At 70.4% G+C, this 115,343-nt stretch carries 94 protein-coding genes, 3 tRNA genes and 1 pseudogene (1 of these 98 running past the window's edge); 62 read left to right on the forward strand and 36 right to left on the reverse strand.

Annotated elements, in window-relative coordinates; all coding sequences use genetic code 11:
- The first annotated feature begins 64 nt into the window (after positions 1-64).
- Together AAFX79_11405 and AAFX79_11410 are read left to right on the forward strand one after the other, a co-directional pair.
- Positions 65-601 carry a hypothetical protein gene (locus tag AAFX79_11405; GenBank protein MEO1009165.1) on the forward strand — a complete coding sequence of 179 codons (537 nt, stop codon included), beginning with the start codon at positions 65-67 and terminating at the stop codon, positions 599-601.
- Positions 602-621: 20 nt separating this feature from the next.
- On the forward strand, positions 622-1,002 hold the full coding sequence (locus tag AAFX79_11410) for a hypothetical protein (protein MEO1009166.1): 381 nt from the start codon (positions 622-624) through the stop codon (positions 1,000-1,002).
- On the opposite strand, the gene AAFX79_11415 is transcribed toward AAFX79_11410, so the two are convergent.
- The 4 genes from AAFX79_11415 to AAFX79_11430 are packed head-to-tail and all read right to left on the reverse strand — an operon-like array spanning position 942 to position 5,050.
- Positions 942-2,294, reverse strand: a complete 1,353-nt coding sequence (locus AAFX79_11415) for a glycosyltransferase family 87 protein (GenBank protein MEO1009167.1) — start codon at positions 2,292-2,294, stop codon at positions 942-944. The genes AAFX79_11410 and AAFX79_11415 overlap by 61 nt on opposite strands.
- A complete protein-coding gene (locus AAFX79_11420) occupies positions 2,291-3,214 on the reverse strand; it encodes a glycosyltransferase (GenBank protein MEO1009168.1) in 924 nt (307 codons plus the stop codon). Before AAFX79_11420 ends, AAFX79_11415 begins: the two co-directional genes overlap by 4 nt.
- A gap of 18 nt (positions 3,215-3,232) precedes the next feature.
- Positions 3,233-4,111: a class I SAM-dependent methyltransferase gene (locus tag AAFX79_11425; GenBank protein MEO1009169.1), complete on the reverse strand. Its 879-nt coding sequence runs from the start codon at positions 4,109-4,111 to the stop codon at positions 3,233-3,235.
- Between the two features lie 3 nt (positions 4,112-4,114).
- Positions 4,115-5,050, reverse strand: a complete 936-nt coding sequence (locus AAFX79_11430; GenBank protein MEO1009170.1) for a hypothetical protein — start codon at positions 5,048-5,050, stop codon at positions 4,115-4,117.
- A gap of 57 nt (positions 5,051-5,107) precedes the next feature.
- Here AAFX79_11430 and AAFX79_11435 point away from each other — a divergent pair, with 57 nt between their 5' ends.
- From AAFX79_11435 to AAFX79_11445, 3 genes are all read left to right on the forward strand, one after another.
- Entirely contained in the window at positions 5,108-5,929 is an 822-nt protein-coding gene (locus AAFX79_11435; protein MEO1009171.1) for a glycosyltransferase family 2 protein, read from the forward strand.
- Positions 5,926-6,711, forward strand: a complete 786-nt coding sequence (locus AAFX79_11440) for a class I SAM-dependent methyltransferase (protein MEO1009172.1) — start codon at positions 5,926-5,928, stop codon at positions 6,709-6,711. The genes AAFX79_11435 and AAFX79_11440 overlap by 4 nt, the downstream gene beginning before the upstream one ends.
- Before the next feature lie 101 nt (positions 6,712-6,812).
- A complete protein-coding gene (locus tag AAFX79_11445; protein ID MEO1009173.1) occupies positions 6,813-8,906 on the forward strand; it encodes a DEAD/DEAH box helicase in 2,094 nt (697 codons plus the stop codon).
- A gap of 26 nt (positions 8,907-8,932) precedes the next feature.
- On the opposite strand, the gene AAFX79_11450 is transcribed toward AAFX79_11445, so the two are convergent.
- Entirely contained in the window at positions 8,933-9,319 is a 387-nt protein-coding gene (locus tag AAFX79_11450) for an STAS domain-containing protein (protein MEO1009174.1), read from the reverse strand.
- A 218-nt stretch (positions 9,320-9,537) separates the two neighbouring features.
- Here AAFX79_11450 and AAFX79_11455 point away from each other — a divergent pair, with 218 nt between their 5' ends.
- Positions 9,538-10,875, forward strand: a complete 1,338-nt coding sequence (locus tag AAFX79_11455) for a GC-type dockerin domain-anchored protein (GenBank protein ID MEO1009175.1) — start codon at positions 9,538-9,540, stop codon at positions 10,873-10,875.
- Positions 10,876-10,897: 22 nt separating this feature from the next.
- On the opposite strand, the gene AAFX79_11460 is transcribed toward AAFX79_11455, so the two are convergent.
- Both AAFX79_11460 and AAFX79_11465 read right to left on the reverse strand, forming a co-directional pair.
- Complete coding sequence (locus AAFX79_11460; GenBank protein ID MEO1009176.1) at positions 10,898-12,595, reverse strand: serine hydrolase domain-containing protein; 1,698 nt, start codon at positions 12,593-12,595, stop codon at positions 10,898-10,900.
- A 69-nt stretch (positions 12,596-12,664) separates the two neighbouring features.
- Entirely contained in the window at positions 12,665-13,546 is an 882-nt protein-coding gene (locus AAFX79_11465) for a hypothetical protein (protein ID MEO1009177.1), read from the reverse strand.
- 251 nt (positions 13,547-13,797) lie between these two features.
- Here AAFX79_11465 and katG point away from each other — a divergent pair, with 251 nt between their 5' ends.
- Positions 13,798-16,143 carry a catalase/peroxidase HPI gene (gene katG, locus AAFX79_11470; GenBank protein MEO1009178.1) on the forward strand — a complete coding sequence of 782 codons (2,346 nt, stop codon included), beginning with the start codon at positions 13,798-13,800 and terminating at the stop codon, positions 16,141-16,143.
- Positions 16,144-16,213: 70 nt separating this feature from the next.
- On the opposite strand, the gene AAFX79_11475 is transcribed toward katG, so the two are convergent.
- Entirely contained in the window at positions 16,214-17,455 is a 1,242-nt protein-coding gene (locus AAFX79_11475) for a hypothetical protein (protein MEO1009179.1), read from the reverse strand.
- A gap of 274 nt (positions 17,456-17,729) precedes the next feature.
- On the opposite strand from AAFX79_11475, the gene AAFX79_11480 reads away from it, so the two are divergent.
- From AAFX79_11480 to AAFX79_11495, 4 genes are all read left to right on the forward strand, one after another.
- Positions 17,730-18,710 carry a sodium-dependent bicarbonate transport family permease gene (locus tag AAFX79_11480; GenBank protein MEO1009180.1) on the forward strand — a complete coding sequence of 327 codons (981 nt, stop codon included), beginning with the start codon at positions 17,730-17,732 and terminating at the stop codon, positions 18,708-18,710.
- Positions 18,710-19,039, forward strand: coding sequence for a transcriptional regulator (locus tag AAFX79_11485; protein ID MEO1009181.1), 330 nt, complete (start codon positions 18,710-18,712; stop codon positions 19,037-19,039). The genes AAFX79_11480 and AAFX79_11485 overlap by 1 nt, the downstream gene beginning before the upstream one ends.
- 345 nt (positions 19,040-19,384) lie before the next feature.
- Positions 19,385-19,456, forward strand: a tRNA-Gly gene (locus AAFX79_11490).
- 432 nt (positions 19,457-19,888) lie between these two features.
- Positions 19,889-21,580, forward strand: a complete 1,692-nt coding sequence (locus AAFX79_11495; GenBank protein MEO1009182.1) for a cation:proton antiporter — start codon at positions 19,889-19,891, stop codon at positions 21,578-21,580.
- A gap of 49 nt (positions 21,581-21,629) precedes the next feature.
- Here AAFX79_11495 and AAFX79_11500 read toward each other — a convergent pair whose 3' ends face one another.
- Together AAFX79_11500 and AAFX79_11505 are read right to left on the reverse strand one after the other, a co-directional pair.
- Positions 21,630-24,170: a serine/threonine-protein kinase gene (locus AAFX79_11500; GenBank protein ID MEO1009183.1), complete on the reverse strand. Its 2,541-nt coding sequence runs from the start codon at positions 24,168-24,170 to the stop codon at positions 21,630-21,632.
- Positions 24,167-24,751, reverse strand: coding sequence for an ECF-type sigma factor (locus AAFX79_11505; GenBank protein MEO1009184.1), 585 nt, complete (start codon positions 24,749-24,751; stop codon positions 24,167-24,169). The genes AAFX79_11500 and AAFX79_11505 overlap by 4 nt, the downstream gene beginning before the upstream one ends.
- Positions 24,752-25,013: 262 nt before the next feature.
- Here AAFX79_11505 and AAFX79_11510 point away from each other — a divergent pair, with 262 nt between their 5' ends.
- The 10 genes from AAFX79_11510 (at position 25,014) to AAFX79_11555 (ending at position 35,660) form a co-directional block, all read left to right on the forward strand.
- A complete protein-coding gene (locus AAFX79_11510) occupies positions 25,014-25,622 on the forward strand; it encodes a flavodoxin family protein (GenBank protein MEO1009185.1) in 609 nt (202 codons plus the stop codon).
- 72 nt (positions 25,623-25,694) lie between these two features.
- Entirely contained in the window at positions 25,695-26,453 is a 759-nt protein-coding gene (locus tag AAFX79_11515) for a hydrolase (protein MEO1009186.1), read from the forward strand.
- A gap of 65 nt (positions 26,454-26,518) precedes the next feature.
- On the forward strand, positions 26,519-28,297 hold the full coding sequence (locus AAFX79_11520; GenBank protein MEO1009187.1) for an amidohydrolase: 1,779 nt from the start codon (positions 26,519-26,521) through the stop codon (positions 28,295-28,297).
- Between the two features lie 59 nt (positions 28,298-28,356).
- A complete protein-coding gene (locus tag AAFX79_11525; protein ID MEO1009188.1) occupies positions 28,357-28,956 on the forward strand; it encodes an isochorismatase family protein in 600 nt (199 codons plus the stop codon).
- Positions 28,957-28,975: 19 nt separating this feature from the next.
- Positions 28,976-29,956, forward strand: coding sequence for an alpha/beta hydrolase (locus tag AAFX79_11530; protein MEO1009189.1), 981 nt, complete (start codon positions 28,976-28,978; stop codon positions 29,954-29,956).
- Between the two features lie 149 nt (positions 29,957-30,105).
- Entirely contained in the window at positions 30,106-30,840 is a 735-nt protein-coding gene (locus tag AAFX79_11535; GenBank protein ID MEO1009190.1) for a hypothetical protein, read from the forward strand.
- A 233-nt stretch (positions 30,841-31,073) separates the two neighbouring features.
- Positions 31,074-32,369 (forward strand): alginate export family protein, encoded by a 1,296-nt coding sequence (locus AAFX79_11540; protein ID MEO1009191.1) that lies wholly within the window; start codon positions 31,074-31,076, stop codon positions 32,367-32,369.
- Positions 32,370-32,840: 471 nt separating this feature from the next.
- Entirely contained in the window at positions 32,841-34,283 is a 1,443-nt protein-coding gene (locus AAFX79_11545) for an aldehyde dehydrogenase family protein (protein ID MEO1009192.1), read from the forward strand.
- 205 nt (positions 34,284-34,488) lie between these two features.
- Positions 34,489-35,127, forward strand: coding sequence for an isochorismatase family protein (locus AAFX79_11550; protein ID MEO1009193.1), 639 nt, complete (start codon positions 34,489-34,491; stop codon positions 35,125-35,127).
- Complete coding sequence (locus AAFX79_11555; protein ID MEO1009194.1) at positions 35,124-35,660, forward strand: YciI family protein; 537 nt, start codon at positions 35,124-35,126, stop codon at positions 35,658-35,660. The genes AAFX79_11550 and AAFX79_11555 overlap by 4 nt, the downstream gene beginning before the upstream one ends.
- 34 nt (positions 35,661-35,694) lie before the next feature.
- On the opposite strand, the gene AAFX79_11560 is transcribed toward AAFX79_11555, so the two are convergent.
- Positions 35,695-36,456 carry a pirin family protein gene (locus tag AAFX79_11560; protein MEO1009195.1) on the reverse strand — a complete coding sequence of 254 codons (762 nt, stop codon included), beginning with the start codon at positions 36,454-36,456 and terminating at the stop codon, positions 35,695-35,697.
- 397 nt (positions 36,457-36,853) lie between these two features.
- On the opposite strand from AAFX79_11560, the pseudogene AAFX79_11565 reads away from it, so the two are divergent.
- A pseudogene (locus AAFX79_11565) lies at positions 36,854-36,979 on the forward strand (integrase core domain-containing protein).
- Between the two features lie 100 nt (positions 36,980-37,079).
- Here the strand turns inward: AAFX79_11565 and AAFX79_11570 are convergent.
- Positions 37,080-37,421 (reverse strand): hypothetical protein, encoded by a 342-nt coding sequence (locus AAFX79_11570; protein MEO1009196.1) that lies wholly within the window; start codon positions 37,419-37,421, stop codon positions 37,080-37,082.
- A gap of 541 nt (positions 37,422-37,962) precedes the next feature.
- Between AAFX79_11570 and AAFX79_11575 the strand changes: the two genes are divergently transcribed.
- The gene (locus tag AAFX79_11575; protein ID MEO1009197.1) at positions 37,963-38,568 is read left to right on the forward strand and encodes a hypothetical protein; all 606 of its coding nucleotides are present in this window, start codon (positions 37,963-37,965) and stop codon (positions 38,566-38,568) included.
- A 152-nt stretch (positions 38,569-38,720) separates the two neighbouring features.
- Here the strand turns inward: AAFX79_11575 and AAFX79_11580 are convergent.
- Positions 38,721-38,807: transfer RNA gene (locus tag AAFX79_11580), tRNA-Ser, on the reverse strand.
- A gap of 224 nt (positions 38,808-39,031) precedes the next feature.
- On the opposite strand from AAFX79_11580, the gene AAFX79_11585 reads away from it, so the two are divergent.
- Both AAFX79_11585 and AAFX79_11590 read left to right on the forward strand, forming a co-directional pair.
- A complete protein-coding gene (locus AAFX79_11585) occupies positions 39,032-39,478 on the forward strand; it encodes a thioredoxin domain-containing protein (protein ID MEO1009198.1) in 447 nt (148 codons plus the stop codon).
- Between the two features lie 65 nt (positions 39,479-39,543).
- Positions 39,544-40,134 carry a biotin transporter BioY gene (locus AAFX79_11590; GenBank protein ID MEO1009199.1) on the forward strand — a complete coding sequence of 197 codons (591 nt, stop codon included), beginning with the start codon at positions 39,544-39,546 and terminating at the stop codon, positions 40,132-40,134.
- A gap of 34 nt (positions 40,135-40,168) precedes the next feature.
- Here the strand turns inward: AAFX79_11590 and AAFX79_11595 are convergent, their stop codons facing one another.
- Positions 40,169-41,335, reverse strand: a complete 1,167-nt coding sequence (locus AAFX79_11595; GenBank protein ID MEO1009200.1) for a DegT/DnrJ/EryC1/StrS family aminotransferase — start codon at positions 41,333-41,335, stop codon at positions 40,169-40,171.
- A 158-nt stretch (positions 41,336-41,493) separates the two neighbouring features.
- Here AAFX79_11595 and AAFX79_11600 point away from each other — a divergent pair, with 158 nt between their 5' ends.
- The 5 genes from AAFX79_11600 (at position 41,494) to AAFX79_11620 (ending at position 49,326) form a co-directional block, all read left to right on the forward strand.
- On the forward strand, positions 41,494-42,546 hold the full coding sequence (locus AAFX79_11600) for an efflux RND transporter periplasmic adaptor subunit (protein MEO1009201.1): 1,053 nt from the start codon (positions 41,494-41,496) through the stop codon (positions 42,544-42,546).
- Between the two features lie 51 nt (positions 42,547-42,597).
- Entirely contained in the window at positions 42,598-44,577 is a 1,980-nt protein-coding gene (locus AAFX79_11605; GenBank protein MEO1009202.1) for an efflux RND transporter periplasmic adaptor subunit, read from the forward strand.
- A 16-nt stretch (positions 44,578-44,593) separates the two neighbouring features.
- Positions 44,594-46,774 carry a site-2 protease family protein gene (locus tag AAFX79_11610; GenBank protein ID MEO1009203.1) on the forward strand — a complete coding sequence of 727 codons (2,181 nt, stop codon included), beginning with the start codon at positions 44,594-44,596 and terminating at the stop codon, positions 46,772-46,774.
- Positions 46,771-48,789: a hypothetical protein gene (locus AAFX79_11615; protein MEO1009204.1), complete on the forward strand. Its 2,019-nt coding sequence runs from the start codon at positions 46,771-46,773 to the stop codon at positions 48,787-48,789. Before AAFX79_11610 ends, AAFX79_11615 begins: the two co-directional genes overlap by 4 nt.
- A gap of 78 nt (positions 48,790-48,867) precedes the next feature.
- The gene (locus tag AAFX79_11620) at positions 48,868-49,326 is read left to right on the forward strand and encodes a hypothetical protein (GenBank protein ID MEO1009205.1); all 459 of its coding nucleotides are present in this window, start codon (positions 48,868-48,870) and stop codon (positions 49,324-49,326) included.
- A gap of 132 nt (positions 49,327-49,458) precedes the next feature.
- Here the strand turns inward: AAFX79_11620 and AAFX79_11625 are convergent, their stop codons facing one another.
- From AAFX79_11625 to AAFX79_11640, 4 genes are all read right to left on the reverse strand, one after another.
- Positions 49,459-50,076 carry a PEP-CTERM sorting domain-containing protein gene (locus AAFX79_11625; GenBank protein ID MEO1009206.1) on the reverse strand — a complete coding sequence of 206 codons (618 nt, stop codon included), beginning with the start codon at positions 50,074-50,076 and terminating at the stop codon, positions 49,459-49,461.
- Between the two features lie 278 nt (positions 50,077-50,354).
- Positions 50,355-51,722, reverse strand: coding sequence for an acetyl-CoA carboxylase biotin carboxylase subunit (gene accC / locus AAFX79_11630; protein ID MEO1009207.1), 1,368 nt, complete (start codon positions 51,720-51,722; stop codon positions 50,355-50,357).
- Positions 51,722-52,186, reverse strand: a complete 465-nt coding sequence (accB, locus tag AAFX79_11635) for an acetyl-CoA carboxylase biotin carboxyl carrier protein (GenBank protein MEO1009208.1) — start codon at positions 52,184-52,186, stop codon at positions 51,722-51,724. Before accB ends, accC begins: the two co-directional genes overlap by 1 nt.
- A 108-nt stretch (positions 52,187-52,294) precedes the next feature.
- Positions 52,295-53,818, reverse strand: a complete 1,524-nt coding sequence (locus tag AAFX79_11640; protein MEO1009209.1) for a YifB family Mg chelatase-like AAA ATPase — start codon at positions 53,816-53,818, stop codon at positions 52,295-52,297.
- A gap of 190 nt (positions 53,819-54,008) precedes the next feature.
- On the opposite strand from AAFX79_11640, the gene AAFX79_11645 reads away from it, so the two are divergent.
- The 7 genes from AAFX79_11645 to AAFX79_11675 all read left to right on the forward strand — a co-directional run bounded on the left by AAFX79_11645 (position 54,009) and on the right by AAFX79_11675 (position 63,723).
- Positions 54,009-54,587 carry a PEP-CTERM sorting domain-containing protein gene (locus AAFX79_11645; protein MEO1009210.1) on the forward strand — a complete coding sequence of 193 codons (579 nt, stop codon included), beginning with the start codon at positions 54,009-54,011 and terminating at the stop codon, positions 54,585-54,587.
- A gap of 152 nt (positions 54,588-54,739) precedes the next feature.
- A complete protein-coding gene (locus AAFX79_11650) occupies positions 54,740-56,482 on the forward strand; it encodes an aldehyde dehydrogenase family protein (GenBank protein MEO1009211.1) in 1,743 nt (580 codons plus the stop codon).
- Positions 56,483-56,551: 69 nt separating this feature from the next.
- Positions 56,552-59,482 (forward strand): DNA translocase FtsK 4TM domain-containing protein, encoded by a 2,931-nt coding sequence (locus tag AAFX79_11655; GenBank protein MEO1009212.1) that lies wholly within the window; start codon positions 56,552-56,554, stop codon positions 59,480-59,482.
- Positions 59,483-59,502: 20 nt separating this feature from the next.
- Positions 59,503-60,855, forward strand: a complete 1,353-nt coding sequence (locus AAFX79_11660) for an MFS transporter (GenBank protein ID MEO1009213.1) — start codon at positions 59,503-59,505, stop codon at positions 60,853-60,855.
- Positions 60,856-60,863: 8 nt separating this feature from the next.
- Entirely contained in the window at positions 60,864-61,553 is a 690-nt protein-coding gene (locus AAFX79_11665) for a methyltransferase domain-containing protein (GenBank protein MEO1009214.1), read from the forward strand.
- On the forward strand, positions 61,535-62,668 hold the full coding sequence (locus AAFX79_11670; protein MEO1009215.1) for an FAD-dependent monooxygenase: 1,134 nt from the start codon (positions 61,535-61,537) through the stop codon (positions 62,666-62,668). Before AAFX79_11665 ends, AAFX79_11670 begins: the two co-directional genes overlap by 19 nt.
- Positions 62,665-63,723: a type III polyketide synthase gene (locus AAFX79_11675; protein MEO1009216.1), complete on the forward strand. Its 1,059-nt coding sequence runs from the start codon at positions 62,665-62,667 to the stop codon at positions 63,721-63,723. Before AAFX79_11670 ends, AAFX79_11675 begins: the two co-directional genes overlap by 4 nt.
- A gap of 11 nt (positions 63,724-63,734) precedes the next feature.
- Here the strand turns inward: AAFX79_11675 and AAFX79_11680 are convergent, their stop codons facing one another.
- From AAFX79_11680 to AAFX79_11695, 4 genes are read right to left on the reverse strand one after another with little or no spacing between them, the layout of a single operon-like run.
- On the reverse strand, positions 63,735-66,806 hold the full coding sequence (locus AAFX79_11680; GenBank protein ID MEO1009217.1) for a hypothetical protein: 3,072 nt from the start codon (positions 66,804-66,806) through the stop codon (positions 63,735-63,737).
- Positions 66,803-67,216, reverse strand: coding sequence for a biopolymer transporter ExbD (locus AAFX79_11685; GenBank protein ID MEO1009218.1), 414 nt, complete (start codon positions 67,214-67,216; stop codon positions 66,803-66,805). The genes AAFX79_11680 and AAFX79_11685 overlap by 4 nt, the downstream gene beginning before the upstream one ends.
- Positions 67,217-67,218: 2 nt before the next feature.
- A complete protein-coding gene (locus AAFX79_11690) occupies positions 67,219-67,974 on the reverse strand; it encodes a MotA/TolQ/ExbB proton channel family protein (GenBank protein MEO1009219.1) in 756 nt (251 codons plus the stop codon).
- Positions 67,974-71,063 carry a tetratricopeptide repeat protein gene (locus AAFX79_11695; GenBank protein ID MEO1009220.1) on the reverse strand — a complete coding sequence of 1,030 codons (3,090 nt, stop codon included), beginning with the start codon at positions 71,061-71,063 and terminating at the stop codon, positions 67,974-67,976. The genes AAFX79_11690 and AAFX79_11695 overlap by 1 nt, the downstream gene beginning before the upstream one ends.
- A 296-nt stretch (positions 71,064-71,359) precedes the next feature.
- On the opposite strand from AAFX79_11695, the gene AAFX79_11700 reads away from it, so the two are divergent.
- The 3 genes from AAFX79_11700 to AAFX79_11710 all read left to right on the forward strand — a co-directional run bounded on the left by AAFX79_11700 (position 71,360) and on the right by AAFX79_11710 (position 75,845).
- Positions 71,360-71,432, forward strand: a tRNA-Lys gene (locus tag AAFX79_11700).
- A 43-nt stretch (positions 71,433-71,475) separates the two neighbouring features.
- Positions 71,476-74,694, forward strand: coding sequence for a DEAD/DEAH box helicase (locus AAFX79_11705; protein ID MEO1009221.1), 3,219 nt, complete (start codon positions 71,476-71,478; stop codon positions 74,692-74,694).
- Positions 74,694-75,845 (forward strand): hypothetical protein, encoded by a 1,152-nt coding sequence (locus tag AAFX79_11710; GenBank protein ID MEO1009222.1) that lies wholly within the window; start codon positions 74,694-74,696, stop codon positions 75,843-75,845. Before AAFX79_11705 ends, AAFX79_11710 begins: the two co-directional genes overlap by 1 nt.
- Positions 75,846-75,854: 9 nt before the next feature.
- On the opposite strand, the gene AAFX79_11715 is transcribed toward AAFX79_11710, so the two are convergent.
- The 3 genes from AAFX79_11715 to mutL all read right to left on the reverse strand — a co-directional run bounded on the left by AAFX79_11715 (position 75,855) and on the right by mutL (position 80,451).
- Entirely contained in the window at positions 75,855-78,113 is a 2,259-nt protein-coding gene (locus AAFX79_11715; GenBank protein ID MEO1009223.1) for a M56 family metallopeptidase, read from the reverse strand.
- On the reverse strand, positions 78,110-78,484 hold the full coding sequence (locus tag AAFX79_11720; GenBank protein ID MEO1009224.1) for a BlaI/MecI/CopY family transcriptional regulator: 375 nt from the start codon (positions 78,482-78,484) through the stop codon (positions 78,110-78,112). The genes AAFX79_11715 and AAFX79_11720 overlap by 4 nt, the downstream gene beginning before the upstream one ends.
- A 122-nt stretch (positions 78,485-78,606) precedes the next feature.
- The gene (gene mutL / locus AAFX79_11725; protein MEO1009225.1) at positions 78,607-80,451 is read right to left on the reverse strand and encodes a DNA mismatch repair endonuclease MutL; all 1,845 of its coding nucleotides are present in this window, start codon (positions 80,449-80,451) and stop codon (positions 78,607-78,609) included.
- A gap of 55 nt (positions 80,452-80,506) precedes the next feature.
- Here mutL and AAFX79_11730 point away from each other — a divergent pair, with 55 nt between their 5' ends.
- A complete protein-coding gene (locus AAFX79_11730) occupies positions 80,507-81,529 on the forward strand; it encodes a 3'(2'),5'-bisphosphate nucleotidase (protein MEO1009226.1) in 1,023 nt (340 codons plus the stop codon).
- Here the strand turns inward: AAFX79_11730 and AAFX79_11735 are convergent.
- From AAFX79_11735 to ribH, 5 genes are all read right to left on the reverse strand, one after another.
- Positions 81,526-82,821, reverse strand: coding sequence for a PP2C family protein-serine/threonine phosphatase (locus AAFX79_11735; protein MEO1009227.1), 1,296 nt, complete (start codon positions 82,819-82,821; stop codon positions 81,526-81,528). The two genes, AAFX79_11730 and AAFX79_11735, sit on opposite strands and share 4 nt — an antisense overlap.
- A gap of 68 nt (positions 82,822-82,889) precedes the next feature.
- Positions 82,890-83,765: a flagellin gene (locus tag AAFX79_11740; GenBank protein MEO1009228.1), complete on the reverse strand. Its 876-nt coding sequence runs from the start codon at positions 83,763-83,765 to the stop codon at positions 82,890-82,892.
- 255 nt (positions 83,766-84,020) lie between these two features.
- Positions 84,021-84,938 (reverse strand): signal recognition particle-docking protein FtsY, encoded by a 918-nt coding sequence (ftsY, locus tag AAFX79_11745; GenBank protein MEO1009229.1) that lies wholly within the window; start codon positions 84,936-84,938, stop codon positions 84,021-84,023.
- Positions 84,932-85,429 (reverse strand): transcription antitermination factor NusB, encoded by a 498-nt coding sequence (gene nusB / locus AAFX79_11750; protein MEO1009230.1) that lies wholly within the window; start codon positions 85,427-85,429, stop codon positions 84,932-84,934. The genes ftsY and nusB overlap by 7 nt, the downstream gene beginning before the upstream one ends.
- Positions 85,426-85,983, reverse strand: coding sequence for a 6,7-dimethyl-8-ribityllumazine synthase (gene ribH, locus AAFX79_11755; GenBank protein MEO1009231.1), 558 nt, complete (start codon positions 85,981-85,983; stop codon positions 85,426-85,428). Before ribH ends, nusB begins: the two co-directional genes overlap by 4 nt.
- Positions 85,984-86,056: 73 nt before the next feature.
- On the opposite strand from ribH, the gene AAFX79_11760 reads away from it, so the two are divergent.
- On the forward strand, positions 86,057-87,049 hold the full coding sequence (locus AAFX79_11760) for a hypothetical protein (GenBank protein ID MEO1009232.1): 993 nt from the start codon (positions 86,057-86,059) through the stop codon (positions 87,047-87,049).
- A 23-nt stretch (positions 87,050-87,072) separates the two neighbouring features.
- On the opposite strand, the gene AAFX79_11765 is transcribed toward AAFX79_11760, so the two are convergent.
- The 4 genes from AAFX79_11765 to AAFX79_11780 form a co-directional block, all read right to left on the reverse strand.
- Positions 87,073-87,876, reverse strand: a complete 804-nt coding sequence (locus tag AAFX79_11765; GenBank protein MEO1009233.1) for an ABC transporter permease — start codon at positions 87,874-87,876, stop codon at positions 87,073-87,075.
- Positions 87,877-87,880: 4 nt separating this feature from the next.
- A complete protein-coding gene (locus tag AAFX79_11770; GenBank protein MEO1009234.1) occupies positions 87,881-88,249 on the reverse strand; it encodes an STAS domain-containing protein in 369 nt (122 codons plus the stop codon).
- A gap of 1 nt (position 88,250) precedes the next feature.
- Complete coding sequence (locus AAFX79_11775; GenBank protein MEO1009235.1) at positions 88,251-88,844, reverse strand: ATP-binding protein; 594 nt, start codon at positions 88,842-88,844, stop codon at positions 88,251-88,253.
- A gap of 100 nt (positions 88,845-88,944) precedes the next feature.
- Positions 88,945-89,277, reverse strand: coding sequence for a hypothetical protein (locus AAFX79_11780; protein MEO1009236.1), 333 nt, complete (start codon positions 89,275-89,277; stop codon positions 88,945-88,947).
- 57 nt (positions 89,278-89,334) lie between these two features.
- Here AAFX79_11780 and guaA point away from each other — a divergent pair, with 57 nt between their 5' ends.
- The gene (gene guaA / locus AAFX79_11785) at positions 89,335-90,897 is read left to right on the forward strand and encodes a glutamine-hydrolyzing GMP synthase (GenBank protein ID MEO1009237.1); all 1,563 of its coding nucleotides are present in this window, start codon (positions 89,335-89,337) and stop codon (positions 90,895-90,897) included.
- 92 nt (positions 90,898-90,989) lie between these two features.
- On the opposite strand, the gene AAFX79_11790 is transcribed toward guaA, so the two are convergent.
- The gene (locus tag AAFX79_11790) at positions 90,990-92,138 is read right to left on the reverse strand and encodes a hypothetical protein (protein MEO1009238.1); all 1,149 of its coding nucleotides are present in this window, start codon (positions 92,136-92,138) and stop codon (positions 90,990-90,992) included.
- Positions 92,139-92,729: 591 nt separating this feature from the next.
- On the opposite strand from AAFX79_11790, the gene AAFX79_11795 reads away from it, so the two are divergent.
- Together AAFX79_11795 and AAFX79_11800 are read left to right on the forward strand one after the other, a co-directional pair.
- Positions 92,730-93,704, forward strand: a complete 975-nt coding sequence (locus AAFX79_11795) for a hypothetical protein (GenBank protein ID MEO1009239.1) — start codon at positions 92,730-92,732, stop codon at positions 93,702-93,704.
- Between the two features lie 52 nt (positions 93,705-93,756).
- Entirely contained in the window at positions 93,757-94,188 is a 432-nt protein-coding gene (locus tag AAFX79_11800) for an OsmC family protein (protein ID MEO1009240.1), read from the forward strand.
- Between the two features lie 18 nt (positions 94,189-94,206).
- On the opposite strand, the gene AAFX79_11805 is transcribed toward AAFX79_11800, so the two are convergent.
- Entirely contained in the window at positions 94,207-95,412 is a 1,206-nt protein-coding gene (locus tag AAFX79_11805; GenBank protein ID MEO1009241.1) for a hypothetical protein, read from the reverse strand.
- 79 nt (positions 95,413-95,491) lie between these two features.
- On the opposite strand from AAFX79_11805, the gene AAFX79_11810 reads away from it, so the two are divergent.
- The 17 genes from AAFX79_11810 to AAFX79_11890 all read left to right on the forward strand — a co-directional run.
- Positions 95,492-96,220 (forward strand): RsmE family RNA methyltransferase, encoded by a 729-nt coding sequence (locus AAFX79_11810; GenBank protein MEO1009242.1) that lies wholly within the window; start codon positions 95,492-95,494, stop codon positions 96,218-96,220.
- A 109-nt stretch (positions 96,221-96,329) separates the two neighbouring features.
- Complete coding sequence (locus AAFX79_11815; GenBank protein MEO1009243.1) at positions 96,330-100,520, forward strand: hypothetical protein; 4,191 nt, start codon at positions 96,330-96,332, stop codon at positions 100,518-100,520.
- A complete protein-coding gene (locus AAFX79_11820) occupies positions 100,517-101,581 on the forward strand; it encodes a prenyltransferase/squalene oxidase repeat-containing protein (protein MEO1009244.1) in 1,065 nt (354 codons plus the stop codon). The genes AAFX79_11815 and AAFX79_11820 overlap by 4 nt, the downstream gene beginning before the upstream one ends.
- Before the next feature lie 15 nt (positions 101,582-101,596).
- The gene (locus AAFX79_11825; GenBank protein ID MEO1009245.1) at positions 101,597-102,775 is read left to right on the forward strand and encodes a hypothetical protein; all 1,179 of its coding nucleotides are present in this window, start codon (positions 101,597-101,599) and stop codon (positions 102,773-102,775) included.
- Between the two features lie 198 nt (positions 102,776-102,973).
- Positions 102,974-103,645 (forward strand): hypothetical protein, encoded by a 672-nt coding sequence (locus AAFX79_11830; protein ID MEO1009246.1) that lies wholly within the window; start codon positions 102,974-102,976, stop codon positions 103,643-103,645.
- 80 nt (positions 103,646-103,725) lie between these two features.
- Positions 103,726-104,697, forward strand: coding sequence for a tetratricopeptide repeat protein (locus AAFX79_11835; protein ID MEO1009247.1), 972 nt, complete (start codon positions 103,726-103,728; stop codon positions 104,695-104,697).
- The gene (locus tag AAFX79_11840) at positions 104,694-105,224 is read left to right on the forward strand and encodes an LptE family protein (protein ID MEO1009248.1); all 531 of its coding nucleotides are present in this window, start codon (positions 104,694-104,696) and stop codon (positions 105,222-105,224) included. The genes AAFX79_11835 and AAFX79_11840 overlap by 4 nt, the downstream gene beginning before the upstream one ends.
- Before the next feature lie 163 nt (positions 105,225-105,387).
- A complete protein-coding gene (gene ftsH / locus AAFX79_11845) occupies positions 105,388-107,382 on the forward strand; it encodes an ATP-dependent zinc metalloprotease FtsH (protein ID MEO1009249.1) in 1,995 nt (664 codons plus the stop codon).
- A 217-nt stretch (positions 107,383-107,599) separates the two neighbouring features.
- Positions 107,600-108,088, forward strand: a complete 489-nt coding sequence (locus AAFX79_11850; GenBank protein ID MEO1009250.1) for a hypothetical protein — start codon at positions 107,600-107,602, stop codon at positions 108,086-108,088.
- Positions 108,089-108,161: 73 nt separating this feature from the next.
- Positions 108,162-108,479 (forward strand): co-chaperone GroES, encoded by a 318-nt coding sequence (locus AAFX79_11855; protein MEO1009251.1) that lies wholly within the window; start codon positions 108,162-108,164, stop codon positions 108,477-108,479.
- A 28-nt stretch (positions 108,480-108,507) separates the two neighbouring features.
- Complete coding sequence (locus tag AAFX79_11860; protein MEO1009252.1) at positions 108,508-108,741, forward strand: hypothetical protein; 234 nt, start codon at positions 108,508-108,510, stop codon at positions 108,739-108,741.
- A gap of 71 nt (positions 108,742-108,812) precedes the next feature.
- Positions 108,813-110,447 carry a chaperonin GroEL gene (gene groL / locus AAFX79_11865; protein MEO1009253.1) on the forward strand — a complete coding sequence of 545 codons (1,635 nt, stop codon included), beginning with the start codon at positions 108,813-108,815 and terminating at the stop codon, positions 110,445-110,447.
- Between the two features lie 61 nt (positions 110,448-110,508).
- Positions 110,509-111,132, forward strand: a complete 624-nt coding sequence (locus tag AAFX79_11870; GenBank protein MEO1009254.1) for a hypothetical protein — start codon at positions 110,509-110,511, stop codon at positions 111,130-111,132.
- A 400-nt stretch (positions 111,133-111,532) separates the two neighbouring features.
- Positions 111,533-111,901 (forward strand): hypothetical protein, encoded by a 369-nt coding sequence (locus tag AAFX79_11875; protein ID MEO1009255.1) that lies wholly within the window; start codon positions 111,533-111,535, stop codon positions 111,899-111,901.
- A 201-nt stretch (positions 111,902-112,102) separates the two neighbouring features.
- Entirely contained in the window at positions 112,103-112,687 is a 585-nt protein-coding gene (locus AAFX79_11880) for a GC-type dockerin domain-anchored protein (GenBank protein ID MEO1009256.1), read from the forward strand.
- Between the two features lie 54 nt (positions 112,688-112,741).
- Positions 112,742-114,667, forward strand: coding sequence for an ATP-dependent DNA helicase RecQ (locus AAFX79_11885; protein MEO1009257.1), 1,926 nt, complete (start codon positions 112,742-112,744; stop codon positions 114,665-114,667).
- Positions 114,668-114,759: 92 nt separating this feature from the next.
- Positions 114,760-115,343 carry the 5' portion of a CoA transferase subunit A gene (locus AAFX79_11890; GenBank protein ID MEO1009258.1) on the forward strand. 118 nt of this gene lie beyond the right edge of the window, so 584 of the gene's 702 nt are visible here — the first part of the coding sequence; its start codon is at positions 114,760-114,762; its stop codon lies off the right edge, out of view.

Here is a 115,343-nt window from a genome sequence, read left to right on the forward strand (position 1 = left end):
GAAAAACGGGATGCCCAGGGGCGGACAGACCTCGGCCGCCACGCTGGGCTGCCACACGCTGTGATTGACGTGCAGGACCTCGGGCCCCGCCTGCCGCAGCGCCGCCGCCCGCGCCGCCGCCCACGCCGCCGCCTACGACGCCGCCTACGACGCCTACGCCGACGCCGCCGCCTACGCCGCCGACGCCGCCGCCCGCGCCGCCGCCGCCGCCGCCGCCGACGCCTACGCCGCCTACGCCGCCGCCCACGCCGCCGCCTACGCCGCCGCCGCCGCGGATTACGAGCTACTGCTGGCCGCGACCGAGGCCGAGGCGTGGACCCACGGCACGCCGGTGCCGCCGGCGTTCTTCGGCCCGCTGTGGCCCGAGGGCGAGCCGGAGGGGTGGCCGGAGGAGGCGAAGGAGGAGCGGGTTGGCGACAAGGCGCTGGATGTCACGATCGAGATTCCTGATGGCGTGAGCGACGCGGAACTGCTCGAACTCGTCGAGCAACTCGGCGGCGACATGGAGCGGTTCTACCGAGCCAATGGCGGACGGGGACTCGTCATCGGCCCGGTCGAGATCGACTCAACGGTCGATTCTCGCGTGGTGGTGCCGTCGTGACCCGGCGGGCGACCATCCGCGTGACCGCGAAGAACGCCGATGATGCGGCGCGGCTGATTGGTCAGCTAGGGCATGTCATCGAGAATCGCAACATCCATGTCGCGCTGAGCGGGGACAGCTCGGACGCAGACAATACCGCCCAGCCCCGCCAGCGCACGTCACGCGATGAGCAACTGGAGCGCCAGGTTCGCGAGGCGGCGGGCCGCGGTGTTGCCAAGGTCGCCGAAGAGATCGAGGCGAAGCCAGCGCCAGAAATGCTCGATCCCGAGCAGCGCGCCAAGGACATCGTCGAGGCGCGTCGCAGCCTGTTGGGGCGAATCGGGTCGTGGATCAAGACGGGCTATGGGTTCACTGTTCGCAAGGTGGCCGCCGGCTTCGCCGACTCCACGCTCAACAAGTGACGCACCCCACCCCACAGCACCAGCCCATACATCCCCAGCACCAGCCACGTCGCGCCGCCCACGAACCGCCAGGCGTGGACGGCGTCCTCGAACTGCCGGCCGCCCGGCGGCAGCATCAGCCCCGTGACCGCGAGCGTCAGCCCCAGCACGATGGGCCAGCGGGGGGTGCTCGCGCCATCGCGTTGCGGCAATAGCAGCACGGCCGCGGGCAGCATCGCGACCGCCAGCTGCGTGGCGTGGTTGGTCGTGGTCTGCGGGCTGAAGGCCAGCGCGACCACGACCACGCCCGCCCACTCCAGCGGCCGCAGCGCACGCGGGTGGCCCGCCGGCCGCCACAACGCCAGCCCCCGGCGTCGATAGATCGCCCACGCAATCCCCACGCACCCCGCCGCCACGAACGCGGTGGCCAGCAGCGCCGCCCCGGTCGGCAGGCCGAGCGTCGCGGCGATGCGCATCATCGCGCTCGGCACCGAGACGCTGTTGATCCACGCCAGCTCGTGGATGGGCGCGCCCTGGTCTCGGGGCACGTCCGCACCCAGCAGCCGCGCAACGCCCCCCAGCGCCACGCCCCAGTACCCCAGGTTGCGATCCCAGCCGTAGACCAACGCGGGCGCGAGCGCGAGCATCGCCAGCCCGCCCGCGAAGCCCGCGAGCGCCGCCCAGCAGCGACGGACCACGAAGTACAGCGCAAAGGCCGCCGCCGTGTACTTGATCGTCGCCGCCCCGGCCAGCAGCACGCCGGCGAGCACGGGCGCCCGCCGCATCGCCGCCAGCGCAAAGGCGAAGAGCGACAGCACCAGCACGTCGGTGCCCAGGTAGGCCAGCGACTTCTTGAGCTTGTCGGCCAGCAGCACGACCGGCAGCGCGGCGACGAACAGCGTCGGCGTGATTCCCGCCGGGCGATCCAGATCGAGCAGGCACGCCCGCGCCGCCAGCAGCAGGCTGGTGACGAGCGCGAGCGAGTTCGCCGCGAGCCACAGCGCGGCGGCCGTCCCGGCAGAGAGCATCGCCAGCAGCGCGAAGCCCGCGGCGGCCGTGGGCGGGTAGATGTAGCCCGCGCCGTCGGGCAGGTAGGGCGGCACGGGCAGGTCGGGCGTGGGCGGGTAGATCGTCTCGCCCAGCCGCGTCGCCAGGCCCGCGTTGTAGAAGTGCGCGAAGTCGCTGTACTCGTGCTTCGCGAGGTCCGAGGCCGACCCGGCGATCGCCCAGGCCAGCACCGCGGCGGCGGCGATGATCACGGCGACCGACGCCGCGCGCACCGCGCGGTAGCGCCACCCGCGTGCGCGCGTCACGCGCCGATCCGCGTCGGCTCGCCCGCGGGCTTGGCCTCCAGCTCGGAGCGGGCCTCATCGGGCGCGGCGACGTCCAGCGTGCGCAGCCGCGTGGCGATCCGCCGTGCCTCGCGGAGCATCTTGAGCCCATCGCGGACCGGGCTGATGCTGCTGCCGTCGACGTGCCGCCAGGTGACGCCGATCTCCGCGACGCCCAGCCCGGCGCGCCGGCATAGCGCGATGTGCTCAATGTCGAAGGCGTAGCGATCTTCCTGGGCGTGCTCGAGCACCAGCCGGGCGGCGCGGGCCGAGTACAGCTTGAAGCCGCACTGCGTGTCGCGGGCCAGCCGCAGCCCCATGCACCCGAGCGCCGCACGGAAGGCGAGCCCCGTCAGCTTGCGGCTGGCGACGGCCCGCACGTCGGCGTCGGGCGTGGCGCGGGAGGCGATGACGAAGTCGGCCGTCGCGGCGGGCGCAATGCCGCGAGCGTGGGGCAGCAGCCAGCGGATCTCCCGCAGCCGCGCAGCGTTGTCGGCGTCCATCATCAGCGCCCAGTCCGCGCCGGTCTCGATCGCGGCGGCCAGCCCGGTGCGGACGGCCGCCCCCTTGCCGCGATTGCGCTCGTGCGGCAGCACCCGTGTCTGCACCCAGTCGGCGGCATCCGCCGCGGGCCCGGCGTCGTGGATGGCCCGCCGGGCAACCTCGGACGTGCCGTCCGTCGAGCCGTCGTCGACGAGCACGAGCTGCGCCGGCAGCGACCAGCCGTGCAGCGTCGCCAGCACGTCGGCCACGGTCGGCGCGATGCGGGCCGCCTCCTGGTACATCGGGATGACGATCGCCAGCCGATCGGGCCGGTGGGGCAGCGGCGGCAGCGTTTCGGCCGCGCGGGGAGCGTCGGTGGTGCCCGTGGTGCTCTTGGGAACAGTAATGCCCTTCGGCATCCGTCAGGGTAGCAGCCCCTAGCCGATTCGACGCAGCACCGCAAGCCCCATATCCACCGGCGCCAGCGGCAGCTCGACCCGCTCGTACAGCCCGACGGCGAGCGCGTCGAGCCAGTCGAGCACCGCACGCGGGCCGTCGCAGCCCGCGGCCTGGGGATTCGTGTCGTGCAGGATCGCGTAGCCGCCGGGCGCCAGCACCGGCTCGACGGCCCACAGGTCGTGCCAGCAGCCGCGGACGGTGTGGTCGGCGTCGATGACCGCCAGCTGCACGCCGCCCGAGTCCCGCAACTCGGCGTGCAGCGCCTTGGCCGCGTGGCTGGTGTGCCCCTCGACCAGCCGCACGCGAGTGCCCACGCCTGCACGCTCCAGCCGCGTCCGCACCGCGTCCAGCCGATCGCCACCGGGCTCGGGGCCGATGGGCGTGAAGTCGTCGATGCCGACGTGCCGCGCGTCGTTCCCCAGGGCGCTGGCGATCCAGATCGTCGACACGCCGAAGCCCACGCCCAGTTCGAAGACGGTGGCGGGCCGGATGTTCGCCGCCAGCGCGTGCAGCAGCAGGCCGGCCTCGGGCGCAACGGAGGTCGGATAGGTCCCGGGCGCGGCGTACAGGTCGTCGAGCTCGGCCAGCCACGGCGTCGCGCGGCTCGCGAGCAGCGGCGTGCGGGGCCAGCGGTTGGCGTCGGGATCCAGCCGCTCGCCGGTGTGCAGCGCCGTCGCGTCGCGCGGCAGGGCGACCTTGTGCATGGGCCGCTCGGGCAGCTCGAAGCGGCTGATGGTCGCGCCGCCGGCGTCCTCGGCCTCCTCGTGCAGGAAGGGCACCCGCCACCACTCCAGCTGCCAGGGCGGAACGCGGGCCTCGGTGCCGAGATCGGGCTGTCGCCGCACGGGCTGGGCCATGGGCTATTGAAGGTCGGGCTCGGCCAGCGGGTCGACGCGGGGCGTCGGGTCGCCGTGCACGCGGATCCGCTCGGCGATGCGGTGCCAGCCGGCGATCGCCCGCTCGGGAATAGAGGCCAGCAGCTCGTGCTCGGCCTTGAGGTCCAGCCGCAGCGCCGCCTCCACGGGCACGCCCGCGTAGCGGCGGGCGGCGTAGGCCGCCATGGTGGCGCGCAGGGTGCGCGCGATGTGCGGCCGCCGGGGCGTCATGCACAGACCCATGGGCTCGAGGATCAGCGACGCCTGCATCCGCATGCTGCGGTAGGCCCGCTTGCGGACCAGCCGCCGCACGCCCTGGCAATCGACGACCGTCAGCGAGGGCCATGCGTCGTCTGCGATGTCGCGGGCGGGGTCGCCCGGAGCATCGTCGTCCCACCGCACGATCAGGTTGCTGGGCTTGCTGTCGCGGTTGTAGAGGTCGCCCGCCAGGATGCACCCCACGTGCAGGCCGACCGCACGGGCCAGCCGCCGCTGCCGGCGGAATGCCAGCTCGCCCGCGTGCGCCAGGCGGGCGTAGTGCAGCAGGGTCTCGCCGGGCTCGAAGGCCGAGATCAGGCACTGCCGCGGCGGCGTCCCGGGCGAGGGCCGCTCGGCCAGCAGGGCGAGCATCCGGGCGCACGGGATGCCCTCGGCCGCCAGCAGGGCGGCGCCGGCCCAGTTGCGATCTGCCGGAGAGAGCCCCAGCCGGGCCTTGATCGCCCGGGCCCGCACGCCGAGGTGGCCGAACTTGAGCACAACGGCCCGGTTCCGCAGCGTGGCGGCCAGGACGCGGGTGTCGCCGTCGACCTTGAGGGCACGGGCGGCGTCCCGCCAGGGCTCGGCCTCCAGCGCGCGGGCCCACGCCGGGCCGTCCTCGCCCGCCGCCGCCCGCGTCGCCCGCCATGCGCCCCCGTCCGCCATCGGAAACGAGCATATCGGCTTGATGTCCCGCCCCGGGCGCGCTTTGCTGGGGACGGCATGACCCCGCAGCCCCAGCCGCTCTCGGTGTGCATCGTGTGCAAGAACAACGCCGGCACCATCGGCCGCACCCTCGAGAGCGTCCGGGGACTGGGCAAGGAGATCGTCGCGATCGACTCGGGGTCTACCGACGGCACGCTCGAGATCCTCGCCGACCACGGCTGCCGCGTCGTCGAGACCGAGTGGCTGGGCTACGTCAGAACCAAGCAGTTCGGCCTAGAGCGCTGCGCCCAGCCCTGGGTGCTGTCGCTGGATAGCGACGAGTCGCTCGAGCCCGAGCTGCGACGGTCCATCGAGGCCCTCGACCTCGTGCACGAGGAGGGCCCCACGGGGTACCGCGTCAACCGCAAGGTCTGGTACCGGGGCCGCTTCTTCGAGCACGCGTGGCAGCCCGAGTGGCGGCTGCGGCTGGTCCGGCGGGAGCGGTACCGCTGGCAGGGGCTCGATCCGCACGACGAGCTGCGGCCCGTTGATCCCGGCCAGACCCGAGAAGCCGATCTCGCGGGGGACCTGCGGCACGCGAGCTTCGCGAGCTTCGCCGAGCTGATGCGCAAGCACGCGGGGCACGCCGAGCTGACCGCCCGCAGCCTGCACGCCGCGGGCAAGCGGGCGTCGCCGCTGAAGCTGGCATTGTCGCCGGCATCGGCCTTCGTGCGGGAGGTGATCGTCCGCCGCGGCTTCCTGGATGGCCGCCGGGGCTGGGCGGCCGCGGGCGCGATGGCGGCCTACACCTTCATGAAGTACGTGTGCCTGCTCGAATTGCAGGATGCCGACGCCGAGACCCCTCAGGCGACCCCCGAGCCCTCCCCGGAGCATCCGTGACCGCCACCGCCGACACGATCGATCTCGCCGGCGTCAACAAGACGCTGGCCTTCGAGGACGCCCGCGACCCCCGCATCGCGCCCACCGTGGCCGACATGAAGCGGTGGGCCCGCGGCTGGCGTCTCAAGGGCGAGCCGCTGGGAGTGAACGGGTACGTCAAGAAGCGGTGGTACGTCCGCCGCCACAAGATGTGGGAGTACAGCCGCGGGCTCGCGCTCACCGCGGCCAGCGGGCCGACGCGGTCGCCCGGCGGGCCGCTGCACGTGCTCGACGTTGGTGGCGCGATGACGCTGCCGATCCTCTACCTGGCCTCGCTGGGCGATCGCGTGGTGTGCCTGGACATCGATCCGACGATGACCGAGCAGTCCAACGCCGCGGCGGCGCGCCAGGGGCTGGATCTGCATGCCCGCATGGACAACCTGGGCGAGGTCGATCCGAGCGCGGCCGACTTGGGCGCCCCTGAGTCGGGCTTCGACCGGGTGTACTGCTTCAGCGTGATCGAGCACATCCTGCCGCCGCAGCAGGAGCGGGTCGCCAGCCGCATGGGCCGGCTGGTGCGCCCGGGCGGGATGCTGTGCGTGACCTTCGACTTCGGCGAGGACGGGCCGATGGAGGCCCCGATGCGCACGATGGAGGACGCGCACCGGCTGGCGGACCTGATCGGGCTCCCCCTCGTGGGCGGCCCGTTCTCGGATACCGGCGAGCGGTTCGCGCTCAACCGCAAGCACCCCGCGGCGCGGTACACCTTCGGCTCGATGTTCTTCCGCCGCCCGGCGGACTAGGGCCGCGGGGGTTCTCGAATGGCCCCCGATGGTTGCGTGGGGTCGTGCTACGATGGTCGTTCCGCGATTGCGGCGGGCGCTCGCCCCCCATGAGGACATCCATGGCCAAGAAGACGACCAAGAAGACGGCGAAGGCCGGCTCGAAGAAGACCTCCAAGAAGGTCTCCAAGAAGACCGTGCGCAAGACCAGCAAGAAGACCACGAAGAAGACGGCCCCCGCGGCCGGCTCGCGGGGCGGCGTGCGGACGACGAAGAAGACCGGCGGACGGACGACCAAGAAGGCTCCATCGGGCGGTGGCCGGCGGGGTTCGTCCCGCAGCCGCGTGACCCGCACCGAGATCCGCTCGATCGCCATCGACGACGAGGATGGCCAGCGCCGGCCATCGCGCGCACCTCGGCCCGCGCGCGGTGGCCTGACCGTTCCCTCCGGGCCGAAGGCCGACCGCCAGCCCAAGCCGGAGCTCCGCCCTGCGCGGCGTGAATCCGAGGGCCGGCGGCCGGAGGCGCGATCGGCACCCGCCAAGCGCGACCGCGACGAGCGGCCGCCGAAGCCCATCGAGATTCCCAGCGGGCCGCGTGCAGACCGAGAGCGCAAGACGGACGACCGGGATCGCGATGGTCGCGACCGCAACGATCGCCCGCGCGGCGATCGCGATCGCGACAACGGCGAGGCCCGACCCGACGATGGACGTCGGCGGAGCGACGACCGCGGCGGATCGCGGGACGAGCGCGGTCGCGGCAGCCGCGTAGGTGAGAATCCGAAGGCTGGCGGCCGGGAGCGTTCGCAGACCAAGCCCCGCGGCAATCCCGGCAATAACCCCGGCAGCACCCCCCGCAGCAAGCCGGCCGACGACGCCGAGCGGGACGAGACCATCTTCGACGACACGGTGACCTTCGAGGACTTCGATCTGGTCGAGGACGTGCTCGACGGCGTTGAGGAAGAGGGCTTCGTCCACCCCACGGTCATCCAGGCCATGCTCATCCCGCCCGCACTGGAGGGCAAGGACGTGCTGGGGCAGGCCAAGACCGGCACGGGCAAGACCGCCGCTTTTGGTCTGCCGCTGCTGTCGCTGGTGGATCCGGGGGACGCCTTCGCGGGCCTGGTGCTGGCACCCACGCGGGAGCTTGCGCTGCAGATTACCGCCGAGCTCGAGACGCTGGGCAAGTACAGCGACCTGAACGTCGTGACCGTGTACGGCGGCGATCCGATCGAGAAGCAGGCCAAGCGGCTGGCGAAGAAGCCCGAGATCATCGTGGGCACGCCGGGCCGGGTCATGGACATGGAGCGGCGGGGCTACCTGCGGTTCGATCGCGTGCAGGTGGCGATCCTCGACGAGGTCGACCGGATGCTCGACATCGGCTTCCGCGAGGACATCCGCAAGATCCTGGGCGCCTGTCCGAAGGACCGCCAGACCATCTTCGTGTCGGCCACGCTGACCGAGGAGATCGAGAAGCTCGCGCGGCGGTACATGCGGGACCCCGAGAAGCTGGTGGCGTCGGCGGGCTCGCTGACGGTCAGCGTCGTCGAGCAGCACTACATCAGCGTGCAGCCCTGGGACAAGAAGCGGCTGCTGCTGCACCTGCTGACGCACGAGGAGCCCGCGCTCACGGTCGTGTTCTGCCGGCTCAAGCGGGTGGTCGACGATCTCGAGAAGCACCTGCGGGACCACAAGATCGACGCGGTGGCGATCCACGGCGACATGCGGCAGAGCCGGCGGAACAGCGTGATGCAGCGGCTCCGCAGCGGCGAGCTCGCGGTGCTGATCGCCAGCGACCTGGCCAGCCGCGGCATCGACGTCGAGGGCATCAGCCACGTCATCAACTACGACCTGCCCGAGGACCCGGACCTGTACATCCACCGCATCGGCCGGACGGCGCGGGCGGGCCGAGGCGGCATCGCGTGGAGCCTGGTGACGCCCGAGCAGGGCAAGCTGCTGACCGAGATCGAGAACCGCGCCAACGCCCACATCCCGCCGATGAGCTACCCCGACTTCGAGCCCGGGCCCGAGCCGCGGCAGGTTCGCGAGCAGCGGCAGGAGGCCGAGCGCCGCGACGAGCAACTCCGCCGCAAGGCCCTTGAGCGGCAGGGTGCGGTGCTGCCCACCGAGGCGAGCGAGGACAAGTTTCCCGGGGGCGTGGTGCCCACCAAGCTGCCGCCGCGGCGGCTGGGTGGCCGCGTCGCGCGGCGGCGCTAGGGCGCCCCTTCGGCGGTCCGGAGGCGTCAGGCGATCTTGCGGGCGGCCCGTTCGCTGGTGCGGGCCACGACCACTAGGCGATCGACCCGCGTGGAGTGCAGCACGCTAGCGATGGGCCTCGCCAGCCCGCACACCGCGAGTTGGCCGCCGGCGGCGTGGCAGCGCTCCCGCAGCTCGAGCACCATCGAGATGCCCGCCGACACCATGAACTCCACGCCCGTGAGGTCGAGCACGACGCGGCCGCCGCAGCGGTCGACGTGTCCGGCGACCTGGGCGAGCACGCCGGCGGCATCCTCGTCCGAGAGGCTGGGGCCGCGGACCTTGACGATCAGTGCATGGCCGGCGTTCTCGAGGGTGGCGAATCGACCCTCGCCGGATCGGTGGTGCTGCTCGGCGTGGCGTGCGACGGCCATATGCGTTCCCCCTGCGATCGACCGGCTGGCCTCGCTGGCGTGCGGGCCGTGTTACCGGACGCGACGTGGCGGCCCCGGCCGATCGGTCGGCGGGTGGCCACGCTCCCGGGCGGAGGGTGCATTACACTGCTGGCAAGTGGAAAGGGGTGGACGCGATGGGGACGGCGAGGCTTGGGGTGTGGTGGGGAATCGCGGTTTGTGCGGCCGGCGGGGCGGCAGTGGGGCAGTGCACGCCCGCGTGGGATGGGACCATCGGGCAGCCCGGCATCAGCCGCGGCTACGTGCAGCCCATGGCGAATTGGGATGATGGGACCGGCGAGCGTCTGTACGCCGGCGGCTCGTTCGCGGGCTTCATCGGCGTGCCGGGCACGACGCTGATCGCTCAGTGGGATCGCGCTGCCGAGGCGTGGTCCCGCGTCGGCAGCCCGGGGCTGAGCACGGGCTCGACCAACGGCTTCCTGACGAGCCTGCTGCCCTTCGAGGTCGACGGCCGCGAGCAGCTGGTGGCGGCGGGCTTCTTCGCCAGCGCGGGCGGGCAGCCCGACACGCAGTCGATCGCGGCGTGGGACGGCGTGTCGTGGTCGTCGATGGGCGGCGGGCTGGTGGCGCCCAACTCGATCTGGTCGCTCATCGAGGGCGACCTGGGCGACGGGCCGCGGATGTTCGCCGGCGGGGCGTTCCCGACCATCGGCGGCATTGACGCCGGCGGGCTGGCGCAGTGGGACGGCGAGCGGTGGGCCGCCATCGGGCTAGGCATCGGCATCGAGGGCGTCTTCAGCCCGACGGTGTTCGGCGTCGAGCAGTTCGACGACGGCAGCGGCCCCGCCCTCTACGCCGGCGGCCGCTTCGACAGCATCGACGCGGAGCCCGGCACGGACCTGATCGCGCGCTTCCGGGACGGCGCGTGGGAGGAGGTCGGCACCGGCCTGGGCGGCTCGAGTCCAACCGCCGACGCCGGTGTGCTCGCGGTGTTCGATGACGGCAACGGCCCGGCGTTGTATGTCGGCGGGCGATCGCTGACCGCGCCGGGCGAGCCGCGGACGAGCGTGTACAAGTGGGACGGCGTGTCGTGGGAGGCGGTCGGCCAGGACCTCGGCGGCGCGGTCATCGACCTGCAGGTGTGGGACGATGGCAACGGGCCCGCGCTGTATCTCGCGGGTACGGCCATGCCCGACATCGGTTACGTCGCGCGGCTCGAGGGCGATCGCTGGGTGACCGTCGACGGCGGCATCTCCAGCCAGCCCGCGGTGCCCACCTCGACCTTCGCGTCGGCCTTCGGCCTGCACGTGTGGGACGGTGACCTGTACGTCGCCGGCAACTTCACGCTGGTCGGCGATCCGGCGGTCGAGGTCGCGGGCATCATCCGCCGCACTGGATGCGCCGCGGACTGCTACGCGGACTTCGACGGCGACGGCGTGCTCACCCTCTTCGACTTCCTCGCGTTCCAGAACGCCTTCCAGGACGGCCTGCCCGAGACCGACTGCGACGCCGACGGAAGCCTGACGCTGTTCGACTTCCTGTGCTTCCAGAACGCGTTCGACGCGGGTTGCGAGTAGCGGGGGGCGTGCGCGGCACTGGTCAGTCGCTCCGCGGCGACTCGTCGGTGCGGCCGTCGGCGTAGAGGCCGATGATCGATGTGGCGCGTTGCTGCCCGGGCACAAAGCGGATCCGGAACGTGTCGTTGCCCTCGAGGGCGAACGTCGTGCCGCGCATCCATCGCAGCGTGAACCTTGGGCCGTCGCCGCGCTGGTACACCGCTGCGCCGGACTCGATGGAGACCCGCCGCGGGCCATAGCTGCCGACGAATTGCTCGAGCGGCGGACGGGCTCCGGCACGTGCCGGGTCGGCTGCCGCCAGTTCGTCCTCGATCCAGCCGATCTGGCCCGTGATCGATGCCGCGGTGCTGGCATCGACGAGGGGCATCGCGGCGCGTAGTGCGTCGATGGCCTCGGCGCTCCGACCGAGCGCTCGGAGGGAACGAGCGCGATCGAGCTGGAGTCCCGCGTTGCCGGGCTGGCGTTCGATCTGCCGGGCGAGCAGGCGGACGCGGCCGTCGTGCAGCGACCGGCCGTCGAGGATCCACGACACGAAGCTGGCGACGGCGTCCATGTCCAGCTCCGGATGCTCGCGTTGGTAGCGCTCAAAGGTGGCCATGCCCCGATCGGCGTCGCCCTCGACGAAGGCGCGGACGGTGTCGCGGCGGGCGAGCCGCTCGGGGGCGTCCCACGAGGGGTAGCCGAGCCATTGCACCGCGGGCGAGTCGCCCGGGAGCAGGTCGGCCGCGAATTCGCCGGCGACGGCCATGCCGTAGAAGCTGTTGGTGAAGTAGGCGAAGGCCTCGTCGCGATCGGTCGATCCCATGGTGAAGCACTTGGCGGCGCCGTCGTCGCCCCAGTGGAAGAAGGTGCCGCGATCGGGTTCGAGCCCCCAGCCGACGCCCCAGGCGACGGCGCCGTTGGTGCCCGGTACGCGGATCTGTGGCTCGAGCATCGCGGCGTGCGAGTCCGTGGTGAGGCCCTCGCCGTCGAGCATCGCGCGCAGGAACCGGCCGTAGTCCCCGGGCGTGGTGAGCAGGCTGGCGGCCGCGTTCGCAGGGCGGCCGGGCTCGCGTTGTCGTTCGATCGGCTCTCCCAGCATGCGGTGCCGGGTGGCGAGGCGATCGGCGAACTCGACGCGGTACACCAGCGAGCTGCTCTGCATGCCGAGCGGCTCGAAGACCTCGCGGCGAGCGATCTCCTCGAGCGTGGCATTCTCGAGGTGCTCGATCGCCCGCTGGACGAGGCGGTAGCCGGGGGGGTAGTAGCGGAACGCCTCGCCCGGGTCGTCCTCGAAGGCCAGGGTGCGATCGTCCGGGCCGCGCAATCCCGTGCTGTGGGAGAGCGCCATGCGGACCGTGACGCGTGCGCTGCGTGGGTCATCGGGGGGCAGCGGCAGCGTGGGTAGCAGGTCAACGAGCGGATCGTCGAGGCCCAGCCGTCCGCGATCGACCAGCCGCAGGACGGCGTAGGCCACGACGGGCTTGGTGAGCGAGGCCGCCTCGAAGATCGTGGACTCGGTTACGCATGCGCTGGGTCGCTCGGCGTAGCCGAACGCGGACACGTCGATTTGTTCGCCCGAGACCTCGGCGAGGCCGAGTCCGGGGATGTCGGCCCGCTGCATGAATTCGGGCTGCGGGCAGTCGGCCTGCCAAGCGGACGCGGCGGCGGGCTCGAGGACAGTGGTCAGGGCGGCGAGGGCGATCGCGCCCGCCGACGCGGCGGTTCTGGTGCGGGACATGGCGGGGAACTCCTGCGACGCGGGTCGCGGCGGATCGGTGCGTGGGCTGGGGGAGGGAGAGATCGGGTGCTACGGCGTGCGGATGTCGATCCGGCCGTTGGTGGTCTCGATCTGCACGCTCGAGCCGCCGCCGTTGATGTCGCCGATGGCGTACTCGCCGAAGTCGATGGCGAGGCTTCCGTCCTTGCGTTCGGTCACCCGGGGCGTCGTAGCCCGTTGATCGATCTCGAACTGCGTGCGGACGCCGTGGTGGCCGCCGCGGATCGTGGTCGTGGCCTCGACGCCGGCGGGGAGGGTGAGGGCGACGTTGCCGTTGTAGGTCTCGAAGGAGAGCTCGCCGGTGACCTCTTGGAAGCTGGCCGACTGGCTTCCGTTGTAGCCGTACACGTCGGCGGTCCCCGCGATGTCGGTGAGGATGATGTCGTTGTTCTGGCTCCGGGCGCGGACGTGGCCGCGGACGCCGTCGACGCGGATGACCCCGTTGCGGTAGGAGTCGAGCGTCAGGTCGATGGCGCGGGGCACGAGCACCTCGACGTGGGTCACCTGGTGGTAGTCGTTGGCGTCAAGCTCGATGGTGTTGCCGTCCTGGCGGATCTCGAAGTCGAGCGGGCGGGCCGACGCGGCGCGGAACCCATCGCCGTCGGCGCCCTGGGCGTGCTCCGCATCGGCCGGCACCCAGATCCGTACGCGGACGTCGTCGCCGTCGTGCGCGCTGACGATGATGTCGCCCCGCTTGATGTCGACGTCGAGGTGCCGCCGCTGGGTGGCGTGGGGGAAGGAGATCGCGAGTTCCTGGAGGAGGGTGCGTTGTTCGCCGGCGTGCGACGCATCGTCGGAGTACCGGGCGGGCGTGTCACCGGCGGTGTTCGCGTGGCCTGCGCTCGCGAGGGGCGTGGTGGCCATGCCGGCGAGGCACAGGGCGAGCAGCGTCGAGGGTCGGTTGCGGTGCATGGGGCGTCTCCGTGGGTTGGCGGGGAGGACGGACCCGCGGCGCGATCAACTCCGCGATCGCCGCTGGACGCGGGCCTTCGCTACCAAGTCGAGGCCCGGGAGGCCGCCTTGCGCGTGTTCCGGGGATTCCTGCCGCCGGCGGACCGGTGCTTCGCCGGGGTGCGTGGACGAGGCGGCGGCGGCCGCTACTCTAGAATCATTCTAAATGAAAGCCACGAGGTGAATTCCGCCTCCGCACAGGAATCACGCCCATGACCACGAGTGCGACGCCCAGCAGCACGCCGGGCACCAACGGCATCAACGGCCAGCAGCAATCCGGCGCGTGCCCCTTCCGCGGCACCCGCATCGGCGGCGCGCTGGGGTCTCGGCCGCAGATCGGCGACTGGTGGCCCAACCGGCTGCAGGTCGAACTGCTGCACCAGAATCCGCCGATGGGCAACCCGCTGCGCGATGAGGACTACCGCAGGGCCTTCGCGACGCTCGACCTCGACGCGGTGAAGGCCGACATCCGCGCGATGCTCACCGACTCGCAGCCGTGGTGGCCCGCGGACTACGGGCACTACGGGCCGCAGATGGTCCGGATGGCGTGGCACGCCGCGGGCACGTATCGCATCGCCGATGGCCGCGGCGGCGCGGGCACTGGCATGCAGCGATTTGCGCCGACCAACTCGTGGGACGACAACGGCAACATCGACAAGTCCCGCCGGCTGATGTGGCCCATCAAGCAGAAGTACGGGGCCGCACTGTCGTGGGGCGACCTGATGATCCTCGTCGGCAACGTCGCGCTCGAGGACATGGGCTTCAAGACCTTCGGCTTCGGCGGCGGCCGCGTGGATACCTGGGAGCCCGATCGCGGCATCTATCTGGGCCCCGAGTTCTGGGATGGCAAGGCGGTGGACGACTTCCTGCCTCCGGCCGATCGCCTGGAGTCCGGCGGCGGGCATCCGGGCGAGATGGTCACCCGCACCAAGCGGTGGCGGGGCGAGGCGGGCACGCCGAGTTCGGACCTGGAGAACCCGCTGGGCGCGAGCTTCCAGGGGCTGATCTACGTGCACCCCGAGGGGCCGAAGCGCGACGGCGACCCGGCCGCGTCGGCCCACGACATCCGCGAGACCTTCGCCCGCATGGCGATGAACGACGAGGAGACCGTGGCGCTCATCGCGGGCGGCCATGCCTTCGGCAAGAGCCATGGCGCCGTGCCGGGCGACAAGATCGGCCCCGCGCCCGAGGGCGCACCCATGCAGGCCATGGGCATGGGCTGGCAGAATACCGAGGGCACGGGCTTCGCGCAGTATGCCATGACCAGCGGCATCGAGGGCGCGTGGACGCCCGAGCCCACCAAGTGGGACAACGCCTACCTCGAGAACCTCTTCAAGTACGAGTGGGAGCTGACGAAGAGCCCCGCGGGTGGCATCCAGTACAAGCCCAAGAGCGACGACGCGCCCACGACGCCCGACGCGCACGTCGAGGGCCAGCAGAACGAGCTGATGATGCTCGCGACCGACCTGGCGCTCAAGGTCGATCCGGCCTATCGAAAGATCTGCGAGCGCTTCCTCGAGGACTTCGATTACTTCTCGGAGTGCTTCGCGCGGGCCTGGTTCAAGCTCACGCACCGCGACATGGGGCCGAAGGTTCGCTACCTGGGTCCCGACGTGCCGAGCGAGGATTTGCTCTGGCAGGACCCCATCCCGGCGGTCGACCATGGGCTTGTCGGTGATGAGGACATTGCGACGCTGAAGCGGGCCATCCTCGCCACGGGCCACACCGTTCCAGAGCTGGTGTCGGCGGCGTGGGCGTCGGCCTCGAACTACCGCGACTCGGACAAGCGGGGCGGCGCGAATGGCGCCCGCGTCCGCCTCGATCCGCAGCGCGGCTGGGCGGTCAACCGGCCCGAGGAGCTCGTGCGGGTGCTCGATTCGCTGGAGGCCGTGCAGCGCGAGTTCAACGACGCGCAGGCGAACGGCACACGGGTCTCGCTGGCCGACCTCATCGTGCTCGGCGGCTGCGCTGCGGTCGAGAAGGCCGCGAAGGACGCCGGCGTCGACGCGGAGGTGCCCTTCACGCCCGGCCGCACGGATTGCTCGCAGGAGCAGACCGACGTGGAGAGCTTCGACTGGCTGCAGCCCGTTGCCGACGGCTTCCGCAACTACATGAACCGGAGCGTGGGCTTCGAGGTCTCGCCCGAGCGGTTGTTCCTCGATCGCGCCCACCTGCTGACACTCACCGCGCCCGAATGGACCGTGCTCGTGGGCGGCCTCCGCGTGCTGGACCAGAACGTTGACCGCTCGAAGCACGGCGTCTTCACCGATCGGCCCGGCGTGCTGAGCAACGACTTCTTCACGGTGCTGTGCAGCATGGACTACGAGTGGGTGCCGGCCGACAAGGCAGAGATGGGTTTCTACATCAACGACCGCGCGACAGGCCAGGCGAGGTTTACCGCCACGCGGTGCGATCTGATCTTCGGGTCCAATGCGCAGCTGAGGGCGCTCGCCGAGGTGTACGCCTCCGACGACGGGCACGAGCGGATGGTCCGCGACTTCGTGCGGGCCTGGGACAAGGTGATGATGCTCGACCGTTTCGAGCTCGCCGCGACGTAACTCGCTTGGCTTTCGCGCCGTGTGCTCTGGCACGGCTTGCGGGATCGACGGTTGTCGTGCGGCCGGAGGGTCACCCCACCGGGAGCGTCAGCACGGGTCGTATGGATGGCCGCTCTCCGCTCTGCAGCGTGAAGAGGTGGCGTAGGAGCAGGAAGGTCGACTTGCTGGTCTCGTCGTGGTCGGCGATATAGAACCAAACGCCTCGATGCCGGACGGCGACCGCGGCATCGCGCGGTCGTGAGTCGCTGTGGCTGATCTGGAATAGCCCACCGAGCAACTCGCTCCATTGGAAGACGCCGCCGTCTTCGGATCGCGTCTGGGTCACGACGCGGCGTGCTAGGTCGGCGTCCGGGGGCTGCACGCCCTGGGAGAGCAGGTACAGCACGCCCTGCAACGAGCGGGTGTCGAGGACGAGCTGCGTTCGGTCCGAGCGGGGCAGCAGCGGATCCTGCTCGGCGTCGTCCGTGGCCACGACGTCGTAGTGATCCAGCGAGGGATCGAGCCCAAGGAGCGCACGCAGCCGGGCCACGTTGGCCTTGTCTTCCGCTCGCGCGCGGATGCGCATCACGAGCCGCCGCTCCTCGAACGTGGGGCGATAGTCGTCGCCCTCGCCGGCACGCTTGAACTCGATCCCCTGCCGCGCCGCGCTGATGAGGTGGTCGCCCGAGATCTGCGAGCGGGGGATCGGGTCGGAGAATGCCTTCTCGCGGAGGGCGAACTCGAACTCGACGTCTCCCGCTTCGGTGAGGCTCTGGAGAAGCGTGACCGCCTCGAGGAAGTCGCGGAACTCCGGCGCGGCCGATGGCGTCGGGCCGGACGCCGAGGTCGCGTGCCGGAGGCCGTTCAGCGATTCGACCGTCAGGCGGAGCACGCGATCAACCCGCCAGCCCGAGTCGGCGAGGAGCGCGATCGTGTTGATGCTCACCGGCTCGAGGATCTCGCGCTCGAACTCGTCGCCGCTGAGGATGCCAAAAGTGATCGTGGGCCGCTCGGAATACTCGATCCCACCGCCGAGACCGAGCACGTCGGCCCCGGCCTCGACGATGCTGCCGTCGATGGACGCCGACGCGCCGACCTCGAATTGGGTCGAGATGCTCGTGACGCTGAGGTACACGGGGTGGTCCCGGTAGCGGAGACGCACCAGGTTGATGAGCAGCTGCTCGGTCTGCGCAATGCGGACGGCATCGCTGTAGTGTGCGCTGGAGACGGCCAGCGTGCCCGGGCCGAATTGGCATCCGGCAAGGGCGATCGCAGCCAGCGGGACCGCGAGTCCCGCGAGGGCCATCCGCCTTGGATACGAGCTGATTCGCATGCATGCGTTCCTCATCCCGGTGGCAGATCCGGACGGCGCTGTTTGCAGGGGTCGCAATGCTACCCGCGATGGTCCCTCGGCGCTCGGCCCGCCGCTCGGCGGCATCCGCATCGAGGCATCCGCATCGAGGCATCCGCGCTCTGCGTGTCCGCCACGAATATTTCTTGGCTTGTGCGAAGGGACCTAGGGTGTCCACTCCGTCGGGTGTGGCGTGGAGGCTCGACGGCGCGGAGGGCCTTCCGCGATTGCGGCGGCGTCTCGTGCAGGGGCAGTGGTGGACCCATCGGCGCTGACACAGAATCTGCTCTCGCCGCCGATCCTGTTCTTCGGACTCGGGCTCGTTGCTGCGCTGATCCGCTCGGACTTGACGATTCCGCCGGCGGTCGCCAGGGCGCTCTCGATCTACTTGCTCGTTGCCATCGGCTTCCATGGTGGCTACGAGCTGCAGCGCAGCGGGATGGATGCCTCGGTGGTTTCGACGCTCGCCGTCGCGATGCTCTCCAGCACGCTGCTCCCGGTGCTCGGGTATCTCGTGCTGCGCACGAGGCTCGGTACGGCCGACGCGGCCGGCATCGCGGCGTGCTATGGCTCGGTCAGCGCGGTGACGTTCATCACCGCCGTGGGCTTCCTGGAGCGTGCGGGCACCGAGTACGGCGGGCACCTGATCGCCGCAATGGCGCTGATGGAGTCGCCGGCCATCGTTACGGGCATCGTGCTCGCGTCGCTGGCGCGTCGGTCGCAGCGGGATTCTTCGGTCGAGCGGCCGCAGTGGCGCACGATGGCGCACGAGTCGCTGGCCAACAGCGCGATCGTGCTGCTGCTGGGCAGCCTGGTCATCGGGTACCTCTCGGGCGAGTCGGGCTGGGCCACGATGAAGCCCCTGGTCAAGGATCCCTTCCAGGCGGTGCTGTGCCTGTTCCTGCTCGACATGGGGCTGGTGGCGGCCCGCCGGCTGGGCGACCTGCGGCGCTCGGGCGTGTTCCTGGTCGCCTTCGCGCTCCTCGCGCCGCCGGTCCAGGCGGCGATCGGCATCGTCGCCGCCCGGGGGCTCGGGCTCGAGCCGGGCGATGCGCTGCTGTTGTCGGTGCTCTTCGGCAGCGCAAGCTACATCGCGGCGCCGGCCGCATTGCGTCTGGCGCTCCCCGCCGCCAATCCGAGCCTGTTCGTGCCCCTGAGCCTGGGCGTGACCTTCCCGTTCAACATCATCGTCGGCATCCCGCTGTACGCGATGCTCATCGATCTCTGGTGGACCTGATGCAGAACGAATCAGATGCACACGCGGGCGAGGGCATGCGTGTCGTTACACGGCTGGAGATCGTGGTCGACTCGCTCCACCTCGAGCGGCTGCTGCAGCGGTTGCGTGCCGCGGGCGCCACCGGATACACCGTCCTGCACAACGCGTCGGGACTCGGCCACAGCGGCACCCAGCGAGGCGACGACGTGAGCGGCGTGTCCGACAACGCGTGCGTGCTCATCGCCGTGCCGCCCGACATTGCGCCGGCGGTCATCGAGGCGGCCCGGGCCACTTTGCGCTCGTATGGCGGGGTGTGCCTGGTTTCGGATGCACTCTGGCTGGTGCACTGACCTTGGTTGCGGGCCAAGCCGATCCGTCCTCGGGCACCGGCGGCTCGTTCGTCGGCCGGTGCCGGGAGACGCTGCCGCGGGAGGTCGCCATCCCGACCGGCGTGACCATTCTCCTGCCCATGACGTCGTCCTCCGAGGCGTCGCCGGATCGGTGCCGTCCCGCAGGGCCGCGGGTGGATGGCCGTAGACCGTCCCCCAATCGAGCCGGCATCTTCGCCGTTCTCGACGCCATGGAAGGCGGGCGTACAATCGCCCTGGCGGTAGTTCGGTACGACCTCTGGTACGTTTTGCGTCGAGTGTCGCAACCGCGGGCACGCCACCCTCGGGCAGGATGTGTTCGGCATTGCGGGTGTAGTTCAGTGGTAGAACGTCAGCTTCCCAAGCTGAATGTCGCCGGTTCGACTCCGGTCACCCGCTCTGGTTTTACTTCTTGGTAGCGACTCTGGACGATTGGCGACCTGATTCGATCTAGGCCGTTCGCTGCTCCCTCGATCTCGATCGGGAGTGGCTCGATGACGAGTGTCGGCCAGATCCGCGAGCCTCCCGATCCGAGGATCCGCGGCCTTCGGATCTGCATCTGCTCGAAGCTCGACGGCAAGATGGTCTCATCCGGCGGCGTGCAGTTCCTCGCCGTGCAGCACATTGCGCGGGCTCTCGGCGGGCAATGGGCGACAGATGGCCGCAGAATTCCGCCGATGGGGACATCGTTGATCAGGCGGACCTCTGCGGCGGTGATTGCGAGGGCGCCGGCAGGGTCGCGGGCTCATTCATCGACGCGTGCCGCCCCGACCAACCGCCGCTCGTGTGTACCATGCGAGCCACGCTTGGCACACGGGTCGCTGCGAGTGAGTGTTATCCCTGAACGCGCAAGTCGAAGCCATCCTGCCCGCGGTCCTGCTATTGAGCGCCGGCATCGTCTCCGTCGTTGCTAGCCATTTGGCGCGGATCAGCTCCATCGTTGGCTTCATCGTCGTCGGCGCCGTGATTGGACATGGTGGGCTCGGGTTGGTCAGCGAGACGCCGACCAGCCATCTGCTTGCCGAACTCGGGATCGTGTTCCTGCTCTTCGATATCGGGCTGCACTTCTCTGCGAGGAGGATCTGGGCTGCCCGGCGCGACGTCTTCGGGCTCGGGCCCATCCAGATGGCGCTCTGTGGCGGGACGCTGATTGGCGTCCTGCTGTTGCTCGGGACGCCGCTGGCCGTGTGCATACTGGCCGGGGGAGCGCTCGCGCTCTCTTCCACCGCCGTCGTGTCGCGTGTTCTCTCTGAGAAGGGCCTCGACGCCTCCCCCGTCGGCCGATCCGCCCTCGCCGTGCTCGTCGTGCAGGACGTTTTCGCCATCGGCTTGCTCGTCCTGCTCTCGGCGGACGCGTCGGGCGAGCGTTCGCTGCCCGGGTCGCTCGGTATCGCGGCGATGCAGACGGTGGCGGCCCTCGCAGCAGCGCTGCTGCTTCGTCGGATCGCGGTGGAACCGGTCTTCGCGCTGATCGCCCGTACACGCAGCTCGGAGGCGATGACGGGCTTCGCGTTGCTCCTCGTGCTGTCTGCAGCAACGGTCACCGGCGCCGCGGGCCTCTCGCTCACGCTCGGCGCGTTCCTTGCGGGGATGATGATTGCCGACACGCCGTATCAGTACACCGTGCAGACCGAGACGAAGCCCTTTCGGGAGCTGCTCCTGGGCTTCTTCTTCTTGAGCATCGGCATGTCGATCGTGCCTGTGGAGGTCCTCCGCGGAGCGCACTGGATACTGCTGGCAACCCTGGCCTACTTGCTGATCAAGGCCTCGCTCATACTGTGTGCATGCCTCGTGGTGCGCACGAAGTTCGCGCCTTCGATCGCATTGGCGCTTCTGCTCGCGCAGGGCAGTGAGTTTGCGTTCATCATCCTGGCGGACGTCGCGGTCTCGGAGGCGCTCGGCGAGAGGCTCCGAACGTCGCTCGCGATGGCCGTCGTGCTCAGCCTCGCGTTGACTCCCTGGATCGCGGGCGTCGGCTTTGGGTTGGCTCGACGGTGGTGCGAGCGCACGGAATCGGACGCCGCAGACGAGAAGGTCCTGTCGGTCACCCAGCCATCGGTCATCTTCGGACTCGGACCGGCGGCGCGACGGGTTTCCGCGGGATTGGCGGTCCACGGCATCCGCAGCCTCATCGTCGAAAGCGACTTCGATCGCTTTGCGCAGGCCCGAGCCGAAGGACTGGCCGCGATCTTCGGCGATCTTGCGGACCTGCGGTTTGCGGATGCCATAGGTGTTGATGAGCGCCCGATGGTGATCATCCCTGAGCTCGAACTGGATCTCGCCCGCCGCGTCGCGCCCGAGGTGCTCACGCGGTATCCGGATTTAATCCGCATCGGGGGCGTCCGGAACATCCGGGACCAGGGCGAATTTGAGCGTTTGGGCATCGTCAGTGTTGTCGACAGCAACCTGCCGCATGGCATCGATCTTGCCGCAAAGGTTCTCGAGCTGCACGGCGTGCCACGCGATGCGATCAGCCGATGGGTCGCCGATGAGCAACGGCGGGCCTTCCCGGTCGCCGACTGATCGAGGCATGGAAGCCTGGCGCGTTACCGCCGGGCTTGATTAGCCCTCGCTATTGGGGTTTCGAGGCCCAGCTGTCCGAGAGCGTACTGTCGCCGAGTTCGGCAAAGTGCTCGGCGAGACGACGGGCCACGCGACTCGCCAGCGCGGAATCCGATCGGCCTGCATCCGACAGAAGCCGATGTGACGCGCCGAGCACCTCGACGCCCTTCGCAGAGAGTTCGGTCGTAAGCAGAGGCAGGCCGACGGAGACTCTGTACTCGGCGCGCTTCTGGATCGGCAAGCTCGTAGCCGCATCGACTTCGGCCACGATCGCGTCGACAACTCTGGCCGCTTCTTCTGTCTTCCCTGCACGAAGCAAGATCGCGGGCAGCTGCGTCCGCCAGCCGAGCCACTTCCCCTCGGACACCGAGGCCCTAAGTTCTTCGTGTTCCAGGACGCCCTGCGCTTCGGCTATTGCACGGTCATGCTCGCCGCTCTGGCTGAGCGCCGTCGCGAACAACATGGTTGCAAACGCAACTTCCGGATGACTCGAGCCGAGCGAATCGCGGGCGACAACCAGCCGAGGTTCGAGTACTTCTACGGCCTCCGTTGGCCGGCCATCTGAGATGAGAGCGATAGCAAACCCGATGGCCGACTGGAGCAATCCTGCATGCTCCGGCGCAAGCGTATCCAGCGAGATTGCGTACGCCTCCGCGGAAGCCTCGGACGCCTCCGCCGTCTCGCCAACAGCCGCGAGTGATCGCGAGAGGCTGCGGAGCGCGAAGGCGAGTGCGCTGGGGGCGGCATCGCCTTCTCGCAACTCGACGACATTTTGCCTTTGCTGCTCGATCGCCGCTCGATAGTCGCCGCGAATCAGGAATAGATTGGCTCGCAATGTGCTCGCCCGCGAACGAAGTGTTAGACTCTGTTCGGCAGCTTGACTCGCGAGCACCTCCTCTATCGTTGCAAGTGCACGGTCCGCATCACCCTGGGACATCTGGGTCTGTGCCAGCATGAACGAGATCCGTGCCCACAGCATCCTGGCTTGGTTCGTATTCACGGACGCAGCGGCGGCCTGGCCAAGGTCGAGCACGGTTCGGGCGCGTTCGTAGTCGGCGGTCGCGAAGATCGGTTCGCCGATCGCAAGGGCCGCGTTGGCCCTTCCTGCAGGATCGATGGGAGCGGCGGAGTCAAACTCGGTCGCCACGTGGGCAAGAAGCTCGCGAAGCGTGGCATCCGGACCCAGACGCTCCGCCCGGACTTCGTTGAGGACCTGCCGGAGATAGTCGGTCGTCGCGGAAGCCGTGCGCTCCGATGCGCGCGCATTGTCGCGCTCCCGGGCAGCATGCACAAACGCGGCGGTCGAGAATGCGGTTGCGGCGATGAGGGCGGCGGCGACTAGCGAGCCGGCGGCCGCTACGACCCGGTGACGACGCAAGAATTTTCTGAATCGATACGAGCGACTGGGCATCCGGGCGGACACGGCTGCTCCATCGAGGTATCGACCAAGATCATCGACAAAGTCCTGGACCGAGCGATATCGACGTTCGCAGTTCTTCTCGAGAGACTTGAGCATGATGCTCGACAGGTCACGGTCGACCGCGGAGTTCGCTCTGTTTGCCTCGCGCCTGGGCGCAGTAGGGCGGGGCGCGGCCTCGTCTCGGACAAATCGCTCGAGCTCGGCGGGGCTGAGGGTTGCAAGTTCATCGTGCCCAAATGGGACACGGCCGGTGACGAGCTCGTAGAGAACGACTCCGAGCGAGTAGACGTCCGATCGAACATCGACATCGCCCCCGCGTACAATCTGCTCCGGGCTCATGTACGCGAGCGTCCCGATGAGCTGGCCGGGCAACGAATAGGTGGTGATTACTGGATCATCGCCGGCATCGAGCAGCTTGGCAATGCCGAAGTCGATCACCTTGGGCCGCGGCCGACCGTCCTCCGGCGCAATCAGGATGTTGGAGGGCTTGATGTCGCGATGGATGAGTCCCCGGGAGTGGGCATACTGGATGGCGTTGGCCACATCGATGAAGAGTTCGACACGTTCCCTCGTTGAGATGGCATGCTCGCGCACATAGTCCGTAATTGGCGCACCATCCACGAGTTCCATGACGATGTACGGCGGCCCGTAGGGCTCGGCGCCGGCATCAAGGATCCGTGCGATCCCGCTATGCGAGAGTCGGGAGAGCGCCGCACGTTCTACATCGAAGCGATCGAGCAGCACCCTTGGGTTGAGCGTCGGACGCACGATCTTGATCGCGACGGTTCGTCGCACGGGCCCGTCCTGCCGCCCGCGGAGCACCCAGCCCATGCCGCCCTTGCCCAGGACACCTTCGATCGTATACGGCCCGATCTTGCTGGGCAGGGCGAATGCGTCTGGCGGTGTGCCGGGCATCTGGCGTGCAGGGTTTATGCTGGTCGACGACTCCGTACCGATCTTCTCTTCGATTTCGATGAACTGCATGAGCCTGATCCGCAGGTCGTTCTGGGCTTCAAACGCATCGCGAACCCACACGCGGCGCTCGTGGGGCTCTCTGTCGAGCACCGCCTCCCACGCCGCCTTGAACTCATCCGATGTCGAAGGATCCACTTCACTTTTGGACATCTTCATCCCCCCCGATCGGTTGCCAGCATTCTGCCGTGTATCCAAGTGCGTGCGAAGAGCCAGTCGCGACGAACGGTGCGAGGTGTTACGCCGAGCACTGACGCGATCTGATGCTCGGGCATGGAGAGAATAAATCGCAGCACGACCACCTGCGCGGCTCTTTCATCCTGCGCGCGCAGGTCTTCGATGAGTTCGTCGACCATCACGGTTTGGTGATCATCCGGTGCGATCCAGGTGACGTCCTCTGCCAGAGGACGCGGGCGCTCCCCGCTGCCGCGCTTGGTGCGCAGTCTCGCCCGGGCGCGATCAACGAGCACGCTCCGCATCGCCATCGCGGCGACATCGATGAAGTGTTTTCGGCTCTGCCAGCTCTCGCAGGAGCCCGCGGCAAGCTTCACGAACACCTCGTGGACCAGCTCGGTCGGGCAAAGGCTCTGCTCGGCAGGAAAGTCGCGCAGGCGATGCTGCGCGAGTGCCCGCAGCTCTCCGTATGTCTGTGGCAGCACGGACTCGACCCGGATGGCGCGATCATCGGCGCCCTCGGTGCTCGTCTGGCGATGGTGGAGGTCGTGCGTGTGCTTCGGCATGGCGCATCTCCCTGATCGGGAGGTGTACGCCCAGTTGCCGCCTCTTGTAGCGGCTTTCTACAAGCTTGTGGGGACTTCCCCTCCCGCAAAACCGCTCGGCCATGTCCCGATGCGGCTTCGGATGTCGTGATCTTCCGGGATCGGACCGCACGTCGTGCCAATGCCGGCGGCGCAGCACGCTCCCTTCCGGACCGGCGATCAAGGGCGGATAGCGCGCTTTATGGACCCAACGGAGCGACTCGGAGCCGTCGTGAGAAGGACCATGGCACGGATCATCGTGGTGTACCACAGCGAGAACGGCCACACGCGGCTCGTCGCGGAGACGATCGTCCGGGCGATGCAAGAGTCGCTCGGCCCGAACGGCAGCGCTGAACTGGGAAACGCGGAGGATGCCGCGCTCCGCGTATCCGAGCTCGAGGCAGCCGACATGATCGTGTTCGGGACGCCGACGTACATGGGCGGTCCCTCCGCGACGTTCAAGGCCTTTGCCGAGGCCACGAGCCGGACGTGGGTGCAGAGGCGATGGGTTGGCAAGCTCGCAGCCGGGTTCACGAACTCCGGCGGACTGCATGGAGACAAGCAGACGACACTCTTCTATTTGGTCACCCTGGCCGCCCAGCATGGAATGGTCTGGGTGCCACTCGTCGAAATGGCTCCGGATCGCACGAACGACCACGGCGGAAAGCCGGATGATATCAACCGTGTCGGTGCGTCAATTGGCCTGATGACGCAGTCCGACCGAACGGCTCCTGGGCATGCACCATCGCCCGGTGACCTGGCTACGGCGTCCCGATTCGGGCACCACCTCGCCAAGACGGCGCTCCGCCTACTCGGAGGTGGGGCGCGGGGAGAACTCGTGTCCAGCAGTTGAAGCGGTACGTTGGCCCTCGATGCTCGCCGTCGCCGTACCCAATAAGTAAGTGCAGTAACGCAGGAGAATCCCATGAATCCGAAACAGGTCCTCATCGTCACGAGCGCTCTCGCCGCGTCCGCAGGTCTCTGGGCCGTGTCGATCGGGACCACGCCGGCGTATGCCAAGGGCACAACGGCTCGTGCCACACAGGTCCGGAATGACTCGGTGCTGCTCACTCCGGAGAATTCGACGCTGCTGCTGATCGACTTCCAGCCCCAGATGATCTTCGGGGTGCACTCGCACGATCGGCAGATGCTGCGGAACAACGTCGAGGCCCTCGCGAAGTCCGCGAAGGTATTCGACGTGCCAACGGTTCTCACGACGGTCACGGCCGAGTCGTTCTCAGGGCCCATGATCCCGGAGCTGAAGGCCGTCTTCCCGTCCCACACGATCTACGACCGGACCAGCATGAACACCTGGGACGATGAGCGGGTCGTGGCCGAATTGGAGAGTACGGGCCGCAAGAAGCTCGTGATCGCTGCGCTCTGGACCGAGGTCTGTCTGACCATGCCGGCCATCGAGGCCTTGGTCGAGGGCTACGAGGTCTATATCGTGACCGACGCCTCAGGCGGCACGAGCAAAGAGGCGCACGACATGGCGGTGATGCGGATGGTCCAGGCCGGAGCCAAGCCGGTCACCTGGCAGCAGGTGCTGCTGGAGTGGCAGCGAGACTGGGCGCACCAGGACACGTACGACGCCGTCACCGGCATCGCGCGCGAGCACTCCGGGGCCTACGGCGTGGGCATCGACTACGCCTACGGCATGTTCGGGGCCAAGGAAGGTCACTAGCTGCAATCGGACGCCGCGGGGTGATGCCCCGCGGTGTCCATCCCGTTCGAGGTGCTGGAGCGCCCATGTTTGCGACGCTGAGAATCCTGTTGGCCATCGGTCTCCTGGCGAGCGCGTACCTGTCCGAGTTTGCGATGGCTCAGCCTGCGGCGATGGTCGTCGTCAATGCCCGGGTCACCACCCAGAGCGATCTCGGAGAGGCCGAAGCGTTCGCGGTAGACGGCGGGTTGTTCACGATCGTCGGGGGCAATCGCGACGTCGAACCACTCATCGGACCGGACACGATCGTGATTGACGCCGGCTGGCGTCGCGTGATTCCCGGCCTTAACGATTCGCACATCCACGCGACTCGGGGCGGACGGTTCTACAACGCGGAACTCCGCTGGGGCGGTGTACGGTCGCTTGCACGTGGCCTTGAGATGATCCGGCTCCAGGCGCTGCGAACGCCGGAAGACCAGTGGGTTCGCGTAGTCGGCGGCTGGTCCCCGTATCAGTTTGAGGAACGACGGCTGCCGACGCCTGCCGAACTTACTCGTGCGGCGCCACGCACACCCGTCTTCGTCCTGTTTCTCTACTCAAAGGGCTACCTGAACGCGGCAGGCGTCGAAGCTCTTGGTATCGACGAGCACACCGTGGTGCCAGAGGGTGGCAGGATCGAACTCACCGCGGACGGGGGCGCAATTCTGCACGCGGAGCCAAGCCCGGTCATCCTGTACCGGACGGTAGCGGCCTTGCCCAGCCTCTCGATCGAGGATCAGGTAAACTCGACTCTGCACTTCTATCGCGAGTTGAACCGCTTCGGAGTCACGAGCGTCGTGGATCCGGGTGGAGGCGGCCACGTGTTTCCCGCCGACTACGCCGCGTCCCAGAAGCTCGCCGCAGACGGACGCCTGAACCTGCGAGTCGGCAACTATCTCTTCGCTGGAGATCCCGGGCGCGAACTCGACCAGTACAGCGCGTGGAGCCGCCGGGAACGCGTCGGCATGAACCGGGCGGTCGACCTGCTCCGCGGGTTCACGACCAGCGGTGCCGGCGAGAACCTCACGGCCGCGGCCGCCGATTACGAGAACTTCATGGCGCCACGACCGGTGCTTGCCGGGGCCATGGAGGGCGAACTGGGAGCCGTCGTTTCCTTCCTGGTCGAGAGCCGATGGCCGATCCGGATCCATGCAACCTATGACGAGTCGATCGCACGAATTCTGGATGTGCTCGAGACGGCCGACCGCACGCACGGTCTGGATGGACTCCGAGTGGCAATCGACCATGGCGAGACGATGTCGGTCGAGAGCATCCGCCGCCTGGCGAAGCTCGGCGGCGGCGTGGCGATCCAGAACCGCATGGCGTTTGCCGGCGAGTTCTTCGCGGACCGATACGGCCCTGAGGCTGCGCGGTACGCTCCGCCGCTGCGAGCGCTCATCGATGCTGGCGTCCCGGTCGGTGCGGGCACCGACGCGACACGCGTCTCGAATCACAACCCGTGGCTCAGTCTTGAGTGGTTGGTGACCGGACGCACGCTCGGCGGGCTGACCCTATTCGCAGACGACAACCGCCTGACCCGTAGCGAGGCACTCCAGGCGTACACGATCGGAAGCGCGTGGTTCACCGGTGACCAGCAGGTTAAGGGTCGCATCGCGCCGGGCCAGTACGCAGACTTCGCGGTGCTCAGCGACGACTACTTCGCCGTTGACGAGGACGCCATTGGACACATCGAATCATTGCTGACGGTTGTCCAGGGTCGGCCCGCGTACGCATCGGGCCGATATGCCGAAGCCGTGGATGTGCCGGCGCTTCCCCCAGTCACGCCCGCCTGGTCGCCCGTCCGCACATTCGGCGGGTTCCAATGATGAACCGTTGTGTCACTCACGAGTTGCCAGGCAAATCAGTTAACACGAAGAGGAACAACATGAAGAACGCATTCACCACTAAAGACGCCGCGATGCTGCTCATCGATCACCAGCGGGGCACGATCAAGCTTGCCCAGAACATCGATCATCGCGAACTGGTCGCCAACACCCGCGCGCTCGCGCGAACGGCGGCCGAGACCGGCATGCCGCTGGTTCTGACGTCGAGCCAAGAGGACCACTTCCAGGGACTACTACTCGATGACATCCAGCACATTGCACCCGAGGCTTACGAGGCTCGGATCAAGCGCCCCGGCGTGGTGGATGCATGGATGTACGAGCCGTTCAAGGGTGCGGTAGAGGCGACGGGCCGCAAGCGATTGATCATGGCGGGACTCACGAATGACGTCTGCATCGTATATCCCGCCATCAGCGCCTTCGAGGAGGGCTACGACGTGCAGGTCGTCGTCGATGCCGGCGGCTCTCCGACGCAGGCCGCCGACACCGCCGCAATCGAGCGGATGCGGAACGCGGGCGTCACGATTACGTCGACGAACCAGGTCATGGCGGAGCTCGCGACCGACTGGTCGTCGGATGTGGGCCAGACCATCCAGGGCATCATGTACGAAGAGAACCTCAAGCCGTTGGTCGAGACGCCCTAGCAGCCCGGAAGGCAACGCGATGTTCGCGACCAGCTCCGCCGCCCGGCCGCAGATGCTGCAACAGTCCAAATGCCGGCGGCGGCCACACGCGGCACGGGAGCACGAAGCCATGCCAGTCTTCGCCGCCAGTGACCATCACGTCGTCGCTCTCGCCACCGGGGTGTCGTTGGGCTGCTCGATTCTTGGCTCGGGGCCACCGGTGCTGCTGTGGCACGGCTTTCTGGGCAACCGCGCGGCGTGGCGACACGTTGCCTCGATGCTCCAGGACCGCTACACCGTGATCGTTCCCGACATGCGTGGCTACGGCAGTTCTTCACGACCGGCAACTGGGTACGACGGCCTCTCGCTGATGTCCGATTGTCGCGCACTCCTCCGGCACCTGGGCTACCGAGAGACGCACATCATCGCGCATGACATGGGGGCGGCACCGGCGCTGCTGTGGGCGGCGACGCACCCGGGCGAGGTGCTCTCGCTCTCGTATGTCGAGGAACCCTTGCTGACCTCGGACGTGGTCGGCACGCTCATTCGGATGACGCCCGAAGAGGCCCGCAACGGCGGACTGTGGTGGTGGATGCTTGCGTATGCAAGCGACATGGCCGAGCGGCTCATTTCGGGTCACGAGCGAGCGTTCGTCGATTGGTTCTACGACTCCTACGCCGCCGCTCCGGATCGCATAGACAATGAAGCGCGAGAGTGCTACGCCAGCGATCTCATGCAACCAGGCGGCATACGAGGCTGGTTCGGCGTGTACCGCGCCGTCTTCGAGACGATTCGCCAGACCGAGAGCGCCCTCCGGGTCCCGGTGGAGACCCCGATTCTCGCACTCGGCGGCGAGCATTCTCTGGGCAGTCGCGTTGGGGACATGCTCCGTCCGATCGGCCGCGATGTCGAGGTGGGCGTGATTCCCGGATCGGGCCACTTTGTGCCCGAAGAGAAGCCGCACGAGCTATGCCGCAGGTGGCTGGAATTCGTCCAGCGGCACCAGATGGAGATTGCATAGACGCGAGTACATCGGCCAGCAGCACTCGTACGGGGATCGCGACGCGACGAGGATCGATGGATCGACGCCCCGGCCACGCACGACACGGTGTGCCGGCAGTGCGGCATCCAGATGAATCGTGGCAGCGCCCCGCTAGCAGGAGTCCGACGATGATCAATGGCCAGAGCTGCAAGGTGCTGCTCGTCTTCACGACCGAGACAAATTCGACGCGTCAGATGGCGGACGCGGTTGCCGAGGGTGTGCGGTCCGTCCCAGGGTCAACCTGCGAGGTCGTGTGCCTCGAGCGGGGCACGGAGGTCCAGGCGTCGGACGTGCCCGTGTACGACGCGCTCATACTCGGCACTCCGGTCCGACATCGGACGATGCACCATCGAGTGAAGCGATTCATCGAGAGCACCCTTGAGACCCTCTGGCTCCGTGATGAGACCGTCGGTATGGTCGGCGGAGTATTCTGCGTTGGCGGGGGCCACGGGGACACCGGAGCGGGAGCCGAGTTGTGCCTGCTCGGCATGCTCTCCGCGATGGCCGCCAACGGGATGATCCCGGCGCCCCTTCCAAAGTGCACGCCCGGATTCGATCACGCCGGGAACCACTGGGGACCGGTCGGGAGATCGGGGGGGGCGAAGATGCAGCCGCTGTGGCTGAGTGCCGACATGCTGGCGTGCGCGACGACGCACGGATCGAACATCGCACGGCTCGCTCGGGTCCTCAAGCCGCACCGCCCAAGCCTGTTCCAGAGGGGGAACGTGGCCCCAACGCCCGAGCTCGCCGAGGCATTTTCGATGGGCGCGGGCGGCGAGCACGCGGGCGTGCCAGAACCGGGCGCGAACGTTGCCCATCGTGTGGAGCCGCCCCACGGGTTCCCGTCCGGGCCGAGCGATTGATAGCGCTCGCGTGCCAGCCGCCGGGCCGCAGCACGGCCGATGATCCTCGTCCCATCCAGCACATGGCACCCATGCACAGGCACTCGCTCGCTCACGGAGATGCACGCGGCGCGCATCGCACGGGTCCTCGTTCGGCGGCCTGCAGCGCGCTCATGGTGCTCACAGCGTGCGCCGCTCGTGGCCATGCGCAGCAGGAAGGCCGCCAATCTGCCTACAGGCTTCCGCCGGTGCAGATGCTTCGCTGGGCGGAGGACTACACGACGCTCCTGGATCAACCCCTGCGAGGCATCGATCGACTCAAGTACATACCGCTCGATCCGGCGGGACGCAGCCATCTCTCGCTTGGCGGATCCATCCGAGAGCAGTTCGAGTTCTACAACAACCGAGACTTTGGATTCGCCGAGGCAGACGATGATGCGTTCTTGCTGCACCGGCTCATGGTGCATGCCGATCTCCACGTGGATGACGGCGTGCGGGTGTTCGCTGAACTCGGCAATACGCGAGCCATCGGCCTCGGCGAGGAGCCGCCACCGCTCGACGAGAACAGGCTCTTCCTCCACCAAGGATTCATCGATCTTGCGGTCGTAGATGGTCTCGATGGCATGCCCGGCCTCGATCTGCGGGTCGGTCGGCAGGAAATGCCGCTTGGCTCCGCCCGGCTGATCTCGCTCCGGGACGGGCCGAACAACCGCCTGAGCTTCGACGCTGCGCGGGCAACGGTCTCCGGAGAGAACTGGGCAACGGACGTCTTCGCTGCGACGCCCGTCGACCTGCAGTCGGGCGTGTTCGACGACCAGATCAACGACGAGACCCTGCTGTGGGGCGCGTACGGCACGCTGCACGAGATCCAAGAGCACACGAGCGTTGATCTGTACTACATCGGGATCCATCGCGATGAGCGGCGATTCGGGAACGCCTTCGGCGACGAGGTCCGCCATTCGGTTGGTACCAGGATCTTCGGGCACACGAATGGCTTCGATTTCAATACGGAGTTGGTGTACCAGTTCGGCTCCATTGGCTCCGCCGATATTGCCGCTGGCACGATCGCGAACGACTTCGGCTATACGTGGGCGTCGGCGCCATGGGCGCCGCGGGTCGGCATCCGGCTGGACTACAGCAGCGGCGCTCGCGGCGCCGGTTCGACGACCGAGACGTTCGACCCGCTGTTCCCCAAGAACAACTACTTCAGCGAGGCCGCCGTCATCTTCCCCGCCAACATCATCGACGTGAATCCGAACGTCACGGTCTACCCGACGGAGCATCTCGCCATCGAGATCATGTGGGACTTTCTCTGGAGGGCTTCGCCGGATGACGCGGTGTACATACCGCCGGGACGCCCCCTCTTCGCGCCGACGCTCTCGGATGGCCGCTTCATCGGCAACAGCCTCTCCCTCCTTGCCGAGTACCACCTCGCCCGGGGAACGAGCGTTAACGCGGCCTTCACGTTCTTCGATGCCGGCAACGCCGTTCGAGACGCCGGCGGCGAGGACATCGTCTATGCGGCCGCCTGGGTGGAGTTCAAGTTCTAGGGACGTCCTGCACACGTCCGCCACCTCGGCCGTGAGCAGCCGCCGTGACGCAACCGCGTGGGTATGCCCGCCATGGACCACGACGCCTCGGGAGTGGACGCGGAGTGCCCCGCGCGACGAGAAGGCCGCGGACCCGAGGGGGATCCTCCCGGGCGTGGAATCCGCGTCCGTCCAGGATTCGTGCCGGATGTGGCGGATCCAGAAGGGACACGTCGGCTCTTTCGGGCGACTCCTCCGCCGCCCCAGGAGCAGCGGATCGTCCGTTATCCAGAATCTGCGTCAGACGCATCGAAGCCCTGTCCGCAACTCGGGGTGATCGTCGTGATCTGCATGGCGACCTGGCATCGCACGCGCAGGCTCGCCACGCAGGCCACGCCGATCTATTGAGGGAGTCTCATGATGACCGTAGTAGCGCACCCGGAACACGCCGTTGGGCCCGCGGGGGCCTTTCTCAGGAAGACGCACCGACTCTTGATCGACGGCAACTGGGTCGATGCACGGTCTGGCGAGACGTTCGAGACCATCAACCCAGCAACCGAAGGCGTCCTGGCCTCGGTCGCCCTCGGGGATGCGGCCGACATCGATGCCGCGGTTGCCGCCGCTCGCAGGGCTTTCGATGACGGCCCCTGGCCGCGCATGACTCCCGCAGAGCGCCAGCGCATCCTGCAGCGACTCGGCGATCTCATCGAACAACACGGCGAGGAGCTTGCCTGGATCGAGAGCCTGGACAATGGCAAGCCGGTAAGCGTCGCTCGGGTGGCCGACATTCCGCTCACCGCCGACCTGTTCCACTACATGGCGGCGCACGCCCGAACGCGGGAGGGGCACGTCGTGCCGACGTCGGACTTCGCCGTTCCGGGGGCCGATTTCCACGCATACACATTAGAGGAGCCCGTCGGCGTAGTCGGTTTGGTGACGCCGTGGAACTACCCACTCCTGATCGCGGCCGGCTGGCAGATGGCCGGTGCGCTAGCCGCGGGCAACACCATCGTCCTCAAGCCCTCGGAGGTGACTCCGCTGTCGATCATCCGTTTCGGTGAGCTTGCGCTGGAGGCGGGCGTGCCGCCGGGGGTGATCAACATCGTCCAGGGCTACGGCGCCGGTGCCGGGGCTCGATTGGTTGAGCATCCGCAGGTCGACAAGATCGGATTCACGGGATCTACCAGGACGGGCCGGGGGCTGTTGAAGTCTGTCGCCGACTCGAACCTCAAGAAGGTCACGCTCGAGCTGGGTGGGAAGTCGCCGGACATCATCTTCGCGGACGCGGATATCGACGCCGCGATTGCAGGCGTGTCCATGGGCGTGTTCTTCAACCAGGGAGAGTGCTGCTGTGCCGGCACGCGCATCTTCGTGGAAGACAAGGTATACGACCGGGTCGTCGCCGGGATGGTGGAAGAGGCGCGGAAGATCCGTCTCGGGTCGGGGCAGGAGCCGGAGACGGACATGGGTCCGGTCGTGTCGCAGCGGCAACTCGACACGGTCATGGGCTACATCGACGCCGGAAGGAACGATGGTGCGACCATTGCGGTCGGCGGTGCCCGCGTCGGCGACCAGGGGTACTTCGTAGAACCGACCCTGTTCACCGATGTCGATCCCGGCATGTCGATCGTCCGCGAGGAAATATTCGGACCCGTCGCATCCATCGAGCGGTTCTCCGACGTGGACGACGTGATCCGGCGTGCCAACGACACGGAGTACGGGCTCGGTGCCGGGGTCTGGACCACCGATGTCGCCAAGACGCACCGCGTCGCGCGTGCGATCCGCGCCGGGACGGTGTTCACGAACTGCTACAACGTCTTCGATGCGGCCATGCCGTTCGGAGGCTACAAGCAGTCTGGGTGGGGCCGCAACCGCGGGCGGCAGGCGTTCGAGGCGTTCACCGAGACCAAGGCGGTCTACGTGAAGCTCAACTGACGGATGCTCGGTCCGGACGCCGGTCTTCGGTGCTGCCAGCACATCGCCCATCCTGCCAGTGGATGATCTATGGGCGCGAGCCAAGGCCATACCCGAAACCGATGTGCAGGGCCTCCTCCGCCTGACGCCCCCGCAGCACACGTGCACCGCCGCCGGAGAGTTCGGCGTTGCACTCCGAACCACCACAGACGCAAGGAAGTCCACGATGAACGAATCGCTCCGTAAACGCCTCACCGCCGACAATTCGGCGATGCTCCTCATCGACCACCAGACAGGCACCATGCTCGGAGTCCAGGACATCCGCCTGGATCAGTTCCGCAGCAACGTCCTCGCACTCGCCAAGACGGCGCAGGTGCATGGGATGCCCGTCGTGCTCACGGCCAGCTACGCCGAGGGGCCAAACGGTCCGCTCATGCCTGAGTTAGTCGAGATGTTTCCCGACGCCCCCACGGTGTACCGCCCGGGCCCCATCAGCGCGTGGGACGATCCGAATTTCGTAGCGGCCGTCGAAGCGACCAATCGCAAGAAGCTCATCATGGCGGGTGTCACGACGGACGTCTGCCTGATGTTCCCGGTGCTCCAGGCACTCGATGCCGGATACGACGTACACGCCGTGTATGACGCATCGGGGTGCTGGGACCAGATGAGCGAGACGATGGCGTGCATGCGGATGGCCCAGGCCGGCGCCGTCGTGTGCAACTGGGCCGCGGTATGTGCCGATCTCCAATCCGACTGGCGCAATCCCACGGCCGAGGGAACGCTCGGCGTCTTCGGCGACCATCTCCCCTTCTACGGCATGCTTGCCAACAACCTGGCGAGCGCCCAGGGAGCACCGTCGGCATGATCGCTTCGCCCATGCCCCGCGTCCTTGTCGCCCTCACGGCCGCCGCATGCTGGGCGGCCTCATCGCTGCTCCTGGGAGGCTGCGCCGCTGGTCGCCACTACGAGGCCCCGCCGGCGGACGAGGTTCTGCGCACAACCACGAGCATGGAGCGTCCCGGCATCCCCTCGGGTCTCATCAAGCGGGACGTCGGGGAATCGCTGGGACTCCAGCTCTACGTCGTGGAGTCGCGTGCCGTCGATCTCGAACACGTCAAGCGGGTCCTTGCCGACCACAGGGCCTACCTGCGTGAGCTCGAGAGGACCGACGTGCTCTTCGCGGCCGGCCCAACGTGGTCGGCGGATGGCGATACCTTCCATGGCGACGGGATCATCGTGCTGCGGGCGAACTCGCCCGCCCATGCGGCCAGGATCGCCGAAGAGGATCCCATGCACGATCGCGGCGCACGAGCGTATTCGATCACGCCCTGGATGCTCAATGACGGCGCGCTGACCCTCCGAGTGGAGTTGTCCACACGGCACCGCGAAGTTCGGTGAAACGCCACCGGCACTTCTGTCCAAGCAGCACGACCTACCGACTCGTGCCCCTGAGACGTCGACGCCCGCTCAGCGTTCCTCGATCCGTGTAGGGCGCAGCGAGGTCGTAGACGAAGCACACGATCTCGGCGTCCGAGTGTGCCAAGATCTCGCCCTCGGATTCCCCCGGGCTCGCGAGCGAGTCGCCCTCGCCGATTCGCATCCCGTCGATCTCAACCTCGCCGGAAAACACGTAGATCCACCAGCCACAACCCGTCCTCGCCGGCACGTGCCGGCGATCGCCCGTGCCGAGACGCGTGTCGTACAGATCCACGGCGCTGCGCACGTAGATCGCAGCTCCGGTTCCCTCGGCTCCGACGAGAAGCCGCCACTCGGCGTCCGGCACCACCGGGTCGACGTCGCCGAACTGGACTCCTGGCTCGAGACCAAGCGCACGGGGGCGCACGAAGATCTGGAGCATCCGAACTCTGGCGGCCTCGGCAGGCACGGATTCTTCGTGGGACAAGCCCGACCCCGCGTTCATGACCATGAGACGCCCCGGCGAGAGCTCGACGTTCCGGCCTGAGCTATCCGTGTGCATCATCACGCCCGACCGGAGATACGAGATGATCTCGTCGTCCTTGTGCTCGTGCATCGGGACGCGGAGGCCCACGAGGAGATCGCCGTGGTCTACGGCTCCAATTGGGCCTAGACCCGAATCCGCGGCGACACCGCGCCCGGGATAGGAACGCCATATCCGGAACGGGCCGTCCGCATAGGCCATTCGCTCGGACGCCCTTTGCAAGACTAGCGCCACGTTCATTCCTTCCTTTCGCCGTACAAGATTGGTGGATCGCACCGCGTTGTTTCTGCTTCGTACGCACAGCAAGAGCAGCGAACGAAGCATAGTGGACGAGCGCCCCCCAGATCACCCCCCCGTTGCCCTTCGCGCAAGAAGGCGTGCGGCCAGCACAGAAGCTGGAGTTGAGGCCCGGCGCCGGATGAGGCCATCCCGTGTTGCGCAGCGACGCCTGCGTTCGATCAACACGCGTGCGCGATCCGGCGTACGGAATGAACCAAGTTCGAGTTCCGCCAGTGCATCTAATGGCCTTTCCCCCTGGACCCATCCCGGCTCGTATCTTCGGATCGGCCGGCAATCAAGAGGATCGGACATGGCCAGGAAGCGTCATTCGGCTGAGGAGATCGTGAACAAGCTTCGGCAGGCGGAGGTCGAGTCCTGGCGTTGGCATTACAATGCGGAGCGACCACACAGCGCCTTGAGAAGCCTGGCCCCTGAGGAGTTCGCTGCTTCATCCGGCCAGGCATGCCTGGCCGGATGAAGCAGAATCCCTCACCCTGCAGCTGGTACAGGAACGGGGACAAACGCATGGAAGACTCGGGCCGGATCTCAGCTCCAGACCTGACATTCTCCGATCCGAGTCAGCTGGCCCAGACAATCTTGATCGGCCACTCGCCGGACGCCTCATACCCCGAGATCGCCTTGTGAGCTACGCAGGATGCGTAGGGTGTCGATTTGCCTTCTCCAGGTGCAGGCTTGATTACTTCTGCTTCATGTGACCGAACATCGATGCTGAGTAGCCCCGGCTCCTGACCATCACGATTATACCGATACACAATCGCATGTTCGGTGACGTTCTCTTGCTGAGCAAATACTACGAGAGCCACATCAGCCTCCGCCACCATCCTCGGGATCCCACACTCGGCCGGATCGTTCCGGTGCTCTATGGGCATCCAAGTAATCCGTTCGGTGAATAGCTTCAAATCTAGATTCAAATATTTCGTGCTTTAATAGGTCGATATCCCGAGGCCCAGACGCTCCTTCCTGCAGACGCTGCCATGCATTAGCAATCTTAGGATGTGCATCGAATCGCTTGATCACTTGTTCTCCGTTCTGATATCGAATCACGTGATCAGCATGGAATAAGCGATGCTCGATGCGACGCACACGTTCTTCTGACATGCCACTGCTCTTTGCGATTGCAGTGATGTCAGAACCCTCTCGTCGAATTGTATCATAGTACTCCTCGGCACGCTTGTGGTTATCACGAGCAATTCGACCGTATGATCCACCCGAAGCCACCATCTCAGCAAAGATGTTGTCCCAGCAGTTTCGCGCTGTCCTTCCAGCTCTTGCCGCACTTGGCAGGTGTCGAACCAGATACGCACCGCCCGCGACAGCGACTCCGATTTCGTCGGGTAGCGGCGTCACGAGACTTGCACCGAGAGCCAGCCCAGCCTGCGCAACCTCTCCCGTCGTTTCGAGCCCCTGCCGAACCCCCTCCATGCCACGCATGTGCTCCCGGTGCCGATCCTGCATGGCGGTCACGGCATCCGGCCCGCCCTGGGGGCCGGCATCACCGCCCATCATCGCACGATGCTGTTCCCGTGCTTGCCGGTCTTTTTGCGCCTGGATGGCCGGGTGTGGCTGGGTACTTGCCGCTCGTGTTTCGGCTGCTTCTGTGCCGCCAAACAAGAAGCCAAACACACTAAAGCCAGACGACTTGCTGCCTCCATCCTCATCGTCCGGATCCAGCCCCCACGGATCGAGGTAGACCAGCGGGCTCCACGGGCCGTTCGTGGCGAGGCATCGCTCGCCAATCCCATGTGCTCCATCGCGTACTGCACGATGCTGGCCTGCGCCGCCTTGGCACGCGATGGAGTCCCGATCCCGGCATCACGGCTCGAGGCCAACCCAGATCACGCTCATCGAAGCGAACATCGGCTGGCCGCCGAATGCCTGGCCCACTCGAAGCTCATCGCCACCCTGAACGGCATCGACCCCGGCCTGCTCGACCGCCGCGACTGGGCGTGGGTCGAGTCGGTGGTGCGGCCGGCCACCGCCACGAGCCTCGCAGACTCCGGTGACGTGGCCGGCTTCGCGGAGCGTGTGCTTGCAGCGTTGGCCTGAGTGCGTGGCCGAGGCGTGCGCCGCGGAGAACGCAGCGGAACTCAGTCCGAGGCTCGAAATCGCCCGATCTGGGAACTCATCTGGAACTCAGGGGTGCCAAGTCGCCGCAGAACCGCCCTCACGGGCTCTCAGACGGGCATTTCTCGACCAAGCGGAGAGGGGGGGATTCGAACCCCCGATGACCCGAAGGCCATACCGGATTTCGAATCCGGCGCATTCAACCGCTCTGCCACCTCTCCGTGCGGCTTCGCCGCGGCTATCTGTAGGCCCGCCGACCGCCAGGGGCTACGCGGCCGCAGTCGCCCACCGGCCTCCGAACCAGTCAGGAACGCCACATCTTCTCGCCGATCGCGGGGAATGCCGGGCCGCCCGCCGTGGTTTGCGGCATGCCGCCGCCCTCGTGGGCCGCGGCAAGACACCCGGTCCGCGATCGATCGCGGTCCGCCGCGAAGGAGCCCCAGGAATGCCCAAGGTCCGCACGATCGCCGCTGCCGCCGGCCTCGCCGCCCTCGCCGCCGTCCTCACCCCCGCTGCCCTCGCCCAGATGTCCACGCAGGACCAGGCCCAGGAGGTCAAGGTCGAGCTGCGCAAGCCCAAGGTCACGCTGATCAAGATGCATGCCGACTGGTGCCCCTTCTGCCGCGCCCTCGAGGGGCCCTGGGAGGCCGCCCAGCGGGACCTCGTCGGCGAGGACATCCTCTTCGTCCGCCTGGATCGCACCGACAAGGCCACCTCCCGCCAGTCGGCGTTCCACCTAGCGGCCCTGGACCTCGAGAGCATCTGGACCGAGTACGGCAACAAGACCGGCACCATGGTGCTCGTCGATACCGAGTCGGGCAAGGTGCTCAAGGCCTTCAACGGCCGCACCGCCGGCAGCTCCGTGACGGCCGACATCCGCGAGCACCTGTAGCCCGCCTCGGCATCCGGCCCTGACCAATCCAGGACTCCGGCCGCCGCACCGCCAACGATGGCGGCATGGCCGGCCATCCCGATCTGGCAGCACGCTCCAACGACGCCGCGCAGAGGGCCACCCTCCGCGTCGTGGGGGCGTTGTCGTTCATGCTCTACACGACCGTCGGCGCGTACGTCGCCATCCCCATCCCGCCCTTCGGCGTGCCGATGACGCTCCAGACGCTGGCCGTCGTGCTGGCGGCTGTGTGCCTGGGGCCGAAGGTCGGCACCGCGAGCATGGCGCTCTACCTCGTCGCCGGCATGGTGGGTGTGCCGCTCTACGCCGACGGCAACGCGGGCCTCGGCGTGATCCTTGGGCAAACCGGCGGGTATCTCGTCGGCTTTGTCGCCTGCCAGCCCGTGGTCGCGTGGCTGATGCGCGGGCCGGGCGGCCTGCCCCGCGGCTGGGGCGAGTTCGCCCTCGCCGTCGTGGCCGCCCACGCCGTGATCTTCCTCATCGGCGTGCCGTGGCTGGCGATCGTCCGCGGCATCGACCTGTGGACCGCCGCCAAGGGAGGCATGCTGCCCTTTCTCCCCGGCATGGTCGTGAAGTGCGCGATCGCCGTGCTCATCGGCCGGCTCGCGCTGCCGTGGTGCACGCGGAACATCTGGTAGGCCGCGGTGAAGACAGCCGACAGCTCTCGATCGCCTACCGCCGGTACGCCGCCGCCACCTTCGCCACCGCCTCGCCCACGCGATCGATCTGCTCCTCGCCCAGGTCGTGGTGCATCGGCAGCGAGAACACGCGGGACGCGAGCCTATCGGCCACCGGCGGATGCTCCGACACGTGGCCGGCGAACGCGGGCTGCCGCGTCAGCGAACGCGGATAGTGCACCGCTGTCGGCACGCCCTCGGCACGCAGCGCCGCGGCGAACTCGTCCCGCTCCGCCGACACGGCGCCGAGATCGAGCTTCACGGTGTACAGGTGCCAGGCCGAGTCGGCCCCGGGCGTCCGCGTCGGCGGCTCGACCGCGTCGATGGGCGCCAGCAGCGCGTCGTATCGCTCGGCCACGCGGCGGCGGGCGTTGGTCTCGTCGAGCAGGCGATCGAGCCGCGAGCAGCCGATCGCGCCCGTGATGTCGTTCATGCGGTAGTTGAAGCCGATGCTCTCGTGCAGGTACTTGTCGGTCTCGCCGTGGCTGCGGAGCAAGCCGATGCGGCGGGCGACCTGCTCGTCGTTGGTCGTGACGATGCCCCCCTCGCCCGTGCCGAGGTTCTTGGTGGCATAGAAGGAATAGGTGCAGGCATCGCCGAAGCCCCCGATGCCCGCGCCGTCGATCGTCGCGAGGTGCGCCTGGGCGCAGTCGTAGATGACCTTCAGGCCATGCGCCTCGGCCAGCCGCTGCACGCCGTGGACGTCCACGGGCATGCCATACATGTGGGTGCAGGCGATGGCCCTGGTCTTCGGCGTGATGCGTCGGGCGACGTCCTCGACGTCGACCTGCATCGTGTCCTCGCGGGAATCGCACCACACGGGCCGGCAGCCGGCGGCGACGAGCATCGACGCCGTCGCGATGTAGGTCCAGGCCGGCACGATCACCTCGTCGCCCGGCTCGAGCAAGGCCCCATAAGCAAGCTGGAGTGCGCAGGTGCCGTTGGCGCAGGCCAGCGCGTGCGTGGCGCCACTGGCGTCAGCGAAGCGTTCCTCCAGCTCGGCGCACTTCGAGGCCGCCCGCAGCATGCCGCTCTCGAGCACGGCGTGGGCCGCCGCCACGTCCTGCGGCTTGAGCCCCGGGGACATGAAGGGAATGGGATCGGGGCTGACGGGGTTTCCACCCTCCGCGGCGAGCGTGGCCGCCGTGCTGGCCTGGGTCATGCAGTCCTCCTGGGCGGCCCGCGAGGGCGGCATCCGACGCCGCCGGCGACTGGCCACGCCCGCTGACGCATCGTAGTCGTACGGAGCGCCGCGCCCCGCACGAAAGCCCCATCCCCTAGGAACTGGGACCCACCCGCATCCCGTATACTGGCCCGACCATGGCACACAACGCTCCCGTCCGCAGCATCCCCCTCCGGCTCCCACGCTCGCGCACCGCGACGGCCGCCCTCGCCGCCGCCTCGATGTGCCTCGCGCTCGCCCCCACCGTCGCCGCCCATGGGGCGAGCCAGGACGCCCGTCGGGGAAGCGCCCAGGCCGCCGACCCGCTGTCCCGAGACCCCGCCTGGGTGGCGGTCTTCGACGGCATCTACCACTTCGCCGAGCCCAGCAAGGACGCCCGCATGGGCTTCGCCCAGCCCTCGGAGATCCGCGACATCCTGGTCCGCACCGGCGACCGCGTGGCCAAGGGCGACGTGCTCGTCCGAGCCCGCGACGGCGGCGCGCGGGAGGCCGTCAACCTCCAGCGCCGCCGCGCCGAGAACCGCCTGGAGATCCTGAGCGCCGAGAACGACCTCGCGCTCGCCCAGATCGAGTTCGACAACCAGGAACGCGCGCGGGAGGATGGCGCCAGCAACAACCTCGAGTACGACCGATCCAAGACCCGCCTCGAGGCCGCCAAGCTGCAACTCGACGCCGCCCACGAGCGCTTCACCGAGCAGGGCATCACCCTCAAGCGGCTCGAGTCCGAGCTCGAACGCTTCAGCCTGATCGCGCAGTTCGACGGCGTCGTCGAGTCCGTCGAGGTCTCGCCGGGCCAGGTCATGCAGGACTCCGCCCCCGTCCTGCGGCTGGTCGCCATTGATCCGCTGCACATCCGCCTGCCCACCCCCACCTCGATGATCCGCGTCGGCCAGGACGACGAGATCAAGCCCGGCAACGACGCCTGGGTCGTGATGAACGTCGCGGGCGATCCCAAGATGGTCCGGGGCCGCGTCCTGGAGGTCAGCCCGGTCGCCAACTTTGCGGCCGACCGCGTGACCGTGAAGATCGAGATCCCCAACGCCGAACGCCTGCTGGCGGGCCTGCAGGCCTGGGTCCGCTTCGAGGAGCCGTCGGCCGAGTTCATGCAGACGCTGGCCCGCTATCCCGGATCGATCATGCCGGCCCCCGACATTGACGCGAACCCGACCGCCGTCGCCGATGCGCCCTAGCCCGCGGCCCCGCCGGCCGAACGAGCCCGACCCCACCGAGACGCACCACCCGTGACCGACCTGTCCAAACTCCGCACGCCCGCCTGGCGACGCGTCGTCGAGGAGCTGTCGAGCGACGCCGCCAACGCGACGGCCTTCCTGACCCGGCTGTGCGGCGTGCTGGCCCGCGTGGCCAACGCGCGGCAGGGCGCCATCGTGCTCGTCGCGCCCGACACCGAGACCGGCGGCGACGAGGCCAGCATTCCGTATGCCGTCGCGGTCGCGTCCGCCGGAGGTCGCCCCCCCGAGGCAGCCCCCATCGACCCCGCCCGCGTCGAGCACGGCTCGTGGATGCGGGCCGCCGCCACCGAAGCGCAGAAGACCGGCGACGCCCGGGTGTTCTCGCTGGCCGAGGATGACGACGGCATCTACTCCGCGGGCGGCCAGGCCGCCGCGGTCCTCGCCTGCCCGGTGGACCTCAAGTTCGAGGATGGCAAGCGGGCGACCATCTGCATCACCGTCGAGCAGCGCTCCCGCGAGGCCATCCAGACCACGATGGCGCTCATGGAGCTGCTGTGCGGCTACGCGCGGCTGCATGTCGCCCGCCAGGACGCACGCGGCGCGTGGCAGGCGTCGGCAGCACTCGATCTCGCCGGCCGCCTCATCGCCTCCATCAACGAGGCCGACGGCTTCAAGGGCGCGTGCCTGCAGATGGTCAACGACCTCGCCCGCGCAGCCGGCGCCGACCGCGCCGCGCTGGGCTGGGTCAAGGGGTTGGGTGATTCGGGCGTAGTCCGCGTCGTCGCGCTCAGCGATACCGAGCACGTCGACCGCCGCCTCAAGATGGTCCGCATGATCGAGGCGGCGATGGAGGAGTGCTTCGACCAGGAGCACGCCGTCGTCTATCCGCTGCCCAAGGCGCCACCGAGCGTCGACGGCAGCGAGCCGGACGCCGACCCGGTGCTCGCCGCCGCCATCACCCACGCCCACCGCGAGCTGTCGTCCAGCGACGCCCGCATGCGGGTCGGCTCGCTGCCCATCCGCTCGGGAGAGAACGTCGTCGGCGTCGCCACCCTCGAGGTCACCGACGGCGTGGAGGTCAATCCCGCCCGCCTCGAATTGCTCCAGGCCACGCTCGACCTCGTCGGCCCGGTCATCGAGCTCCGCCGCAGCGACGACCGCCCGCTGCCGGTCCGCGCCTGGCACAGCACGCTGCGGACGGCCGCCTGGGTGCTCACGCCCAAGCACACCGCGTGGAAGCTTGCGGCCGTCGTTGCACTGGTGATCCTGCTGGCGATCACCTTCATCAAGATCCCCTACCGCATCGACGCGCAGGCCGAGCTGGTCGCCGTCGACGAGCGGGTGGTGGCCGCGCCCTACGCCGGCATCATCTTCGAGGTGCCCGAGGGCATCAAGCCCGGCGCCCAGGTGAGCGCGGGCGACGTGCTGCTGCGGCTGGATACCACCGAGCTCCAGGAGAGCCAGCTCGACGCCCAGAGCCGCATGTCGGCCGCCCTCCGCGAGGCCGACGAGGCCCGCAAGGAGAACGACCTCAACGCCGCGACGCAGGCCGAGGCGCGGGCCGAGCAGGCCGCCGCAAGCCTCCGCTACGTCAACCTGCAGATCGAGCGGGCCGTCGTTCGCGCCCCCATCGACGGCACGATCATCTCCGGCGATGCGCGACGCCGCGTCGGATCGGCCGCCGAGCTCGGCGAACCGATCTACCGCATCGCCAGCCTCGACCAGCTCGAGGTCGTCGCCCGCGTCGAGGACCGCGACATCGGCTACGTCACCGCCGAGAGCGTCGGCGGCTTCGCCACCCGGGCGCGCCCGGGTGAGCGATTCGAGCTGCAGGGCCAGACCCTCGTGCCCCTGGGCCGCCCCGACGAGGGCGCCAACGTCTTCGAGCTGCGCGGCGTGCTCGTCGATCCGCCCGGCTGGCTGCGGCCGGGCATGGAGGGCATTGCCTACTTCGATACCGAGAACAAGCGGATCGTGTGGGTGCTCAGCCGCCGGCTGATCGACACCGTCCGCCTCTGGCTCTGGTACTAGCCGCCCGGACCGCACCATGAGCGAACGACCAACCTTCAGCCCGGTGTGGAGCCGCGTGCGGGCGCTCAAGCCCCACCTGCGTTCGCACACCCAGATCACCCGGCAGCACTACCGCGGCCGCCGGTGGCATGTGGTGCACGATCCCGCCAGCAACCAGTTCTACCGCCTCACGCCCATGGCCTACGAGCTGGTGTGCCTGCTCGACGGCCGCCGCACCGTCGAGGACGCCTGGAAGCTGTGCCTCGAGACCCACGGCGACGAGGCGCCCACCCAGGTCGAGGCCGTCGAGCTCATCGGCCAGCTCTACAACGCCAACCTGCTGGCCGTCGACGACACGCCCGAGACCGAGCAGCTGCTCAGCCGCTCGCGGAAGCGCAAGGAGCGCAAGGCCATCCAGCAGGCCATGGGCATCATGTACTTCCGCGTCCGGCTGTTCAATCCGGACGGCATCTTCGAGGCCCTCGAGCCCATCGTCCGCCCGCTGATCACCCGCTGGGGCCTGATCGCCTGGATCGTGCTGCTCGGCTCGGCCCTGATCGCGCTCGCCAGCGAGTTCGATGCGCTCTTCGCCTCGGAGCGCTTCCAGGGCGCCATCGCCCCGGCCAATTGGCCCTGGCTGATCGTCATCTTCGTCATCAGCAAGATCATCCACGAGAGCGGCCACGGGCTGGTCTGCAAGCGCTTCGGCGGCCAGGTCCCCGAGATCGGCATCATGATGCTGGTGCTGTTCCCCGCGCCCTACGTCGATGCGTCGAGCTGCTGGGCCTTCCCCAGCAAGTGGCAGCGGGTCGCCGTCGCCGCCGCCGGCATGCTCTTCGAGCTGGCCACCGCGGCCCTCGCCGCCTTCGTCTGGCTCGCGACGCTCGATAGCGGCGGCCTGTTCAACCAGCTGGCCTACAGCACCATGCTCACGGCGAGCATCACAACGCTGCTGTTCAACGCCAACCCGCTGATGCGCTTCGACGGCTACTACATCCTCAGCGACTTGATGGAGGCGCCCAACCTGATGCAGCGGGCCCAGGGCCTCATCAAGTACCACTTCCAGAAGCTGCTGTACTTCAACAAGCGGGCCAAGCCCCCCACCATCCAGCCCGGCGAGGGACCGCTGCTGTTCGTCTACGGCTGGGCGGCGCTGGCCTATCGCGTCTTCCTGTTCTTCTCGATCACGCTCTTCGTCATGGGCCAGCTCTTCGGCATCGGGCTGGTGCTCGCCATCTGGACCGCCGCCGCGTGGTTCCTGATCCCCACGGGCAAGTGGGTCCACTGGCTGGCGACGCACCCGCACCTGGCCGAGCACCGCACGCGGGCGGTGCTCACGAGCATCCTGGCGGTGGCCTTCGGGGCCATCGTGCTCGGGGCGATCCCCGTGCCCGACCACCGCCGCACCGACGCGGTCGTCGAGAGCATGCAGCAGACCGGCGTCTTCGCGGGCGCCGACGGCTTCGTCGTCGACGTGCCGGCCGAGCCGGGCACCCGCGTGGCGGAGGGCGACGTCCTGGTTGTCTGCGAGAACCCCGAGCTGGTCGCGCAGCTCGCGCAGGCCCGGAGCCGGGCCGCCGAGCTGGAGGCCCGCTTCCGCCTGGCGATGTCCGAGCAGATGCCCATCAACGACCTGATGACCCAGCGCCGCCGGGCGCTGGCCGAGCGGCTCGCCTTCCTGCAGGATCGCGTCGATGCACTGACCATCCGCGCACCGCACGCGGGCTACGTCGCCGACGATCCGGGCCGCCACGCCGGGGCCTTCGTCCGCATCGGCGAGCCGATCTGCACCGTCGTCGAGAGCGAGGACATCCAGGTGGTGGCCTCGCTGGACCAGGGCGAGGCCGACTGGCTGCAGCTCCTGGCCTTCGAGGAGGACTTCACCGCCAAGATCCGCCGGCGGACCGAGCCAGGCCAGAGCCATCCGGTGGTCGCCGTCCGCCGCCGCGCCGCCGGCGACCGCACGCTCCCCCACCCGGCGCTGGCCGACGTCGGCGGCGGCCAGGTGCTCACCGATCGCCAGCAGCAGGGCGCCCCCACGGCCAAGCGCGCCCGCTTCGTCGTCGAGATGGACGCGACCTTCGAGCCGGGCCAGTCGAGGTCGGCCCCGATGCCCGGCGAGCGGGTGGTCGTGCTCTTCACGCTGCCGTCGCGACCGCTGGCGAGCCAGTGGATTGATCGCCTCCGCCGGCTGGTCCAGGGGCGCATCGACCTGTGAGCGCCGCCGCTCCATCGCCCGCCGGCGTCTCGCCGCTCACGCGGTACGAGGTGCTCTACCAGGCGCTCCGCGCACGACGCCGGCGGCCGCCGAGCTACTCGGCCCTGGACAAGATCGCCGTCGCGGCGGGCGCCAAGGCCGAACTGCTCCGCGTCTCCCGCCGCTACCTGCTGGCCGAGGCCGAGCAGATCGACGCGCTGCGGCCCACCATCGCCGACCTGGGCGAAGGCCCGCTCGACGACGCCATCCGCACGGCGCGGGAGGCCTTCGTGCGGGGCAGGGCGGACCGCGAACAGGTCCGCCACGCCTTCGCGCTGCTCCGCGAGGTCGCCCGCCGCCAGACCGGCGAGGAGCCCTTCGTCGTACAGCTCGCCGGCGCGCTGGGCATGTACCATGGCCGCGTCGTCGAGATGGCGACCGGCGAGGGCAAGACGCTCACCGGCTCGATCGCCGCCCCGCTCATTGCCTGGTCCCGCAAGCGGCTGCACGTGCTCACGGTCAACGACTACCTCGCCGCTCGGGACGCCGAGTCCCGCCGGCCGATCTACGAGCGGTGCGGCTTGCGGGTCGGCGCCATCACCCAGGAGATGACCCCCGCCGAGCGCGCGGGCATGTACGCCCGGCACATCGTCTACGGCACGCCCAAGCAGATCACCGCCGACTGGCTCCGCGACCAGCTGCGGCTCGGCCGGCTCAAGACGCCGTGGGTCGGCCGCCAGGCGCTCGCGCGGCTGGGTGACCGCGCCGAAGCCGGCGGCCTGGCGCCGCTCGTCCCCGGGCTGCACGCCGCCCTCGTCGACGAGGCCGACGCCGTGCTCATCGACGAGGGAGTCGTCCCCCTGATCATCGCCCAGCCCCGCACGCAGGACGACATGGGCCCCGTCTACCGCACCGCCTCGCAGCTGGCCGCCCAGCTCGACGAGGGACCCGACTACTCGATCGACCACGTCCGCCGCAAGGCCGAGCTCAAACGCCGGGGCCGCGAGCGGCTCAAGGACCTCTTCGCCGAGCAGGACGAGGCCATCTGGCGGGCGCAGCGGCGGGCCGAGGAGCTCATCCGCCAGGCACTCGTCGCCCGGCATTGCTACCTGCGCGGGCACCACTACCAGATCGTCGACGGCCGCGTGGTCATCGTCGACGAGTACACCGGCCGCTTCCTGGCCGACCGCTCGTGGGAGCACGGCCTGCACCAGTCGGTCGAGGCCAAGGAGGACGTCGAGGTCACCGCCGACCGCGAGACGCTCGCCCGCGTCAGCTTCCAGCGATTCTTCCGCAGCTACCGCTTCCTGGCGGGCATGACGGGCACCGCGGCCGACGCGCGGAGCGAGATCGAGACGGTCTACGCCCGGCCGGTCGTCGTCATCCCGACCAACAAGCCGGTGATCCGCGAGCGGATGCCCAGCCGCATCTTCCGCTCCAACGCCGCCAAGACCGCCGCCATCGTCGACTCGATCGTCGCCCAGCACGCCCAGGGCCGACCGGTGCTCGTGGGCACGCGGTCCATCGAGGCCTCCGAGCGGCTGGCCGAGCGGCTCGAGGCCCGCGGGCTGCCCCACCGCGTGCTCAACGCCAACTTCGACGAGACCGAGGCCGACATGATCGCCGACGCCGGCCGCAGCGGCGCCATCACCGTCGCCACCAACATGGCCGGCCGCGGCACCGACATCGTGCTCGACCGGCAGGCCCGCGACGCCGGCGGGCTGCACGTGCTGCTGTCCGAGGTCCACGCCGCCACCCGGATCGACCGCCAGTTCATCGGACGCAGCGGCCGGCAGGGCGACCCGGGGTCGGCCCAGGTCTTCGCGAGCCTCGAGGACGAGGTGCTCATCCACGAGTGCCCGGGCTGGGTCGCATCCATCCGCCGCCGCACGACCCGGGAGGAGATCTCCCACTCGCGGCTCGCCCGCTTCGTCCTGGGCCTCGCCCAGCGAAGGGCCGAGCGCCGAGCCCGCATCAACCGCGGCCAGGTGATGCGGCAGGACGACTGGATCGACAAGCACCTGCCCGGCGCGTAGCGGCATCCATCCATACCGTTTCGAGTTCCGCCGTGAGCCGCGGGCGCAACCATCGCTCCTGCGGATCGGAGGCCGCCCATGGACACGCCCATCTTCCCGCCGCTGCCCAGCGACGCCTTCGTCCGCAAGGCGGTCATGAACGGCGTCGTCGACGGCGACACCATCGACGTGCAGATCGACGTCGGCTGGTCGCTGCACATGAACGAGCGCCTGCGCCTCGAATCGGTCAACACCCCCGAGACCAGGGGCGACGAACGCGAGGCGGGGCTCTTCGTCAAGGCTTGGCTCGAGGCCGAACTGCCCACCGAGACGCCGCTGGTCATCGCCTCGACGGTCTACGACCGCACGGGTCGGGTCCGGGGCAAGTTCGGCCGCACGGTCGCCATCGTGTATCGCGCCACCGACGGCTGGTGCCTCAACGAGCAGCTTCTGACGCTGAAGCTCGCGTGGCCGACGGACGACTCGGGTTCGATCATCGGCGAGCGATCGATGTCGCTGCTCACCGGCGTTCCCGAGGAACTACGAACGCCCGCGTGATCGGGCGATCTTGCGGCACCCATCATTCGACGAGAAGCAGAATGGGTTCGACGAGAAGCAGAGTGGCAACAACAACGCCCGGCGATGAGCCGGGCGCTGCGGGGTTGACAGGGTTGTCTGTCGCGACCGGGATTAGCGGCGACGACGGATGGCGGCCAGGCCGCCCATGCCGAGCAGGGCCAGCGACGCCGGCGCCGGGACGGCGGTGATCTGGACGTCGTCGATGTACCAGCCAACGCGCTCGACGACGGTGGTCGAGACGAAGTTGAAGGTGATCTCGACGTCGCTCAGGCCGGCGTAGGCATCGAGGTTGATGTTCACCTCGCGCCAGTCGCCCGTCGGGCCGCCGTCGGCTAGCAGGACCTCGTCGCCGTTGACGATGACGCTGGCCATGTCGAAGGTCGACGAACCACTGTCCAGCCACTCCTGGTAGGAGAGGTTGATGTCGGTCAGGCCGGTGAAGTCGAAGGTCTGGCTGAGCTGCTCATCGCTGCCGACGCCGTGCAGGCCGCCGATGACGGTGCCCCACACGAAATCGCCGCTGAAGCCGCCGACGGGCTCGGGGCCGCCGAAGCCGCCGAGAGCCGTGCCGTCCGCTCCGACGGGGATGCCACGCTCCCAGTCGCCGTTCACGCCACTGGCCACGAAGCCGCCACCATCGGCCTCAAAGTCGGAAAAGAAGATCGTCGACTGGGCGGCGGCGGCCGAAGCCACGCCAGCGACGGCAACAACACTCAGAGCAATGCGCATCGTCTCACTCCTCATACGAATGGACGCCGGACGCGTTCCGGCGGTGTCAAGTCTCTCCACCGGCTATGCCGGTCGATTGGCGAGAGCATACCCGAACTCCCTGGGTTCGGAAGCCGATTGTTCGCGAAATTCCACAAAAAAGGGCGGAATCCGTCGACGACGCCCGTATTTGTATTATTTTAGGGTCACGGTAACTCGGTCCGCCTAATCGCCGCGGCGCCGCCACCGGCCAAGAACCGATACCTGGGCAGGGCAAGCAAGGAAACGGGAGCGCCGGGTCAGCCCGCCGAGGGACCCAGCAGGCCCTGCTTCAGGGACCGCTCCAGGAAGTGGATGTCGACCGCGTTCTCGCGGAAGGCCGAGTGCTCCAGCAGCTGCAGGTGCAGCGGCACCACCGTCTTGATGGGCCCCACCTGCAGCTCGCGGAGGGCCCGCACCATGCGGACGATGCAGGCTTCTCGGTCCTCGCCGTGGGCCAGCAGCTTGCCGACCATCGAGTCGTACGTCGGCGGCACGGTGTACCCCGGCACGACGTGGCTGTCGACGCGGACGCCCGGGCCGCCGGGCAGCTCCCAGGTCTCGATCCGGCCCGGGCTGGGCATGAAGTTGCGGGCGGGGTCCTCGGCGTTCAGGCGGCACTCCATGGCGTGGCCCTGCACCGAGACGTCCTTCTGCTTCATGCCCAGCTTCTCGCCCGCCGCCACCAGGATGGACGTCCGGACGATGTCCACGCCCGTAATCAGCTCGGTGACCGGATGCTCGACCTGCACCCGGGTGTTCACCTCGAGCATGTAGAAACTCTGGTCGGCGTCCATAAGGAACTCGACCGTGGCCGCGCCGGCGTACTCGGCGTTGCGGATGAGCCTCGCGGCCGAATCGCACACGCCGGCGACCTTCTTGCGATCGACGCCCGGCGCGGGGGCTTCCTCGATGATCTTCTGGTGGCGGCGCTGCATCGAGCAATCCCGCTCGAAGAGGTGCACCGAGTGGCCGTGCTTGTCGCCCAGCACCTGGACCTCGACGTGGCGGGCGCTCTCGAGGAACTTCTCGATGAAGACCGCGCCGTTGCCGAAGGCGGCCTGGGCCTCCTGCTGGGCCTTCTTGATGTTGGCCCGCAGCGCCGATTCGTTGTGGCAGACCCGCATGCCGCGGCCGCCGCCGCCCGCGGCCGCCTTGATGATGACCGGGTAGCCGATGTCGGCCGCGACCTCGACCGCCTCGTCCTCTTCCTCGATGGCGCCCTCGGAGCCCGGGAACACGGGCACCTTGGCGGCCCGGGCGGCCTTCTTGGCCTCGACCTTGTCGCCCAGCTGCGCCATCGCCTCGGGACTGGGCCCGATGAACTCGATCTTGCACTCGCGGCAGATGGCCGCGAAGTCGGCCCGCTCGGCCAGGAAGCCGTAGCCCGGGTGGATCGCGTCGGCGTCGCTGACCTCGGCCGCGGCGATGATCCGCGGGATGTTGAGGTAGCTGTCCTTGGCCGGCCCCTTACCGATGCAGATCGCCCGGTCGGCCAGCCGCAGGTAGGGCGCGTCCTTGTCGGCCTCGGAGTAGACGCAGACGGCCTCGACGCCCAGCTCTCGGCAGGCCCGGAGGATGCGGAGGGCGATCTCGCCCCGGTTGGCGATCAGGATGCGTCGGAACATCAGGCCGGACGCACCATGAACAGCGGCTGGCCGAACTCCACCGCGTCGCCGCTCTTCACGCATACCCGCTCGACGGTGCCCGAGATCTCGGCCTTGATCTCGTTGAAGACCTTCATGGCCTCGACCAGGCAGACCACCGAATCGGGCGAGACCGCAGCCCCCACCGACGTGAACGTCGGCGAATCGGGATCGGGCGCGGAATAGAAGGTGCCCACCATGGGCGACTCGATGGCCTTGAGGCCGTCGTCGGATGGGGCGGCCGGGGGAGCCTCGCTCGCCGATCCTGCGGGTGCGGCCGTCGCGGGCATAGCCCCGGGCGCCGGCTGGGCCGCCGGATAGACGATCGCACCCCCGGGGCCGCGTTTCAGCGTGATGGACTCGTCCTCGTCACTCAGATCGATCTCGGTGAGCTCGTGCTCGACCATCAGGTCCACGAGCTGGCGGAGCTTCTCGATATCGATCATGGGCGGGCTACTCCACGGCTGGCACGCACGCGACGCACCCGGCCCCGCGTTGCGGCCCGGCTCGCGCGTGCCCGGATGATACCGATCGTCCCCCGCACGGGCGACGCCTCAGGTTTCGCGGTCCAGCAGCCGGTACTGCACCGCCTCGGCCACGTGCTGGACATCGAGCCCGTCGGCGGCCTCCAGGTCGGCCACGGTGCGGGCGACCCGGCGCACCTTGTCGTACGCGCGTGCCGACAGGCCCAGCTCGGCGATGGCCTGCCCCAGCAGCGCCCGAGCCGCTTCGCTCATGGGGGCAAGCTCGTCGAGCTCCCTGCCCCTCAGCCGCGCGTTGGGGCGATCGCCCTGCCGGGCCCGCTGGGCGGACCGAGCCGCGAGCACCCTCTCGCGCATCTCGGCAGATCCGGTGGACGCGACGCCCGTGGCCGACAGCTCCTTCCACGGCACCGCCGGCGCCTCGACGTGGATGTCGATGCGGTCCAGCAAGGGGCCCGAGATCCGCGCCCGGTATCGCTCCGCCGCCCGGGCCCCGCCGGCCTTGGCAGCGCCGCCCGGCGCGGGGTTCATGGCCGCCACGAAGAGGAAATCCGCCGGGAAGCGGACGGTGCCCCGCGACCGCGAGATCGTCACGACCTGGTCCTCGAGCGGCTGGCGGAGCGTCTCGAGGACGGCCCTCGGAAACTCGGGCAGCTCATCCATGAACAGCACGCCGTGGCTCGCCAGCGAGACCTCGCCGGGCCGGGGCACGACCCCGCCGCCCACGATCGACGCCGCCGACGCGGTGTGGTGCGGCGTGCGGACCGGCCGGCTGGTGACCAACCCCCGCCCCGCGGGCAACTCGCCGGCGGCCGAATGCACGCGGGTGGCCTCGATGGCTTCGGCCGGCGACATCCGCGGCAGCACGCCCGGCAGGGCCCGAGCCATCATCGTCTTGCCCGTGCCGGCGGGACCGAGCATCAGCAGGTTGTGCCCCCCGCCGGCGGCGACGACGATCGCCCGCTTGACGGCCTCTTGCCCCCGTACCTCGGCGAAGTCGATCGGGGCGGCCGCCCCACCGAGCAGGGCGTCGAGGTCGGGTGCCGGCAGCGGTTCGAGATCGAGCACGCCGTTGAGCAGCCCGACGACCTCCGCCAGCGTCCGCACCCCGTAGGCACAGGGCCCCGCGACGGCGGCCTCGGCCGCGTTCTCGGCCGGCACGATGGCGGCGTCGAGCCCTTCACGCCTTGCGAGGTCCGCCATCGCGATGACCCCGCGGATGGGCCGCACCCTGCCGTCCAGGGCCAACTCCCCCGCGATCATGCAGCGATGCAACCGCGGCGGGCCCTCGTCGGGACGGGACCCGCGGACCACCCCCGTCGCCCGCAGCAGCGCCACGGCGATGGGCAGGTCGTAGATCGGCCCCTCCTTGCGGACGTGGGCCGGCGCCAGGTTGATCACCAGCCGCCCGCTGGGGAAGGCGTACCCCGCGTTGCCCATGGCCGCCCGCACCCGCTCCATGGACTCGCGGATGGCGGCATCGGGCAGCCCCACGATGGTCTCGCGGGCGAGGGCCGCATCGTCCAGGTCGACCTCGACCTCGCACGGCTCGGCGTCGACGCCCCGCAGCAGGAATGATCGGATATTGGACGGCATCGGCGCAGCGTAGCGGCGACGGACCGGCCCCGGCAAGACCGATCGGATCATGAACAGATGCGGACGCCTGCCGATAAAACCAAAAATTCTTGGCCGGATCGTTGCATTCCGCCTTTTTCGTTGAACGAGCGGCCGGGTCTGTGATATGCTGGAACCGCGTAGGTAGGAGCTGCGCTTCAGGAGAGACGAGATGCACCGCACCCAGATTGCCGCTATCGCCGTGGCCGCCATGTCCGCCACGGCCCTGGCATCGCTCGATACCAACGGCTACGAGATCCGCGTCAGCAACGTGGTCAGCCCCGGCACGCCCAGCACGACCGTCGAGGTCTGGGCCGACTGGGATTCGCCGACGTTCTTCGCCTTCGCCGCCGCCGAGTTCGACCTGAGCGCCGACACGAGCGGCATGTTCAGCGGTCCGGCCTCCGCGTTCAGCGACCCGGGCCAGGAGCCCGGCGATATCGAGGTGGACGGCGTCGAGAACATCGTCGTCGGCCAGCTGCAGTTCCCGCCCGGCGGCCTGTTCGCCGACACCTCGGACCCGATCCTGGTCTGGTCGGCCACGTGGTCGACGACCGACTTCTCGACCCGCTCGGTGCCGCTGGCCACCATCACCGACCAGTACACGCTCTACACCGGCTCGGACGGCAGCAGTTCCGACGTGACCATGACGGTCATTGAGGCCACGGGCGCGATCCGTGTCATCCCAGCGCCGGCCTCGCTGGCGTTGCTGGGCCTCGGCGGCCTCGCCGCCGCACGCCGCCGCCGCTAGGCCGAGGGTACCCCTCGAAGCAGAACCTCCCGAAGCAGCACGTCTTGGATCAGCACCGAGCCCGCCCTCCCGGCGGGCTTTCTCCTGCGCCCATGCCGGCCGGGTCGCCGATTCCGATGAACCGGCGGCGGAAAGCGGCCGATGCCGTAGTGATGGCGTCCGGCGGATCCAAGACCAGGGAGGCGGCGGCCATCGGCACGTCCGCGGCGGCCGAAGAGCCGGCCCGCAGCCTCATCCCCGAGGCGTTCCGGCCCGACGAGCCGGGCAAGGCCACCTTCCAGGCCCGCAACCCCGCCACCGGGTCGCTGCTGCCGACGGTCGCGTGCAGCGCGTCGAGCGATGAGGTCCGGGCGGCAGGCGACGCGGCGTGGGCGGCCTTCCAGGACGCCCTCCGGATGGACGACGAGCAGCGGGCCCTCATGCTCGAGGAGATCGCCAACGCCGTCCGGCTGCTGGGCGACGACCTGACCAAGCTCGCCACCAAGGAGACGGGCTTCAGCGCCGTGCGGATCGTCGCCGAGCGGGAGCGGCTGGTCGCCACGCTCCGGATGTTCGCTGGCCTGGTGCGAGCGAGGCCCTGGAGCGATCCGAGCATCGACACGGCCGAGCCGAGCCGCCGCCCGCTGCCCAAGCCCGATCTGAGGCGGGTCCGCCGGCCTCTGGGGCCGGTCGTCGTCCTGGGGCCGGCCAACCAGCCGCTGACGGCGGGATGCCTCGGGGCTGATGCGGCCTCGGTGCTGGCGGCGGGATGCCCCATCGTCGCGGTGGCCCACCACGAGCACCCGATGACCGACGCGATGATCGCCGGGGCGGCCATCGATGCCTGCCGGCACGCGGGCGCGCCCGAGGGCATGGTGACGCTGCTGCACGCCGCCGAGGACCGCGTCGGCGGCGTGGTCGACGAACTCGTGGAGCACCACGCCATCCGGGGCGTCGCGTTCACGGGCCGGCGGCGCACCGCCGACCGCATCGCCCAGCGGGTCGCGGCGTACGCCCCGGGGGTGCGCCTGCACGCCTCGATCGGCACGATCAATCCGGTCTTCGTGCTGCCGGGGGCGCTCGAATCCAACACCGACGGCGTGGCCGAGCGGCTCTTCCGCGCCTGCACCAACGTGGCCGGCCAGACCTGCACACGGCCGAGCGTGGTGGTCGTACCACGCGGCGCACCGGGCCAGAAGTTCGTCGGCCAGCTCGCCTCGCTGTTCGACCAGCTGCCCGCGTCGCGGATGCGGAGCCTGCGGGTGCGGACCTCATTCCTCGAGGAGCTGGGTCGCTGCCTCGACACGCCGGGCGTGCGGCTGGAGGGGGGCTCGCACTACGCCCAGGAGGCCGAGGCCGACGGCCCGGCGACGGCCCACGGCTGCCTGCTTCGCTGCTCGGCGGGCGTCTTCGCCGACAGCCGCACGCTCCACGACGAGATGTTCGGCCCGGTGCTGCTCGCGGTGGTCGCCGACGACGAGGAGGACCTGCTCGGCGCCGCCGCGAGCGTCGGCGGGGCGCTCACCGCCTCGATGTGGATGTCGTCCTCGGACTCCAAGCTGTGCCACAAGCTGGCGGCCATCCTGGAGCACCGCGCGGGGCGGCTGGTCTTCAACGCATCCCCCACCGGGCTGGAGCTGTGCACCTCGCTGGTGCACGCCGGCCCGTACCCGGCGTCGCTGGGCGAGGGCCGGACGGCCGTCGGCCCCGCCGCCGCCACCCGCTGGCTCCGCGACGTGAGCTACCAGAACGCCCCCGAGGCCCTGCTGCCCCGCGAGCTCCGCACCGCCAACCCGCTGGAGATCCCCCGCATCGTCAACGGCGAGCTGATCGACCCCACGGACGCGGACCGGGACGACGAAGGCGACGCGGGCGAGGCCGCCGGGCCGTCCGGCGACGCGGCCCGAGCGGCCTGATTCGGCCCTCGCAGGGGGCAAGCCGGCAATCTACCGCGCCGGCCGGGGCCGCGCCGATAACGTTCGTTCATGGCCCGAGCGCACGAGGTCGAGGACGACGCGGCACCGATCGCGCGCTGGCTCGCGTGGCTGGTCGCCGCGGCGCTGCTGCTCTTCGTCGCCGCCAGCCTGCTGGGCTTCGACCGGGCCGACGCCCCGGGCTACGCCGTCTGGCCGCCCAACGAGCCCGCCGCCAACTGGATGGGCGGCATCGGGGCGGCGGTCGCCTTCTGGTCGTACCAGGCGCTCGGCGTCGGCGCCTGGGCCTTCCTCGCCGGCCTGTCGGTGCTCATCGTGCTGCACTTCTGCGGCGCCCGCGTCGACCATCCGCTCGTCCGCGGGCTGGGCGCGGTGCTCATCGCGGTTGCGGTCGCCGGCCTGCAGGCGTTGCTGCTGCCCTCGACGGCCCTCCTGCCCGACCTGCCCGGCGGCGTCATCGGCCTGGTTGGTGCGCACGAGCTGCGGGCCCACTTCAACGCTGCGGGCACGGCGCTATGGATGTTGCTGCTAGCGCTCATCGGCGTCGTGATCGCCTACGACCGGTGGCTGCTGCCCGCCGGCATCTGGGCGTGGGACCGTGCGTCGCTCGCGGCCGCCGGCGCCCGCGGCGCCCCGGGCGTGCTCGCGTCGATCGGCGCCTGGTTCGCCGGCCTCGCGGGCGGGCTGAAGCCGGCGCCGCGGTCGCGCGTCCGGGCCAACGACCTCGACGACGACGAGCGGCTGCCCGCCGCCAAGCGCGTGCGCCAGCGGAAGGCCGAGGCCCGAGGCCGCCGTGTCGAGGAGGCTATCGAGGACGACCTCGAGGAGCCCGACGATGAGTTCGAGGAGGACGACGAGTACGAATACGAGTATGAGTACGAAGACGACGAGCCGGAGGAAGAGGAGGACGTGGAACAGGTCGCGGCCCTCGACGACGACGAGGCCCCGGGCGCACCGCAGATCTTCAACGAGGACCGCCTCCGTGAGAAGATCGAGCAGATGCCGGTGCTCTTCGCCCGCGACACCCGCTCGGTCGCAACCGAGGATGACCTACGCGACCTCCAGGGCGTGGAGCTGGAGGGCTACCGCTTCCCGAGCGTCGAACTGCTCGAGGCCCCCGACGAGGGCTTCAACGAGACCCTCGACGAGATGGTCCGTGAGGGAGCCGAGGCCCTCGAGCGCGCCCTGCACCAGTACCGCATAGACGGCGAGGTCGTGGGCATCGAGAGCGGGCCGGTCATCACGCAGTACGACGTGCGGCTGGCGCCGGGCACCAAGGTCAGCAGCCTGAACGCGATCTCCAGCGACATTGCCCGCGCGCTCAAGTCGGTCAACATCCGCGTCGTCGCCAACCAGGCCGGCCGCGACACCGTGGGCATCGAGGTGCCCAACCCGACCAAGGAACGCGTCCGCCTGAAGGAACTCATGGGCATGCCCGAGAAGTTCCAGGGCATGCGGCTGCCGATGTTCCTGGGCAAGGACGCCAGCGGCGAGCCGCTCATCGCCGACCTGACCAAGATGCCCCACGTGCTCATCGCGGGCACGACCGGCAGCGGCAAGTCGGTGTGCATGAACACCATCATCATGTCGTTCCTGTACACCCGCAAGCCCAACGAATTGCGGCTCGTGCTCGTCGACCCCAAGATGGTCGAGATGAGCCAGTTCAAGGACATCCCCCACCTGATGTGCCCGGTGGTGACCGAGATGTCCAAGGCCGCCGCCATCCTGGAGTGGGCCGTCACCAAGATGGACGAGCGCTACGAGCTGCTCGCCGAGGCCGGCTGCCGCGACATCTCGGGCTACAACGAGCTGGACTGGGACGAGATCAAGGACCGCTTCGGCAAGACCACCGACGAAGAGGCCGCCCGCATCCCCCGCAAGCTGCCCTACATGGTCTTCATCATCGACGAGCTGGCCGACCTGATGATGACCAACAAGGAGGTCGAGGGCTCGATCGTCCGCATCGCCCAGAAGGCCCGCGCGGTGGGCATCCACCTCATCCTGGCGACGCAGCGGCCGCAGGCCAACGTCGTCACGGGCCTGATCAAGGGCAACATGCCCTGCCGCATCTCCTTCAAGGTCGCCAGCGGTCTCGACAGCCGCATCATCCTCGACCAGAAGGGCGGCGAGCTGCTGCTGGGCCAGGGCGACATGCTGTTCCTCTCGCCCAGCAGCCACAAGCTGATCCGCTCGCAGGGCACGCTGGTGGACGACTTCGAGATCCGCCGCGTCGTCAAGTTCGTCAAGGAGGTTGCCGGCCCAACCTTCGAGCGGCAGATCATGCAGCTGGGCCAGGCCGACGGCGGGTTGACCGACGACGACCGCCTGCTCGCCAGCGCCAACAACAACTCCGCCAGCCTGCGTCGCGCACTCAGGGACCCGCTGTTCGATCGGGCCGTCGAGATCGTCCTGGAGTCACGCCGCGGCAGCGTGAGCCTGCTGCAGCGCCGCCTCGCGATCGGCTACACCCGCGCCAGCCGCCTCGTGGACCTCATGGGCATCGCCGGCATCATCAGCGACCACAAGGGCAGCGTCGCCCGCGACGTGCTCGTGACGCCCGAGGAATGGGTCGCCATGAAAGAACTCGCCGCCCGCGACGCCGGCGCCGACGACGAGCCTGACGAGCCCTTCCCGGAGGACCTCGAGGACGAACTCGAGCCGGCCGCCACGGACGATGGGGTGCTCGAAGACGAGATTCTCGACGAGGACGCGGAAGAGGACGAGGCCGAAGGGGCCGGCGACGAACTAGTCGACGAGGCGTCCGGGGACGAGGAACTCGAGGGCGAAGAGGACGACGAAGAGCTCGAGGATGAGGAAGCCGAGGACGAGCTCGACGAGGACGAGGAGTTCGACGAAGAAGAGGAATACGAGGACGAGGAGCTAGAGGACGAAGAACTCGAAGACGTAGAACTCGAAGACGAGGACGACGAGGCCGAGGAACCTCCCTTCGAGCCCGATCCGCCGCGGGCGCAGCGGGCCTAGCCGATCTACGCTGGGGCTCGATGGCGACCCGCGCCGACCCGCAGCCCGCACCCATCGCGACCGAGTCGCGCGACGAGCCCACGCTTGCGCCACCCGAGAAGCCCCGCTTCTTCTACGGATGGGTGATGGCCGGCGTCTGCACGGTGGCCTTCATCGCCACCGCCCCGGGCCAGACGCTCATCGTCAGCCAGTTCAACGAATCGTTCACCACGTCGCTCGGGCTCTCGGCCACGATGCTGAGCACCGCCTACCTCGTGGGCACGGTGCTGGCGGCGTCTCCGCTCGTGCTGGTGGGCCGTGCGTCGGATCGAATCGGGCCGCGGCGGGTGATGCTGGCCGTCGCCGTGCTCTTCGGCCTGGCGTGCGTCTTCGCGGGCCAGGCACGGGGGGTGGTGATGCTCACCGTTGCCTTCTTCCTGCTGCGGTTCCTGGGCCAGGGCTCGCTCGCGCTGACGAGTGGACACGCGCTCGCGCTGTGGTTCGAGCGCAGGCTCGGCACCGTCAACGCGATGAAGCTGGTGGGCACCCAGCTGGGCTTCGCCGCCTTCGCGCCACTGGCGGCCTTCCTCATCGCCGAGGTCGGCTGGCGGACGGCGTACGCGCTGCTCGGCCTGCTGGTATGGATCCTCGTGCTGCCGATGGGCCTGCTGCTCTCGCGGGACCACCCAGAGCAGATGGGCCAGCGGATCGACGGCGATCCGCCGCACGCCAGCGAAGACTCGGGCGGCGAAGCGGGCGATGAAATGGGCGATAAGCCAAGGTCCGAGCCGAGGTACGACCCGGCCTTCACGCTGCGGGCCGCCGTCCGCACGCCGGCGTACTGGATCCTCGCGCTCAGCAGCGTGATGAATGGCCTGATCGGCACGGCGCTGATCTTCCACGCCCAGCCGATGCTCGCCGAGGCGGGTCTGGACCCCGAGGCGTCCGCGGCGCTGGTGATGGCCTGGTCCATCACGATGGCGGTCGCCGTGCTGCCCGCGGGCTGGCTGGCGGATCGCGTGCACCCGAGGATCCTGTTGTCCCTGGCGGCGCTGCTGCTGGCGGCGGCAGCGACGCTCTTCCTGTCGCTCGGGAGCGTCGCCATCGGCGTGCTCGCGATGGCCTGCTTCGGCGTGTCGCAGGCGGCCGCCACCGCCGCGGGCGTGCCCACGGTTGCGCGCTACTTCGGCCGGGCCCATCACGGCGCCATCCGCGGCTCGGTGACGCGGCTGGCCGTCGCGGGCACGGGGCTGGGCCCGATCGTGCTGGGCGTGAGCATCGACGAATTGGGCAGCTTCCGCCCGGGGATGTTGGTGTTCGTCGCCGCCTCGGTCGCGCTAGGGGCATGGTGCTCGAGGCTCGAGCGGCCGGCGCCGCCGCACGCCGCGGAGTAGCCTGCCCGATGCCCAGGCGGCTCGTCGGCGAACTGATGGACGATCCGGCGATCGACCCCGCCGCGCACGACGCGGCCCTGCGTGGGCTCGCCCGGCTCAACCGCATGAGCCGCTCGGCCGCCATGCTGTGGCCCCACGTTCGTCGCGAGGCGGCCGCGCTCGATCGTCCGCTGCGACTCCTCGATGTCGCGACGGGCAGCGGCGACGTGCCCATCGCCCTCGCCCTGCGCTCGCGGCAGGCCGGGCTCGAGGTCGAGTGCTCGGCCTGCGACGTCAGCGAGCACGCGCTCCGCCGGGCTCGCGAACGTGCAGACGCCGCCGGCATCGAGCTGCGGACCATGCCGCTGGACCTGCTCCGCGAGCCGCTGCCGGATACCGACGTCGCGGTGTGCTCGCTCTTCCTGCACCACCTGACCAACGAAGAGGCCGAGCGTGTGCTGCGAAGCATGTGCGACGCCGCCGGCAGGCTGGTGCTCGCCAACGACCTGCGGCGCGGCGCATGGGGCACGGCGCTGGCCGCCACGGTGCCCCGGATCGCCACCCGGTCGCCGGTCGTGCACGTCGATGCGCTGCGCTCGGCGCGGGCGGCGTTCTCGTTGGCAGAAGCCCGAGACCTGGTGCGGGGAATCGCGGGGCGATGGAGCGTTGCGCCGCGATTCCCCGGGCGTATGCTGCTGGCATGGAGTCCGACGCCCTGAGTGCGCGGGACAGGTGGGACGCGATCGTGGTGGGCGCCGGGCCCGCCGGCGCCCTGGCCGCGTGCCTCTTGGCCCGCGAAGGCGCATCCGTGCTGCTGGCCGAGAAGGCCCGCCGCGGCCGGCCCAAGGTCTGTGGATGCTGCCTGGGTTCGGGCGGTGCCGCCGTGCTGGACCGCGCCAACCTCGGCGGCGTGCTCCGCGATGCCGCACCGATCCGCGTGCTCCGGCTGTCGACCCGCGGCCACACGACCACGCTGCCTCTCGACGGGATGCGGGCGATCTCTCGCGAGGCGCTCGACGCACGCCTCGCCGACGCCGCGGAGAACGCGGGCGCGGTGCTCGCCTGGAATACGACGGTGGCCGCCGACGCCGAGGGCGGAGTGCGCATCACGCACGCCGGCGAAACCCGGACCGTGCGCGCCGGCGTCGTCATCAACGCCGCGGGCCTGCTGGCCCATCGCGTGGACGGCGTCCCGTTCCGCGTCCGCCGCACCAATCGCGTCGGACTCGGCACCACCACGGCCGCGCCGCGCAATGGCATCGACCCGTGCGGATCCGACCTGCGGATGATCGTCGGCGGGGACGGTTATCTGGGCGGCGTCGCGCTGCCCGACGGCCGCACGGATTGGGCGGCGGCCGTCTCGCCAGCGTGGCTGCGGCGGCACGGCTCGCCCGCCGCGCTCCTGCGTGCCATGGCCGCCCGGGCGGGCCTCGATCCGGCGAGCGTCCCGACCGGCCCCTGGCGGGGCACGCCCACGCTCACGCGGTCCCGTCCCGCGCAGTCGGGCCGCGTGCTCTCGGTGGGCGACGCGGCGGGCTACGTCGAGCCGTTCACGGGCGAGGGCATGTCGTGGGCGTTGCTCTCGGCCGAGGCCGTCGTGCCGCACGCGCTGGCGTGCCTCGAGCACGACCCCGCCGCGGCCGCGTGGTCCCGCGAGCACCGCACGCTGCTCGGCCGTGCACACCGGCGATGCCGGCGCACCGCGTTGCTCGTGCGGCGGCCTGCGCTCATCGGTGCCGGGGCTCGGCTCGCGGCCATCCGCCCCGCCGTGGCGCGCCACCTCGAGGGCGCACTCAGCACGCACGCAACCTCCACGGCCAGGAGTTCGGCGTGAGCGCGACCATCGTCGGCATCGGCCTGGCAACCCCCGGGCAGACCATCGCCCAGGATCGCGTGGCCGAGCTGATCGCACGCGCATCGGGCGCGAATGGCACGCGGGCGCGGGCGATAAGCACGCTCTACCGCAATTCGGGCGTGCGCTCACGGGGCATCGCGTCGGCGGCCTTCCACGAGGGCGACCTCGCCATCGCCCAGGCCGAGGGCACGGCCGAGCGGATGCGCCGCTACCACGAGCTCGCGCCCCCCATCGCCGCCCACGCGTGCACGACCGCGCTCGGCCGCGCCGGCGTGCGGCCAGACGGCGTCACCCATCTCATCACCGTCAGCTGCACCGGGCTGGCCTCGCCCGGGCTCGACATCGAGCTGATCCACCGGCTGGAGCTGCCAGCGAGCACCGAGCGCGTCAACGTCGGCTTCATGGGCTGCCACGGCGCGCTCAACGGCCTGCGTGTAGCGCGGGCGCTCGCGGCATCGAGCGAGCACGCGGTGGTGCTGCTGTGCTGCGCCGAGCTGTGCTCGCTGCACTTCCAGGGCGGGCAGCCCGAGGGATCCGCCGTGGCCGACGCCCTCTTTGCCGACGGTGCGGCCGCCTGCGTCGTCCGCCGCGGCGGCGACGGTCCCGCGATCGCCCACTCCGAGGCCGTCCTGCTGCCCGACAGCCTCAGCGAGATGGCCTGGGACGTCGGACCCTCGGGCTTCCTCATGACGCTCTCGCCGCGCGTCCCCGACCTGCTCAGCCGGCACGTGCCCGGCTGGGTCGATGGATTGCTCTCGGCTCGGGGCATGGCCCGCGGCGACATCGCCTCCTGGGCCATCCATCCCGGCGGGCCCAGGGTGCTGCAACGCGTCGCCGGTGCGCTCGGCCTCGACCCGTCGGCGACCGAGGCGTCGGCTGACGTGCTCGGCCAGCACGGCAACATGTCGTCGGCCACCATCCTCTTCATCATCGACAGGATGCTGCGCGCGGGCGCCCGCCTGCCCCTGCTGGCGATGGCCTTCGGCCCCGGACTGACGGGCGAAGCCGTGCTGCTCGCGGACGATGCGCGGTAGAGGCGGATCACCTAGTCCGCGTCAAGGTCCGCCGGAATCAGGATGAGCCGCACGTTGACGAACTCGTAGTCGTCCTTGTCCGAGCCCGGCCGCGCGACCGACTCGATCTCCAGCACGTTGCCACCCGCCCGCAGCAGCCGCAGCGGGACGGGGATCGACTGCTCCCCGAAGCTGCCGTCGCGGGGCGACTGCCGCAGCGTCCCCACCTCTTCGCCGTTGATCCGCAGCGGGTTGGGGGCCTGCGAGCCCTTCACGAACAGCCGCAGTTCGGCCCCCCGCACGCGCAGCCGCCGGTGCTCGGGCGTGATCTCGAAGGGCAGCTCGAGCACCAGCCCCTCGCTCCGACGCTGGAACTGGCTGTTGATGCGGCCGCTGAACTCATCGTTGCCCAGGTGGTGCACCTCGGGCTGGCGTTCGAGCACCACCACGTACGGATCGATGGGCTCGAGGCGGAACACGAGCCTTCGCTCGAGCTCGACGTCCCGTTGCGAGACGTTGAGCGCCCCGGGCGTGTATCCGGGCGCCGATGCCGTCACCGCCGCGTTGTCGGGGATGTCGTCGAAGGCCAACTCGAAGCCGCCCCGGTCGTCGGTCCGCATGCTTGCGTCGGCGACGCCCTCCAGGTCCAGCCGCACGAGTGCGCCGGCGATCGGCTCGTCGTCCGAGGCATCGAGCACCACGCCGATGAGCGCGTAGCGATGCTCGATCGCCTCGGGCAGCGACAGGTCGAGGTCGCCGAAGCGCATCGCCGCGGGCGGCGCGATTCCCGCGAGCACGTCGCTCGCGACGTCGGGCGTGGCCTCGGACGAGGCGTGCGACCACTCGTCCATCTCGTCCGCCGTTGCGCCCGCCGCGGGCCGGACGCGGTCCAGCGATGCGGTCGAGCCACCGGTGAGGGGTCGATCCGGCAGGAGGTCCAGGGATGCCATCGCGTCGGCGGGCGACCAGTCGGCCTCCGCGATCGATGCGTCGGCGTCGGCGGCATCTGGCACGCCCAGTGCAATCTCAAAGTCGCCCAGCGGCGGCGGGGGCAGATCGGCGGAGGCCATCGGCCAAGCCGCCATCGTGCTCGCCTCCTGGACGGAGCGTTCCGCCTCGAGCGCCCCGGCACGAACTCCCGCCGACGCCGCGTCGAGCCGCGCGATCCGGGGACCCGCCTGGGCGACAGATGCCACGTCCGGCCGTGCAGCCACGGCGCCGCGATCGACAGACGGCGCATCGATGGCCGGCTCGGCCGCCGACGCCACCGCAGACGGATCTCCGGGCAGCGCGAGGTCGACGCCAATGGGCGCCAGGCCGGCCGCATCGGGGAGATCGCGTGCGTCCGCTCGGGCATGAGCAGATGCGCCGTCAGCGTCCCGTGTCGCAGGACCGGCGGCGGCAAGGGGCATGGTTAGTGTCGATCCTGCATCCGCCGCGGCGATCTGCACCGGTTGCGTCGCGCCGCCGTCCGCCGCCGCCCGCGCCGGGGCGACGGCATCCGTGGCAGATGGCCGCTCGCCGGCGCGCAGCGCGGGCTCGGATGCGTCCGACGCCGCCGGCGCGGACGACTCGGGCAGCGACAGGCTCTCGGTCGCACCGGCCGGGGCGGGCACGTCGTCGCCGAGCGCCGCGACCGAGACGGCCGACGACGGCGACGACGACGCGTCCATCGCGGATCGCGTGGGCGCCAGCTCGCCGGAGGGCCCGGCCATCGCCGCCGCCTCCAGCACGGCCGCACTCGCCGCCACGGGACTTGGCACCGACGGCGCGGCGGCGGCGGGCACGCTGGCCTGCTGCAGGGCGGCCGCTTCCGCGCCCGGTCGCAGCTGGTCGGCCGCCGCCTGCCGCACCGCCGAGGAGGACAGCGCCACGCGGACGCCCGCCTCGTCGCCCGCGAGGTCGCCCACCGTCGGCGGCACCGTGAGCGCCGCCAGCAGCGCCATGATGCCGCCGTGAATCAAGAGCGACAGCAGCACGCACTTGGCCATCAGCCCCAGCGTCGCGAGTCGTCCCTGCCAGCGTGCGGTCGTCGCCAGACGCCGCAGCAACGCGAGCAGCAGCACGAGCGCCAGCGCCAGCAGGATCCACGGCAGCAGGCCCAGCAGATCGGCCCGCGACTCGACGCGTGCGAGGTAGACCTCCCGCGATACGGCTCGCCGCAGCGCGAGCGCGTCGCCCTCCGCCGATGCGAACAGCACCGCGAAGCCCTCGAGGGCCAGCACCGGCGAACGCTCGTTCCGCGACGAGTTGATCGACGCGCCCAGGTTCTGCACGGCACCGACGGCGAACGCCGCGCCATCGCCGCTCCGCCGCGCGCGGTACAGGTCGAAGCCGCCCAGGCCCGACGCCCGGTCCGAGGCGAGGTACACGAAGTCGCCCGCCGGCGACACCGCGGGATCGCGATCGTCCGCCGCGCTCGACAGACGATCGACGCGCAGGACGCCATCCGCGTCGCCGTGCGAATAGATGTCAAATCCGGTGGGCGCTGCGCCCTCGTTCGGAGTCTCGCTCGGGCGATCCGACGCGAACAGCAGCGTCGCCGAGCCGCCCGCGGCGTGCGGATGCGGATCGGACTCGTCGTGCCGGCTGTTGATCGGCTCGGGCAGGGGCGCGGGCGGCATCCAGCCATCGCCGCCCAGCCGCGCACGCCAGAGGTCCAGCCCCCCCACGCCGCCGGGCCGATCACTCGCGAAGTAGAGCTCCTCCCCGTCCGGCGAGGTCGCCGGCGCCAGTTCGTTGTCGGGCGTGTTCAGCGCCGTGATCGGCTGGAGCGGCGACCACCGATCGCCGGCTCGGCGCGCAAAAAAGAGGTCGGTATCACCCCTGGGCGTTCGGGCGGAGGCGTACAGCGTGCCGCCATCGGGCGAGAGCGCGATGTCGATGACGGCCGCGTCCTCGAGCCCGGGCAGCGGCTCGGCAGGCCGCCAGAGCACGTCGCGGAGCGGGGCGTCGCCCGCGTCGGCCCGGATGGCGGCGTCGTCCGTGTAGAACGACCGCCGCTCGATGCCCAGCCACCAGTAGCCCGCGGCCGCGGCGCTCAGCACCGCGCCCAGCGCCAGGGCGTACAGCAGGATGCGGCGGGCCATCGGCATGCGACTCACCCCAGGGGCACGGTATCGAGGAACGGCTGCTGCACGCCGGCGGCCTTGCACACGTCCAGCACCCGCACGATGGACCCGTAGGCGATGTCCTTGTCGCCCCGCACCGACACCTTCTGGTCGGGATTGACCTCCACCGCGTCGGCCACCAGCGTGCGGAGTTCCTCGAGCGTGATCGCCTGGCCGCCCACGATGATCCGGCCCGCGCCGTCCACGTTGATGATGATCTCGCGGAGCATGGCGCTGATCGGGCCGGCGGCCTCGGCCTCGGGCAGCGCGATCTCCAGTTCACGCTCGCTCTGCTGGTAGGTCGTCGCCACCAGGAAGAAGATCAGCAGCAGGAACACCATATCGATGATCGGCGTGATCTCGATCGACGGCGCATCCTCGTCGGCCTTGTTGCGGATGAGCACGGCTACGCCCCCGCCGCCACCGCTTGGCGTGCGGGCTCGCCGTTCTCGTGCGACGCGACGTGCGGCGGTTCCGCGGCGCCGGCCGGCTCGAGCACGTGCCGCTCGACGAACTCGACGGCGGCCCGGTCCAGCTCCCGCGCCAGGCGATCGACCTTCGACGCCAGCAGGTGGTAGAACACGATGGTGGGAATCGCCACGAGCAGGCCCGCGGCCGTGGTGATCATCGCCTCGTAGATGCCGCCGGCGAGCAGCTCGGCCTTGCCCAGGCTCTCGCCCGACGACGCCACCGTCTGGAACGCGCGGATCATGCCGAAGATCGTGCCGGTCAGCCCCAGCAGCGGCGCAACGGCCGCGACGACCGTGAGCGTGCGCAGCCGCTTGCGCATGAGGTAGACCTCGTGCTCGCCCGACGACGCGAGGTGCTTCTCGACGACCTCGGGCGCGTGCCCCAGCTTCTCGATGCCCGCTGCCAGCACCCGCGCCAGCGGGCTGTCGTGCTTCGTGCAGTGCTCGAGCGCATCGCGGCGGCTGCGGGCCCGGCCCAGGATCTCGTGCAGCTTGGCCTCGAGGCCCGGCGGCACCACGCGTCGCAGCCGCAGCACCGACAGCCGCTCGGCCACCACGGCCACGACCACCAGCGAGCACAGCACGATGGGGATCATCATGATCCCGCCCTTGACGGCCAGATCGAACACCGACGGGGCGGCCGCGGCCTGGCCCGTCGCCGCGCCTACGAGCGTGGCAATCGCCTGCATCATCAGCCTCCCGATCCGCCGGGGCCCGCGATGGCGGCGAGCCGCTCGCCCGCGGCCTGGGCCCATGGGCTCTCCGCGAAGCGTTCGCGGACCGCGCGATACTGCGCCCGCGCCTCGCCGACCTTGTCCATCGATTCGAAGCAGCGGCCCGCCTCGTACAGCGCCGCGGCGCTCCACGTGGGCGAGGCGTACAGGATGTCCACACGCAGCAGCTCGCGGACGGCCTCGTCGAACTCGCCGAGCGCGAACAGGCACTCGCCGAGCTGGAACTGCGCGCGAGCGGCGGTCTCGCCGTCGTGCCGCTCGGTGACCGCCCGGTAGTGCGCGATCGCCTCGCGGTGCTCGCCGGCGTTCTCCCGGGCCCAGCCCAGGCCGAACTCCGCCCGGAACCACTGCGGGCTCTTGGCATGCCTCGACCGGTGGTCCTCGTATGCACGCCGGCTGGCCCGCCAGTCCTGGGCCGCGGCGTGCGCCTCGCCGAGGCGGAGCAGCGCCGCCTCGTGCAGGTCCCGCGAAGCCTCGTCGGCCAGCACGATTCCGAACGCGGCGGCCGCCGGCTTGCCCCGGCCCAGCGCCAGCTGGGATTCGCCCAGCACCATTGCCGCCGGGGCCTTAAGCGATCCCAGCTCGCAGCGGGGTTCGTCGAGCAGCGCGACCACGCGGCGGTGATCGCCCAGCTGGTACTCGCACCACGCCAGCTTGTAGAGGATCGACGGGCACAACTCGGCGTCGAGGGCGTCGTGCGTCAGCGCCCCGCGGAGCGTCTCGGCGGCGGCATCGAACTGCTTGGCGTCGATCAGCATGTCGGCCAGGTCGAGCGCGGCCCGCCCGCCGATGGCGTCGCCCCGCCCGGCCAGCCGCTCGAACAGCCGTCGCGCGCCCGCGTCCTCGCCCGTGGCCCGCAGGCTGCCGCCCAGCTCGTAGAAGTACAGCTCGCCCACGTCGCTCTCGACGGCCGGCGCGTCGTGGCCCCGGGCCAGCTCGATGGCGTCCCCGTGCGCACCCAGGCGAGCGAGCGCGATCACCCGCCAGGTCGTCGCCTCGCCGTCGAGGCCCTCGAGCAAGCCGGCCGCCGCACGTGGATCGCCGGCGTCGAGCAGCGCGCGGGCCCGCTCGACCGCGAACGACCGCGCGAAGCCCGCGTCGCCCGACGCCGCCGCACGCTCGTACAGGTCGGCGGCCTCCGCCGGATCGCCCGCGCGGGCGGCGATCCCCGCGAGGTGCCGCAGGGCGTACGGCTCGAACTTCGAGCCCTCGTGCTCGTCGAGCAACCCCCGCAGCGCCGCCCGGGCGCTGGTGTCGTCGCCCAGGGCCAGGTGCGCCTGGGCCACCTCGAATCGGGCGTGTGCCCCGTGCACGCCGCCGGCGTGGTCCTCGAGCACCCGCCCGAAGTCGCCGAGCGCTTCCCGGGGCCGCTCGCTCCGCGCGTACGCAAGGCCGCGCTTCATCAGGGCGTCGCCGGCGGACTCGTCCCCATCATCCGCGGAATCGAGGTAGCCATCGAAGGCCTCGATCGCCGCGTCCCAGTCGCCCCGTTCGAAGGCGATCTCGCCCCGCGCGAGCAGGGCCGGCAGGAAGGCCTCGTCCGCATCGCCGCCCGACGCCACGCGGGCAAGATACGTCTCGGCCTCGTCGGCGCGACCGAGCTCCCGCAGGCTCAGTCCGAGCCGATAGCTCGCGCGGCGGCCCAGCTCACCGTCTTCGTCGGCCAGCGGTTGCAGCACGCCGGCGGCGCGCTCGTGGTCGCCCTGCCGGAAGAGGGCCTCGCCCAGCACGAAGCCCGCCTGCCCCGCCAATGGGTGGTCGCCGTGCGCGCGGACGAAGGCCTCGGCGTGCGACGCCGCCCGATCGATGCGGCCTTCGGCCAGCGCGAGCGACGCCATCGCGTACAGCGCGTCGGGCGCCATCGCGTGGTCGGGGTGGGCCCGGCGGAACCGATCGAACGCCCGCGTCGCGTCGTCCCCCCGGCCCGACCGCTCGAGCGCGACGCCCAGGTCGTATCGCGCCTCGGCGATCAGGTTGCTCTCGTCGAAGGCGTCCGCGAACTCAGCCAGCCGCTGCGCCGCGTCGTCGGCGCGGCCCCGGCGGAGGTCGGCCTTGGCCCGCCAGTAGTCGATGTCGTCGGCGAGGTCCGTGGTGGCGTCCCGCGCCGCACGCCGCAGGGCCTGGGCGGCCTCGTCGGCATCGCCCATCTCGAGCAGCGCAAGGCCCAGCTCGTACTGCACCCGCGATCGGCGGTAGCCGCCCTCGCGCTCGGACAACGTCCGCAGGATCTCGGTCGATTCCGCCGGCCGCCCGGCCGAGCGCAGCAGACCGCCAAGCCCGAGCAGCGCCTCGGGCGTCGTCCGCTCGCCACCGCGACGGATGGCCCGCTCGAATGCGGCGATGGCGTCGTCGGTACGGCCGGCATCGCGGAGGGCATAGGCCTGCCGCACGCGCGCCAGGTCGCCGATCTCGTCGCGGCCGCGCGGGGGCTGGGCGGCCTCGAAGTAGCCGGCCGCCCGGGCGTGGTCGGCCGGGGTGCGCGCGACCGCTTGCTGCGCTAGCCCGGCAAAGAATGACGCCCGCCTGCGCAGGGCCGCATCGCCGTCGTCGCGCGAGAGCCGGCCCGCGGCATCGTCGTAGGCCTCCACCGCTGGCCAATGCCGTCCGGCGCGGTGCAGGCTCTCGACGCGGAGCGACGCGATGCTCGCCCACGAGCCGTGGCCCTCGTGCCGCAGCGCGTCGCCCGCCGCCTCGGCGGCGTCGGCATACCGCTTCATGCGGAAGAGCACGTGCACGCGGAGCACGTCGGCGTCGGCCCGGAACTCGAATCGTCGCGGCCGCTCGATGGCCTCCAGTGCGCGGAGCGCCGGCTCGTCGCGGCCCAGGCGATAGCTCGCCACCGCGAGCCCATAGCGGGCCTGGTCGCGGTCGCCCGGATCCCCCAGGCTCCGCAGGGCGGCCTCGTACTCGGCCGACGCCTCGGCGTGCAACCCCCGCTGCAGCAACGCGTTGGCGGTGCGCAGGGCGCGATCGCCCGCGGACGGCTGCCCGAGGACGCGGTGCGGCGATGCGAGCAGGACCAGAACGACCGCCAGGATCGCGCGCATGCCGTCTCTCCACCGGGCCGTAGACGCGCGGCCGCGCACGGCGGTCCCTGGGTCCGGCCACCTCCGTGAGGCCGGGCTTCCCCATACGGAGTTGTTGGGGCCCCGCGGCCGTCGCGCTTCACCGAATCGGCATCGAATCGCCAAGAAAATTGCCCGCCGCCCGGCCAGCACCCGGACACCGTCGCGACCAAAGGGCAAGCCCCCGCGATCCTGGCTTCAGGGCGGATCGGCCCCAAGAATCACCTCCTGGTGGCGACGGACCGCCGGCGAGAGATTGCGCCCGGGCGCAGCGAGGCGGGGGTGTAGCTCAGTTGGTAGAGCAGCGGACTTTTAATCCGCGGGTCCAGGGTTCGAGTCCCTGCGCCCCTATTGGATGCCGAATGCCGATGCCGCCGCCCCACCCGGAGGTTGCGTGGTAGTCGCATCATCGAACACCGACGTGGCCTGCCTGCACGCCGTCTGGGCGGGCGGCACGCTGCGGCTCTGGGCCGAATCGGCCCTGGCCGGGCCCGACGCCCGCTGGCTGGCCGGCGAGGACCTGCTCCGCACCATCGCCGACGCTGCCGGCCTCCGCGAGCCGCGCCTGGAGGAGGTCGACCTGCGGCTGCCGGGGTCGGCGGCCCGCCCGAGCGCCGTGCTGGCCAGGTCGGCGGGCATCGTCCTGCCCGACGACGAGGACGCCGCCGCGCTCTCGGAGGTGCGGACCGTCTGCATCTGCATCGAGGCGGCCGACGTGTCGCGGACCCTCGACGCCATCGATGACGCCGCGGGCGACGACGAGCGGATGCGGATCGATGCCGGCGGCGTGCAGCGCACGCTGCTGGTCGCCTCGTCCGTGCGGTTCTACCAGACGGCCCTCTCCTACGTCCGCCAACTGGTCGTGCAGCAGCGGTTCGTGCCCTCGATGCGACAGCATCCGGGCGGCGCGCTGCTGGGCAGCTGGCAGCCCTGGCTGGCCGACGAGGCCACGGGCCACGCGACGGCCGAGCTGCTCCGGGCCATGCCCGCCGCCGCCCGCGCTGGTGCCGACGAGCACGAGCACGACGCCTGGAGGGTGCTCAGCGACTTCCTGTCGGGCGTGCTCGACGCCGAGACCCGCCGCGCTTTCGTGCACGAGAAGCTGGGCGAGGCCGTCGAGGGCAAGGCGGCGGGCGACGACGAGCATGTGGCCTGGCTCACGGGGCTGCTCGACGGGGCGGCCGAGGCCGAGATCGCCCCGGGCGCGCGGAGCGACGCCGCCCGTGGGGTCCGCCGCTGGCTTGCGCGGCTCGAGGAGAAGGGCGCCAGCGCCCACTGGCGGCTGTGCCTCAAGCTCTTCGAACCCCAGGACGCCGGCGAGCTGCCCGACCTGGAGGCCCCACCCACCGACGTCCGCTGGCCGCTGACCTTCCACCTGCGTGCGGTCGGCACCGAGAACGTCGAAGTCGAGGCCGCCGAGGTCTGGAGCCTCACCGGCCAGAGCATCACCATCGAGGGCCGCCAGCTCGACGAGCCGCACCAGCTGCTGCTCAGCGAGCTAGGCCGCGCCGCGCGGCTGTACGACAAGCTCGATGGCGCGCTCCGCGAGAGCGAGCCTACCGAGATCGGCCTGACCACCAAGCAGGCCTACCAGTTCCTTCGCGATACCAAGCCGATCCTGGAGGAGCAGGGCATCGGCGTCGAGGCCCCGCCGTGGTGGGACTCGCCCACAATCCGCGTCGGCGCGACGCTGCGGCTCGACAGCGACCCGCTCGAGGAGATGGGCCTGGCGGGCGGCGGCGCGGGATCGCCGCACAACGCCCAGGCGCAGCTCGGCCTGCAGACGCTCGTGCGGTACAGCTGGGAGATCTCGCTAGGCGGGCTGAAGCTGACCCTCGGCGAGTTCGAGAAGCTCGCCAAGACCGGCTCGCCGCTGGTCCGCGTCGGCGGCCAGTGGGCGGAGGTCCGGGCAGAGGACGTCCGAGCCGCGGCCAAGTTCATCCGGGAGCACCCCGGCGGCGAGATGACCGTGCTCGAGGCCATCCGCATGGCGCACGGCTCCCTCGAGGACGACGAGGGCCTGCCCATCGTCGGCATCGAGACCAGCGGCTGGCTGGGCGCTGTCTTCGGCAGCAGCGAGGAGGCCGAGAAGCTCCCCGACGTCGAGACGCCGCCGACCTTCCACGGCGAGTTGCGGCCCTACCAGCTCCGCGGGGTGTCGTGGCTGGCGTTCCTGGAGCGCTTCGGCTTCGGCGCCTGCCTAGCCGACGACATGGGCCTGGGCAAGACCATACAGGTGCTGGCGCTGCTGGCCCGCGAGCGGCACCTGCACGCCAACAGCGAGGCCGCCGCGGCGCCCATGCCGCCGACGCTCATCGTCGTGCCCATGAGCGTGCTGGGCAACTGGGAGCACGAGTCCAACCGCTTCTGCCCCAGCCTCCGCGTGCTGGTGCACCACGGCGCCGATCGCCTCGCGGGCGAGGGCTTCATCGACGCGGCCTCGGGCGTCGACCTGGTGCTGACCACCTACGCCCTGGCGCATCGCGACCAGGACCTGCTCTCGAAGATGCCCTGGCGCCGCTTGGTCCTCGACGAGGCCCAGTTCATCAAGAACCCCGCGGCCAAGCAGGCCCAGGCCGTCCGCCAGCTCAACGCCGACCACCGCCTGGCGCTCACGGGCACGCCCGTCGAGAACCGCCTCAGCGAGCTGTGGTCGATCATCGACTTCACCAATCCCGGCTACCTGGGCACGATGCACTCCTTCCGGCGGCGCTTCAGCGTGCCGATCGAGCGGTACCGCGACCGGGGCCGACGCGAGCAGCTCCGCCGGCTGGTCCGGCCCTTCATCCTGCGACGCCTCAAGACCGACGAGGGCGTGGCGGGCGATCTGCCCCAGAAGGTCGAGAGCCGCGAGTACTGCCACCTCACCACAGAGCAGGCCCAGCTCTACGAGACCACCGTCAACCGCATGCTGCGGGACATCGACCAAGTGGAGGGCATGCACCGCCGCGGCATGGTGCTGTCCACGCTCATCCGCCTCAAGCAGATCTGCAACCATCCCGCGCAGCTGCTCAAGGACCACGACTTCGGCGCGCCCGGCGCACCGGACCCCAGCCGCAGCGGCAAGTGCGTCCGGCTGTGCGAGATGCTGCGCGAGGCCGTCGATGGCGGCGACCAGGCGCTGGTCTTCACGCAGTTCCGACAGATGGGAAAGCTGCTGGTATCCATACTCCAGCAGGCGCTGGGCAAGGAGGTGCTCTTCCTGCACGGCGGCACCACGCAGACCCAGCGGCAGGCCCTCGTCAAGCGCTTCCAGAAGGCCGACGGCACCGCACCCGTACTCATCCTCAGCCTCAAGGCCGGCGGCGTGGGCCTCAACCTCACCGCCGCCACGCACGTCTTCCACTTCGACCGATGGTGGAACCCCGCCGTCGAGAACCAGGCGACCGACCGGGCCTACCGCATCGGCCAGACCCGCCGCGTGCAGGTGCACAAGTTCGTGGTCCGAGGCACGCTGGAGGAACGCATCGACGCGATGATCGAGCAGAAGACCGAGCTGGCCGAGCAGATCGTCGGCGCGGGCGAGCGTTGGCTCACCGAGCTCGATACCGGCCAGCTCCGAGACCTGCTGACCCTCCGCGGCAACGCCGTGGGCGATGACGAGGCGGCGTGATGGCCGGCGACGCCCGCGACTCCGAATCGCAGAAGGTGCCCGCCGACGGCGCCCGGCCCAAGCCCAGCGCCCAGGCCGACCCTGCCATCGAGAAGATGCGGGCGAGCCTGACCCAGCCCGGCGCACCGCTTCGACCGCACCCCAAGCCGCTGCCCACCAAGCCCCGCCGCGTCTCGGGCGGGCTGCGGCTCAAGCGCAAGGAGGACCAGCCGCTCGAGACCATCCCCGAGCGGCGGCTGATGCGGCTGCTCGAGCTGAGCGCTAGCCCCGCGGTCATCGAGGAGGGCCTCGCCTACGCGCGGGGTGGGCAGACGCGTTCGCTCGAGGTCGAGCCGGGCCGCGTGCGGGCGTCCGTGCAGGGCCGGCGGCACCGGGCGTACGAGATCACGCTCGAGCTCGAGCCCTTCACCGCCGAGCAATGGGACGACGTGGCCGATCAGCTCAATGAGCAGCCCCGCATCGCGGCGGACATCCTTGCCGGCGGGCTGCCCGCCGACGTCGAGGAGGTCTTCCAGCCGCTGGGGCTCGCGTTGCTGCCGTCCTCGCCCGACGAGGTCCGTGTCCGGACGACCTGCCCCGACCACCCCGAGGACGGCAGCCGCTGGGGCAAGCACGCGTGCTGCGTCGTCGCCCTGCTGGGCGAGCGGATCGCGGCCGACCCGATCATCGCCTTCAAGCTCCGCGGGCTGCCCGACAACGACCTAGCCGAACGCATGAGCCACCGCCGGCTGGTGACCGCGGGCGGGCTGCTGCCCAAGCCGATCTACCAGCCTCGCGTCGAGGGCGCGAGCGATACGCCCGGCCCCACGCTCGAGGACGCCATCGAGGGCTTCTGGGATAGCCCGGTCGACCTCGACGATCTGGATCTGAGCGTCGAGCCACCAGCGGTGCCCACGCCGCTGCTGCGTCGACTCGGACCCAGCCCGTTCACCGACGCGAAGTTCCCCCTCGTGGGCCTGCTCGCGACGTGCTACGAGGTCGCCCGCAGCCGGCTGCTCCGCGAGGAGCGCGGCGAGGACGAGGACGATGCCGAGCCGGTAAAGGTCGAGCCCGACGAGGACGCCGCGCCCCGCCGCCCGAAGACCGCGGCGGAGCGGGCCGAGGCGCTCAAGGCCAAGATGGCCGCCAAGGCCAAGGCCCGCAAGAAGTAGCCACGCGTCCTACCGGCCGCGGCGGAGTTCCCGCCGGTCCGAACGGTCCGACCGATCCGTGTAGCCAGGGCGATCGGCCATCTTCTCGCGCAACTCGAGCACCTTCTTGTAGGCCTCCTCGATCGACACCTTGCCGGCACCGACGGCCGCGTGCAGTTCGGCAAGAGCCGCGTCATAACGCTCGCGCGACAGCCGGGCACGATCCGGCTCTGCATCTACCTCGTCGTGGAGACGCCTTGCGGCTTCGAGGGCCCGCTCGTCGCCAACAACGACCACCGAATTCGAGCTCTCGTCTGCCTTCACATGAGCACGGATGCCCCTCGCCTCGAGAAGCTCCCGCATCCGACGCGCCGCGTTCGCTGCGGCGGCGTGTCTCAGATGCAGCAGCACGACGCGCTCCGTCCGGGACTCGAGGCGCTTCTTCTCCGCCTCTCGCCTCGACAGCTCGCCCGCCACGACGGCGTCCTCGATCTTCCGCTCGATTGCCCTCCGCCGCTCGCGCCGCGGCTCCTCGGGCTGGGTGTCGCTCAGCCCGAACAGGTGCCCGCGGAGGTCGGCCAGCGCCCGATCGGCCTCGAACTCGGAGATGCGGCCGCGTTCCACGGCCTCGCCGAAGCCCCGCTCGATCTCCAGGTAGCGTTCGCGGATCTCGGCCATCTCGCGTTCCCGCTTCTCGAGGTCTCCGAGCCGTCGCCGGAGATCCACGATCTCGCGCTCGGCCTCCACCTCGGAGATCGCGCCGGCGTCCGCGGCCCGCTCGATCTCCTCGGCAGCCCGCTCGTACTGCTCGCGGACGGAGCGCTGCCGCGCGGACTGCGCGCGACGCTCGGCGTCTATCTCCCGGCGTCGTTCGATCAGCTTCCGCTCGCCTTCGCGCGGCGAGAGCTGCTCCTCGTCGACCGCCCGCTTGACGCGACGCTCGGCCTCGGCATAGTCCCGCTCGAGGGCGCGGACCTCGCGCTCGGCGTCGCGAGAGAGCCTCCCGCGGAGCGTGGAGAGCCTGCGGGAAGCGTCCTGGCGCGACAGCTCATCGGCGGCGACGGCTCGCTTGGTCTCGTCATATGCCCGACGTGCGTCGGCCAGGGCGCGCTCGTCGTACGCCCGCCGCGCGTCGGCCAGCGTGCGCTCGCCGCCCGATGCGCCGCGGAGCGCCTCCATCATCGCGCGGGCTTGCTCGCTGCTGAGTTCGCCCTCGCGGACGGCCGCCCGCAGCCGCTGCCCCACGGCGTCGAAGTCCTGGGCGTACGCGACGCCCACGGGCAGCAGGGCAACGCCCGCGGCGAGCGCGCCGGCGAGCATCCAGCGGGGCGTCGCTTTGGTTCGATCCTTCATGATCATCCGGAACCTCCGTTCGAGCGGACCGCCGGTGTGCATGGCGCACGCCATGGGTGGGGCCGACGCCGGCGGGCGGTGCGCCGGAGCGGCCAGGAACTCGGCGACCCGCACGAGCGCGCCCGCGTAGGGCTTGCCGCCCGGACGCAGGCAACGCAGCACGAGCGCGTCGCAGCAGATCTCCTCGTTCGTGCGCAGCCCGCGGCGGGCGAGCCATGCGATGGGGTTCCACCAGCACAGCACGCACGCGAGCCACTCCAGCCAGCGGACGACGTGGTCCCTGCGGCGGATGTGCGCCAACTCGTGGGCCAGCACCCAGCGGAGTTCGGCCTCGCTCAGTTCGCTCCGCAGGCCCGCGGGCACGACCAGCGTCACCCGGCCGCCCGCCCACCAGACCAGCGGCGAGAGCCGCGCGTCGACGATGCGGACCGCCGGCGGGCGGCGCAGGCCCAGGCGGCGGGCGAGGTCGCGGACCATTGCGCGCGTGCCGGCATCGGCCTCGCGCGATGTGCGACCGAGCAGGCGATCGAAGCGACGCACGCGGACGAGCGACCCGGCCGCCACCGCGGCGGACCCCGCGCACCATAGCCCAAGCAGCACGGCGCTCCATGGGACCGACGCGGATGCTCCGCCGACTTCGGTGACCTCTGGCGGCGAAACCGTGGCTGCATCCGCGGGCTCGTAGGCGAGCGGCGCGGCGGCCATGGGCAGCGGGTCGATCATCGCCGCCTCGGCCGGCGGGGCTGAGGCCTGCGGCACGGGGATCAGCGGCAGCGTCAGCACCGGCGGCGTCACCAGCTTGACCAGCACCACCACCCACAGCACGTGGGCGAGCGCGGGGGCGCGGCCGCTGCGGTGCACGGCCAGCGCCGCGAGCGCGATGCACGCCGAGACCGCCAGGTTGCTCGCCAGCGCACGCAGCAGCAGATCGATCACGCCTCACCGCCTTCCAGGATGCGACGCAGCCGATCGATCTCGGCCCGCGAGAGCCTCTTGTGGTCCATCAGGTGCGTGAGGAAGGGCGCTAGCGACCCGCCGGTCAGCTTGTCGGCCAGCGATTCGAGCTGCGCGCCGGCGTAGGCCTCCCGCGACAGCGTGGGCGCGAACAGGTGCACCGCCAATCCGCGATCCCGTGCGACGAAGCCCTTGTCCTCAAGCCGCTGGAGCAGCCGCTGCACCGTGCCGTGCTGCGGCCGCCGCTCGTCGGGGTAGAGCCGCTCGCGGATCTGCCGGGCGGTCAGCGGCTGCTCGGCCCAGAGCAGTTCCATGATCGCCAGTTCCGAGTTGGCCAGCGTCGCGGGCTTCATGGGCGCCCCAGGGGCGTCGCGGTCGGCGGCAGGTACGACATCATGTCGTCATGATACGACACAGTGTCGTATTCGTCCAGCGGCTTTCGCAAGTTCATCGAAAAGCGGACAAAATCGGCGAATCAGCGGCGGCCGAACATCCGCTCTAGGTCGCGGAGGGTGAGCTTGACGCTCGTGGGCCGGCCATGGGGGCAGCTGCCGCTGCGTTCGACCCGCTCGCGGAGCTCGAGCAGGGCATGCACCTCGTCGCCGCTGAGCGGGTCGCCGGCCTTCACGGCCGCCTTGCAGGCCATCATGTCGAGCACCTCGCGGAGGGCGTCCTCGGCGTCGGCGGGCAGGTCGTCGCGCTCCAGGAGTTCGAGGACGAATTCGGCCGGATCGACGCCCCGCGAGAACAACAGGCTCGGAAAGGCGTGCACCGCGACGCGGGACGGCCCCGCGGGAGCCGCCTCGACGCCCAGCGTGCCGAGGACGCCCGCGAGCGCCGCGAGCCGCGCCACGGCGTCGACGCCCGGCGCGTCGACGATGGCCGGCGCGAGCAGCCGCTGGCTCTCCAGCGTGCCGGCGCGGTCCACGCGGGTCGCCAGCGCCTCGAACATCACCCGCTCGTGCAGCGCGTGCTGGTCGATGATGACCACACCGTCGCCGTCCTGCGCGACGAGGAAGCTGTCGCGGACCTGCATGGCGCGGCGCATCCACGGTCCGTCGGGCGGGCCCAGCGGATCGCGATCGGTGCTTGCATTGCCCGCGGACGGTTTCGCCGCCGGAGCGTCATCCGTCCGCTCACGCAGCACGCCGCGGATCTCGTCGTCGGTGAGCGCGTCGGCCAGCCGCTGCGCATCGCCGGTCATCTCGATGGCGCTGGCGCCGCCCAGCAGCGCGCCATCCGCGGGCACGAAGGGCGTCCACGTCGAGGCGCGGCTTGGCGCAACCTCGCCCATCGTGGCGGTGAGGTCGGCCGCCGCCAGCGCCTCACGGACCGAGCCGTGCACCGCGGCGTGGATGGCCGATCCGTCGCGGAAGCGGACCTCGGCCTTGGCCGGGTGCACGTTGACGTCGACCTTGGCGGGATCGACCTCGATCAGCAGCACCGCGACGGGATGCCGCCCGGGCTCAATGAGCCCGCGGTAGCTCTCGCGGAGGGCGTGCTGGATGCTGGCGTCGCGGATGACGCGGCCGTTGAGGATGATCCACTGGCCCCGCGCGTTGGCCCGCACCGCGTGCGGGCGGCCGACCAGCCCCCAGAGCGCGACGCCGTAGGTCTCGGCGGCCTGGCCCGGCACCTCGAGCATGGCGCCGGCGAGCTCGCCGCCCAGCACGCCCCGCACCCGCTCGGCGGGCGTCTGGTTGGGTGGCAGGTCGAGCACGGCGGCGCCGTCGCTGATGAGCGTGATCCCCAGGGCCGGCCGCGCCAGCGCGAGGCCCTTGACCGCCTCGACGCACCGCTGCTTCTCGGTTTGCGGCGTGCGGAGGAACTTCCGCCGCGCGGGCGTGTTGAAGAACAGGTTGCGGACCTCCACCACCGTGCCCGCCGCGCCCGCGGCCGGCGACGGCCCGCGGACGGCATCACCCTCGACCACCAGCTCGTGCGCCTCGGTCGCGTCGGCCGGCCGCGAGCGGAGCCGCAGGCGGCTGACGCTCGCAATGGACGCGAGGGCCTCGCCGCGGAAGCCCATGGTTGCGACGGCGTCGAGGTCCTCGGGGCTGGTGATCTTGCTCGTGGCGTGCGGCGCGACCGCCAGCGGCAGCTGGTCGGGCGCCATGCCGCAGCCGTCGTCGGCCACGCGGACGAGCTCGACGCCGCCGGCCTCCAGCTCGACGCGGATGCGCGACGCGCCGGCGTCGAGGGCGTTCTCGAGGAGTTCCTTGGCGACCGACGCCGGCCGCTCGACGACCTCGCCGGCGGCAATCTGGTTGACCACCAGCGGCTCGAGGCGTCGGATCTCGGGCAGAGCGGTGTGGGCCATCCCTGGCATTGTTGGTTGTAGGCGGCCCGCCGGAGGCGCTCCCCTACGCTCCGCGATGGCGACATCCACCGACACGCAGCACCTCGCCCGCGCCGCCCGTGCCGCGGTGGCCGACGCCGCCGTCGCCTGCCGCGCCGTGCAGGCCCGGCTGGACGACCTCCGGGCGATCACCAAGGACGACAAGAGCCCGGTGACCGTGGCCGACTTCGCCAGCCAGGCGATCGTCGCGCGGGCCCTCCGCGAGCACCTGGGCGAGGTCGTGCTGGTGGGCGAGGAGGGCAGCGACTATCTCCGCCAGCCGGAGCACGCCGCCCACCTCGACGCCGCGCTGGAGGCCGCCCGGGTCGTCTGGCCCGATGCGACCGCCGACGAATTGCTCGACGCCATCGATCTGGGCGACGCCGAGCCCGCCGGGGACCACACCTACTGGACGCTCGACCCCATCGACGGCACCAAGGGCTTCCTGCGGGGCCAGCAGTACGCCATCGCGCTCGCCTGGCTGGACCACGGCGTGCCGACGGTGGGCGCCATGGCCTGCCCCAACCTGCCCATCGACCACGACGCCGACCTATCGACGCCCGACATGCACGGCGCGATCTTCCTGAGCGTGGCGGGCGAGGGCACGCTGGCCGCGCCGCTGCACCCCGCCGATGCCGACGCCGAGCGGGTAGTCCGAGGCGACGTGCCCGAGGGCGAGCCCGTCCGCGCCTGCATGTCCGTCGAGAAGGCCCACAGCAGCACCGACGACACCGCGCGCGTCCTCGCGCGCATCGGGCCGAGCGGCACGCCCGCGCGGCTGGACAGCCAGTGCAAGTACGCCGTCGTCGCGCGAGGCCAGGCCGACGCCTACCTGCGGCTGCCGACGCGGAAGGGCTACGTCGAGCGCATCTGGGACCACGCCGCCGGCGCGCTGGTGGCCACCGAGGCGGGGTGCGTCGTCAGCGACATCGCGGGTGCGCCGCTCGACTTTACGCACGGCAAGGGGCTGGAGAAGAACCGCGGCATCGTGTGTGCGCCCGCCGGCGTGCACACGCGGATCGTCCGGGCCATCCGGGACGAGCGAATCCTCGACGCCTAGCCGTCCCGCCGCACGACCAAGACGCAACGATCGTCGGCCGGCTGCCCGCCGCTGAAGGCCCCCACCGCGTCGCGGATGGCCTCGGCGATGGCGTCGGGCTCGGGCTCGGCGTCTCGGATCACCGCGTCGAGCCGCTCGAGGCCGAACATCTCGTGGTCGTCGTCGAAGGCCTCGGTCACCCCATCGGTAAACATCACCATGCACTCGCCGGGGCCGAGCGTGCCCGCCACGCCGGGCGTTTCCAGGTGCTCGAGCACGCCCAGCGGCGGACAGGCGGCACCCGCAATGGCGGCCACCGAGCCGTCGGCCCGGCGGACACGCGGCGGGTGGTGCCCGGCGTTGGCGTACTGGAAGGCGCCGGTTGCGGGATAGAACTGCACGAACAACGCCGTCACGAAGCGCACGCCCATGAGCGCGTCGTACATCACCCGGTTGATGTCGGTGATGACGGTGCTGGGCGGGCGGCCGTAGGCGCGGTTGGCCAGCAAAGCGCTGCGGAGCATGCCCATCGCGACCGAGGCGGGCGGGCCGTGGCCCGAGACGTCGGCCACGCAGGTGCCGAAGGAGCCGTCGCCGAACTCTCGGAAGTCGTAGTAGTCCCCGCCGACCTCCTCGCTGGGCTGGTACCAGGCGGCGAGCGTGACGCCGTCGATCGCGGGCGGCTCGGGGGGCATGAGCGTCCGCTGCGCGTCGACGATCGACGAGAGCGACTGGCTCAGCCGCGCGTTGAGCCCGCGGACGGCATCGAGCAGGTGCCATCGCTCGCTCAGCAGCGAGGTCATGTTGCAGATCTGCATGATGATGACCAGGTCGCTCTCGGTCACGTCGAAGGGACCGGCCCGCAGGAATAGCACCCACTCGGTAGCGGCGCCGCCACGGTAGATCGGCAGCACCATCGCGTGGGTCATCGATCGCCGCGGGCCCTGCAGGATCGGATCGCCGGGCGAACCTTCGAGGGTGACGATGCATGGACGGTCGTGCTGGATGAGCTGGCTCAGCACGCCGCCGAAGGTCGGCTCGACGGCCTCGAAATCGGGCCACAAGCACGTCTCCCACGCCTCGTCGATGTCCATCGGCCCGTCGGGCAGGTCCGCATGGTGCATGATGCGATAGCCGCCGCGGTCGGCCGGGCCAGCGGCGATGCTCATGAAGAGCTCCGCGCCGAAGAGCGATCGAACCCTCTCCAGCAGATGGAACTCGAAGTCGCGTTGCTCCTCGGCGTGCGTCGCGCCGCGCAGGATCTCCACGAAGGCGGCGGCGCGCGTCGTGGATGCGTCGGCGTCGGCGGGCATCACCAACGGTATGCCCGGCTGCCCCGATACAGAGCTGCCGGGGGAGCCTCCCGGATGGCGATCGAGCGTTAGCCCAGCAGGTCCAGCACCTGCTCCTGGTTGCTCAGCTGCGACGACAGCGAGAACAGCGTGGCCTCGGTGCGGATGTTCGCGCGGATGAGCCGGCTGGCTTCCTCGGCCACGTCGGCGTCGCGGATGAGCGAGCGCGAGGCCGAGAGGGTCTCGATCTCCGTCGCGATGCTCGCGAGCCTGGGCCCGAGCACGTTGCGGCCCAGGTTGCCCAGCGCCGCCTGCTCGTAGAGCACCGTGTCGCGAGCCGCCGCGATGACCTGCTGCGCGAGCTCGGGATTCTCGAGCAGCGACGCCGTGCCGCCGCTCTTGAGATCCGAGAACGCCACGCGCGTCGACGCGCCGCCCGGGACCTCCGGATCCAGCACGACCTCGCCGAAGCCCGACGACGAGAGATCGCCGACGGCGTACGTCTGGTCGCCCGCGGGCACGACGAAGCGCCCATCGAGCAGCTTCTGGTCGTTGAAGCTGGCCTGCCCGATGATGCGATCTACGCTCCGCACGATCGAGTCGAGCTCGACCTGCAGCGCCTCGCGTTCGGCGTCGGAGAGGCCGGCCGTGTTCGCCGACTGCACCGCGAGGCCCTCGGCCTCGATCAGCAGGCCCGAGATCTCACCGAGCGCACCCGACGCGGTATCTACGACGGCCTGGCTCCGCTCGAGCGCCCGCGTCTCGGCCTCGAGCGCCGCCAGCGCGGCGCCGAGCCCCTCGCTGGCGATCAGGCCGGCGGGATCGTCCGAGCCGCGGTTGATCCGCAGCCCGGTCGACAACCGCTCGAGAGCGGTGTTGCGATCCGCGAGATTGGCCGACAGCATGCGCAGGCCGGGACCGGTCTGCCCAGCACCGGGACCGAATGGCAGTCCAATGGGTTGCATGGCGTGGCCCCTCCGTGGCGTTGCGTGCCCCGCTCGATCTCGAGTGTCCTGACCCTCGAATCTATCGAATGCGATGGCCGTGCCGCCCAGGCGTGGGCCCCGGCAAGCCACGCGCCGCCCGGCCCGACGCGCCGCTCCATCGGCACGCCTTGCCCAGGCTCCCGCTGCGGTCGTTATCGGTGTCGTTGCGGCGCGACTGGAGCCCGATCCGGCCCGTTCGATAACACGCCGCCCCGGAGCGACACCCCGATCGTCCTAGGCCCCGAACAGCCCCTCGACGAACGCCTCGGGGTCGAAGGGCTGCAGGTCCTCGGGCCGCTCGCCCACGCCGATGAACTTCACCGGCAGGTCGCAGGCCTCCCGCACGGCGATGACCACGCCGCCCTTGGCCGTGCCGTCGAGCTTGGTGACGACCAGCCCGGTCAGATCGACGGCCTGGCGGAAGTGCTCGGCCTGCGCGACGGCGTTCTGGCCGCTGGTGGCATCGAGCACGAGCAGCGATTCGTGGGGCGCCCCCTCGATGGGCTTGCCGGCGACCTTGGCGATCTTGCCGAGCTGCCGCATCAGCGCGTCCTGGGTCTGCAGCCGGCCGGCGGTATCGAGGATGACCACGTCGACACCGCGGGCGACGCCCGCCGAGCAGGCATCGAAGGCAACCGCGGCCGGATCGCCGCCCTGCTGGCCCCGCACGACCTCGACGCCCAGCCGCTCGGCCCAGACCTCGAGCTGCCGGACCGCGCCGGCGCGGAAGGTATCGCAGGCGCCCAGCAGCACCGTCTTGCCGTCGTCCCGCAGCGCGTGGCAGAGCTTGGCGATCGTGGTGGTCTTGCCCACGCCGTTGACGCCGGTGACCAGCAGCACCGTGGGACCGCTCTGGGCGTAGCGGAGCGCGACCTCCTCCGCGGGCCACATCGCCGCCACCGAGCGGCGGAGGTAGGCGATCGCGTCCTCGCCCCGCTCGAGCTTGCCGGCCTTCACGTCGGCCCGCAGTCCCTCGATCAGCCGCTTGGTCGCCGGCACGCCCACGTCAGCCCGCAGCAGCAGCCCCTCGATCTCGCGGATCAGCTCGTCGTCGAGCCGGCGGCCCGTGACGAGCTCCCGCAGCGGATCGATCAACACCGCGCGGGTCCGCTGCAGCGAATCCCGCAGCTTGCGGCCGAGCGACTTCAGCACGCCTCGGTCTCCGGACGCGTCGCCGGCGCGGCCGAATCCGTCTCGGCCTGCACGTTCATCTCCAGCCAGCGCATGGCCTCGTCGAGCAGCGCGTTGACGAACGCGGGCGACTTCTCGGTGCTGTACGCCCGCGCGAGCTCGATGGCCTCGTCGATGGCGACCCGCGGCGGCGTGCGGCCGCTGGCCATCTCGTGGTGCGCCAGCCGCAGGATGGCCCGGTCTACCGCCGGCTGCCTGGACACGGGCCACGCCGGCGACAGCTCCTCGAACAGCGCGTCGGCCTGCCCGCGATCCGCGTAGGCGGCCAGCGCGAGCGCCTCGGCCTTCCGCAGCACGCGGGCCTCGGGATGCTCGTCGGCGGACTCGTTGCTCTCGGCCGCCGCCCGCACGGCGTCGAGTTCGGCGTCCGACGGCGGATCAGCGGCGCCGGCGGCGTCGAGCTGGTAGAGCATCCGAAAGGCGGCCGTGCGGACCCGCTGCGGCTGGATCATGCACTGGCTCCGGCGGGGGCGGCCTTGTCCACGGGGGGGGTCGCGTCCGCCGGCGGCTCGGGCGGCGGGGCCATCAGCGGCCGCAGGTCGCCCCCCGCGAGCGCGCCGCGGAGGCGTCGCAGCTCGGCGAGGGCGTCGAGGGCGGCCGCCATCGCCTCCTGCCCCTTGTTGCCCTTATCGCCCCCCGCGCGGGCCCGGGCCTGCGCCGCGGAGTCGGCGGTGATCACCCCGAAGCACACGGGCATCGCCAGTTCGGCCGACAGCCGCGCCAGCCCCTCCGCGACAGCCGCCGAGATGTAGCGGTCGTGGCTGGTCTGCCCGCGGATGACGCAGCCGAGCGCGACGACGGCCTCGAAGGCCCCGGATCGCGCCGCCGACGACGCCAACGCCACCAATTCGAAGGCCCCCGGGGCCCGGAGCACGGCGGCGTTGGTGCCGGGGCTCCGCCGCGCAAGTTCGGCCCGGGCGGCCTCCAGCATGGGCCCCGTGATCGAGGCGTTATAGCTGCTGGCCACGATGGCGATCTGCGGCGGGGCGGCCTGGGGCGTCATCATCGGGGATGGTAGAGGCCGACCCCGGCCGCCGCGGCGACGCGCGGGGCGGCCACCGCCCGCAGTACCATGCCGCGTGCGAAAGCGGCTGGCACGACTGACCGACGTCCTCCGCCTCACGCGGTTCGCCTCGGCCTTCGCGGCCGTGGGCAACGTGTGGCTGGTCGTGCTGTGGACCCGGTCCAACCCCGAGGAACTGGCAAGCGTGCCCGAGGGGGCGCCCATCCGCGTCGTGCCGCTGCCGCTGCTGCTATTGGGCGGCGCCGTGGCGGCCGTCGGGCTGTACGCCTTCACGCTCGCGCTCAACGACATCGTCGACAGCCGCCGCGACCGCGCGCTGGGCGAGGACCGCCCCCTGCCCGCCGGCCGGGTGGGGATGGACGCCGCCACCGTGATCGTGGCGGCATCGCTGTGCGTCGCGGTGCTGGGCGCCTCGATCTTCGGGACGGCCGCGGTACAGCTCACGGTGCTGGTCGCGATCGCGGCGCTGGCCTTCAACCTCGCTGGCAAGTTCGTGCCCGGCGCCGGCCCGTTGCTGCTGGGCCTGATCTTCGCAGGCCACATGGTCATCCCCAACCTCAACCTGCAGTTCGTGTGGCCCGTGATCCTCGTGATGACGCACGCGCTCGCGGTCGAGTGGGCGGCGTGGATCATCGGCCGCAAGCGTCCCGCGCTCAGCCGCCGCGCCGTGGCCATCGGCATCGCGGGCTGGCTGGGCTGGGCCGCCGTCATCCTGGCCATCGGCGGCTACAACGCGGGGCAGGCCCAGGTCTGGCCGGCCTGGACCAACCCGCTCACGCTGCTGATCATCGCGGGCCTCGTGGCCGCTTTTGTCCTCTATGTATCGCACAAGGTCCGACGCACCGGCGTCGGGCCCCGGGCCGCCGAGAAGCTCCGCCGCTACGGCGCCGTGTGGCTCGCGTTCTACGCCGTGGGCTGGCTGGTGGGCGAGGGCGCGTGGATGTCGGCGGCGATCATCGGCGGGCTGAGCCTCGCCGGCCTGGCCGCCATGACCGCGGCCCGCGAGATATACCACCTCGCGCACCAGCCGCTGGGCTACCGGCGGTAGCTCCCCGGCCCGCCGCGTTCCGGCTAGAACATGCCCAGCGAGTAGAAGACGGCCGTGAATACCAGGTCGGCCAGCACGACGGCCACGACCGACTCGACCACCGTCCGCGTCGTCGCCGCCCCGACGCCCGCGGCCCCGCCCGACACCCGCAGGCCGTTGGTGCACGCGATCACGCCGATGAGCGTGCCGAACACGAAGGCCTTGACGATGCCGGTCCAGAAGTCGACCGCCTGCACCTGCTGCAGCAGGTTGTCCCAGAACACGACGAAGGGGATGTCGAGCACGACGGTCGACATCAGGATGCTGGCGATGATCGAGGTGACGTTGGCGAGCACCGCCAGCGCAGCCATGCACGTGCAGGTCGCGAACACCCGGGGCACGACCAGGAAGCGCACCGGATTGAGTGCGTGGGCCTCGAGGGCCTCGATCTCCTCGCCCACCACCATGGTGCCGATCTCGGCGGTGATGGCCGCCCCGGCGTAGCCGGTCAGCACGATGGCGCTGATCAGGGGCCCCAGCTCGCGGAGCACCGCGATGCCCACGATGTTGGCCAGCTTGTCCTTCTGCCCCAGTTCGTCCAGCGGCGGCGCCATCTGGAGGGTCAGGATCAGCCCGACGGCCCCCGACACCAGGCAGATGATCGGGATGGACCGCACGCCGACGCGGATGATCTGCGTCGCCAGCGCCGCCGACCCGACGCGGACGTTGCGGTCGAAGACGAAGCGGGTGATCCAGCCGGCGGCTTCGAGCAGCAGCAGCAGCGCATCGCCGATGTGCTCCAGCAGGCCGATGATCGAACCGCCCAGGCCCGACAGCAGCCGGATCATCCGCCTAGCCCGCCGAAGCGCTGAGCGCTTCGTCCAGCGACCCGGTCATGCGGAATACCGTATCGAGCCGCGCGATCTCGAAGATCGACCGCACGCGGTCCTGGAGCGCGCACAGCGTGAGGTCGACGCCCTTCTTGCGGCTGAGCTGCAGCCCCTGCACGAGCGTGGCGACACCCGAGCTGTCCATGTAGGTCACGCCAGACAGGTCGACGATCAGCGAGCCTCCCTTGGAGAGCTTGCCCATCGCGTCCTGGAGCGAGGTCTGCAGCTGGGGCGAGCGCACCAGATCGACCTCGCCCTGCGGCGACACCACCACGGCGCCGGAGCGCGGCGAGCTGATCGAGATGCCGTCGTCGCCGTTGTGCGTCGCCACGCTACCGCTCCTTCGCCTCGGGCTGTGTAGGGCAGGATCCGTTGGCGTCCTCGTCGCCCGACGCGATCTCCCGCGTCCGCCGGGCGGACGGGCCGTCGACCCGCTTCTCGAGCGTCAGCCGCATCCCGCCGTGCTCGCGGTGGGCGTACTCGGCCGCGTCGACGACCTGCTTGATGATGTGGACGCCCAGCCCGCCGGGCTTGACGTCGTCCAGGTCGCGGCCCTTGATCCGCGCCAGGTCGACCTGCTTGGCCTCGTCCTCGATGGTGATCCGCACGCCGGGCCCGTGCTCCCCGTCGTCCTCGAGGGGCCAGACCCGCACCCAGATCGGTCGCCCGGGCGAGCGGTCGTAGCCGTGGCGGATGACGTTGCACAGCGCCTCGTCGACGGCGAGCGCTAAGTGGGCGCTCGAGTCGTTGGAGAACCCCAGCCGCCTCGCGACGCCCGACACCAGCTCGCGGGCGCCGGCCAGGTAGCGCACGTCGCTCACCAGCCGCAGCTCGACATCGGGCGGGCTGGTCGGCGTCGTGCTCGTCGTCGGCAGGCCCATGAAGTCGACGCACCCCTCGATCCGGCGGCTCGCCCGTCCCAGCATCGTCGCACGCGGGGGCCGACGCAGAAGATCGGCAACTTCCCTGGTGCGACCCGACCGATCCGCGAACCCGTACGCCGCCTGGGGCGGCCTCTCGGGCGTGCTAGCGGGTCCGGAGCCAATCCTCCCATCGGCCCACGGCCACCTCGCGGTCGGCCTGCGATGAATAGGGATGGTAGCCGAATCGCTCGCCCGCCGATCGCTCCAGGGCCGCGATGGCCAGCACCCGCAGCGCGCCATCATCGGACCGCAGGGCCGACACCATGAAGCGATACTCGTCGTCCGTCGGCGGATCGGACGCCCGCGTGATCGCCCGCAGCCGCGACACCGGATCCCGCCCGTCGCCCGAGGGCAGGATGGTGGAGCGGCAGCCGGCCGGCAGCGCGAGCACCGCCGCCACCGACACCAAGAGCAGGACCAGGGCGGCACGTCGCATCCGCGGCATGGTAGACCGGACCGCATATGCTCTTCGCTTCCCTCGCGGAGGCAGGCCATGATCCCGACCCCGCACGACGAGGTCGTGCTGATTGTCGACTTTGGTTCCCAGACCGCCCAGCTCATCGCGCGCCGCTGCCGCGAGCTGGGTGTGTGCGCGGTGCTGGTCGCCCCCACGATCTCGGCCGCCGAGGTCGCAGAGACCAACGCCCGCGCCATCATCCTCAGCGGCGGGCCGGCGAGCGTCGACGACCCGGGCGCCCCGGAGCTGAGCGACCACCTGCTGCACGCCGGCGTGCCCGTGCTGGGCATCTGCTACGGCATGCAGATCGCCTGCCGCCTCCTGGGCGCGGCGGTCGAGAAGTCCCCGCAGCGGGAGTTTGGCCGCGCCTGCATGACCATCGCCGAGCGGGACGTGCTGCTCAGCGCCATCCCCGACAACACCACCGTCTGGATGAGCCACGGCGACCGCATCGGTGCCCTCGAGCGGACCGGCTTCCGCGTGCTGGGCAACACGCCCCACTGCCCGGGCGCCGCCGTCGCCTACGTGCACGAGGGCGTCCGCTTCTACGGCGTGCAGTTCCACCCCGAGGTGACGCACACCCCCCACGGCGTGGACATCCTGCGGAACTTCCTCTTCGAGATCGCCGGCTGCCGTGGTACCTGGCGGATGGCCGACTTCGCCCGCACCCAGCAGGACGCCCTGGCCGGGGCCATCGGCGACGCCCACGTCATCTGCGGGCTCTCGGGCGGCGTCGATTCGGCGGTCTGCGCCGCGCTGCTGCACCGCGCCATCGGCGACCAGCTGCACTGCGTCTTCGTCGATACCGGGCTGCTCCGCAAGAACGAGCGTGAGCTGGTCGAGAGCACCTTCCGCGACCACTTCGACGTCGATCTCACCGTCGTCGACGCCGCCGCCGAGTTCCTGGGCGACCTCGCGGGCGTGCTCGACCCCCAGGAGAAGCGACGGCTCATCGGCCACCGGTTCATCGACGTCTTCTCGCGGACCGCCCGCGACATCCCCGGCGCGACCATCCTCGCCCAGGGCACGCTCTACCCGGACGTCATCGAGAGCGGCCAGGGCCATGGCGGCGTGTCGGCCACCATCAAGCTGCACCACAACGTCGGCGGCCTGCCCGCGGAGCTGGGCTTCGATCTCGTCGAGCCGCTGCGGGACCTCTTCAAGGACGAGGTCCGCACGCTGGGCGAGGTGCTGGGCCTGCCGGGCCAGATGGTCTGGCGGCACCCCTTCCCCGGGCCCGGGCTGGCCGTCCGCGTGCTGGGCGAGGTGGCCGCCGACAAGCTCGCCGTGCTGCGGGACTGCGACGAGATCGTGCTCGAGGAGATCGTGTCGGCCCAGCTCTACCGCCAGACGAGCCAGGTCTTCGCGGTGCTGCTGCCGGTGCAGAGCGTGGGCGTGATGGGTGACGGCCGCACCTACGAGAACGCCGTCGCCGTCCGGGCCGTCGAGACCGAGGACTTCATGACCGCCGACTGGGCCCGGCTGCCCTACGAGGTGCTGGCCCGCATCAGCAACCGCATCATCAACGAGGTGCGGGGCGTCAACCGCGTGGTCTACGACATCTCGAGCAAGCCGCCGGCGACCATCGAGTGGGAGTAGCCGTGGACGCCGCCTTCGAACGGCGCTCCACCAACGACAACGGCGGCCGAGGACGGCCGCCGCTGAGCACATCCGAGATGGAGTCGCCTAATTCAGGCGGCGTCGCGCTGCGACACGTTGATGGTCGTGCCGCTGGCGTTGCGGAGGTCGCCGCCGGGGATGGTCTGCACGGGCTGCAGGCCGGCGACCTGGGCGACGGGCTGCACGAGGGGCTGGCCGAAGCCGTTGGTCACGGCCTGGCCCTGGTAGCCCGCGAACGGCTGGGCAGCCGGGAACTGGCCCTGGAACTGGTTCTGGAACTGGCCCGGCACCTGGCCCGAGAACTGGGCACCCAGCTGGTTGAGGTACGGGTTGTAGAACTGGCCGGGAACGACGCCGGTGATCGGGGCGAAGCCGAAGGGCGTGGCCGAGGCGAACGGGCCGCTCGCGACGCCGTTCTGGATGCTGTTCTGCACGCCGTTGGTCGTCGTGCCCTGGCCGTTGCTGGTCGGGGTGACGCCGGTGATGGGCGAGCCAATCGACGACGCGATCGGCGAACCGGTCTGCGAGGCGTAGATCGGGCTGCCGAAGGTCGGCTGCACGGGCGCGATGTTCTGCGTGATCGGGGCGAAGGGCGCGAAGCCATTGACGCCGCCGACGGCGCTGATCGGAGTGCCGAAGATCGACGAGGTCGGCGACCACTGCGGGATGGTCGTGCCGCCGAAGGTGTTGAACGGCAGGCCGTGCACCGGGAGCGTGCCCGAGAAGATGCTGCTGGTAGGCAGGCCGGCGTTCAGCGGCGACCACTGCGAGTTGATCGACGAGAACTGGTTCCACGCCGGCAGCACGCTCTGGTTCAGGACGTCGCCGAAGCGGCCGCCGATGAACGGCGCAACGCCATCGATGCCGAAGCTCGACCAGCTGTTGAAGAACGGGTTGACCGGAGCGCCGGTGATCGGCGTCGAGGGCGACCACGCGTTGATCGGCCCCTGGCCGAAGAAGGGCGTGCCGAACTGGCCAGCAAAGGGCAGGCCGAAGCTCGACGCGAATGGGTTGGTGAACGGGCCGCCGAACTGGCCGGAGAAGGCCGGCGCGATCGGGCCGGGGATGCCGCCCTGGAACGACGCGATGGTCGACCACGGGGTGCCCACGCCGGCGAAGGACGAGGCGAACGGCGAGCTGAAGGGGGTGCTAAACGGGGTGGCGAACGGGTTCGCGAACGGCGAACCGATCGGCGACATGAAGCTCGGAACGGTGTTCATCGCGCGACTCTCCTGACTGTCTCGGGGCCGGCGGCCGCGAGGGAGACCCAAGTGGGCGCGCGACCATCGCGCGACCCCGGAGGGCCTGGTTGCCTGGATCCGTAACGAATCGGATTGGATGCGAGGGCCTGCGCCGCTCGCGCCATTAGTGTCGGTAAGAGCGCCCACGGACTTTGCAGGCTTCACGACTTCCACCCGGAATTCCCCGCCCGGCGCAGGAACGGCAACCGAATACCCCGGCCACCACCGCCCCGCGCAAGACGTGCCGTTCCGCCGGTCGCCGCCGCGACCGCCGTTCGGGCACGTCCTGCGCGATCTACCATCCGGGTGGGGAGCCGCGCGGAACTTCAAGGAGGCCCGCGCGTCCAAACGTCAGACGCCCCGCCGGCAGACACCCGATGCAACGGGCGGCGGGGTGGCCGGTTAAACAAGCCGGCGAGCGACGTGCCGGCACGAACCCGGGCAACCCAGCCCCGCCCGCCGGCGAACCTCCCCAGTGGCCCCCCGGGGCCGAGTCCAGCCATGCGGCCCGTGCCCGGGCCGCGCCCCCGCCGCGAGACCGCGGCCCGGGCACGAGCGCAGGAGTCCACGATGCCCGCAGCACCCACCACTACGCGTCCCGGAACGAGCCGCACCGCCCTGGCCAGCACCCGCCTTGGCACGAGCCTCATCGCGGCCGTCGCAGGGGTTGCCGCTGCCACCGCGGTTCTCGGACCCGTGGCCATGCCGGCCCTGGCCCAGCGAGCCGTTCGTGTGCAGCCGCGGCCCGAGGCGGTGACCATCGCGCGGATGACCACGCCCATCACCGCCGACTTCCGCGACCAGCGGCTCGAGGACGTCCTCGAGTACCTCGTGCAGCAGACCGAGGCCGACCTGGAGATCCTCTGGGAGAGCGACCGGGCGACGAGCGGCCTCGATCCCGACATGCTCATCACCCTCAAGGTCGAGAACCTCGCCGCACTCACCGTGCTCGAGCGGGTGCTGGACATGGCCCAGGGCGAGTTCGGCGGGCTGAACAACTGGCAGATGACCTCGTGGGGCGCCATGCAGGTCGGCCCGACCGAGCGGCTCAACAACTTCGTCCGCACCGAGATCTACGACATCAACGACCTGCTGCTCACCCTGCCCGAGTACGACGAGGTGCCCGAGCTCGAGCTCGACCAGGCGCTGCAGTCCGGCCAGGGCGGCGGCGGCGGCCAGAGCCCCTTCCAGAACAACAACGACCAGGATCTCGAGGAGCTGCCCATCGAGGAGCGGGCGCGGGAGATCATCGACCTCGTCGAGGAGTTCGTCGAGCCCGAGCACTGGGTCGAGAACCCCCGCGCCTCGATCAAGTACTTCCGCGGCAACATGATCGTCCGCGCCCCGGACTACGTGCACCGCGGCCTCGTCGGATACTCGTACTGGCCCGCCCGGCGCGTCACCCGCGTCGTCGAGGGCCGCCGCTACGTCACCATGTCGGTCGACACCGGCATCTCGACCATCGACGGCATCGGCACCCAGCCCGTGAGCGCCGTCGTCGGCGGCAGCATCATCAGCAGCGGACCTCCGGGCGGCGGCGGCTGAGGCTTCCGAGGGACATCCACGCCCGCCGCACGCGCACCGCGTAGTCTCCGCCATGGCAGACGACAACGCGGTGCGTGTTCGCATCGGCCGGGACCACTTCCGGACCGAGATCCATGCCGGCCCGCACGAGATGGCGGCCGACGAACCCGAGAGCCTCGGCGGCACCGATACCGGCCCTGACCCCTACCAGCTGCTGCTGGCCTCCCTCGGAGCGTGCAAGGCCATCACGGTCCGCATGTACGCCGACCGCAAGGGCTGGCCGCTCGAGCAGCTCGAGGTCACGCTCTCGCACAGCCGCGTGCATGCCAAGGACTGCGAGGACTGCAGCTCCGAGAGCGGCATGGTGAGCATCATCGAGTGCACGCTGGACGCCACCGGAGCGCTCGACGAGGAGCAGCGGGCACGCCTGGCGGAGATCGCGGACAAGTGCCCCGTGCACAAGACGCTCACCGGCGAGGTCAAGATCCGCACCGAACTTGCCTAGCCGAACGCGCGGACGCGGCTACGGCCCGGGTTCGTCCTGGACGGGGATGAGGTCGGGCTGCGACGCCTTGGGCGGCGGCGGCGCGGGATCGTGCCACAGCAGCAGGTAGGCCCACACGCACGCGCCGAAGAAGGCCTGCACGAGCGCCACCCAGCCGATGGTCTGCCGCAGCACCGGCCGCTCGCGCAGCGGCTCGGAGACCCGCGTCGACAGCTCGATGGCGAGCACGCGGCCCCGAGCGGCGGCGGCCTTGGCGCGGGGCTTCAGCCAGGCATGCGCGGCGACGAGGCGATCGCGAGGCTTCGCGGGCCGCGACGGAGCTGAGACCACGGCGGGCGCGGGCTGGGCATCGGCCCGCGCGGCCGGCTCGGGGGCCGCAGCCGCCACGCCCCCCGGGGCCACGTCCTCCGCGGGCTCGGCGTGAGACTCGGCGGCTGGCTCAGGCGATTCGGCCGCGGGCGGCGCGTCGGCGAGGTCGGGGATCTCGGCGGCCGCGAGCTGCTCGTCGGCCAGCGCCGCCAGTTGCTCATCAAGAGCGCCGATCAGCTCGGCCTCGTCGTCGGCCGCGGGCGGACGCGACGCCGCAGCGGCATCGTCCGCCTCCGGCGAGCCTGACTCGGCGGGCGCATCGCCATCGATCGACTCGCCAGCCGCCGACTCGCGCCCTTCGGGCCCCAGAAGCAGATCACCCAGCTCCTCGTCCGAGGGAGGGTCGATGTCCAGCTCCTCGACCGGCGACGGCGAGCCCGGCGGCACATCGACGTCGGCCTCCGCGTCGACCTCGGCATCTGGAGTCTCGGCGTCGGCGTCGGGCTCGATCGCGTCCGGCTCCTCGAACTCGCCCGAGCTGAGCAGCGCATCGAGCTCGGCTTCGAGGGCAACCTCCAGGTCGGTGCCGTCGGCACCCGGCTCGCCGGTGGTCTCCCGCGCGGCGTCGGCCGCCGGCGGCTCATCGACCGGCGGGGCATCGCCGGACGTCTCGGGTGCGGCGACCTCGGCCGCCGCGGGCGGCGGCTCGGCGCGGTGCGTCTCCTTCGCGGGTCGCTCCGGAGCGGCGGGCGGAGCCTGCCCGGACGGCAGCGGATCGCCCGCGTCGAGCTCGCGGCCGACCTCGGCGATCTTCGACGAAGCCGTCTCCACGGAGTCCATCAGCGCATCGAGGCGGGCGCTGATATCCTCGATCTGGGCAATTTCTTCGGCGTTCGCGGCCATCTGGGTGGTCACCTGCGGCTCGGTCCCCGGGACACGCTCTCGGACCGTTGCCCCGCGGACTCCAATTTTTGCGCCCCCGAGCACCCCGGGCATGCACCACGTCCTGCACCAACACGAACTCGACCGCGAGGGCGAGACGCTCGCCATCGAGGGCGAGGAGGCCCGCCACGCCGTGCGGGTCAAGCGGCTGCGGGAGGGCGAGCCCATCGTGCTGCTCGACGGCCGCGGCGGCCGCGCAACGGGCATCGTGGCGGGCTCGGACAAGAACGGCCCGCGGGACTCCTGGCGTCTTCTAGTATCGATAGAACATTATCGATTAATTCCGCAATCATCCCCGGCGGTCCACGTGCTGTGCCCGGCACCCAAGGGCGACTTGCTCGAGTCGATGATCGACCAGCTCAGCCAGGTCGGGGCCGCCAGTTGGAGCCCGCTGGAGACCGCCAGGAGCGAGCGACCGCCCCGGCCGGGACGCCTCGATCGGCTCCGCCGCGTCGCCACCGAGTCCGCCAAGCAATGCGGCCGCCCCTGGCTGCTCGAGATCGGCGAGCCGGTCCGGTTCTCGGACGCACTTTCGCGGCCCCACGCCGTACTCGCGGCGGCAGATGGCGAGGCCCCCGGGCGCCTCCCTCATGCGGGCCCGGATTGGGGGATGGAAGATATTTCCGTGCTGGTCGGTCCAGAGGGCGGATTCTCGGACGCGGAGCGAAGGAACGCCGAAGAGCAGGCGTTGGCGCGGGTGGCCCTGGGGCCGCACGTCCTGCGGATCGGGACGGCGGCGGTCCTGGCGGCAGCCGCATTCGTGCGCGTCAGCAACGTGTAGGCCGGCCGCACGTATCCCTTATTGGGGTGCGCACGCGGCAATCCGGCGGCGGGACGGCGGTACGCTGCCCACGGAGCGGATGGGGTTCAGCCGCAGCGACGGAGCGTCTATGGCACGGAAGCACGGTGACGAGGCGTGGCGGCACCTGACCCGACGGCTGCGGCACGTGCGGGGGAGTCTGCGGCGGCTGCTGGTATTGCGGCTGGTGGGCTGGCTCGTGGCCGCTGTCGTCGCCGCGATCATCCTGGTCGTGCTCGGCGACTACGCCCTGCGTCTGCCGGCGTGGGCGCGAACGGCGCTGTGGATCGGCGGCCTGGCGGCCATCGGCTTCGTCGTGGCCCGCCGGATTGCGCCCGCCGTCCGCGTCCGCCCGGCCCTCAGCGATCTGGCGCTCCGCATCGAGGCCCGCGAGCCCGGCCTGCGGGGGCGGCTGGCGAGCGCAGTGGACCTCGGCCGGGGCGGAGACGCCGCACGCGCCGCCGACCTGCTCGAGAAGGTGGACCAGGCCGCGCTGCCCGACCTGCTGCGGCGTCGGCCGGCGTACGCGGCCGCGGCGACGGCGATCGCGCTGCTGCTGCTCGGCGGCGCGATGGTGGCCGCGCGGCCCGGCGGTGCGCAGCTGGGCCTGACACGGGTGCTCGCGCCCTGGGCCGGCGCCCAGTGGCCTTCGCGGACCGCCATCGCCATCGCGTCCATCCCCGAGCACCATCCATTGGGCGCGCCGCTGGCGATCCAGGGCCTGCTCACGCGGACCGATGAGGCCGAGGGCCGCACCCGCGTGTTCGCGTGGTACAGCGTGGAGGGCGATAGCCCCACGCGCGTCGCGCTCACGAGCCAGGGCGCGCAAGACGACGGCGAGCTCTTCGAACGGCTCGTCCAACCGGCCGTCGACGCACCGCGGTCGACCCAGTCGGTCGCCGTCGACGTGTGGCTCGAGACCAAGGACGACCGCACCGAACCCGCACGGGTGCTGCTGGTGCGGCCACCGGCGGTCGTCGAGGGCTCGGCGACCGCCCGCGCGCCCGCGTACGCGGCGCAGGCCACGGGCGGCTCGGTGCTGGGACTAGGCGGTTCGGCCGAGTCCACGCCGCTGGAGTTCGGCGTGGAGGCCGCCGCGGCGGTCGGCCCACTGCTGGCGGCGTCGACCGTCGAGGTCGGCGTGCGATTTAGCAAGCCCGCGACGCTGCGGCTCGCGAACGCGCCGGAGGGCGTGGACGTCCGCCCGCACGACGACGGGCTCGGCGCCACGCTCGCGCTCGCACCCGAGGCGCCGGTCACCATCCTGGCCGAGCTGGCCGACGAGTTCGGCATCGCCTCGACGAGGCCCGTCTCCATCTCACTGGACGTAATCGCCGATGGCGCGCCGGCGGCCACGGTGGTCTCGCCGGCGCGGGACGAGGCCGTGCTCGCGACGGCCGTCGTCGACGCGGCGGGCGAGGCCCGCGACGACGTGGGGCTGGCGATGCTCCGGCTCGAGGTCCAGCGGCTGCGTCCGCCGATCGATTCGCTGGGCGCACCGCCCGAGCCCGACGGCGAGCCCGCGACCCTCGCGGCCGCCGACCTGATCGACGCACCCCGCGAGGCGCGGGCCGCAGCGCCGCTCGACCTGTCGGCCCTCGGGCTGCGGGCGGGCGACGAGGTCTGGCTCTCGGCGATTGCCGCCGACCTGGGCGCGGGCGACGAGATCCGCTCGACGCCCCGCAAGCTGCGGATCATCGAGGAGGACGAACTGGTCGAGCAGCTCCGCGGCGAGCTGGCGGCGATACGCGAGGCGGCCAAGCGGATCGACGCCGCGCAACAGGAGCTGATCGAGGCGGCCGCCACGGGCGAGGACGCGGAGCGGCTGGCCGACGAGCAGGCCGAGCTCACCCAGCGGCTTGCTCGCCAAGCGGCCGACCTCCAGGGCATCACGAGGCGGGCGCAGCGCAACGGCGTGGACGACGCCGGCCTGGCCGAGCTGGTCTCCCGCGCGGGCGACCACCTGGCCGAGGCAGCGACGCAATCCGAGCGCGCCGAGGCCGCGCAGGGCGCCGCCGACGAGGCCCGGGACGCCGGAGACGAGCGGCGGGCGGAGCGGGGCGAGCGCGACGCCGAGCGGGCCCGCGAGCGCGTCCGCGACGAGCTGGGCGACCTCGTGGGCCTGCTCTCCCGCGACGAGGACGAGTGGCTCGCGCGGCGGGACCTCGAGCGGCTCATCGAGCAGCAGCGGGAGCTGCGCGAGCAGACCCAGGAACTCGCGGCGCAGACCATCGGCCGCTCGATGGACGAGCTGACGCCCGAACAGCGGTCGGCTGTCGAGCGGATCGCCGAGCGGCAGGCCGAGCTGGCCGAGCGGGCGCAGCGGGCGATCGATGGGCTCGCCGACCAGGCCGAGGCCGTCGCCGAGCGGGATCCCGCGCGGGCCCGGACGCTCCGCGAGGCCGCCGAGCGGGGGCGCGAGGCCGAGGTGCCCCGCGAGCTGCAGCAGGCGGCCGAGGAGGCGTCCCGCAACCAGCTCTCGAACACCCAGCAGCGGCAGGACGCGGCGCTCGACGCGCTCGAGGACGTGGCCGAGCGGCTCGACCAGGCGCGCGAGGACCGCGACCGCGAGCTGCGGCGGGTGCTGGCCGAGCTGGCCGACGCCATCGAGCGGCTGGTCCGCCGCCAGCAGATCGAGCTGGATCGGCTAGCCGCGGCCCAGGCGTCGGGGAGCTTCATCGGGCTCGACGCGGCGATGATCGGGCTGTCGCGGGACACCGCCGCGCTGGCCGTCGAGCAGGCGGCGCCCTACGAGGGCCTGCAATCGGTCGAACGGCTGCTGCTCGACGCCGCCGACGCGCAGGACGAGGCCGTCGCGGCCCTCCGCGGCGCACCGCTGGACGACGCCGCGGCGGTCGAGGCCGAGACGCGAGCGCTGGAATTGCTGCGATCGGCCCTCGCCGAAGCGCAGCGGCTGGAAGAGGAAGCAAGGCAGCGGGACCTCGAGCGCCAGCGGCTCGCATTGCGACGGGCCTACGCCGCCGCGCTGCAGGCCCAGACCGCGCTGCGGGACGAGTCGGCCACCTTCGTTGATCGCGAGCTGACCCGCAAGCAGCGAATCCTCGTGCGGCGGCTCGGCGACCGGCAGCGGAGCATCCGCGCCGACCTGGCGACGACCCGCGCCGAGACCGAGGGCCTCGACGAGGCCGCCGCCTTCTCGCTTGCGCACGACCGCATCGATCGCGCCGCCGACGCCTCGGCGGAGGACCTCGAGGGCGGCGCCGCGGACGCCGGCACGCTGCGATCGCAGCAGACGATCATCGTGGTGCTGCGCTCGCTGATCGAGGCACTCGACAGCGCTTCGACGCCCTCGGAAAACGAGTTCGACCGCGCGGCCCAGGGCGGCCAGGGCGGCGAGCAGACCGGCGACCAGGGCGAGGATGGCGTCGTGCCCCCGCTGGCCGAGCTGCTGCTGCTGCGGGCGATGCAGGCCGAGGCCGCCGACCTGACCCGCGCCATCGACGAGGGGCAGGCCGACGCGGACCTCATCGGCGAAGCCGGGCAGCTGCAGCAGGAACTCTCCGACGCGGCCGCCGACCTGGTCCGCCGGATGTCGGCGCCCGGCGGAGCCGCGCCACAACCGCAAACGCCCGCGGGCTGGGAGGGGCTGGGCTTCGCCGCGACCGTTGCAGCGCGGATGCAGGATCAGCCCGCCACCGACCCCCAGCAGGGCGGCGAGCCATCCCACGATGACCCGCCCCAGGATGACCCGCCCCGGGACGATCCGCCCCGGGACGATCCCGAGGACGATCTACTCGATCTCTTCGGCGAACCGAGCAGCGTGGCGCCCGACGGGGACCTCGACCGCGCGCTGGGCGGGGCCGCCGGTGGCGCGTTCGAGCGGGCCGTCGACCTGATGCAGCGGGCGGCGCAGCAGCTCAACGACGAGCGGGCCACGGGCATCGCCACGCAGCGGGTGCAGGAGGACGTCCTATCGACCCTCGACCAGCTGATCGAGGACGCCCGGAACCGGCAGAACCAGCAGAGCAGCTCGTCCCAGCAGCAGCAGCAGCAGCAACAACAGCAGCAGGCCCCGCAGCAGCAACAGCAGCAGGGCGAGCAGGGGCAGCAGGCCGCCCCGAGCGATCCCCAGGGCGTCAACCCGCAGCCGCAGCGGGGCGGCAACCTGCTGCCGCAGCCCGCGTCGGGCGCAGCGTGGGGGGCCCTACCGCCGCGCGTGCGGGACGCGCTGCGGCAGAGCTCGAGCGACTCGTTCAGCGCCGTCTACCGCGCCATCACCGAGGCCTACTACCGCCGGCTAGCCGAGGAGGCCAACCGATGAAGGCTGCGTCGCACGTGCTGGCCAGAGCGATCGGGGCGTTGCTCGCACTCGCGGCAGCCACACCCGCGCAGGATGCCGGCGGCGCGCAGGACGCCCCGGCCGCGGGCGAGCCGGCGGCCGAGATCACGCCCGAGTTGGACATCGCCATCGACCGCGGGCTCCGCTTCCTGGCCGAGCAGCAGAACGAGGACGGCTCGTTCGGTGACGGCAACTGGGGGCGGGGCGTCGCCGTGACGTCGCTGGCTGGCCTCGCGTTCATGGCCGACGGCCACACGCCAGGCCGCGGCCGCTATGGCGAGCAGGTGCGGCGCGCACTCGAATACGTGCTCGATCGATCCAGCGAGAGCGGACTGCTCGCCGACGACCAGGCGCCCAGCCCCATGTACGGCCACGGCTTCGCGGCGCTGTTCCTCGGCGAGGTCTACGGCATGGCCGGCGGCGACCCCGAGCTCAACGAGCGGCTGCACGAGGCGGTCGTCAAGGCCGTGCGGCTCATCGAGCGTTCGCAGAACGAGGAGGGCGGCTGGCGGTACAACCCCGTGCCCAACGACGCCGACGTCAGCGTCACCATCTGCCAGGTGATGGCGCTGCGATCGGCCCGCAACGCGGGCATCGAGGTCAGCAAGGACGTGATCGACGACGCCGTTGAGTACGTCAAGAGCTGCCAGAACGCCGACGGCGGCTTCCGCTACCAGCGACGGCCGGGCCGCAGCGCCTGGCCCCGGTCGGCCGCGGGCGTGGCGACGCTCTTCTACGCGGGCGAGTTCGCCGACGAGTCCATCGACGACGGCACGAACTACCTCCTCCGCGAGGCGCTGCCCGGCCGCGGGCTGCGACGGGGCTATTTCTACTACGGGCACTACTACGCGGTGCAGGCGATGTTCCTGGCTGGCGGCGACGCGTGGCGGATCTGGTGGCCCGCCACCCGCCGCGAACTCATCGAGATCCAGGACGCCACGGGCGCGTGGCCCGACCGGAGCGTCGGGACGGCTTATGGGACCGCGATGGCGCTCATCGTGCTGCAGATGCCCAAGCGGTATCTGCCCATCTACCAGAAGTAAGCGAGACTGTCGACGATGCTGGGGACGCTCATTCTCGCTGCGCTACTGGCCGTGCAGGCCTCCACCGACGCCGATGGGCTCGACCGCGTGCTCGTCGACGCCTCGCTCGAGCGCCGCGCCATCGGCGCACCGGTCTTCGAGGGCGACCGCGTCCGCTTCCTCTCGGCCCGGGGCGAGTCGAGCCTGCCGATCGACGGCGGCGTCATCGCGATCGCCGACGCCTCGGGCGTGGCCCCCGAGCCGCGGGGCGCGTGGGTGGAGCTGATCGACGGCCAGCGGATCGTGGGGTCCCCGCCGCTGCCGGGCGACGCCGACGCGCGGCGGCCGGGCAGCGAGGACACGCTGGCGTGGTCGAGCCCGCTGCTGGGCGAGCTGGCGTTGCCCATCGAGGCCGTGCAACGTGTCGTGCTCGACGATTCGGCGACCGCGGCCCCGCTCGATGAGCTGGCCGACGTGCTGGTGTACGTCAACGGCGACGTGGTCCGCGGCATCGTCGAGGAAATCGGCGACGAGGTCGTCGTCGACATCGACGGCATGGTCGACCGCGTGCCGCTCGCCTACCTGACCTCGTTCTCGCTGGCCAACCCGCCGCGGCCGCCCCGGGGCACGCGGGTGTGGCTGGCCGACGGATCGGTCGTGCAGGTCGATCGGCTTCGCTCGCTCGCAGACGGCGTGCGGCTGGATCCCAGCGAGGCCATGCTCGCCCGCGACACCCAGCCGCCCCCCCCGCTGCGCCCGGGCGAGGTGCTGGCGGTGGCCTTCGAGAGCGGCAACGTGGTGCCGCTGGTGCGGCTGGGGCTGCCCGAGATCGAGGCCGTCGGCGGGCGACGCTGGGCGCCGCCGCCCAGGGCGGGCGACGCCGACCGCGCACTGCTCGGCGCCCCCGCGATCGAGATAAGCGGCCCCACCGAGGCGTCCTGGACGGTGCCCGCCGACGCGCGGCGGCTCTCGCTGCGGGTCCGCCTCCGCCCCGATGGCCGCACCTGGGGAGACTGCCTGGTGCGGGTCTCGGTGGACGGCATGGCCGAGGGTGCGAGCGTGGTCCGCCTCTGGGGTGAGCGGCCCGAGGCCGACTTCGTCGTCGACCTGCCCGGCGGCACGCCGCGGACGCTGCGGCTGGCCATCGAGGCCGGAGAACGCGGCACCATCCAGGACCGCGTGCTGCTCGACGGGCTGGTTCTCACCGGCGGCTGAATCCGGGCCGTGGGCGGGCGGATCGGCGTGGCGCGGGAATGCCATGATGGCCCCGCGCAAAAGCGCGCAGTTACTGGCCGGACCGAAAACCTGATGTAACTTGCTGCTGGAGTTGCAGGGAGGCGCGGCCCGCCGCGCCCGAATTGCTGCGCAATGGTGCTGCGTGGCCTCGCGTCTGCACGGAGCGAGGGGGATGTGATGTTGGGACGCTCGGCTTTCGGTGCGGTCGCCGCGCCCCTGGTGTGCGCTTCGGCCGCGATGGGCCAGATCGCCGACAGCGGCATCCGCACGATCGAGGCGGGCGAGACCACGAGCATCGCCCTCAAGGCCTTCTCGCGCACCCAGGAGCTGATCGTCCATGGCAGCGAGCGCGACATCGTGCTGGACGAGGACTTCCGCTCCATCGGTCCGCTGCTGGGCGGGCCCGACGTCGTCGAAGCCCGCTGGAGCGAGATCCGCGGCTTCGGCCAGAACGTCGTCCAGGTCGACCTCAGGACCCGCGACGGGGGCGCCTTCGTGCCGCCCGATCTGCTCGTCGGCGGCGACGAGGCCGAGTTCATCGGCTGGGAAGTCGGCGCGAGCAACCCCATCGAGTTCCTGCCCTTCGCCGGCGAGATCGAGGTTATCGAGTACAAGATCTTCGTCAGCGAAGACCAGGGGCTGACCTTCAGCGTCTTCGACCTCACCTCCTCCTTCCTCAATCCCTGGGATGGGGTCGACATCGGGCGGACGCTGCCGCTCCGCACGCCGCTCGGGACGCCCGAATACAACTTCATGATCATCGAGTACACCTACGAGTACACGATCCCGGCTCCGGGGACGATCGCGGTCCTGGCCGGCCTGGGCCTGGCCGCGCGCCGGCGTCGCTGATCGCCGGTCCGGCCTTCTGGCCCGACCTTCCGGGCCGCCGCCCCGGTCCATCGGCGTTCGCAGGGGCGGTATAGTCCCGCATGCACGCGATCCAGAGGCTGCTCGTATTGCTGATGCTGTGCGTCCTCGCGACGCCCGCGGCCGCGCAGCGCGTCGAGATCGAGCTGCTCGACGAGGGCTGGGTGAACGCCGAGCGGCCGCCGATCGACGCCGACGAGGCCTTCCTCCGCGGCGCGTACGCCATGGTGCTCGACGGTCGGCACGATCGGGCGAAGGTCGTGGTCACCCGCTGGCTGAACGAGAATCGCGGGCTGGACAACCAGTGGACGCCGCTCGCGCTGCTGATCCGCGGCGACGCCAAGCTGGCCGACGACGACGAGTACGAGGCGCTCTACGACTACGAGGAGATCGCCAACAACTACCCGGGCAGCCCCGAGTACATCAAGGCCGCCGAGCGCGAGCTGGACATCGCCGTGGCGTACCTGGAGGGCAAGTTCCGCAAGCTCCTGGGCCTGCGGGTGCTCAGCGCCCGCCGCGACGCGGAGGAGCTCCTCGTCCGCATCGCCGAGCGGCTGCCGGGCAGCCAGGTCGCCGAGCGAGCGCTGCTCGAGCTCGGCGCGTTCTACCGGCGCACGGGCGAATTCGAACTCGCCCGCGAGGTCTACGGCGTCTTCCTGCAGACCTTCCCGACGTCGCCGTTCTACCGCGTCGTGCTGCTGGCCCGCATCGAGGCCACGTTCGCGGAGTACAACGGCCCGCAGTACGACGGCTCGGGCCTGCTGGAGACCCGGGCGCTGCTCGATGAGTACGAGGATCGCTATCCGGGCGACCTCGCGGTAGAGGCCGAACTGGATGCGCTGCGCGTCCGCATCGACGAGAACCAGGGCCGGCAGATGCTCAGCTCGGCCCGCGTGTACCTGCTCCGAGGCGAGCGGGCGGCGGCGCGGTACGTGCTGCGGCGGCTCGTGGCGGCCCACCCGCGGACGACGGCGGCACGCGAGGCCATCGCGATTCTCGACGAGCGGGGCTGGCTGCGCGAGGACGTGCGGTGAGTCGCGCCGATCCGCGCACGTTGCTGGCCGCCTGCGCGATCCTCGTGGTGTGCGTGCTTCCCGCGGGATGCGCGCGGGATCCGCTGGGCGGCTACAGCTTCGCGTCCTCCTTCGATGAGCGCATCGAGTCGATCTCGGTGGCCGTCTTCGGCAACGAGACGTTCTTCCCGGGCGTCGAGAGCGATCTGACGCGGTCGCTCATCCGCACGCTGCAGCGCGATACGCCATGGCAAGTCACGTCGACGCAGACGGCGCAGACCCGGCTGTCGGGCACGATCCGGAGCCTCGACATCGATCGCCTGGCCCGGGACGACGAGGCGGGCATCACCCAGCAGGCCGCCGTCACCATCACGGTGGACTTCGAGTGGATCGACGCCGCCACGGGCCGAACTCTGGTGCAGCGGCGGGGCCTGCGGGTCACCGAGTCGTTCGTGCCGGATTCCACCGAACCGATCGATATCGGCCTCACCGCCGCCGCCGAGGAGGCCGCCGACGCGATCGTCGCGGCGCTGCGGAGCGGCTGGTAGGCGGCGATATCGGGGCGGGAATGCCCGTTTCGGTTCGGGAGTTGGTCTGGGCCGCGAACCAATCGCATCCTCTGCGCATCTAGACTGTTGGCCGTCTGGCCGATGCGATGATGGTCGGCCGCGAGCCCGCCGGGCGCACGGAGAACGAATGCTTCGAATCGCGATGAGCCAGAAGGAAGAGCCGGAGAACAACGGCGGCCCCAAGCGGGCGGGCCCGCAGCAGGGCATGGCCCCGCCGGGTCGCTACTTGGTGTTCTTCGTCGCGGTGGGCCTGCTCGTGGTGCTGCTAGCGGTGCTGTTCAACAGCGGCCGCGGCACACCGATCACCCTCGGCCAGTTCCAGGCGCTCTACGAAGACGGCAAGATCGACCAGAACTCGGTGATGATCCGCGACAACGCTGTGACGGCCGTCCGCTTGCCCGGGCCCGACAGCCAGTCCCGGACCACGGTGCGGATCGACCTGAACGCCGCCACCCGCGAGACCGTGGGCCGCGAGGTGATGGTCATCACCGACGGCAACGCGCGGATGCAGCAGAGCAGCAACTGGCAGCTCTACGTCGTGCTGCTGCTGCCCGTGGTCATCCTGACGATCCTGCTCATCCTGTTCGTCCGCGGCCTGCGGGGCGCGGCGGGCGGCGCGGGCATGCTGGGCAGCTTCGGCAAGAGCCGCCACCGCGTCTTCAACAAGGAGATGACCGGCGTCAACTTCAAGGACGTCGCCGGCATCGACGAGGCCAAGGACGAGGTCTCCGAGATCATCGAGTTCCTCAAGAATCCCAAGCGGTTCACCAAGCTCGGCGGCCGCATCCCCCGTGGCGTGCTGCTCAACGGCCCGCCCGGCTGCGGCAAGACGCTGCTGGCCAAGGCCATCGCCGGCGAGGCCGACGTGCCCTTCTTCTCGATCTCCGGCTCAGACTTCGTGGAGATGTTCGTCGGCGTCGGCGCCAGCCGCGTGCGGGACCTCTTCAAGCAGGCCAAGGACAACGCACCCTGCATCGTCTTCCTCGACGAGATCGACGCCGTCGGCCGCCGCCGCGGCGGGGGCTACAGCACCGGCGGGCACGACGAGCGGGAGCAGACGCTCAACGCCATCCTGGTCGAGATGGACGGCTTCACCGCCAGCGACGGCGTCATCGTCATCGCCGCGACCAACCGCTCGGACGTGCTGGACCCTGCGCTCGTGCGGCCGGGCCGCTTCGACCGCCAGATCGCCGTCAGCCTGCCCGACCTCAAGGGCCGCCTCGAGATCCTCTCGGTGCATGCCAAGAAGGTGAAGCTGGGCCCCGACGTCGACCTCGAGAAGGTCGCGCGGGGCACGCCGATGTTCAGCGGCGCCGACCTCGCGGCGATCGTCAACGAGGCCGCCATCATGGCGACCATGCAGGACAAGGAGTTCATCGAGCACGAGGACCTCGAGGAAGCCCGCGACAAGGTCAAGTTCGGCCGCGCCCGCAAGAGCCGCGTCCGCGAGAAGGACGAGAACAGGCTGGTCGCCTACCACGAGGCCGGCCACGCCGTGCTCCAGGCGCTGCTGCCCGATGGCGATCCGCTGCACAAGGTGACCATCATCCCGCGAGGGAGCGCGGGCGGCGCAACCTTCAGCCTGCCCGAGAAGGACCGCATGGGCTACGGGCTCAAGTGGCTTGGCGCCACCCTCCGCGTGCTGTGCGGCGGGCGCATCGCCGAGGCCCGCGCCATGGGCGACATGTCCAGCGGCGCCGCCCAGGACATCGCCCAGGCCACCGAGCTGGCCCGCACCATGGTCACCGAGTGGGGCATGAGCGACAAGCTGGGCTTCATGCGGTACGCGGGCGTCGACGCACGCGAAGCCTACGTGCCCGACAAGGACTACTCCGACCAGACCGCCGAGCTGATCGACACCGAGGTGCGGCGGATCATCGACGAGGCCTACGCCGACGCGAATGGCATGCTCGACGAAAACTGGCGGAAGGTAGAGACCGTCGCCGAGGCGCTGCTCAAGCACGAGACGCTGACGGCCGAGGAGGTCCACCTGCTCATCAGCGGCGGCTCGCTCCGCAAGCCCACGGTCTCGGATCTGCTGCTGGCCGACCCCACGCCCAGCCGGCCGCCCGCCCCCGCGGTGGACGAGGACGACGGACCCGAACTCGCCGGCGGCGCCACGCCCAGCCCGGCGTAGGCGAGGGCCACGGAAGCTCGGTGATCGCGACGGGCTCCCGAGCAGTGCCCCGTCGCAGCGACAGGGAGTTGGCCTCGTGGATCTTTCCGCGGCCTCCTTCCGCCTGCCAAGTTGACACCGCCGCCGGGCTCCTGCGATGGCCTGGCACCACCGGGGCTCACCTTCATGGCCAATGGAGGCCCCGGGGATCGGGCACGCGGCTTGTTAGCCGCTGGTCGTGGTCTCCAGCGATCCCCCATATGGCACCGCCGGCCGCTGCGCCAACCCGCGGCTGAACCTGCTGCTCAGCGACGCCAGCCGTCCCGAGCAGTCGTGGGCCGATCGCCTGCCGCCGCTGCTCGAGCCGATGGGCGTCCGCACGCTGCGGGCCCGCTCGGGCACGGAGGCCACCCGGGTGCTGGCGGCCAACCCCGTGCACATGGCCGTCGTCGACCTCGCGCTGCCGCTGGACGAGCGGTCGGCCGAGGACGGCGGCCTGCGGCTGCTGGAGCTGCTCCGCCGCTCGGAGAGCCCGCCGCCCACGATCGTCATCCGCCGCGCCCGGACGACCCGCGAGGCCACCCGCGAGGCGGCCCGGGCGCTGATGGCCAACGCCTTCGCCGTGATCGATCGGCCGAGCCAGCACCGCGACGTCGAGCTGCTGCTGGAGGTGCTCCGCCGCGTGCTGGCGAGGCACTACCGCGGGCAGTGGCCCGGGTCCACGTAGCAGACGACAGTCCACCGAACATCAACACCGGAGCACCGCCCGCCGCGTCGGGCCGAACGAGGAGTTACGACCGATGGCCACCAGGACCAAGAAGAAGATCGGCATCCGCCCGCTGCACGACAAGCTCATCGTCCGCCGCGACGAGGCCGAGACCCAGACCGCCGCGGGCATCTTCCTGCCCGAGAGCAGCAGCGAGCGGCCCAAGACCGGCATCGTCGAGGCCGTTGGTGACGGCACGCTCAACATGGAGACCGGCGAGCGGGTGCCGCTGACCATCGAGGTCGGCCAGCGGATCATCTTCTCGAGCTACAGCGGCACCGAGGTCAAGCTCGACGGCGACGAGCTGCTCGTGCTCAGCGAAGCCGACGTGCTGGCGATCGTCGAGGATTGAGCAAAACGCCCAACGCCCCGGGGGCCGCATGACCACCGAAGAGCTGCGCGCCGCACTCACCGAACTCACCGGCGGGCGGGACGCCGTCTTCGCCTTCGCCGACGCCGACGAGCACGTCGCGCAGCTGCACGTGCAGAGCGCGATGCTGGTGCCCGAGGAGAACGACCACATGGTCAAGGTCACCGACGGCCAGAGCATCGCCATCATCGACGCCGCCCGTGTCTGCTGGGTGCGGATCGGGCCGCCCCAGCTCAATTCCTAGTGGATTGGATTCGTCAGAAGAAGCACACAACCTCCGGCCTCTTGGCCGTCACCGCGAATGGGAGTTAGAACATGGCAGCCAAGCAGATCGCCTTCGACACCGACGCCCGCGAGCGCATCCTCCGGGGCGTGCAGAAGCTCGCACAGGCCGTCAAGGTCACCCTCGGGCCCTCCGGCCGCGTCGTCGTGCTCCAGAAATCCTTCGGCGCGCCCACCGTCACCAAGGACGGCGTGACCGTCGCCAAGGAGATCGAGCTCGAGGATCCCTACGAGAACATGGGCGCCCAGATGGTCAAGGAGGTCGCCAGCAAGTCCTCCAAGGACGCCGGCGACGGCACCACCACCGCCACCGTCTACGCCGAGGCCATCTACGCCGAGGGCCTCAAGAACATCACCGCCGGCGCCAACGCCAACGAGGTGAAGCGCGGCATCGAGAAGGCCGTCGAGACCCTCGTCGCCGAGCTGCACGGCATGTCCAAGAAGGTCGGCTCCTCCAAGGAGATCGCCCAGGTCGGCGCCTGCAGCGCCAACCAGGACCAGCAGATCGGCGAGATCATCGCCGAGGCGATGGACAAGGTCGGCAAGGACGGCGTCATCACCGTCGAAGAGGGCAAGAGCCTCGAGACCGAGGTCGAGCTCGTCGAGGGCATGCAGTTCGACAAGGGCTACCTCAGCCCCCACTTCGTCACCGACACCACCGACATGGAGTGCGTGCTCGAGGACTGCTACGTCCTCATCCACGAGAAGAAGCTCAGCAACGCCAAGGACCTCGTGCCCGTGCTGGGCAAGGTGGCCGAGAGCGGCAAGGCGCTGCTCATCATCGCCGAGGACGTCGATAGCGACGCGCTGGCCATGCTCGTGGTCAACAAGCTCCGCGGCGTGCTGAAGGTCGCCGCCGTCAAGGCCCCGGGCTTCGGCGACCGCCGCAAGGCCATGCTCGAGGACATCGCCATCCTCACCGGCGGCACGGCCGTCATGGACGAGCTGGGCATCGACATCGAGAAGCTCGAGCTCAAGGAGCTCGGCCGCGCCAAGAAGGTGGTCATCGACAAGGACAACACCACCATCATCGAGGGCGCCGGCAAGTCCACCGACATCAAGGGCCGCATCGACCAGATCCGCCACCAGGTCGAGGCCGCCAGCAGCGACTACGACCGCGAGAAGCTCGAGGAACGCCTCGCCAAGCTCGCCGGCGGCGTCGCCCAGATCAACGTCGGTGCCGCCACCGAGGTCGAGATGAAGGAGAAGAAGGCCCGCGTCGAGGATGCCCTGCACGCCTCCCGCGCCGCCGTCGAGGAGGGCGTCCTGCCCGGCGGCGGCGTCGCCGTCCTGCGGGCCCGCACCAAGCTCGAGGCCCTCCGCAAGAAGCTGCCCGGCGACGAGGGCATCGGCGTGGACATCGTGCACCGCGCCGTGTCGGCCCCCATCAAGCAGATCGCGGCCAACTGCGACCTGGAGGGCTCGGTCATCGCCAGCAAGGTCGAGGAGGTCAAGGACGCCAGCTACGGCTTCAACGCGATGACCCGCGAGTTCGGCGACCTGGTCAAGATGGGCGTGATCGTGCCCACCAAGGTCGAGCGGGTGGCCCTCGAGAACGCCGCCAGCGTCGCCGGCCTGCTGCTCACCACCGAGGCCGCCATCGTCGAGCACAAGGACAAGAAGGCCAAGGTCCCGGCGGGTGCTGGGGCGGATGATTTCGACTATTGACAGAACGATGCGCCTGGACGCTTAATCACGTCCCTGCGCAATTGGGCAAAGGAGATTTCATATGTCGACGTTCAAGGTAAAACTAGAGGTGCAGGGTTTCAAGCTAGAGGTCGAGGGCGAGCGCGACGACATTCCGCTCATTGCAGAGAACATCGGACGGCAGTTCACATCGGCACTTGAGCCAGCGGCCAATATTGCAGAGGGCACACCACCTCGTCGGCCCATAGCAAACACAGCACCCGCGACTGCCCAATCGCCATCCAAGCCACGACGCAAGCGGAACCGACCAGCCACTGCTTCGGCTAGCGAGAACATCTTGAATTGGGATCACAATCCAGAAAGGTGGGGCAACCCTCTACAAACATGGACAACTGCCGAGAAGTCGATTTGGCTTTTGTATGTCTTGGAACATGAGCTTGGCCGCACAGCTGTTGCTGGACCTGTTCTCGCCGCGACCTTCAACCAACATTTTAAACAAGCCAAGACCGTTCACCCACCCAATGTCACAAGGGATCTTGGAAAGATCAAGACTGGCTCCAACTCTGATGTAGGCGAAGACACAACGACGTCACCGTCCGAATGGTACTTGACTAGCTCGGGCAAAAAGCGTGCGGTAAAGCTCATTGAGCAAGCACTGGGTGGCACCGGAGCGGAAGAAGAATCCGATTTACATGGGGCTGATTGAGAAACGACAAATTGCATCTCAACTGTCACCACCACTCGACGGGCTACTTGTCGCCCAGCTTGTCGATGAATATGTGTCTCTTGAACAGCGGTACATTCAGCGAGATTGGGGACCCGCTGAATTAGATGGGGGGCAGTTCTGCGAGGTACTAGCAAGACTCCTTCACCAAGCTGACTCCGGAACAACAAACCGCTCGAAAGACTTCGGCGAGTGTATCAGATATTTAGAGAATGACCAGGTTCCACACGCGGTCTCTCCTCGTCATGACGCCTTACACATCGGTCATGTACTTAGGATTGTCTATAAGTTTCGTAGTCAAAGAGGCAGTGTGCACATCTCTCCAAACTACACCCCAAACCAAATGGACTCTCGACTCATTAGTGAGAATGTGCGGTGGTGCATGCTCGAGACACTCCGTGTCTTTTCTCGATCACCTCGCGATGAAGTGGCCAAGGCGATCCGCGAGTTGCTTCAGTTTGATGTTCCATGCGTGGGCGTTTTTGAAGATCAGGTCCTTGTACAACGAACAGACTTGAGCGCCAAGGAAGAGTTGCTTGTGCTCCTGCACTTTGCTGGCGAGGCGGGATTCTCCCGTACCGAACTGGGGCGCCACGCAAAGCTGCCAGCGCCGACTGTTACCAAGAGCATCCAGGCACTCTGCGCGTCCGATTGCCGGCAGGCAATCGGTCTACCGAGCAGTAGATATCGTCTAACAGATCTGGGTGCCAAGCACGTCAGGGAGCACCTGGCACACAAGCTCGTTCTCTGATGTCAGCAGGCCAGCAGCGATTCCCGCTGCAGTCGCGTGGCACGATACACCTTCCGTTTCGGAAAATTGCCGCCAAAGACCCGAAGATCTGTCGCGCCCCGAAACCCCTTGCGAGCCCCCCACCACTTCGGCTATCCTGACCACCCGGGGCCGGCGCGGTCGCCGCCCCTGGCTTGAAGGCCCAAAACCCCGGGGGCAGCCATGAAGACCGAGACTCTGGCGATGGCGGCGGCGGTGCTGGCGGCGGCCGGCCTGGCGCACGGGCAGACCGAGTGGACGCGGTTCACCTTCGGCGGCGTGGGCGACATCTTCGAGGTGCAGGTGGACGTGACCGACGAGTTCCCCCACCTCCAGGTGACCGACGCCTTCCTGTCGGGCGATCGCTTCCGCGTCGAGATCCTGGACCGCCGGGTGTTCATCGAGGAGTTCGACTGCAGCGAGCCGACGACCGTCGGCGACGAGATCCTCGACGACTACGACGCGGCCCTCGCCGACGACCGCTGGAGCAGCGGCGAGCGGACGCTGGGCGTCCGGGGCTCGTTCGTGCAGATCCGCATCCACGTGACGGCCTCCCCCTTCGGCGGGGGCGGCGCGGCGTACCGCTTCACCGAGGCGCCCTGCCGCGCCGACATCGACGGCGACGGCGAACTGACGCTGTTCGACTTCCTGGGGTTCCAGAACTTCTTCGACGCGGGCGACCTGCGGGCGGACTTCGACGGCGACGGCGACCTCACGCTGTTCGACTTCCTGGCCTTCCAGAACGCCTTCGACCTGGGATGCGAGTAGGGAGACGGCCGCGAGCGCGCCCGTGCTCGCGAGCACGCGAGTAGACTCGCGGGCATGCCCCCGACGCCCGCCACGGAATCCGCGATCGACGCCGTCCGCCGCGTGTGGGGCTACGACGCGCTGCGGCCGCTGCAGTCGGCGGCGATCGAGGCGGGCGTGGCAGGCCGCGACGCCCTCGTGGTCCTGCCGACGGGCGGCGGCAAGAGCCTGTGCTACCAGGTGCCCCCGCTGGTGACGGGCCGGGCGACCGTCGTCGTCAGCCCGCTGATCGCCCTGATGCGCGACCAGGTGCGGGGGCTGGAGCTCAACGGCTACCCCGCTGCGGCGCTGCACTCGGCCGTCGACGCCGAGGATGCGCGGGCGATCGAGGCCAAGCTGCTCCACGGGGAACTCGACCTGGTGCTGGCCGCCCCCGAGCGGATGGTGACGCCGGGCTTCCGCGCCCTGCTGGCGCAGCTGGCCGATCGCGAGCGGCTCGGGGCGATCGCCGTCGACGAGGCGCACTGCATCAGCCAGTGGGGGCACGACTTCCGCCCCGAGTACCGCCGGCTCGCGGAGCTGCGGGAGATCGTGCCCGGCGCGGCGATGCAGGCCTTCACCGCGACCGCGACGCCCCGCGTGCGGCAGGACATCATCGAGCAGCTGGGGTTGGGCCGGGATGGTGAGCCGCCCGAAGTGCTCGTCGGCGTGTTCGACCGGCCCAATCTGACCTATCGCGTGCACGCGCGGCAGCCCGGGCAGCGGGCGGTGGTCCAGGCGGCCGAGGCGATCCAGCGGCATCGGTCCCGGGGCGAGTGCGGCGCGATCGTCTACTGCATCAGCCGCAAGGAGGCCGAGGAGTTCGCCCAGGGCCTCCGCACCGGCGGGCTGGATGCGCGGGCCTACCACGCCGGGCTGAACCCCAGGCAGCGGCACGACGTGGAGCGAGCGTTCACCAACGAGCAGCTCGACGTCGTGTGCGCCACGGTGGCCTTCGGCATGGGCATCGACCGCAGCAACGTGCGCCTGGTCGTGCACGCGGCGTGCCCCAAGAGCCTCGAGGCCTACCAGCAGGAGACCGGCCGCGCGGGCCGCGACGGCGAGCCCGCCGAGTGCCTGCTGCTGTACAGCCCGGGCGACGCCGCCCGCTGGGAGCGGCTCATCCGTCGGAGCTCGGACGAACTCGGCGGCGACGAGAAGGCCCTGCGCGCCCAGCTCACGCTCATCCGCGAGATGCAGCGCTTCGTGGCCGGGATGGCCTGCCGGCATAAGTCGCTCAGCGAGCACTTCGGCCAGGACTACGCGCCGCCGGACGGACGGCACAACTGCGGCGCCTGCGACGTGTGCCTGGGCGAGACCGAAGCCGACGAGGACGGCACGCGGACGGCCCAGATCCTGATGAGCGCCGTGGCGCGGCTCGACCAGCGCTGGGGCGCGGCCCACGTGGCCGACGTCGTCCGCGGCGCGAGCACCGAGAAGATCCGCGGCAATGGGCACGATGCGCTCAGCGTGCACGGCCTGCTCAAGGAGCGGACCAAGGCCGAGGTGATGATGTACCTCGACCAGCTCGTGGCGTACGGCGCCCTGGATCGACACCTGAGCGAGTCGCCCGGCGGGATGGGCTTCGAGACGCTCCGCTTCGGCGAGCGGGGCAACGCGGTGATGAAGGCCGAGGAGGCCGTCACGCTCGCGAGGCCCATGGGCGCGGGCAGCGTCCGCAGCGAGCGGGGCCGCAAGACCGGGGCCGCCGTGGACGCCTCGCCGCTGACCTACGAGCAGAAGGCCGTCTTCGATCGGCTGCGGGCGCTGCGGAGGTCGATCGCCAGCGAGCAAGCCATCCCGCCCTACATGGTCTTCGGCGACGCCACGCTTCGGGACATGGCACGGCGGATGCCCAGATCCCCGAGCGAGCTCCTCGCGGTCAAGGGCGTAGGCGAGGCGAAGCTGGAGGCGTTCGGGGAGGCGTTCCTCGAGGCGTTGACGAGCACCGAGGCCGACTAGCGGCGTGCGGCCATCCCCCATACCCTCCGCCCATGGCGACGCCTCGCAAGACCAAGCTCATCCCCACCGCCACCGACGCGCTGGCCGACCTCATGGACCGCGGCATCCTGTACGATGGGTGCACCATCCACGTGGGCGGGTTCGGGCTCTGCGGCATCCCCGAGCAGCTCATCATCGCGCTGCGGGATACCGGCGTGAAGGACATCACCTGCGTCAGCAACAACGCTGGCGTGGACGACTGGGGCCTGGGGCTGCTGCTGCAGACCCGCCAGATCAAGAAGATGGTGTCGAGCTACGTGGGCGAGAACGACACGTTCGCGAAGCAGTTCCTCAGCGGCGAGCTGGAGGTCGAGTTCAACCCGCAGGGGACGCTGGCCGAGCGGATCCGCGCGGGGGGGGCTGGCATCCCCGCCTTCTTCACGGCGACCGGTGCGGGCACGCAGATCGCCGAGGGCAAGGAGACGCGTGCGCTGCTGCCGACCCCCGCGCAGGCCCGCATCAACCGCGACGACTTCCGCGAGCGCGAGTTCGTGATGGAGACGGGCATCTACGCCGACCTCGCGCTGGTCAAGGCCGATACCGCCGACCCCTTCGGCAACCTGATCTATCGCAAGACGGCCCGCAACTTCAACCCGATGATGGCGACGGCGGCGGCCTTCGTCGTCGCCGAGGTGGA

The sequence above is a fragment of the Planctomycetota bacterium genome (genome assembly GCA_039819165.1).
Lineage (GTDB): Bacteria > Planctomycetota > Phycisphaerae > Phycisphaerales > UBA1924 > JAHCJI01.

Excerpts from the sequence above, each read along its gene's own strand:
- AAFX79_11420 (MEO1009168.1), bottom strand. The coding sequence starts at position 3,214 with ATGCCGAAGGGCATTACTGTTCCCAAGAGCACCACGGGCACCACCGAC.
- AAFX79_11425 (MEO1009169.1), bottom strand. The coding sequence starts at position 4,111 with ATGGCCCAGCCCGTGCGGCGACAGCCCGATCTCGGCACCGAGGCCCGC.
- AAFX79_11430 (MEO1009170.1), bottom strand. The coding sequence starts at position 5,050 with ATGGCGGACGGGGGCGCATGGCGGGCGACGCGGGCGGCGGCGGGCGAG.
- AAFX79_11435 (MEO1009171.1), top strand. The coding sequence starts at position 5,108 with ATGACCCCGCAGCCCCAGCCGCTCTCGGTGTGCATCGTGTGCAAGAAC.
- AAFX79_11445 (MEO1009173.1), top strand. The coding sequence starts at position 6,813 with ATGGCCAAGAAGACGACCAAGAAGACGGCGAAGGCCGGCTCGAAGAAG.
- AAFX79_11450 (MEO1009174.1), bottom strand. The coding sequence starts at position 9,319 with ATGGCCGTCGCACGCCACGCCGAGCAGCACCACCGATCCGGCGAGGGT.
- AAFX79_11460 (MEO1009176.1), bottom strand. The coding sequence starts at position 12,595 with ATGTCCCGCACCAGAACCGCCGCGTCGGCGGGCGCGATCGCCCTCGCC.
- AAFX79_11465 (MEO1009177.1), bottom strand. The coding sequence starts at position 13,546 with ATGCACCGCAACCGACCCTCGACGCTGCTCGCCCTGTGCCTCGCCGGC.
- katG (MEO1009178.1), top strand. The coding sequence starts at position 13,798 with ATGACCACGAGTGCGACGCCCAGCAGCACGCCGGGCACCAACGGCATC.
- AAFX79_11475 (MEO1009179.1), bottom strand. The coding sequence starts at position 17,455 with ATGCGAATCAGCTCGTATCCAAGGCGGATGGCCCTCGCGGGACTCGCG.
- AAFX79_11485 (MEO1009181.1), top strand. The coding sequence starts at position 18,710 with ATGCAGAACGAATCAGATGCACACGCGGGCGAGGGCATGCGTGTCGTT.
- AAFX79_11500 (MEO1009183.1), bottom strand. The coding sequence starts at position 24,170 with ATGAAGATGTCCAAAAGTGAAGTGGATCCTTCGACATCGGATGAGTTC.
- AAFX79_11505 (MEO1009184.1), bottom strand. The coding sequence starts at position 24,751 with ATGCCGAAGCACACGCACGACCTCCACCATCGCCAGACGAGCACCGAG.
- AAFX79_11510 (MEO1009185.1), top strand. The coding sequence starts at position 25,014 with ATGGCACGGATCATCGTGGTGTACCACAGCGAGAACGGCCACACGCGG.
- AAFX79_11515 (MEO1009186.1), top strand. The coding sequence starts at position 25,695 with ATGAATCCGAAACAGGTCCTCATCGTCACGAGCGCTCTCGCCGCGTCC.
- AAFX79_11520 (MEO1009187.1), top strand. The coding sequence starts at position 26,519 with ATGTTTGCGACGCTGAGAATCCTGTTGGCCATCGGTCTCCTGGCGAGC.
- AAFX79_11525 (MEO1009188.1), top strand. The coding sequence starts at position 28,357 with ATGAAGAACGCATTCACCACTAAAGACGCCGCGATGCTGCTCATCGAT.
- AAFX79_11530 (MEO1009189.1), top strand. The coding sequence starts at position 28,976 with ATGTTCGCGACCAGCTCCGCCGCCCGGCCGCAGATGCTGCAACAGTCC.
- AAFX79_11535 (MEO1009190.1), top strand. The coding sequence starts at position 30,106 with ATGATCAATGGCCAGAGCTGCAAGGTGCTGCTCGTCTTCACGACCGAG.
- AAFX79_11540 (MEO1009191.1), top strand. The coding sequence starts at position 31,074 with ATGCTTCGCTGGGCGGAGGACTACACGACGCTCCTGGATCAACCCCTG.
- AAFX79_11550 (MEO1009193.1), top strand. The coding sequence starts at position 34,489 with ATGAACGAATCGCTCCGTAAACGCCTCACCGCCGACAATTCGGCGATG.
- AAFX79_11555 (MEO1009194.1), top strand. The coding sequence starts at position 35,124 with ATGATCGCTTCGCCCATGCCCCGCGTCCTTGTCGCCCTCACGGCCGCC.
- AAFX79_11585 (MEO1009198.1), top strand. The coding sequence starts at position 39,032 with ATGCCCAAGGTCCGCACGATCGCCGCTGCCGCCGGCCTCGCCGCCCTC.
- AAFX79_11590 (MEO1009199.1), top strand. The coding sequence starts at position 39,544 with ATGGCCGGCCATCCCGATCTGGCAGCACGCTCCAACGACGCCGCGCAG.
- AAFX79_11595 (MEO1009200.1), bottom strand. The coding sequence starts at position 41,335 with ATGACCCAGGCCAGCACGGCGGCCACGCTCGCCGCGGAGGGTGGAAAC.
- AAFX79_11600 (MEO1009201.1), top strand. The coding sequence starts at position 41,494 with ATGGCACACAACGCTCCCGTCCGCAGCATCCCCCTCCGGCTCCCACGC.
- AAFX79_11610 (MEO1009203.1), top strand. The coding sequence starts at position 44,594 with ATGAGCGAACGACCAACCTTCAGCCCGGTGTGGAGCCGCGTGCGGGCG.
- AAFX79_11620 (MEO1009205.1), top strand. The coding sequence starts at position 48,868 with ATGGACACGCCCATCTTCCCGCCGCTGCCCAGCGACGCCTTCGTCCGC.
- AAFX79_11625 (MEO1009206.1), bottom strand. The coding sequence starts at position 50,076 with ATGCGCATTGCTCTGAGTGTTGTTGCCGTCGCTGGCGTGGCTTCGGCC.
- accC (MEO1009207.1), bottom strand. The coding sequence starts at position 51,722 with ATGTTCCGACGCATCCTGATCGCCAACCGGGGCGAGATCGCCCTCCGC.
- accB (MEO1009208.1), bottom strand. The coding sequence starts at position 52,186 with ATGATCGATATCGAGAAGCTCCGCCAGCTCGTGGACCTGATGGTCGAG.
- AAFX79_11640 (MEO1009209.1), bottom strand. The coding sequence starts at position 53,818 with ATGCCGTCCAATATCCGATCATTCCTGCTGCGGGGCGTCGACGCCGAG.
- AAFX79_11645 (MEO1009210.1), top strand. The coding sequence starts at position 54,009 with ATGCACCGCACCCAGATTGCCGCTATCGCCGTGGCCGCCATGTCCGCC.
- AAFX79_11650 (MEO1009211.1), top strand. The coding sequence starts at position 54,740 with ATGGCGTCCGGCGGATCCAAGACCAGGGAGGCGGCGGCCATCGGCACG.
- AAFX79_11655 (MEO1009212.1), top strand. The coding sequence starts at position 56,552 with ATGGCCCGAGCGCACGAGGTCGAGGACGACGCGGCACCGATCGCGCGC.
- AAFX79_11660 (MEO1009213.1), top strand. The coding sequence starts at position 59,503 with ATGGCGACCCGCGCCGACCCGCAGCCCGCACCCATCGCGACCGAGTCG.
- AAFX79_11665 (MEO1009214.1), top strand. The coding sequence starts at position 60,864 with ATGCCCAGGCGGCTCGTCGGCGAACTGATGGACGATCCGGCGATCGAC.
- AAFX79_11670 (MEO1009215.1), top strand. The coding sequence starts at position 61,535 with ATGGAGTCCGACGCCCTGAGTGCGCGGGACAGGTGGGACGCGATCGTG.
- AAFX79_11690 (MEO1009219.1), bottom strand. The coding sequence starts at position 67,974 with ATGATGCAGGCGATTGCCACGCTCGTAGGCGCGGCGACGGGCCAGGCC.
- AAFX79_11695 (MEO1009220.1), bottom strand. The coding sequence starts at position 71,063 with ATGCGCGCGATCCTGGCGGTCGTTCTGGTCCTGCTCGCATCGCCGCAC.
- AAFX79_11710 (MEO1009222.1), top strand. The coding sequence starts at position 74,694 with ATGGCCGGCGACGCCCGCGACTCCGAATCGCAGAAGGTGCCCGCCGAC.
- AAFX79_11720 (MEO1009224.1), bottom strand. The coding sequence starts at position 78,484 with ATGAAGCCCGCGACGCTGGCCAACTCGGAACTGGCGATCATGGAACTG.
- mutL (MEO1009225.1), bottom strand. The coding sequence starts at position 80,451 with ATGGCCCACACCGCTCTGCCCGAGATCCGACGCCTCGAGCCGCTGGTG.
- AAFX79_11730 (MEO1009226.1), top strand. The coding sequence starts at position 80,507 with ATGGCGACATCCACCGACACGCAGCACCTCGCCCGCGCCGCCCGTGCC.
- AAFX79_11735 (MEO1009227.1), bottom strand. The coding sequence starts at position 82,821 with ATGCCCGCCGACGCCGACGCATCCACGACGCGCGCCGCCGCCTTCGTG.
- AAFX79_11740 (MEO1009228.1), bottom strand. The coding sequence starts at position 83,765 with ATGCAACCCATTGGACTGCCATTCGGTCCCGGTGCTGGGCAGACCGGT.
- nusB (MEO1009230.1), bottom strand. The coding sequence starts at position 85,429 with ATGATCCAGCCGCAGCGGGTCCGCACGGCCGCCTTTCGGATGCTCTAC.
- ribH (MEO1009231.1), bottom strand. The coding sequence starts at position 85,983 with ATGATGACGCCCCAGGCCGCCCCGCCGCAGATCGCCATCGTGGCCAGC.
- AAFX79_11765 (MEO1009233.1), bottom strand. The coding sequence starts at position 87,876 with ATGATCCGGCTGCTGTCGGGCCTGGGCGGTTCGATCATCGGCCTGCTG.
- AAFX79_11775 (MEO1009235.1), bottom strand. The coding sequence starts at position 88,844 with ATGCTGGGACGGGCGAGCCGCCGGATCGAGGGGTGCGTCGACTTCATG.
- AAFX79_11780 (MEO1009236.1), bottom strand. The coding sequence starts at position 89,277 with ATGCGACGTGCCGCCCTGGTCCTGCTCTTGGTGTCGGTGGCGGCGGTG.
- guaA (MEO1009237.1), top strand. The coding sequence starts at position 89,335 with ATGATCCCGACCCCGCACGACGAGGTCGTGCTGATTGTCGACTTTGGT.
- AAFX79_11790 (MEO1009238.1), bottom strand. The coding sequence starts at position 92,138 with ATGAACACCGTTCCGAGCTTCATGTCGCCGATCGGTTCGCCGTTCGCG.
- AAFX79_11795 (MEO1009239.1), top strand. The coding sequence starts at position 92,730 with ATGCCCGCAGCACCCACCACTACGCGTCCCGGAACGAGCCGCACCGCC.
- AAFX79_11800 (MEO1009240.1), top strand. The coding sequence starts at position 93,757 with ATGGCAGACGACAACGCGGTGCGTGTTCGCATCGGCCGGGACCACTTC.
- AAFX79_11810 (MEO1009242.1), top strand. The coding sequence starts at position 95,492 with ATGCACCACGTCCTGCACCAACACGAACTCGACCGCGAGGGCGAGACG.
- AAFX79_11815 (MEO1009243.1), top strand. The coding sequence starts at position 96,330 with ATGGCACGGAAGCACGGTGACGAGGCGTGGCGGCACCTGACCCGACGG.
- AAFX79_11820 (MEO1009244.1), top strand. The coding sequence starts at position 100,517 with ATGAAGGCTGCGTCGCACGTGCTGGCCAGAGCGATCGGGGCGTTGCTC.
- AAFX79_11825 (MEO1009245.1), top strand. The coding sequence starts at position 101,597 with ATGCTGGGGACGCTCATTCTCGCTGCGCTACTGGCCGTGCAGGCCTCC.
- AAFX79_11830 (MEO1009246.1), top strand. The coding sequence starts at position 102,974 with ATGTTGGGACGCTCGGCTTTCGGTGCGGTCGCCGCGCCCCTGGTGTGC.
- AAFX79_11835 (MEO1009247.1), top strand. The coding sequence starts at position 103,726 with ATGCACGCGATCCAGAGGCTGCTCGTATTGCTGATGCTGTGCGTCCTC.
- ftsH (MEO1009249.1), top strand. The coding sequence starts at position 105,388 with ATGAGCCAGAAGGAAGAGCCGGAGAACAACGGCGGCCCCAAGCGGGCG.
- AAFX79_11855 (MEO1009251.1), top strand. The coding sequence starts at position 108,162 with ATGGCCACCAGGACCAAGAAGAAGATCGGCATCCGCCCGCTGCACGAC.
- AAFX79_11860 (MEO1009252.1), top strand. The coding sequence starts at position 108,508 with ATGACCACCGAAGAGCTGCGCGCCGCACTCACCGAACTCACCGGCGGG.
- groL (MEO1009253.1), top strand. The coding sequence starts at position 108,813 with ATGGCAGCCAAGCAGATCGCCTTCGACACCGACGCCCGCGAGCGCATC.
- AAFX79_11870 (MEO1009254.1), top strand. The coding sequence starts at position 110,509 with ATGTCGACGTTCAAGGTAAAACTAGAGGTGCAGGGTTTCAAGCTAGAG.
- AAFX79_11875 (MEO1009255.1), top strand. The coding sequence starts at position 111,533 with ATGCTCGAGACACTCCGTGTCTTTTCTCGATCACCTCGCGATGAAGTG.
- AAFX79_11880 (MEO1009256.1), top strand. The coding sequence starts at position 112,103 with ATGAAGACCGAGACTCTGGCGATGGCGGCGGCGGTGCTGGCGGCGGCC.
- AAFX79_11885 (MEO1009257.1), top strand. The coding sequence starts at position 112,742 with ATGCCCCCGACGCCCGCCACGGAATCCGCGATCGACGCCGTCCGCCGC.